This is a genomic window from Gillisella vitis (genome assembly GCF_001541345.2).
GTDB lineage: Bacteria > Pseudomonadota > Alphaproteobacteria > Rhizobiales > Rhizobiaceae > Allorhizobium > Allorhizobium vitis.
Genome location: NZ_LMVL02000002.1, coordinates 625,360 through 740,702 on the forward strand (window position 1 = coordinate 625,360; position 115,343 = coordinate 740,702).

Genomic DNA, 115,343 nt, shown 5'->3' on the forward strand with positions numbered 1-115,343 from the left:
GGCGCTCGACAAACGTCTCACCACCATCGCCGACAATATGGCGAATGTGAATACGGTCGGCTTTCGCGGCACCGAGGTGAAATTTGACGAAGTGGTTAGCCGCACCGGCAACGATCAGAATGCCAAGATCGCATTTGTTTCTCAGGGCAACGATTATCTGAATACCCAATCCGGCGAAATGCTGCAAACCGGCGGTAGCCTGGATTTTGCCGTTAAGGGCGACGCCTGGTTCAGCATCGATACGCCAGCCGGCCCGGCCTTGACCCGGGACGGTCGGTTTACCATGACATCCACCGGTCAGTTGGTCTCGGTGCGCGGCTATCCTGTTCTGGATGCCGGTGGCGGACCTATTCAGCTCGATCCCAATGGCGGTGAGCCGCATGTTGGTGCCGACGGCACGATCAACCAGAATGGTCGCCAGATCAGCCAGATCGGCCTGTTCACGGCGGATATTTCCAAGGGCTATCTGCGCACTGAAAATAGTGGCGTTATCACCACCGATCGACCGCAGGCCGTCGTCGACGATGCGACAATCGGCGTCATGCAGGGTTATGTCGAGCAATCCAACGTCAATGGCATCAGCCAGATGACCCAGCTTATCCAGGTCAGCCGCGCTTTCGAAAGCATTTCGGCATCGATGAGCCAGACTGAAAACAGCATGAGCGAAACGATCAAGACGCTGGGCGGTAGCAAATGACCGGTGACTGGATCGTCTTCCCATGACCGTTGAATTCACCCCCCGGATCGACAGGAATACCCAGCTGGATGCCATGGCAGCCATTGCCAAGCGATATGCCACATCGGACTATTCCGTTGCCCATGGCGGGCATGTCCGCACCATTGCCGCTGGCCATTACACGGTTACGGGTCTGTCGCGCCATTTGCATCTGGGCGATTTTGTTGCCCATCGCAGTCCAACCGGCATTCATCTGGGCGAAGTGGTGCGGGTCGAGCCGGACCTTGCCTATGTTTGCCCCATCGAGCCAGGCGAGCCGATTGCCATTGGTGACACGGTGATCCGCAAGGGTGCCTTCCGGGTCGCCGCCCAGGATAGCTGGTGTGGCCGCACGCTGAATGCGCTGGGTGATCCGATCGACGGGCTGGGGCCAGTCATGCCGGGTCTGGTGCGCCGCTCAATTGCCAATACCGCACCCTCTTCCATGGGGCGCAAGCGGGTAGAGACCGGTTTTCGCACCGGCGTGAAGGCGGTCGATATTTTCTCACCGCTTTGCCTTGGCCAGCGCCTTGGGATTTTCGCTGGCTCAGGCGTGGGCAAATCGACCTTGCTCTCCATGCTCGCCAAGGCAGATGCCTTCGACAAAGTGGTGATTGCGCTGGTCGGCGAACGTGGCCGCGAAGTGCGCGAATTCATCGAAGATACGCTGGGCGATAATATGGCCAAGACCGTGGCGATCGTCGCGACCAGCGACGAGAGCCCGATGCTGCGCAAGATGGCGCCTTTGACCGCGATTACCGTTGCCGAGCATTTTCGCGATCAGGGCGACAATGTCCTGTTCATCGCCGACAGCATTACCCGTTTCGCCCACGCCATTCGCGAAGTGGCGACAGCAGCTGGCGAACCGCCGATTGCCCGTGGATTTCCGGCCTCTGTCTTTACCGAGTTGCCCAAGTTGTTGGAACGCGCCGGTCCCGGCGAAGAGGGAACAGGCACGATCACGGCGATCATTTCGATCCTCGTCGATGGTGACAATCACAACGACCCGATTGCCGACTGTACGCGCGGCATTCTTGACGGTCATATCGTCCTGGACCGCAGCCTGGCCGAAGAAGGACGCTATCCGCCGATCAATCCGCTGGCGTCGATTTCGCGTTTGGCGCGCAAGGCCTGGACACCGGACCAGGAAAAGCTCGTGTCGCGCCTGAAGACCTTGATCCACCGTTTCGAGGAGACGCGCGACCTGCGGTTGATCGGCGGTTATCGCGCTGGCAGCGACCCCGATCTCGATATGGCGATCAAGCAGGTTCCGATCCTTTACGAAGTGCTGAAGCAAACCCCCTCCGACAGGGCTGTCGTCGATGCCTATGCCGACCTCGCCCATGCCCTGAAGGCGGCCAATAATTCTGGAAACAGCAATGCAAGATCAAGAGCATGATCCATTAGACAGCGATGCCGACGAGGTGGTTCGCCCTCGCGCGCCACGCCGGTCGGGCGCGTCATCGGTGGATAGGATGTTGGCGGCGGCTGGTGTCGTGCTGGCGTGCAGCGCGGCGATGTTTCCGTGGTATGTGTTTTTCAATCCCGATAAATTCGGTATTCATGTCGAGCCGATGGACCGGACCCGTGACCTGCCGCAGGTCGATGCACGAAATGTATTCAGCGTGTCTCCCATGGCGCTGGTGTCGCGTGAAGACCGCGAACAGAAAATTCCTGATAATCTCGACCCGCTGACCACGGCGACGGCGTCCGATATCGGGCGGAAAGATCCTGATGGTGAGCCGGTGAAGATCGAACAGCCCTTTCCCGGTGGCGGTTTCCGGCTGCTGCATGTCTCCAACGGTCGCGCCATGATCGAGGATGCCTCCGGCATGTTCATGGTCAAGATCGGCTCCGTCCTGCCCGACAATAGCCGGGTGGCGACACTGGAACAACGCAATGGAAAATGGGTGATTATCACCAGCACCGGCGCGATCTACGAAAATCAGTAGCCCGGCCTTGCGCGTGCGGGCGGGGGGCGGGCATAAGGCTTGGCCGACCATCGCTTTCATCCCACGTTCAGTGTGTTTTTCAAAGCCGCCTAAGGGCGGCTTTTTGCATTGGCGGCCAGGGCTGAAATTGTACTCGCCCGGCGATCAATCCTCGATAAATATACAATTGTTTCAAAATCTTAAATTGGATCTTAGGAAAAGTTAACGATTGTAGGAAAGGCCGGTTTTGCGGTCAGTCCCACGCAAGATTACCGGCCTAATCTCCAGGGTGTAAATTGGAGAAAACTCTATGGAACCGATAAAGCTTTTTGATGTGGCATCACGGCAGGCCGAGTGGCTTTCCCTGCGCCAGGAAGTGATCGCCGGCAACATAGCCAATGCCAATACACCGAAATTCATGGCGAAGGACATCACGCCCTTCAATGCCATTCTGGACGTGCGTCAGTTTGGTATGGCGCGGACCAACTCGAAGCATATGGCCTCGAGCGATCTGAACACCGATCTGGATGTCGATATCCGCGAGGCGCCTCTGAATGGCGAAATCGGCGTTCAGGTCTCGGGAAATTCGGTCGCGCTGGCCGATGAGATGACCAAGATGGGCGAGATCCAGCGGCAGCACTCGCTCAACACTAACCTCGTCAGTAGTTTTAATCGCATGATGCTGATGACTGTAAAGGGGTAAACCATGGATTCCGTCACCGCGACAGATCCTCTCACCTCGGCCCTGAAAATTGCCGGCAGCGGACTGGATGTACAGTCCACCCGGCTCAGGATCGTTTCGGAAAATATTGCCAACGCCCAGAGCACGGGCGACACGCCCGGCGCCAATCCCTACCGGCGCAAGACGATCACTTTCGGGTCCGAAATGGACCGCGCCACAGGCACGGAACTCGTCAAGGTCAAGAAGCTTGGCTTCGACAAGTCGAATTTCACGGAAGAATACGATCCCAGCAATCCGGCTGCCGATGCCAAGGGCTACGTGAAAATGCCGAATGTGAACGTGCTGATCGAAATGGCCGACATGCGCGAAGCCAACCGCACCTATGAAGCCAATCTTCAGTCCGTCAAGCAGACACGTGACCTGATTACCTCGACCCTTGACCTGCTGAAGAGCTCACAATGATTGATTCTATTAGCAAAATTGGCTCTCTCGTTCCATCGGGCATGACTGAGGGCACCGACGCTACAAGCACGGCCTCGCTCGGCGGCACCCATTCGCTCTTCAGTACGCAGACAGGCGTCACGGCGCAGAATGCGACACCGGGTACCTCGACCGGCATGAGCTTCAGCGATGTCGTCGGCGGCGTGATGAACGATGCGATGCAGAATCTGAAGACCGCTGAAAGCAACTCCCTCGACGGTATGCTCGGCAAGGTCAGCACCCGGGAAGTGGTCGATTCCGTCATGTCTGCGCAGAAATCCCTGCAAACGGCGATTGCGCTGCGCGACAAGCTGGTTTCGGCCTTCCTCGACATCACAAAAATGCAGATTTAACCTCAGGGATAGCAGCACATGAGAGCTCTCGCAATTGCCTCCACCGGCATGAATGCCCAGCAGACCAACCTCGAGGTCATTTCCAACAATATTGCCAATATCAATACGACCGGTTTCAAGAAGTCGCGCGCCGAGTTTTCGGACCTTCTTTATCAAACCGAAAAGGCTGTGGGCGTCGCAAACCGCGCCAACCAATCGACGGTGCCGGAAGGTGCCAATATCGGTCTCGGTGTGCAGACGGCAGCTGTGCGGACGATGAACGAGCAGGGCGAGCTGTCGGAAACCTCGAACGAACTGGACGTGGCCATCGTTGGACGCGGTTACCTCCAGGTGCAGAGCCCGGATGGCGCCACCACGTTCTACACGCGTGCCGGCGCCCTTAACAAGGATTCCGACGGCAATCTGGTGACGACCGAAGGCTATAAGATCATTCCAAATATCACCATCCCGACGGATGCGACCGAAGTGAAGATCAGCGAATCCGGTGAGGTCTCGGTTTTGCAGGGCGATTCCTCCACCTATACAACGCTGGGTCAGCTGGAAACATCGGCTTTCGTCAATCCGGCTGGTTTGAAGGCTATCGGCGACAATCTGTTCCAGGAAACGGCGTCCTCCGGTAATCCGATCAACGGTGTGCCCGGCGACGCGGGCTATGGCTATTTGAAGCAGGGCTATCTGGAGTCATCCAATGTCGACTCGGTTACCGAAATCACCAGCCTGATTTCTGCCCAGCGCGCCTACGAGATGAATTCCAAGGTCATCACCACCGCCGACGAAATGGCGCAGATCGTCAGCAAAAACCTAAAGTAAACATCAAAGGGGCAAACATGATGTTTCGCCATATGAAGAGAATGTTCAGGCTGACAGGGGTGGCCGTCATGGTCTTGGTGGCTTTCGCCGCCGTCCCGTCAGCGGCGCGGGATCGTTATGCGATCGTTCCGACGGACACCATCTATCCAGGCGAAGCGATTTCGTCCAGCAAACTGGATCGGGTTCAGGTGACCAATCCCAATCTTGCCGGCGGCTTTGCCTCCGAGATGACGGATGTGGTTGGCATGCTCTCGACCAAGACGCTGCTGCCCGGGCGTACAATCCCATTGGCGACGCTGAAACGCCCCTATGCGGTGATTCGTGGGTCGCAACTGCGGCTGATCTTCAATATCGGCAACCTCACCATTTCTGCGTCGGGCAGCCCGATGGATGATGCCAATATCGGCGACGTCATCCGCGTCCGCAATCTTGATTCCGGCCAGATCGTCAGCGGAACGGTCATGGGCGATGGCACTGTGCAGGTGATGGCAAAATGAGTATCCGGGTTCTGCTTTTCTCGATTTTCACCAGTTTGCTTCTGGTGGTTGCCGGTCCTGCGCTGGCGCAGGGCTCACGCATCAAGGATGTCGCCTCCCTCCAGGCCGGTCGTGATAACCAATTGATCGGTTACGGTCTCGTCGTCGGTCTGCAAAGCACCGGCGACAGTCTTCGTTCCTCGCCTTTCACCGACCAGTCCATGCGCGCCATGCTCCAGAACCTGGGGATTTCCACCCAGGGCGGTCAGTCTTCGGCCAAGAATGTCGCCGCCGTCATGGTCACGGCCACCCTTCCGCCCTTCGGCAGTCCTGGCAGTCGTATCGACGCCACAGTCAGTTCGCTGGGAGATGCTACCTCACTGCGCGGCGGTACGCTGATCATGACCTCGCTTTCGGGCGCCGATGGCCAGATCTACGCCGTTGCCCAAGGGTCTGTGGTTGTTTCCGGCTTTACCGCCCAGGGTCAGGCCGCCACGGTGACCGAAGGCGTCACCACGTCCGGCCGTGTCCCGAACGGCGCGATCATCGAGCGCGAACTTCCGTCCAAATTCAAGGATTCGGTCAATCTTGTGCTGCAATTGCGCAATCCGGATTTTTCGACGTCGCTCGGCATGGCCCGGCGTATCAACAATTATGCCACTGCCACCTACGGCGCTCCGATTGCCGAGGCACGCGACAGCCAGGAAGTGGTGATCCAGAAACCGCGCACGGCGGATCTGGCGCAATTGATGGCCGATATCGAAAACCTTGTCGTGGAGACCGACACACCGGCCAAGGTGGTGATCAATGAGCGCACAGGAACCATCGTCATTGGCGCTGACGTGCGTGTCTCCAAGGTTGCTGTCAGCTACGGCACGCTGACGGTGCAGGTCAACGAGACCCCTCAGGTCATTCAACCTCAACCCTTTTCCAGCGGCACGACGGCGACGCAGCCGCAGACGGATATCTCCGCGCAGAAAACCGGTGACAAGGTTGCCATCGTCGATGGACCCGACCTACGCACACTGGTGGCTGGCCTGAATAATATCGGCGTGAAGCCGGACGGTATCATCGCCATCCTGCAAGGCATTAAGTCGGCAGGGGCCCTTCAAGCGGAGCTTGTCCTGCAATGAGATCAACAGCCTCCCTCGCAAACTATGCCGCTTCAAGATATTCTGGTCTTGGCGCTTTGGTTCTGGCTTGCTCTGTTCTTGCTGTTTCGGCCCTGCCAGGCAGCGCACAGCAGGCGGCCCCGGCGCGTACCGCGAATACCGGCTCCACCGGCACGACCAGCGCCGATGACATCCAGCGTTTTTGCACCAACATTGCCGATCCGGCCCGCGACCAGCGCTATCTGCTGCAAAAGCAGGATCTGGAAAAACTGCAATCGGATGTCAATGACCGCATTGCCGTGCTTGAAGCGCGAAAGAGCGAATATCAGGACTGGTTGGCGCGCCGAAACGACTTTCTGCAAAAGGCGGAAGCCGGCTTGACCGATGTCTACAAGAATATGAAGCCCGATGCCGCTGCCCCGCAGCTGGAGAAGGTCAATCCTCTGTTGGCCGCAGCGATCATCATGAAGCTTCCGGCCAAGCAATCCAGTTTGATTCTCAGCGAGATGGACCCCGAAAAAGCCGCGCTCGTCGCCGGCATCATGTCCAATGCCGCTGATCCCAATACCTCGAAGGAACCCACATGATAAAGCGTAGCGCTGTGGTTCTCATGGCCGTTATCCTCACCGGCTGTGGGAACAAGACATTGGAAGAAGTCGGCAATGCGCCGGCCATGAGCCCGGTGGGCAGCGGCTTGCGTTACAATCAGGCCCCGCAGCTTGCCAGCTATCCGAAACAGACCAAGGCTGTCAGCAACGGCTACTCCCTCTGGAACGACAGCCAGGCGGCGCTTTTCAAGGATTCGCGCGCCATCAATGTCGGCGACCTGTTGACGGTCAATATCTCGATTGCCGACAAGGCGAAATTCAAGAACGACACATCGCGCAGCCGCAAGAACTCGACCTCGTTGACATGGTCGACGGTGATCAACCTGTTCGGCATCACACCGCCAGATTCGTCCGGCGACATGAGCACCGATTCGAATTCGAGTTCCGATGGCAAGGGATCGGTGGATCGGTCTGAAACGCTGACCTTGATGGTGGCGGCTGTGGTGACCAGCATTCTTGAAAACGGCAATCTGCTGATCAGCGGTTCCCAGGAAGTGCGCGTCAACCACGAAGTTCGCATCCTGAATGTCGCGGGTATCGTGCGTCCGCAGGATGTGGATGCCAAGAACACCATTTCCTATGAGAAGATTGCCGAGGCGCGCATTTCCTACGGCGGCAAGGGACGTCTGACCGAAGTTCAGCAACCGCCGGTCGGCCAGCAGGTCGTCGACATGTTCTCGCCGTTCTGACGACGTGACAAAGGTGCTGTCTTTTACCAACGGCCTGTTTTTTTGGCCGTTGGTATGATGCGTTCCGGCTGATTGCGATTGGCCGGCGAAATATGCAGATTTGTTTTTTGCATGACCCTTCAGATCCAAGGCGATCGAAGGGCGATGCTGCAGGATGGAGACCACCATGGCAGATACACCGGCGCTGGAAGGCCCTTCGAAAAAGGCTTCCCCCATTCTGCTCATTGCTGCACTTGCGGGACTGACCGTTGTCGGCGCGGGTGCCGGCTGGCTGGTCGGCACCATGGTTGCGCCCAAGGTGAAGGTGGCGAAGGAAGAACAAAAGGCTGCTGAAGAGGCCGGGGGCAAAAAAAAAGAAGGCGAAAAAGAAGAGACTGGCCTGCCGAAATTGCCGGCGGAAGCCAATGGCATCGTCCAGCTCGACCCCGTCACCACCAACCTTGCCTATCCCTCCGAAAGCTGGGTCCGGCTGGAAGTGGCTCTGGTCTTCAACGGTCCGGTCGATGCGAAACTGGCCGAAGACATTCATCAGGATCTGATGGCCTATATGCGCACGGTGTCCCTGCAACAGATCGAAGGCCCACGCGGTTTCGATTATTTGAAGGACGATCTGCGCGAGCGAGTTGACGTGCGGTCTGAAGGGCGGGTATCGAAGCTTTTGTTTAGGACGTTTGTCATCGAATGATTCGAACCCTTATCTTGATCGCCGCGATGATAGCGGCCCCGGAACTGGCTCAGGCGCAGCAGCTTCCGTCAAACTTCCTGACGGCGCCGGTCGACGGATCCGTCGCGGCCTGGATTATCCGCACCTTCGGTCTGCTGACCGTTCTTTCGGTTGCTCCCGGCATCCTGATCATGGTGACGAGCTTTCCGCGCTTCGTGATCGCTTTTTCCATTCTGCGTTCCGGCATGGGCCTGTCCAGCACGCCATCCAACATGATCCTGACCAGTCTCGCCCTGTTCATGACCTTTTATGTGATGACGCCGGTCATGGACCAGGCCTGGCGCGACGGTGTGCGCCCACTTCTGGACAACCAGATTACCGAAGCCGAGGCCGTGCCAAGGATTGCTGAGCCTTTCCGGGGCTTCATGTCCAACAATACCCGCGAAAAAGACCTCCGGCTGTTCATCGACCTGGCCAATGAGCGCGGGCAGACGGCGGTCGTTGAGGGCAAGGTCGATTATCGGGTATTGATCCCGGCTTTCATGTTGTCAGAGATCCGGCGCGGCTTTGAAATCGGCTTTCTTATCATCCTTCCTTTTCTGGTCATCGACATGATCGTCTCGACCATCACCATGGCCATGGGCATGATGATGTTGCCACCGACGTCGATTTCCCTGCCGTTCAAGATCCTGTTCTTCGTGCTTATCGATGGCTGGAACCTTCTGGTCGGCAGCCTGGTGCGCTCTTTTTCCTGAAGCCACAGCACCCCTAAAAATAGAGGGTTTATAAACCATAGAACAGCGTGTTTGCGCATTGCGCCCCACCGTGGGCGTTTTTTGCGTTGTTAATGTTTCTTTTACCAATCCTGTTGAGCTAACCTTAAAGCCGTGCGTGGTTATGTGCTGATTAGAGGCGAGTTAAACAAACTCTAGTTAATTGACATGATGTCGATCGCTTCTGCCGGTATATAGTCCGGCATGTCCCTCTTTTGTATTGTGTAACCACAGGGACAGATCTGATGACAAGCATCATGACCAACAATTCGGCCATTTCGGCACTTTCCACGCTGCGCTCGATCAGCACGCAGATGGAAGACACACAGAGCGCAATTTCTTCCGGCTACAAGGTCAAGGACGCATCCGACAACGCGGCCTATTGGTCAATCGCCACGACGATGCGTTCGGACAACAAGGCTATGTCTGCGGTGCAGGACGCACTCGGCGTTGGTGCCGCCAAGACGGATACGGCCTATACCGGCATGGAAGCCGCTATCGATGTCGTCTCCGACATCAAGGCCAAGCTGGTTGCCGCCCGCGAACCAGGCGTGGACAAGGACAAGATCAACAAGGAACTGACCGAGCTGAAGAACCAGCTGGGTTCTGTTGCCAAGTCCGCGTCGTTCAATGGCGAGAACTGGCTGTATGACAACAGCGATACCACTGGCACGACCCAGGAAATGGTCGGCTCTTTCGTTCGTGGTTCCGATGGCAACGTGTCGATCAAGACGATCTCCTTCGATACGACCAACTCGATGCTGATCAATGACGAGGCTGCTGCTGGTGGTCTGCTGACCAAGGACACCCTTGCGACTTACGCCTATGGTACAACGACGACAACCGCTTCCTATTACCTGATTTCCTCGATTGCAGGGGATGCGACCAGCAACGAAGTGACGCTGACCTCAACGACCAGCGACGACGAGATTGACGGCATGGTTGCCTCGGTCGATAAGATGTTGTCCAGCATGACGGATGCTGCTGCCACCATCGGTGCGACAAAGAGCCGGATCGAGTCACAGTCCAGCTTTGCAAAAGACCTCAGCGACACGATTGATGTCGGTATCGGCAAGCTGGTGGATGCGGACATGAACGAGGAATCGACCAAGCTGAAGGCGTTGCAGACGCAGCAGCAGCTGGGTATCCAGGCGCTGTCGATCGCCAACTCCAGCACAGAAAACGTCTTGTCGCTCTTCCGCTAAGAGACGATATAGTCATTTCAATCCAAGAGGCCGGACTGCAAGTCCGGCCTTTTTTTAATTTTTCGTTAATTTAACGATGTATTAACCAAGTAGTTTCGGAGTAAATTTATTTAAGTTAATAAATAAATCCGTTATTAGGGTATTTTTAACTATATATGTTTTAAAACAGGCTATCGAAATCGGCGGGTTAACCTGTTAATTGAATGTTAATCGCATGAGGCGAGCCGAATTTCACCGGGGATAGCCCGGAATGTCCCTTCCTATGTGTCATCTAAGGGGCAAGGCCTATGACGAGTATTATGACGAACAACGCTGCGATTTCAGCACTTTCCACGCTGCGGTCGATCAGCTCCGATATGGACACCACCCAGAGTCGGATTTCCTCCGGTTATAAGGTCGAGAGCGCATCTGACAACGCGGCCTATTGGTCGATTGCCACAACGATGCGCTCGGATAACAAGGCGCTTGGTGCTGTTGAGGACGCCATCGGCCTTGGTGCGGCCAAGACGGATACGGCCTATACCGGCATGGAATCGGCGATCGATGTGGTTACCGATATCAAGGCCAAGCTGGTTGCTGCCCGCGAACCAGGCGTGGACAAGGAAAAGATCAACAAGGAATTGGTCGAGTTGAAGAACCAACTGGGTTCTGTTGCCAAGTCCGCGTCGTTCAATGGCGAGAACTGGCTGTATGACAACAGCGAAACCACTGGCACGACCCAGGAAATGGTCGGCTCTTTCGTTCGTGGTTCCGATGGCAACGTGTCGATCAAGACGATCTCCTTTGATACGACCAACTCGATCCTGATCAATGACGAGGCGGCTGCTGGTGGTCTGCTGACCAAGGACACCGTTGCGACTTACGCCTATGGTACAACGACGACAACCGCTTCCTATTACCTGATTTCCTCGATTGCAGGGGATGCGACCAGCAACGAAGTGACGCTGACCTCAACGACCAGCGACGACGAGATTGACGGCATGGTTGCCTCGGTCGATAAGATGTTGTCCAGCATGACGGATGCTGCTGCCACCATCGGTGCGACGACTTCGCGTCTGAAGTTGCAGGATAGCTTCATCAAGGACCTGAGCGACACGATCGACACGGGTGTGGGTCGTCTGGTGGATGCGGACATGAACGAGGAATCGACCAAGCTGAAGGCGTTGCAGACGCAGCAGCAATTGGGCATCCAGTCCCTGTCGATTGCCAACTCCAGCTCCGAGAATGTTATGTCGCTGTTCCGTTAAGGATCCAATTCCACAGCATGGACACTTTTATAGCCGGGTGATGAGCCCGGCTATTTTGTTTTCCTGATCCGCAATGTGCCGCTGTACGATTTTGGATTGCACCTGTTTCCGATCAAACAGCCATATGAAGCCCTCGGCCATGGCCGTACTTGTGAATAGAATTCCGGTCGCTGGCTATCGTTAAACGAATCATCATTTCATAAAATTTTTTGAATAATTTTTTCTCGTGATTTAGCAAGAATTAACCTAACTCGTTTTAAATAGAAACATCAAAACGACGGATTAATCTTTTGTTTAAAAAGGATTAATGGCATGAAGCGGAGCCGTCGTTCGCCGGGAAGGAGCCCGGGATGTCCCTTCCGTTTCCAGTTCCATAAGGGGCAACGCCTATGACAAGTATTATGACGAACAACGCTGCGATTTCAGCACTTTCCACGCTGCGGTCGATCAGCTCCGATATGGAGACCACCCAGAGCCGGATTTCATCCGGTTATAAGGTCGAGAGCGCGTCGGACAACGCGGCCTATTGGTCGATTGCCACGACAATGCGTTCGGATAACAAGGCGCTTGGTGCTGTTGAGGACGCCATCGGCCTTGGTGCCGCCAAGACGGATACGGCCTATACCGGCATGGAAGCCGCTATCGATGTCGTCTCCGACATCAAGGCCAAGCTGGTTGCTGCCCGCGAACCGGGCGTGGACAAGGACAAGATCAACAAGGAACTGACCGAGCTGAAGAACCAGCTGGGTTCTGTTGCCAAGTCCGCGTCGTTCAATGGCGAGAACTGGCTGTATGACAATAGCGAAACCACTGGCACGACCCAGGAAATGGTCGGCTCTTTCGTTCGTGGTTCCGATGGCAACGTGTCGATCAAGACGATCTCCTTCGATACGACCAACTCGATGCTGATCAATGACGAGGCTGCTGCTGGTGGTCTGCTGACCAAGGACACCCTTGCGACTTACGCCTATGGTACAACGACGACAACCGCTTCCTATTACCTGATTTCCTCGGTTGCAGGGGATGCGACCAGCAACGAAGTGACGCTGACCTCAACGACCAGCGACGACGAGATTGACGGCATGGTTGCCTCGGTCGATAAGATGTTGTCCAGCATGACGGATGCTGCTGCCACCATCGGTGCGACGACTTCGCGTCTGAAGTTGCAGGATAGCTTCATCAAGGACCTGAGCGACACGATCGACACGGGTGTGGGTCGTCTGGTGGATGCGGACATGAACGAGGAATCGACCAAGCTGAAGGCGTTGCAGACGCAGCAGCAATTGGGCATCCAGTCCCTGTCGATTGCCAATTCCAGCTCCGAAAACGTGCTGTCGCTGTTCCGTTAAGCCTAGGGACGTCGAGAATCACCAAATACATAGCCGGGCGAAAGCCCGGCTATTTTTTTATCCTGTTAGCAAAAAGCGCCTTGGCGGACGTCTTATCGATTATGCTGGTTCAGGGAATGACGAAGTTTCATTCATCGTGGCAATAATCCAAACGGTATTTCAAGTGATTGATAAATAAGGAAAATTAAATTTCTCTATGATGGGAATGGCAGGTGCATGCCTGCACGCTTCCTCGCTGTATGGTTAATATTTTTTCAAATTTATGTTTCGTTAACCATGGTGGTGTTTTCTGTGTTCACGAAAGCACTGGGCCGGACCAGCAGATAGAGATCCGGCGGGCATGAAGCCGACCAATGTTGCCGGTCTTAATCCGGCCTGTCCCTTTCCAAAGCAATCACCTCAAGGGGCACCTTTATGACGAGCTTGATGACAAATACTGCCGCAATTTCAGCACTTTCGACCCTGCGGTCGATCTCCGACGACATGAACTCGACACAGAACAGAGTTTCGTCCGGCTACAAGGTTGAAAATGCATCTGACAACGCGGCCTATTGGTCGATTGCCACAACGATGCGCTCGGATAACAAGGCGCTTGGTGCTGTTGAGGACGCCATCGGCCTTGGTGCGGCCAAGACGGATACGGCCTATACCGGCATGGAATCGGCGATCGATGTGGTTACCGATATCAAGGCCAAGCTGGTTGCTGCCCGCGAACCAGGCGTGGACAAGGAAAAGATCAACAAGGAATTGGTCGAGTTGAAGAACCAACTGGGTTCTGTTGCCAAGTCCGCGTCGTTCAATGGCGAGAACTGGCTGTATGACAACAGCGAAACCACTGGCACGACCCAGGAAATGGTCGGCTCTTTCGTTCGTGGTTCCGATGGCAACGTGTCGATCAAGACGATCTCCTTTGATACGACCAACTCGATGCTGATCAATGACGAGGCGGCTGCTGGTGGTCTGCTGACCAAGGACACCGTTGCGACTTACGCCTATGGTACAACGACGACAACCGCTTCCTATTACCTGATTTCCTCGGTTGCAGGGGATGCGACCAGCAACGAAGTGACGCTGACCTCGTCCACCACGGACGACGAGATTGACGGCATGGTTGCCACGGTCGATAAGATGCTCTCGAACATGACGGATGCTGCTGCCACCATCGGTGCGACGACTTCACGCCTGAAGTTGCAGGATAGCTTCATCAAGGACCTGAGCGACACGATCGACACGGGTGTGGGCCGTCTGGTGGATGCGGACATGAACGAGGAATCGACCAAGCTGAAGGCGTTGCAGACGCAGCAGCAGTTGGGCATCCAGTCCCTGTCGATTGCCAACTCCAACTCCGAAAACGTGTTGTCGCTGTTCAAATAATACGGGGCTTGAAGGCGCTTACGCTTTTATTCTCAAAAAGTACAAAACTCCAAGCCGCAACAATGGCTTGGTGGTTTCACAAAGCCAGAGGCGACTACCGTTGGGATGCCCGAAATGGTGCTTGCCCGGTGTGTTGGCCCCACGATGTTTATCAAAGCCGCAGCACCCGCTGCGGCTTTTTTCATGCGCGCTTTTCTTTGGTCTTGAAAAAATTAGGAATTCGTTTACGTCTATTAAAAGTTTGCTAACCTGGTTAACCATTTGTTAACTAATTCAAGGTTAATAATCTATGAACAACGTTGGGTTGGCTACCAGGGCAAGAGCGTAGCCGACGTGCATGAAGCAGACCAGCGTTGCCGGTGTCTTCCATAAATCCGGCATGTCCCTTCACCTTCATGGGGCACTCTATGACCAGCATTATGACCAATACCTCCGCTATGGCGGCTTTGCAGACCCTCCGTGGCATCGACCAGAACATGGAGACGACGCAGAACAGAATCTCGTCCGGCTATAAAGTCGACAGCGCCAAAGACAATGCCGCCTATTGGTCGATTGCGACCACGATGCGCTCCGATAACAAGGCGCTTTCCACGGTTCAGGATGCTCTGGGGCTAGCTGCGTCCAAAGCAGATACCGCTTATACTGGTCTGGATTCCAGTATTGACGTGCTCAGCTCCATCAAGTCCAAACTGGTTGCGGCGCGCGAACCGGGCGTGGACAAGGACAAGATCAACCAGGAAATCAACGAGCTGAAGAACCAGCTCGCCTCCATTGCCGAATCCGCTTCATTCTCCGGCGAAAACTGGTTGTATAACGAATCGACCAATCCTCCCACCACCAAGGAAATGGTCGCCTCCTTCAACCGCGCCAGCGACGGTACGGTGTCGGTTACCACATTGAAGTTCAACACGTCCGAATCGACCCTGATCGATACCCAGGATGCTGAAAACGGCATCCTGACACGGACCACGGTTGCGACCTGGGCCTACGGTACGACCACCACGACAGGCACTTATTACCTGCTGGACGCGGAGTCGGTGACGCCTGCCACCGGCACCGAAATCACCCTGACCACCGACATGTCCAACGACGATCTCGATGGCATGATTTCAGCTGTCGATAAAATGCTTCAGGATCTGACCGATTCTGCTTCGACCTTGGGTGCGATCAGCAGCCGTATCGATTCCCAGGATACGTTCGTGAAAAACCTCAGCGATACGATCGACAAGGGCGTCGGGCGTCTGGTCGACGCGGATATGAACGAGGAATCCACCAAGATCAAGGCACTGCAAACGCAGCAGCAACTTGGCATCCAGGCGCTGTCGATTGCCAATACCAATGCCGAAAACATCCTGACGCTCTTCAAGTAGTTTTTCGACAACGGGCCGGAGTTACAATTTTCGCTTTCTGCCGTGCCGCCGGTCATCGGCATCTGGTGGAATCGTTGGACCGCGCAACTGCCCTGGCGCGGTCCAACATATTTTCAGGGGATGCAGCCGATACAACTGCAAAATCCGCCGGGGCATTTTCGTCCTAATCTGTCCAATTTCAGTAAATTATGCAGGGTGAGTGCCAATCGGCACGCCTGACCGCCTTGAGAAAATCCTCGCGCAAGTTTGGCCGCCTAGCTTCGACATCATGAAACAGGTGTTTGCGTTTGCCGTCATGCGGGAGATCGGGCCGTCTGTGACATCCTGCATGTCCTGAAAGGGGCCCTGGAAATGATCCTGGGTATCAGGTTGATGATTTAAGCTTTGGGCCTTACCCGGCCGAAGGTATTGTGCGTCGATAACGCCATAGGCGCGGTCTCGACGATAAGGGCCGTAAGGCCCGGGAGAAAATGACATGACGATGCCGCTCGCTCATTATTTGAAGGATTTCTCTGCGCCGCCGCCAGCGCCGATGGCTGCGGAGGCCATGAGTTTCAACGATGATGCGCTGATGTTCCCGGATATGCCGGTGCTTGAGCTTCCTCAGCCCGATCCGGTGGATGTGGAAAAAGAGCGGCAGAATGCCTATGCGGATGGCCATGACGCGGCGGTCAAGGAAGCGGATGAACGTCACGCCGAAGCGCTCAGCATTCTCGAAAAGGCCCATGCCGAAGCACTTCAGGAACTGACGGAAAAGCATCAGGCGGAGCTGGCGCGCGTGATCGCCGAAGGGCTTCAGCAGATTGCGACCGACCTGTCGCGCATTGTCGGCAGCCAGACGGTCGAGACATTGGCGCCCCTGCTATCGGATATGCTTGTCGACAAGGCCCTGGATGACATTTCAGGCCTGTTGAAGGCTGCTGTCCTGGAGGGAGCCGCAGGTCAGATCACCGTGACCGGGCCTGCCGCGCTGTTCAAGCAACTTGCCGACCGGATGGAAGGCCAAGACCTGTTGCTGAAACATGTCGAGGCCGATGATCTCGACCTGACGGTCGATGTCGGTGGCGCGGCATTGGTCACCCGCATTTCCGCCTGGACGGCCAGTCTGAAGAAAGTTCTGGCATGAGCGACGCTGAAAATCACCACCACGGCAAGAACGAGATCATCGTTATCAAGCGGCATGGCGGCGGCGATCACGACGGCGCCCATGGCGGCGCCTGGAAAATTGCCTATGCCGACTTCATGACCGCGATGATGGCCTTCTTCCTGGTCATGTGGCTGGTCAACGCCGCCAATGAGAAGACGACCGCTTCGGTTGCCAGCTATTTCAATCCGATCAAGCTGGCCGATGAAAAGCCAACCGAGAAGGGCGTGAAAAAGCCGGTCGATCAGGCTGAGGGCGAGGAGAGCAAGGAGCGCTCGAAAATCAAGGCCGAAGAGGAGACGCTCGGCAAGGCGGCGGCAACCGGCGAGGACATGACCTCGACCTCGGGCGATAAGCCCGTCTATTCGGAAGCGGATCTGTTCGAAAATCCCTATTCCGTTCTGGCCGAAATTGCCCAGGAAGTTGGTCAGCAAGCCAATGTCAGCGCCAAGGGTGAAGGCGGAGCAAGCGAATCCGGCCCGTCCACCGGCGCGTCGGGCGGCGAGGCTTACCGCGACCCGTTCGATCCGGATTTCTGGAGCCAGCAGATGCAGACGGCTCAGGGCAAGCCTGGCAAAGCCAAGCCTGACGAACAGCAAACCGTGGCCGAGGCGGAGGCAAAGCTCGATCCGTTCGCGCAAAAGCCGGTCGATCAGCAGGCTGCTACCGCAGCGTCGGCAACCGCACCGGATGGAGCGCAGGGCAATCCCCCGTCGAAGTCTCAGCCTGAGGCAAAGCCGCAGGTCGAAATCGACGGTCAGCAGGTAGCCATTGCCGTTCCCAAGGCGCGACCTGATCCCAAGCAAGTTGCCCGTGAAGAGCAGAATGCATCGGCTGGTAGCGACCAGACACAGCAGGCGGATCAACTTAAGCAGCAGATCGCCTCCGAAATCGGTGGTGTAGCGGGTAAATTGGCCGAGGGGTTGATTGTGCAGCCGGCTGAAGGTGGACTGCTGATAACACTGACCGACCAGTCCCAGGCCCCGATGTTCGATGTCGGCTCTGCCGTGCCGCGCAAGGAAATGGTGTTGGCGATGGAAAAGATCGGCAAGTTGTTGGCCGATCGCCAGGGTGCCGTGGTTATCAGGGGCCACACCGACGCACGCCAATATAAAGGCCCTGATAACGACAATTGGGGCCTCTCGATGTCACGCGCCCATTCGGCCTATTACATGCTGGTGCGCGGCGGGCTCGCACAAAACCGTATTACCCAGGTGTCCGGCTTTGCCGATCGCCGGCTGTTGAAGCCGGAGGACCCGTTGGCCGCAGCAAACCGGCGGATCGAGATCCTTGTTCAGGGAGACCAGAAGTAAGGTGATGACCGCGCGCAGATCCCTGGGTGCCAGATCTGGATTTTCCAGCTTCGCTTTCTATGGCGTGCTGCTGACCCTGGCTGTCGGCGGCCCTGTTGCCTGTGCGGGTCAGGCATATGCGGCAGGACCAAATACTCCTGCAAGCAATGGACCGAGCACCACCCCTGTTGCTGGCACAACCGGGCCTGCCAAAAGTCTTCCCGCAGGCGGCGACAGTGATAACCTGCCGCCTTATCTGATGTTGCGCTCTCTGCAATTTGTGCAGGATTCGGTTGTCCGCGGTGACCATTCGGCTGCGGATATGCAGCGTTTTCTTCTGACCCGGATCGACAAGCGGCTGCGGACGGCTGTGTCTTCAGATTTCGAAGACCCCCGCAATGTCGATGCGGCGCTGATCTACACGATGAGCGGCGGAAATCCGGCGACGTTGGACTATCTCGTTGCCCGCGACGTTGATGGACATTTCGACAACCGCGTCAGCGATATGTTGAGAAAATACTTGAGTGGTAAAGGCGTGCTGGTGGCAAGCTCGCTTGGCGAGATGGTACCGCTCTATCAGAACGGTCGGGTCGGGCCTTATATCGCGTTGGTGGCCGGGAATGTCACCCTGGTGAAAGATCCGGCTGCGGCTCTTAAATTCTTCGATATCGCCCGCCTTGTGGCGCCCGGCACCATTGTCGAGGAAGCGGCCCTGCGGCGGTCCTTCCAGATTGCCATGGATACCGGCCAGAATGGTCGCGCCATGGCCTATGCCAATCGCTATGCCCGGCGCTTTCTCTATTCGCCCTATGCCAGCCAATTTGCCGATCTCCTGGTGCAATTGGTTGTCGATCATTTCTCGGAGCTGGATAAGAACGATATTCTGGCGACATTGGCGACCATGGATCCGGATCGTCAGCGCGAAGTCTATCTGCGCATTGCGCGCCGCGCGACGATCAACGGCAATCAGGCTTTGGCCAGTCTTGCCTCCAGTCAGGCGCAAAGCCTGGCGGGCCTGCCAGATAAGAATGATCCTCAGGCGCTGCTTTATGGCGGCGCGGCGTTGATTTCGACCACCGACGTCAAAAACGCGCTGAGCACGATCTCACAATTGCCAAAAGATCAGCTGTCGGCCTCCGACAACGCCTTGCTGGAAGCAGCCCGGGCCGTCGCGCAGGAGATCATCACCTTGCCAACCGCGCCGCAAAGCCCATCGGCCTCGCCAAGCACGCCGCCGCCATCCGGGGACGATACTGCCCCGGATGCACCGGCCAATGTGTCCGATCAGCAGGACCCGGGTGCGCCGGCCAATGCCAAGGCGAATGTAGTGCCCGATGCTGGGATTGGCACGGCGCCGGTCAGTCCGGCCTCGGCAGATGCAAAGCAAAAGCCTGATCCGGAATTCCAGACATTCATGAGCGGCGGCCGATCTAAGCTTGAAGAAATAGACAAAATGTTGAAGGGGGAGGGCGTAACGAAATGATCGATGCCACTATCACAGCAGGTTCTGCCGCTTCGCCAGCCTATAGCAGCAGCCGTTCCGATCAAGGCAAGGGCGCGGGCAAGGGTTTTCTGGACGCTTTGGCCGATACGGCTGACCGTAGCCAAGCGCAGGAGCAAAACGCAGACGATGACGATGCTCCGGTGAATCAGGACCAGACAAAGACCCATTCGACTGCAATTTCGTCGTCATCGACCAAATCAACCACGTCCACAGTGACATCTGCTACAGCAGATCAGAAGAATTCGGCCCAGGCGGAGCAAGGTGATGTCGCTGATGATGAAGCCATTGTCGCCAGCGATGACGGCAAAGCACCGTCGCAAACCGTCGGCAATGCACCGATAGCTGCTGGCGATACCAGGGCTGCTGCACTGATTGCCAAGGCTTTGGCGAGCCAGACCAAGACTCAAACCCAAGCCCAAACCCAAACCCAAACCCAAACTGAGGTCCAGACACAAGGGCAAACAGAGACCGCATCTTCCTCCGGGGAGAAGACCGATGAGAGCCGGATGCTTGCAAAGCTTGTTGCGGCCCTGACCCAGCAGGGTGATGCCGCGACTGAGGCTGCTACTGCTGGCGCAAATGCGGACGAGGCACTCGCTGCCGAGACTGAAGGCGCTGGAGATGAGACCGGCAAGATCGCCGTCAAAGGCCGACAGGAAAATGGTACGCCTTTGCTCGCGGCCCTGGCAGCTCTCAAGTCGACCACGACCGATGAGGAAGCCGCTACGGCGGCGGCTCAGTCAGACATGCCCGGGGTTACGAAAACCCAGACCAAGGACGGCTCCAAGACGGCAAAGCCTGCCGCCGACGATACCAAAGAAACGGCTGTAGAGCCAAAGGTAGCGACGGGCGCGCAGGATGCCTTGACATTATTAGGCGATTTGAGCGCCGGACAATTGCAGCAAGTTGCCCGCCAGGCAGGCAGCCAGACAACAGCAGAGGCCACGACCGGTAATGGCGATACGGCATTGACCGCTGTCGCTGGCCAGGTTGCGTCGCAGGACGGCAAGATGGGTAAGATCGGCCAAGGGACTTCAGAGGTTGATTTAGCCAAGCAGGCCAAGGCCGCCCAGTCGGGGCCGCAGGATGCCGTCTCACCGGCGACCAAGGAAACGGTCAAGGATAGCAGTGCTGCGGATGCCCTCCATCTGGTCACCAGCAGCGATGCCTCGGCGTCGCATGCCGATGACACCGCGAGCCAGCCGGCAACGACCGGTATCGATCCATTGCAGAATGTCAGCGTGCTTGACAGCCGACGCATTATTGCCCCGGTCAATACCAGCAATGGCGCCAATATTGCCGCATCCATGGCTGGTGACAGTTCCTGGGCGCAGGCCATGCACACTCATGCTTCCGATAAGCTCGGCACCAGCGAACAGATCAGCACCGATCGCACGATGAACACGCTCAAACTGAAGATGACGCCGGAAAATCTGGGAAGCGTCACGGCAACTCTGAAGCTGACGAATGGCGAATTGACGGTCAGCCTGGTTGTTGAAAACAGCGCTGCATATCGAAAGCTGAACGAAGACCAGAACGGTCTTGTCGCGGCGCTGAAAAGCCATGGCTTCTCGGTTGATAACGTCCAGATCAGCATAGCCAGCACTGAAAAGCCCAATAATGACAACCAGACCAATTCCCAGAGCCAGAGCAGCAATCAGCAGAGCATGCAGCAGGGCGGCGGCAGTTCCAGCCAGGGCGGTAATCGTTCACAAGCGCAGCCGATTTTTGATGTGTATGGACAGACATCCGGAGGTCCAGTCGATGATGCGGCACGTTCTGGGACGGTGGGCACCGGCGGTAATGCTTCTGGTGGCAGCGGTCAGCTTTACCTGTAACGAGGGCCATGCTTCTGCTTCAGCAGGATTATGCGAGCGCGAAATTAGCAATGCTGCGGCCAAATATGGGATACCCGAAGGGATCCTCTATTCGGTCGGCCTGACGGAAACCGGGCGCAAAGGGTCACTTCAGCCTTACGCTCTCAATGTCGAGGGCAAGGCGCTGTTTCCCGATTCCATGACGGATGCCATGCAAACCTTCGCGCTCGCCAAGCAGCAGGGCGCGAAATTGATCGATATTGGTTGCATGCAGATCAACCATTATTTCCATCACGAGAATTTCCACTCGCTCGAAGAGATGTTCGACCCGAAACGGAACGTCGAATATGCCGCAAAATTCCTGGTCGCGTTGCATGGAAGACACGAAACCTGGACAATGGCAGTTGCGCGTTATCATGCCGGCCCAAACAACGATCCAGCCCAAAAACGCTATGTTTGCAGGGTGATTGCCAATCTCGTTGCAACCGGATACGGCAACTGGACCGTGAATGCGCGGCAATTTTGTCAGCAATAACAACCTGACACGCCGGAAATGATGGCTTCTCTGTCAGAGATCACAATGCCATTCTGTCAGCAAAAACAATCTTTAGTTGATTGCCTGCCCTGATCTTGCCCACATTAGTATCGAATAATTTTTTCATGTGCTCGCGGCTTTGCAAGCGTTTTGTTAACCTTTTTCACAGGAAAATAGTGTGTGGTTAACGGCGACGACACAAGATGTAGGTCAAATCACCCCTAAAATCTTAATCAACTATTAATAACTATCATTAACTTTCTACAGTTGTCGTTTTACCCCCCGATTCGTACCCATTGTTGTGTTGAAACACCACACTGATTCGGAGGCGGACGAATGATCGTAGTGGTTGATGAGCGCGAGCTCGTTAAGAATGGATACACGTCTTTATTTGGACGTGAAGGAATACCTTCGACCGGGTTTGACCCGATCGAATTTGGTGAATGGGTTGCCTCGGCGGCCGATAGCGATGTTGCAGCCGTGGAAGCGTTTCTGCTTGGTCAGGGAGATCGCACAGGCGATCTGCCACGGGCCATCCGGGATCGTACGACGGCTCCGGTGATTGCGGTCAGTGACCAGCCATCGTTGGAAGCAACACTTGCCCTGTTTGACAGTGGCGTGGATGACGTGGTGCGCAAGCCGGTCCACCCGCGGGAAATCCTGGCGAGAGCTGCGGCCATTCGGCGGCGCCTGAAGGCTGTGGCCAACTATACCGAAATCGGCGCAATCCGCGTCTATTCGGATGGCCGCGATCCTGAGATCGGTGGAGAGATTTTCCCCTTGCCGCGCCGCGAGCGCCGCATTCTGGAATATCTAGTCGCCAATCGCGGCCGGCGCGTGTCCAAGTCTCAGATCTTCAATGCGATCTACGGCATCTTCGACGAGGAAGTCGAAGAGAACGTGGTCGAAAGCCATATCAGCAAGCTGCGCAAGAAACTGCGCAAGAAGCTTGGTGTCGATCCTGTCGATTCCAAGCGGTTCCTTGGATATTGTATTGATTGGAAATAACAATCTGGCGGCCATGCCGCCAGATTCTCAGGGCCTTGCAGCCAAATGTGCTCTTAAGCGTTTTTTCAAACAGCTTCACGCAAGGCCCACTTCATAATCTTCTCACACGACGATCGAATGGGGACGTGGTATGAGCCTTTCAGGCAGCATGAATACAGCCGTATCCGGTTTGCAGGCCCAGGCCAGCAAGCTGAGCACGGTCGGCGACAACGTCGCAAACTCGGATACGACAGGCTACAAGCGGGTATCAACCGCATTTTCCAGCCTGGTTGTCGGTTCCTCGGGCAGTGGAACCTATAACTCCGGCGGCGTGCAAACGACGACGGTCAACAGCATTTCCGAGGAAGGCTCTTATCAGTCGAGCACGTCGGAAACCGATCTGGCGATCAAGGGCGATGGCTATTTCGTCGTTCAGGACGAAGCCGGCAGCGTTTTCCTGACGCGAGCTGGCGATTTCAAGGCCGATGACAATGGGTATATGGTCAATTCGGCCGGCTACACCTTGCTGGGCTACTCCTATGAAAATGGCGAACCGGCCTCGGTTATCAATGGTTTTGAAGGTCTCGAACCCGTCAAGATCCAGGACAGCAGCATTTCGGCCAATGCCACGACCAATGCAGTGATCGACGGTAATCTGAAGTCCGGTTCTGATATCGTGACCAGCGATCTGCCTTCCAGCAACAGCGCCAGCGCCACATGGACCTTCAAGAGTTCCATGGTTGCTTATGACAGCCTTGGCAATGCCAACCAGTATGACATCTACTATACCAAGACCGCCGACAACGAATGGCAGGCGGATATCTTCCGCACTAGCGAGGCAACTGACGAGACCAATTTCCCTTATACCAATGGTGTTCTCGGCAGCACGACCCTGACCTTCGATTCCGATGGCGCAGTCTCCAGCGGCGGGACATTTACCTTTACCGACAGCACGACCAGTTCGCCTCAGACGATCGATGTGGATATGTCGGACATGACCCAGTTGAACAGCGCCAATTCCTCGACTGGCGACGTCGATGGCAATGGCGCCAGCGCGGCATCCTCCGTCACGGTCAACAGCAGCGGCAATATCGTTGCGACCTATCAGGATGGCTCGACCGCCAATCTCTACAAGGTGGCGCTGGCCACGGTTGCCAGCCCCGACAATATGAAATCGGTCAACGGCACAGCCTATCAGGTCACGGCGGATGCAGGCACGGTCGTGGTTGGTTTTGCCAATACCGGCAGTTTCGGCAGCATCAATTCCAAGACGCTTGAAAGTTCCAATGTCGATCTCGCGACGGAACTGACCAACATGATCCAGTCCCAACGCAGCTATAGCGCCAATTCCAAGGTGTTCCAGACGGCGGCGGATATGCTGGATACGCTGATCAGTCTGAAGCGGTAATCCTATTTTTTAAAAGGCAGTGTCATGTCTCTTTCGTCAACGATGAATACGGCAACAACTTCTCTCGGCAATACCGGCGTCCAGTCGCAGGTTCTGTCGAAGAATATTGCCAACTCCCAGACGGAAGGTTACGTCAAGCGTGACGCTGCCACTATTTCGACCAGCACCGGAGGGGCGCAGGTCGTTACGACCCGCAACGAAGATGCTGTCTTGCAAAAGCAGATGCTGTCAGGGCAGTCCCAGGCGGAAGGGCAGGATACGCTCAATACCGGTCTGGACCAGTTGAAGGCCCTTCTCGGCGGCAATGATTACGAGTCGTCGCCGTCGACCTATATCAACAAGCTGCGGGATGCGATGCAATCCTATGCGGCGCAGCCCAGCGAGTTGTCCCTGGCGGAAACGGCGGTCAGCGCAGCCCAGGATGTGGCGACCTCGATTAACAATACTGCCGAGGGCATCAGTAACGTCCGGGCCCAGGCCGACGACGCCATCAAGGACGACGTCAACAAGCTCAACGATCTTCTGTCGCAGTTTGAGACCGTCAATCAGTCCGTCGTCAAGGCGACAGCGACAGGCAACGATCCCAACGACGCCCTCGACCAGCGCGACAAACTTGTCTCGGATATTTCGAAGATTGTCGGTGTATCGTCGGTCAAGCGCGATAACAACGACATGGCGCTCTACACCAATGATGGCACCGTGCTGTTCGATAAGCAGCCGAGGACGGTGACATTCGACTCGACCGGTGCTTATGGTGCTTCAACCGAGGGCAACTCGGTCTATATCGATGGCGTTCCCGTCAAGGCTGGTACGGGGGGGAACACCACGGCGGAAGGATCGATCGCCGCCAATCTGCAGATCCGCGATTCGATTGCGCCGCAGATGCAGCAGCAGTTGGACGAGACCTCACGGTCGCTGATCAAGATGTTTTCGGAAACGGAACCATCGACTAAAGACAATGACATGCCGGGCCTCTTCACATGGGAAGATGGAACGACGCCGGAAGATGGAACGCTTGTTTCCGGTATCTCGGAATCATTCAAGGTCAACAGTGCTTACGTGACCGCGGAAGATGGCGATCCAACCCTTTTGCGGGACGGTGGCGCCAATGGCTCGAATTACACCTGGAATACAACGGAAGGTGTCAGCTATTCGGAATTGCTCGACGACCTTGTCACAGGTTTCGAAGATGAAAGGGACTTCGATTCATCGGCAGGTCTCGGTGACACCTCCAATGTCCTCGACTATGCCTCGAACTCCGTCGGCTGGCTCGAAAGCTATCGTTCGACGGCTGATTCGGCCAATGAAACCAAATCCGCCTTGTCGCAGCGGGCCACGGAAGCCTATCAGAACAAAACAGGCGTCAATCTCGATGAAGAATTGTCGAAGATGCTCGATATCGAGCAATCCTATAAGGCTTCGACCAAGCTGATGAACGCTGTCGATGAGATGCTGAAATCCCTCTTGGAGATCGCATAAGCCATGAAGACATCGAGCATATCCAGTCTTACCATCCAGAACGCCATGCGTCTCACGATCAGTGATGCGCAAAAGCAGATGTCGGATGCTCAGACAGAAGTGACGACCGGCAAATACGCAGATGTCGGAACAGAACTGGGCGCCAAGACATCTTCGGCCGTGGATCTCAACCGAGATTCCCTGCGCTTGCAGTCACTGATGGACACCAATTCCATCGTCTCGACCCGTCTCGATGCCTCTCAGACGGCGTTGGATACGATTGCATCGGCAGCAACGACAATGCAGTCGACGCTGGTTGGTCTTGGTACCAGCACTGACAGTACGACGCTGGACTCCGCGCAAAAGACCATGAAAAGCGCAATGGACAGCTTCATTGACGCCGCAAATACCTCTGTGAACGGTGAATATCTGTTTTCTGGTATTAATACCGACGTGAAGCCGATTACTGATTACTATTATATCGATGACGACGGCAATGAAACGGACGCCAAGCAGAATTTCGACAATCTGTTTTCCGGATATTTCGGCATGTCGCCTGACGATGATGGCGTCAGTGGTATCAGCGCTGACCAGATGGACGATTTCATGGAGAACGTCCTTGAGCCATCCTTTGACGGGGCGGACTGGACGGACAATTGGTCGGCGGCCACCGATGAGACAATGACGAGCCGGATCAGCAAAAACGAAGTTATTCAAAGCTCATCCAGCGCCAACTCCGATGGCTTCCGCTATACAGGCCTTGTTTCGGTGATCGGCAGCGAAATGCTGAACGGCAATTACTCGACCGAAACCCGCAATGCGATGATCTCCAAGGCCATCGAATATTCCGGTCTTGCCGTTTCCGGTATCAATGACGAGCGTACACAATTGGGCCTGTCCCAGGAACGTGTCACCAACGCAAACGATTCCTTAACGTCCCAGAAGGACATTATTGAAAACCAGTTAAGCAATTTGACCGGTGTGGATGCCTATGAAGCATCGACCCGTTTGAACAACCTGCAATCTTTGGTCGAGACGTCATACACCTTGACCGCACGCTTGCAGAAGCTCAGCCTTGTGGATTACCTTTGATGATCAAGGGTGGGGTGGAGTAGAGGAAATCTAGATGTACCAGTTTTCCTACAATGAGATTATGGAGGATGGGGTTGCCGACGCTAAGGAGCGTGAGCGCCAGGTTCTCGACAGATCGATAGACTTGCTGAGCCAGGCCAGGACTGCCGGAAAATACGGCCGTGAAGGCATTGAGGCTCTTTACTATACGCGCCGCGTCTGGATCCGCTTTATTGAGGATCTCAAGCAGCCGGACAACCAGCTTGGCACGGAACTTCGAGCCAATCTCATTTCAATTGCCCTTTGGATATTGAAGGAATGTGACCGCATCAGAAAGCGGGAATCCGACAATTACCAAGGCATAATCGATGTAACCACCATCATCAGGGATGGACTTAAATGAAGAGCACCTTGCGAATCTCGCTGAAATCCGGGGAACGAATCTTTATCAATGGTGCCGTTTTGCGCGTCGATCGGAAGGTTGCCCTTGAATTCTTGAACGATGTGACATTTCTGCTGGAAAACCACGTGCTCCAGCCGGAAGACGCCAATACCCCGCTACGCCAGCTCTATTTCATCGCCCAGATGATTCTCATCAATCCGGAAGGCAAGGAACAGACGCTGACCATGTTCCGCAAGTCGATCGTGATGTTGCTGTCCTGCTTCCAGGATGACGAGATCCTGGCTGAATTGAAGCGGATCGACGCTCAGGTCGTCTCAGGGCGCGCCTTCGATGCATTGAAGGCCATTCGCGGTCTTTATCCTGTCGAGGATAGAATCCTGAACAACCAGGAAATGGCACCGGCAACCATCGAGCAGATCCGCAAGGAGATCGCACCATGGCGGTAGATGCAACGACCTCTGCGACGTCTACGAGTTCCTCGTCCTCTTCGAGTTCGGCGACTTATACCAATCCGTTCGCCAACGCATCGGCCAACTCGGATGCGGCAGACGCATCCATGGATTATAACAGCTTCCTTCAGCTTCTGATCGCCCAGTTGCAGAACCAGGACCCGACGGATCCGATGTCTGCCACGGAACAGGTGTCTCAGCTTGCAACTTATTCGCAGGTCGAGCAGTCCATCAAGACCAATACCCTGCTGCGCAGCATGTTGCAGGCGGAAGCCTTGACACGGGCCGGCGATATCGTCGGCAAGACGGTGACAAGCTCGGACGGCGAAACGACGGGTGTTGTCTCCAACGTCAAGGTCGCCGACGACGCCGTGACACTCACCACCAGCAGCGGTGGCACAGTAGAGCTGCAGACCGGCGTCAACTTCTCGAGCGGCTCCTGACCGGTCATTTCCATTCCGCCGTAACCGGTCGGGATGGAAAATGCAAAAGGCTTTAACGACTGTGAAATTCCTCAAATCGATTGGGATTTGAGGAATTTTGCTTTATCAATTGAGTCGTGTCGGGCGGCATGATGTCGCTGGAGGAATGCCGATGAATGAAGCAGATGCCCTCGATATCATGCGCGCCGCTGTATGGACCGTGCTGATTGCCTCGGGGCCAGCCGTTCTGGCCGCGATGATCGTCGGCGTCGTGGTCGCCTTGATCCAGGCATTGACCCAGATCCAGGAAATGACCCTGACATTCGTCCCGAAAATCGTTGCGATCATGGTGACGATCGGTATTTCCGCTCCCTTTGTCGGCTCTCAAATTTCGATTTTTGCCAATCTGGTGTTTTCCCGGGTCCAATCGGGGTTTTAAACCAATACGCAGCCGTTCGTCGTGACGCATTCGCCTTGAGATAAGGGCATCCTCGCGCAAGCTTTGTCCGCTAGTCCTGTCGCCATCATGGCGGATTCTCGTTCCGCCAGCCTTCTCATGAAGAGATGGAACAGGACATGGCGCAAGCACCGACGACCTCACTTCCGACAGTTGCCAATAATCGCAGCCGAGAAATCGGCTTTGCCATGGGCATTGTCGCTATTCTCTGCATTCTCTTTCTGCCGATCCCACCCTTCCTGATCGATATGGGGCTGGCGTTTTCCATTGCCCTTTCCGTTCTGATCCTGATGGTGTCGCTCTGGATACAACGGCCGCTGGATTTCTCATCTTTCCCGACCATTCTGCTGATTTCGACCATGGTGCGCCTGTCGCTGAATATCGCGACGACCCGTGTTATCCTGTCGCATGGTCATCAGGGCCATGATGCGGCCGGCAGTGTCATCGCCGGGTTTGCCAACCTGGTCATGTCCGGCGATTTCGTGATCGGTCTGATCGTCTTTGCCATTCTGGTCACGGTCAACTTTATCGTCATCACCAAGGGTGCTACCCGTATCGCGGAAGTCGGCGCCCGCTTCACCCTGGATGCCATTCCCGGCAAGCAGATGGCGATCGATGCCGATCTCTCGGCGGGAATTATCGAGGAAAGCGAAGCTCAACGCCGGCGCAAGGAACTGGAGCAGGAAAGCTCCTTCTTCGGCGCCATGGACGGTGCCTCGAAATTCGTGCGCGGCGATGCGGTCGCTGGTCTGATCATCACCGCCATCAATATCGTCGGTGGCATTATCATCGGTTACTTCCGCCATGGCATGCCCATCAGCGAAGCAGCCGACGTGTTCGTCAAGCTCTCGGTGGGCGATGGTCTGGTCTCGCAGATCCCCGCTCTGATCGTCTCGCTCGCCGCCGGCCTGCTCGTCACCCGTGGCGGCAATGCCGGGTCCACGGACGAAGCGGTCATCAACCAGCTGAGCGGCTATCCGCGTGCATTGTCGGTCGCCTCCGGTCTGATGTTCCTTCTGGCGATCATTCCGGGCCTGCCCTTGCTGCCCTTCGTGACCCTCGGCGGTATCATGGCGTTCGGCAGCTGGTACATTCCCCGCCAGGTGGAAGCCGTGAACCTTGCGAAGCGCCAGGTCGAGGAAAAGAAGGTTATTCAGAACAAGGAAGCCGAAAAGGATTCGGTCAAGAGCGTGCTGAAAACCTCCGAGATCGAGCTGGCGCTCGGCAAGCTGGTTTCGACCCGCCTGCTTGGCTCGCATCAGGAACTGGCTTTCCGCGTCGGCAAGATGCGCAAGAAATTCGCCAGCCAATACGGTTTCGTCGTGCCCGAAATCAAGGTGACGGATGATATCGCCATCCCGGACAAGTCCTACCATATTCGGGTCCATGGCACGACCATCGCCTCGAACCTGTTGCGGGTTGGCGAAGTGCTTGTTGTCACCGGCAATGGCCGCAAGCCGCGCATTCCCGGTGACGAAATTCGCGAACCCGCGTTTGGCATGCCAGCCGTCTCGATCATGGAAGCCTTTACCGAAGACTTGAAGCGCGAAGGTTTTCATCCGATCGACAATGTCTCTGTCGTGCTGACCCATTTGAGCGAGGTTATCCGCAACAATCTGCCGCAGCTCTTGTCCTATAAGGACGTGAAAATCCTGATCGATCGGCTCGATCCTGAATATAAGAAGCTGGCAGACGAGATCTGCTCCTCGCATATGTCCTATTCCGGCTTGCAAGCCGTGTTGAAACTGTTGTTGGCCGAACGGGTGTCGATCCGTAACCTGCATCTGATCCTCGAGGCCGTGGCCGAACTGGCGCCGCATGTGCGCAAAACCGAGCAGATCGTTGAACATGTGCGTGTGCGCATGGCGCAGCAACTGTGCGGCGACCTGACCGACAATGGCGTGCTGCGGGTCCTGCGATTGGGCAGCAAATGGGATCTGGTCTTCCATCAGGCCCTGAAGCGCGACAACAAGGGCGAGGTTGTCGAATTCGATATCGACCCGCGTTCGCTGGAAGAGTTCAGCGAGCAGGCCAGCCGGGTTATTCGTGAATTCATGGACCGCGGCCTGCCTTTCGTGCTTGTCACGTCGCCGGAAACACGGTCTTATGTGCGCATGATTATTGAACGCTTGTTTGCAACCCTGCCGGTGCTGTCACATGTCGAATTGGCCAAAGGCATCGAAATCAAGATCCTGGGATCGATTTCATGATCACTGATCCGCAAGGATCGGTACTGGCGGTGTTCCTGGTTTTTTGCCGTATCGGTTCCTGTTTCATGACCATGCCGGGTTTTGCGTCTTCGCGCATTCCCACCCAGATCCGCCTGTTGGTCGCGGTCGCGGTTTCCATGGCCTGCACGCCGCTCGTTTGGGATTCCGTGTATCCCAAGGTGAGCAGCGGCGGTTCGATTTTCGTCGCGCTGATCTTTACGGAAACGCTGATCGGCGCGGTCTTCGGGTTGATTACCCGATTTTTCACGCTGGGCCTGCAATTTGCCGGCGCGATTCTGACGATGATGATCGGTTTCAACAGCACGGCCACGGCGGATGTTCTGGAAGACGGTGCCGAAAACCAGATGACCAACATGATCAGCTTTTGCGGGCTGATGATGTTGTTCATGATGGATTTTCATCATGTTATCTTCCGGGCGCTGATCGACAGCTATACGGTCATGCCGATGGGCGGCGTGCCCGATACCCAGAAAATGCTGATAACGCTGACGGATACCGCCTCGCGGACCTATATGCTGATGCTGCGGCTTTCCAGTCCCTTCATCATCTATGGCCTGATGTTCAATCTCGGGGTCGGCCTGGTCAACAAGCTGGCACCGCAGATCCCGGTCTACTACATCTCCACCCCCTATCTTATAACAGGGGGAATGCTGCTGGTTTATTGGTCGATCGGGGTGATGATGCGCCAGTTTGCCGACGCTTTCATCCCGATCTTCCTGGGGCATTGATATGAGGGGCAACTGACATGATAGGGCCAGAGGTGACTGAAATGCTCTCGATGAGGCCGTGTTATGGGACCCGATAAGAAATCCAAGAAATTGAAGCGGCTGGTGGCCGTGCAGCGGCATTTGGAAAAGATCGCTGAGTACGATCTCGTCGAGACCGCGCGCCAGCGCCAGGAAATTGCGGCTGGCCTCGAACGGGTAATCGAGGCACTGGGGTCGATGGACCCGGTGCATAGACTGTTTGCCCAATCCTATGCGGATCGCTTCGACCGGCTTTCGGGCGATGACCGGCGCATGGCCGATGTGCAGCGGGTGCAGGAAAACAAGGTTTTACGCCAGCGCACCAAGGCTGAACGGCTGCAAGACAAGATGCTCGAGGCGCGCGGACACGAGGACCGCGAAGCCGAGGATGAAATGCTTCAGGATCTGATCGACCTGACATTTGCCACACCAGCCTCCAGCAAGCTTCACGAGAGATAGTGGTTCCAGTTGATTTTCAGGGAACGAACACCGTGGCTATTTCTCCTCCAAGCGATCTTGTTATGGATGTTGTGCGGGCGGCCGAACCGTCTGCCATGGCAGAGGCCCAGCAAAGGCTGCAATCGGCACGCGCCAGTGTCCAGGCCGCCAGCCTGAACGAAAAAAGCGCCGGCTTCGAAGTGGCGATGAACACTTTGAACGATGGCGCTTCCACCAAGGCGGGGCTGGCCAATCGCGCCACCAATACGATCAAGGCGAGCGATATTCCCAAGCCTTACCGGCAATATGAAGGTATCGTGTTGCAGAATTTCATTTCCAACATGCTGCCCAAAGATAGTGAAGCTGTTTTTGGCAAGGGCAATGCCGGTGAAATCTGGAAAAGCATGATGGCCGAGCAGATCGGCAATACCATTTCCGAGCGTGGCGGCGTTGGCATTGCCAAGCAGATGTATGCCGATGAAATGGCAAAACTGCGCAACAAGGGCGCCCAGAACGCCACGACAGACCCCGCTCAGCAGAACATGGCGCAGATGCGGCTTGACGAGATCGAGCGCAAGTCACTTGGCCTTGCGGGTTCCGAAGAGGCAACCGACACGGTCAAGGCGCCCTTTTCTGGCGCTGCCACCACAGTTTGATCTTGTCGCGGTAGGGTACGCAGTTTGTAGCAGGGCATGATTATCCCCCATGCCCTGGGATGCCTGCCTTGCGACGGGGCTCAACATAAAAATATGCGCAGATTAAAAAGTGACATCAGCCCCGGCGCCACAGCGTAGGCGCTTGGCTGTCGGAATTCAAGGAACAGATTTTTCATGGAACATGTGTCCAACGACTACCGGATCAAGACCGTTCTCGGTCGCCTCGAAATGATTGTCGACAACGAGAATCATCGAATCGGCAAGGATCCGCAGTTTGATTTCAAGGTTTCGAACGCCCACAAAAGCCGCTGCCTCTACGAACTGACAATGTTGTTTCGCGATACCGATCCAAAGGAAATTGCTATCAATTATGTCGAGCAGATGCATGGACTGAAGAAAAAGCTGGCCTTGAACGCAAGACGGGTCGAGGCACATCTGGATGCCGTGCGTGCTGTGGCCGATATTCTGCGCAGTGCCGTTCAGGATGCCGATGGTGATGGCACCTATTCCCAGGAACAGTTTCTCTACAGAGAAAATTAATGGTCAAGATTGTCATTGCCGGCGTATGGGCCTGCATCGTCGCTCTCGTCGCCGTCTACTTTTCCATCCAGGTTGCTACCGCGCCGCCTCCGGTCGAAGTGGCCAAGGCGCCACCGACTGAAGTGGTGCGCGGCGAAGCTATCACTGTGCCGTTTCTCGAGAACGGCAAGGTGAAAGGCTATTTCATCGGCCGGTTCTCCTTCATGGTCGACAAGGAAAAAGCTGGGGCCATGCAAATGCCGATGACGGAACTGATGACAGACCAATTGTTTACCCTGCTGGTCGGCAACTCAATGGTTGACCTGTCGAAATCGACCAAACTCGACATCGATGGTTTCAAGCAGGCCATCAAGACCGGCATCAACAAACGCCTCGGCAGCGATGTCATCAATGACGTGCTGATCGAGCAGCTGGACTTCCTCGGCAAGGACGATATTCGCGAAGGTGGTGGCGGCAAGCCGAAACTGCTGCCAGCGGTCAAGATCGTTGAAGGAGAGAAGGCCCCGGAAGGTGCGGCGCCTGCACATTGATATGAACGGCTATTGAAGAGGCCGTTGGTACTCCGGTTTCGAATATTTCAAGCCATTGATACATTTGAAATATGCGAAATCCTTTGAAGGACGAGGATGCGGTTCACATCTTCGCGCTTCCTTATGAGAGGCATGGCTGGAGCGATCGCGGTAAACGAAGTATAAACGAAAAGCCTGTATTTCTAGCGGGCTACTTAAGTCGGATTTTATGCCTGCCTGTTATTCTGGGTGTGGTTTCAATCTGGCTCGTCATGTTTATGAACACCGTTACCACGCGCAAAGCCCCTGTCGCAGATGCTGATGAACAGATCAGCACGGCGCGCCTTATTCATAGGGTTCGCCAGGATCTGGCCGGAGACTGGGGTCGCCTCCATCATGATGATGAGTTCCACCCGATGAACCTGATTTCAACCGCACAGCAGATTGCCCCGAAAAAGATCCTGTTCGGCATGCCGATCTTCGATCTCTCCTGGGTTTCCGGCCTTAGCCTGATCGCGCAATATGCGGCAACGCCTGGCGCGCATGCGCAGGTTTCTTTCCTGAATGCCAACAATATCAACATCATGCTGAGGGATGCCGCCTATCGCGATGTCCTTAAAGGACATATCGTTCTGCCTGATGGGATAGGCATGGACCTGGCGGCGAGCATCATCGATGGCGAACCCTTTGCCGCCAATCTGAACGGCACGGATTTCGTGCCTGCCCTGTTTACCTATATGGAAGAGCCGCGCCGCATCGGCCTGATTGGCGCAAAGCCCGGTGTGCTGGCCGGTGCGGTTGCCCGTTTCCGCAAGCATGCGCCATGGCACGAGTTCGTGCCGGTGGCCGACGGCTTTTTCGACAATGAGGAACTGCCGATCATTCTCGAGCGGCTTGAAGATGCCAAGATCGACGTGCTGCTGGTCGGCATGGGCACCCCCTTGCAGGAAAAATGGATTGCCCAGCATATCAAGCCACAGCATGCGCGCGTGGTGTTCGGCGTCGGCGCGTTGTTCGATTTTGTTTCCGGTACCATGCCACGCGCACCTGCCTGGATGCGCAAGATCCGCTGTGAATGGCTCTACCGGCTGACACGGGAGCCGAGCCGATTGTGGCGGCGCTATTTGATCGGCATTCCGGTCTTTCTCTTGCATGTGCTGCGCTTCAAGCTGTCGGCCCGCCGCGACAAGGCGGCCGCGCAACAATAATTGCCACTCAACCCACCTTCACGGATCACGATGATTTTTTAATGCCAGACCGTGTTTTTGCGTTTGAAAGCGCCGATGGCAGTGGTAGCTACCGTTGTCCCATGAGCCAGATTTCAGATGGCTCTTAAGCCTTTCAGCGAGAGGAAACCCAACGTGGCAATGGTGATTGACGGAAAGCAGGTCGCGGCATCGGTAATTGAGGCCGTCAGGATCAGTTCCGAGGCATTCGAAAGAGACAGCGGCCAGAAGGTCGGTCTTGCCGTGATCATCGTCGGCGATGATCCGGCCAGTCACGCCTATGTCGGTTCCAAGGGCCGGATGGCCAAGCAATGCGGCTTTAATTCGGTTCAGCATACCTTGCCGGAGGAGACCAGCCAGCAGCAATTGCTGGATCTGGTGGCGAGCCTCAATGCCGACCCCGCCATTCATGGCATCCTCGTCCAATTGCCGCTGCCCAGGCATTTCGACAGCGAGGCGGTCATCCAGTCCATCCTGCCGGAAAAAGACGTGGATGGCCTGCATGTGGTCAATGCCGGTAAGCTGGCGACTGGCGATCTCGAAACCGGGCTGATTTCCTGTACGCCTGCGGGTGCAATGCTGCTGGTGCGCCAGATCCACGGGGCTGATCTCTCCGGTCTGAACGCGCTGGTGATCGGTCGTTCCAACCTGTTCGGCAAGCCGATGGGCCAATTGCTGCTCAACGCCAATGCTACCGTTACCATGGCCCATTCCCGTAGCCGCGATTTGGCTTCTCTGGCCCGCCAGGCCGATATTCTGGTGGCGGCGGTCGGTCGGGCTGAAATGGTCAAGGCCGATTGGGTGAAAGACGGCGCGACCGTGATCGACGTCGGCATCAACCGCGTCGCCGCCCCTGAAAAAGGCGAGGGCAAGACCAAACTGGTCGGCGATGTGGCCTTTACGGATTGCGCGCAAAAGGCGGGTGCGATCACCCCCGTTCCCGGTGGCGTCGGCCCGATGACCATCGCCATGTTGATGGCCAATACGGTGATCGCGGCCTATCGTAGCGCAGGCAAGCAGCCGCCGAAATTCTGACTATCCAGCAGGCGCCGGGCCGGTCGAGGCCCGGATGACCAGTTCAGCCTGCCAGATTTCCTGGAGGGGAGAACCCTCCGGGGGCTGGGCGATGTCGGCGATCAGCCGTTGCGCCACGCGCCGGCCGGCGTCTCTCAGCGATGAGCGTGTCGTGGTGAGCGGCACCCGGAAATGTTCCGGCTTTAGCAGCGGCAGATCGTCGTCATGGGCGACCAGCGAAATATCCTGACCCACCGTCAGCCCTGCGTCGTTGATGGCCCGTACCGCCCCCAGCGCCAGCACCGTACTGGCGCAGAGGACAGCGGTCGGACGCTCTGGCTGATGGAGCAGGGCGCTCATCTTTCGGTAGCCCCATTCGTCGGTCATCAGCGTATGGCTGATTGCCTCAGGTGGAAGCGCAAGGCCTGCGGCTGTCAGCGCCTTTTGGGTGCCTTGCAGCCGACGATAGGCGAAATCGAGGTCTGCCGGACCGTTTAAAACCGCAAAGCGGCGATGGCCAAGCCCGATCATCAGGTCTGTCGCCTGTCGGAAAGCCCCTTCATTGTCGATATCCAGATAGGGATAGTCCTCGGCAATGCCTTGGGAACGGCCATGCACGATGAAGGGCACCGACAGCGATTTCGCCATGGCGATGCGGGGGTCGCTGGCCCGGAGATAGGCAAGATAGAACGCATCCACCGCGCCGCTGCCGACGAGGCCGCGAATGGCCTGCTCTTCCGCCTGAGGATGGGCGGGAATGATGACGAAGTGAAATTCATGCTGAAGACAGGTCTCGGCAAGCCCGCTCTGGAATTCCGCGAAGTGGATGTCGGAGCTGCGATCCGGGGAAATCGGCATGACCAGTCCGAGCGAACCGGCCTTGCCGGTTGCCAGACGCAGAGCTGCGCGATTTGGCCGATAGCCGGTCTCGGCAGCGGCCTTGGCAACGCGCTGTCGCGTCTCTTCGTTAACCTCCGGATAGCCGTTCAGCGCCCGGCTGATCGTGGTTTGCGACAGGCCGAGCATCTGCGACAATTGCTTCAAATTCACGAGGCTTGCTTCTCCCTTCGCTCGGGTCTCCCGCGCCCAAAGCGCTTGCAAATTATCAGCAGAGACGGGTGCTGCAAATCGAAAATCTATTTTTAAAGCCGATCCCTTTCCCAAACCGGTCGCTGCTCCATTTTTAACGAGACAGAATGGTTTCGACTTTTTGAAAAGGCTTGACTCTGCCACGAGCAATAGAGATGTTTGCCCACCAAAGCGCTTTGGAAGCTGGATGATGGCGATGGCAGGATCGTCCCAGCTTGGGAAACAGGCCATGGAAACAGACATTGGGATGTTGAATAAAGGGAGGACTTTCGTGAAAAAACATCTGCTTATGGGGATTGCGGCTTTATGCCTGGTTGCAGGCGGAGCAAACAGCGCCGAGCTGAAGTTCAAGCCGGGCGAAGATGCGCGGTTTAATTGGAAGAGCTATGAGGAGTTTTCCAAGTCTCACCAATTGAAGGGCCAGACCATTACGATTTTCGGCCCCTGGCGTGGCGAAGATCAGGCGCTGTTTGAAAGCGTACTCGACTATTTCCGCCAGGCCACCGGCGCCGATGTGAAATACTCCTCCTCGGAAAATTACGAGCAGCAGATCGTTATCGATACCCAGGCGGGCAGCCCGCCCAATGTCGCCATTCTCGCCCAGCCCGGTCTGGTTGCCGATCTCGCCTCCAAGGGTGCTTTGACGCCATTGGGTGAGGAGAATGGACAGTGGCTGAAAGACAATTTCTCCGCCGGTCAGTCCTGGGTCGATCTTTCCACCTTCAAGGGCAAGGACGGCAAGCCGCAGATCTATGGCTTCCCCTACAAGATCGATATCAAGTCGCTGATCTGGTATGTGCCTGAGAATTTCGAGGATGCGGGCTATGATGTGCCCAAGTCGATGGAAGAACTGAAGGCGCTGACCGAAAAGATCGCGGCCGATGGCGGCACGCCGTGGTGCATCGGGCTTGGCTCCGGTGGTGCGACCGGCTGGCCCGCGACCGACTGGGTCGAGGACATGATGCTGCGGCTCTATCCGGCTGATGTCTACGATAAGTGGGTGAAGAACGAGATCAAGTTTGACGATCCGCAAGTGGTCAAGGCCATCGAGGATTATGGCTGGTTCTCGCGCAATCCGAAATTCGTTGATGGCGGCGCAGCGGGCGTGGCATCCACCGATTTCCGCGATAGCCCCAAGGGCCTGTTTACCTCCCCGCCGAAATGCTACCTGCATCATCAGGCATCTTTCATTCCGTCCTTCTTCCCGCAGGGTACGGTGGTTGGCCAGGATGTCGATTTCTTCCCGACCCCGAATTATGCCAGCAAGCCTGAACTCGGCAATCCCGTGGAAGGAGCGGGCACCCTGGCGATGATCACCAAGGATTCGCCCGGTGCGCGTGCCTTTATCGACTTCATCAAGACCCCGATCGCCCATGAAGTCTGGATGGCGCAATCCGGCTTCCTGACCGCCTTCAAGGCGGCCAACCAGGACACTTATGCCAACGACCCCTTGAAGAAACAGGGCAAGATCCTGCTCGACGCCACGACGTTCCGGTTTGACGGTTCCGACCTGATGCCGGGCAAGATCGGTGCGGGTGCCTTCTGGACAGCTATGGTCGATTATGCTGGCGGCAAATCCGCCGACGAAGTCGCCAAAGGAGTCCAGAAATCCTGGGACGGCCTGAAATAACACCGCACTAGCTCCAAGTATCGCAGCCTCAATCAGCTGCGATACTTGGGCATCCATATCGATAAGACGGGTTGGGAGGCCGGGTCCGTGGAACAGCTTTTATACGCACTGATTACAATCGTTATCGGCGTGGGTGCGGCGCTGGCCTATTTCTTCGGGTCGAACTTCATTCTCGACCGGCTGTTTCCCTCCAATATCCCGGATCTCTCCCGCGCCTCGCACAATCTGCGGATTACAGGCCAGATCAGGCCCTGGCTGTTTTTAGGTCCGGCGCTGCTGTCTCTTGGTATTTACCTAGTCTATCCGCTGTTTTCCTCGATTGCCTATTCGTTCTACGACCGTACCGGCACTCAGTTCGTCGGTCTGGACAATTACCGCTGGATGATTTTCGACGGGGAGTTTCATCTGTCGATTTTCAACAATATCCTCTGGCTGATCGTGGTCCCGACCGGTGCCACTCTGTTTGGGTTGATCATCGCGGCGCTGACCGACCGGATCTGGTGGGGCAATATCGCCAAGTCGCTGATATTCATGCCGATGGCGATTTCTTTTGTCGGCGCCTCGGTGATCTGGAAATTCGTCTATGATTATCGCGATGCCAATGCCGAACAAATCGGCCTTCTCAACGCCATTGTCGTCTGGTTCGGCGGTACGCCGCAGGTGTGGATTTCCCTGCCGTTCTGGAACAATTTCTTCCTGATGGTCATCCTGATATGGATTCAGACCGGCTTTGCCATGGTGCTTTTGTCGGCGGCACTGCGGGGTATTCCCGAGGAAACCATCGAGGCTGCGGTGATCGATGGCGCCAATCCCTGGCAGATTTTCATGAAGATCAAGGTGCCGCAGATTTGGAGCACGATTGCCGTGGTCTGGACGACGATTACCATCCTGGTTTTGAAGGTTTTCGATATCGTGCTGGCCATGACCAATGGCCAATGGCAGACCCAGGTTTTAGCCAATCTAATGTTCAACTGGATGTTCCGAGGCGGTGAGGATTACGGCCGAGGCGCTGCCATTGCTGTGGTGATCATGCTGATGGTGGTGCCGATCATGATTTGGAATATCCGCAATACACGCCGCGAAATGGGAGGTCATTGAGATGCGCACACGGGCTCTCTCGCCACTGAATATCGCGGTCAATCTGACGGTGCTGCTGCTGGTCGTGATATGGACGATCCCAACGGTGGGTCTGTTGGTGACGTCTGTGCGCGACAAGAACCAGATTGTCGCTTCCGGCTGGTGGACAGCCTTGACCAGTTCACGCCAGAAGGGGATCTACCGGGCGCCGGGACCGGAAGCGCAAAAGCAGGAGGGCGCGCTCTACGTGATATCAGGCAATGTGCTTGATGAGCCTCAAGGCAAGGTCAGCGCCTTCGGCACATCCAGCCTCAAGGCGGAAGAGTTTGAAGCGGGTACTACCGCGAGCCTGAAGGATGGTCAGACGTTGACGGTCGCCGAAGATGGCACATTCAAGTTGACGTCGACGACCTCCTTTGACGGGTCGCGCGGCCAGCGTATTTTCTTCACCGCCAAACTGCCGCCACGCTTCAGCCTCGACAATTACCGCACGGTGCTGAATGCCGAGGGCATCGGCAAATCCTTCATCAATTCACTGACGGTTTCCATTCCCGCCACCATTATTCCCATTCTTGTGGCTGCCTTTGCCGCCTATGCGCTGGCCTGGATGCCCTTTCCCGGACGCTCTCTCTTGCTTGCGGGTATTGTCGGCCTGCTGGTCGTGCCGCTGCAAATGTCGCTGATCCCGCTATTGCAGCTTTATAATAATGTAGGAGAGTTTTTCGGGGTGCCGTCCAAGACTTATCTTGGCATCTGGCTGGCGCATATGGGGTTCGGCCTGCCGCTCGCCATCTATCTGTTGCGCAATTACATCGCTGGCCTGCCTCGTGAAATCATGGAATCGGCGCGGGTCGACGGCGCCAGCGATTTCGAGATCTTCACCAAGATCGTGCTGCCGCTGTCTTATCCGGCGCTGGCGTCTTTCGCGATCTTCCAGTTTCTATGGACCTGGAATGACCTGCTGGTCGCCATGGTATTTCTGGGGACTGGCAATGAGGAACTGGTGCTGACCGGCCGCCTCGTCAACCTGCTCGGCTCGCGTGGCGCCAATTGGGAAATTCTGACGGCATCCGCCTTCATTACCATTATCGTGCCGCTTTTGGTGTTTTTCGTGCTGCAACGCTATCTGGTGCGCGGTCTGCTGGCCGGTTCCGTCAAGGGTGGCTGATCGCGTTTTCGACGGCTTGTTTTTCCTCCCTCCCTAAATCTCCAACAGGCCAAAATTTCCAAGAGGACAGATATTCATGACTGCTGCTTCCGATAGTGTCGCAATGCCGGACAAGGACTGGTGGCGCGGCGCGGTCATCTACCAGATTTATCCCCGTTCTTTCCAGGATTCCAACGGCGATGGCATTGGCGACCTGAAGGGCATCACCGCCCGCCTGCCGCATGTGGCAGGCCTCGGTGCCGATGCGATCTGGATATCGCCCTTCTTCACCTCGCCGATGAAGGACTTTGGTTATGACGTGTCCAATTACGTCGATGTCGATCCGATGTTCGGCACGCTCAACGATTTCGACGCGCTGATTGCCGAAGCTCATCGCCTCGGCATCAAGGTGATGATCGACCTGGTGATCTCCCACACGTCAGACCAGCATGCGTGGTTTGTCGAAAGCCGGTCCAGCCGCATCAATGCCCGGTCCGATTGGTATGTCTGGTCCGATCCGAAGCCGGATGGCACGCCGCCAAACAATTGGCTGTCGATTTTCGGCGGGTCCGCCTGGCAATGGGACCCGAGCCGGATGCAGTATTACCTGCACAACTTCCTGACCTCGCAGCCCGATCTCAACATGCATAATCCGCATGTGCAGGAGGCGGTGCTGGATGCGGTGCGGTTCTGGCTGAAGCGTGGCGTGGACGGGTTCCGTCTGGACACCATCAATTTCTACTTTCATGACCTGGCCTTGCGTGACAATCCGGCGCTCGACCCCGAACGGCGCAATGCGGCGACGGCACCGGCGGTCAATCCATATAATTTCCAGGAGCATATCTACGACAAGAACCAGGCGGAAAACCTGGAATTCCTCAAGCGCTTTCGCTCCGTGCTGGATGAGTTTCCAGCGATTGCCGCCGTTGGCGAAGTCGGGGACAGCCAATACGGGCTGCAAATCGCCGGGCAGTACACGTCCGGCGGCGACAAGATGCAGATGTGCTATGCCTTCGAATTCCTCGCGCCCGACCCTGTGACACCAGCGCTGGTCGCCAATACCCAGAAGGCCTTCCAAGATGCCGCGCCTGAGGGCTGGGCTTGCTGGGCCTTTTCCAACCATGATGTTGTGCGCCATGTCAGCCGCTGGGGTGCCAATGTCGCCGACCGTGCCGCCTTCGCCAAGCAGATGGCCGCACTGCTGATGACCCAGCGTGGCTCGGTCTGCATCTATCAGGGCGAGGAACTGGGGCTAACCGAGGCCGATATCTCCTTTGAGGACCTGCAGGACCCTTACGGCATCCAGTTCTGGCCGGAATTCAAGGGACGCGACGGTTGCCGCACACCAATGGTCTGGGATGCACTGGCCAAACAATCCGGTTTCAGCGCCGCCGACAAGACATGGCTGCCGATCCCGGTCGAGCACAACCTGAATGCCGTCCATGTCCAGGAAGGGCATGATGACAGCGTGCTGGAACACTATCGGCGTTTCCTGCATTTCCGCCGGACGCAGCCAGCGCTGATCAAGGGCGAGATCGCCTTCCATACGGTGACGGAGACAGGCCTCGTCTATTCCCGCAGCCTGGATGGAGAGACGGTCTTGTGCGGCTTTAACATGTCTGCCGAACCGGCCGAACTGTCTCTACCGGATGGAAATTGGCAGGCTCTGGATGGCCACGGTTTTGCCGGGAGTGTCGCAGGTGGCAAGATCAGCCTTCCAGCCTGGGGCGCCTGGTTCGGTCGCGGTTAAACGTTGAGACTAACAAATGGACATCTGTCCGGCTCATGGCGAGCCGGACAGATCCAAAAACGAGGAGGGGGAGGACAATGGCAAGCTTGGTCCTGAAAGACATTCGCAAGGCCTATGGACAGGTCAAGGTGCTGCACGGCATCGACCTAGAGATCGCCAAGGGTGAGTTCGTCGTCTTTGTCGGCCCGTCTGGCTGCGGCAAATCCACGCTTTTGCGGATGATTGCCGGGCTGGAGGATATTACCAGCGGCGAGATGCGGATCGACGACCAGATCGTCAATGACGTGCCACCCTCCAAGCGTGGTATCGCCATGGTCTTCCAGTCCTATGCGCTGTACCCGCATATGAGTGTCTACGACAACATGGCTTTCGGCATGCGCATCGCCGGTGAAAGCAAACAGGAAATCGAGCGGCGGGTGCGCGCCGCCGCCGCCATCCTGCAATTGGAGCCCTATCTCGACCGCCTGCCCAAGGCTTTGTCGGGCGGGCAGCGCCAGCGTGTGGCCATTGGCCGGGCGATCTGCCGAGATCCGAAAGTCTTTCTGTTCGACGAACCGCTCTCCAATCTCGATGCAGCCCTTCGCGTCGCAACCCGGATTGAAATCGCCCGTCTGCATGAGCAGATGTCCGATACCACGATGATCTACGTCACCCATGACCAGGTCGAGGCGATGACGCTGGCCGATCGGATTGTCGTGTTGTCGGCGGGCCGGATCGAACAGGTCGGTGCGCCGCTGGAGCTTTACGAGCGGCCCGCCAATCTGTTCGTTGCGCAGTTCATCGGTTCGCCCGCCATGAACATCCTGCCGGCCGCCATCGTCGAGGCAGGGTCTGAAACGCGCATCGCGCTCAAGGATCGCTCAACCCTGTCGGTGCCGATTGCCGTCCCCCCCGAGGACGCAGGCAAACCGGCCAGTTTCGGGGTAAGGCCGGAGGATTTGACCATTGCCGCCGAAGGTCCGGCGCTGTTTGAAGGTACCGTTTCCCTGGTCGAGGCCCTTGGCGAGGTGACAATGCTCTATGTCGACGGCCCGGTCGAGGGTCAGCCGGTGGTGATAAAACTGCCGGGCATTGCCAAGGTTGCCAGGGGCGAGCGGCTGCGCTTTGCCGCAGAGGGTGAAAAGCTACATCTTTTTGATGCGCAGGGGCAAAGCTACAAGCGTTGAACGTGTATGATTTCCCATGCATTAACTATGGTAAAAAAGGCAGGCTCGCCAAGGGGGCGGGCAAGGCGGTTTATCCATTTTCTGTTAAGTTCGTTCCCCTAGCCTGTGACCAGTAAGGGTGTGAGTGGGGTACACATTATGAATACAGCAGCTGGTCATTCAAATTACCTGCGCAGGGAAGAGTCCTTCATGTATGACCGGGAAGGCCGGTTTCGCATGGAAGACACCATGAATTCCGGGCGCCTGGAATATACCGAGAAAGGCATGAGCCATATGGCGTCGCGCCGTTGTGACATCATCCGTATTTCTCAAAGCGGCGCCGTCATTTCCCTGCTGACGCAATTCAATCTTCCCAAGCAATTCTATCTGGACATTCCCGATGCCCGCATCAACAAGGTGGGCGGGTTGTTGATGAAGACCTTCCCAAACAATACCGCCGAGATTCGTTTTCTGCGGTTGTTGACGCAGAAAGAGCTGGATCGAATTTTCGTGTTCAGCACCCATCCAGCCCATCGTGACCGCGTTCTGGATGTCCGCACCTGGTAATGACAACAGGTGAGGCAATTTTGGCCAGCTCGTTCTTTGTACGGTAGCGTACCAAAAATTAAATATCAGAGGCGTTGGCGGGGAGCATCAAGCTCCCCGTTTTGCTGTTTGTGCGCAAGCGGTTTCGGGCCGCTGGATGATGCATCTATCCATTTCCTTAGATTTCAAGTGATTGATATCATTGAAGATCAGGAGCACATCCATGTTGATGCGCTGGGCGTCCTGACGTTCCTATCCTAGGCCTCATCCGGAAGTTTCGGGCAATTTCGTCCGAAAGGCACGCTCCTGCGGGAAGCGCTAAAAATGCCGCAAATCCGTGGCGTTTCCTCTATTCGCGTGAATATGAGACATTGCGATGATAAAAACCGGGTTTTGTAAACCCTTTGGTTACCAAGTTTCTTCATCCTTTAAAGACAGTCGGCTCGTGTTGCCGATGGACTGGGTCTTCTGGACCGGATCTTCAGGGCGATGGTCTCAGGCGGACATGCATTTGAGACAGTTGCACTCTCTTGAAGGCGGGGATGCTTGGACATCCTCCAGCCTTGGTAAAAGTTGCGGCGTTGAGCCGCCAGCCGCTGACCGGCTGTTTGGGTACGAGTTGTGAGTATGGCGTTCGCGGTCGATTTCTTTCCCAGCACTGGCAGAACCGTTACTGGTCGGTCCGGGCGCGCAAAGTCCGTCCTGGTTCCCAGGCTGATGTCCGGCGCGGCGCTTGTCGGCGGTAGCCTTGCCGCTGGTCTTTGGGTCGCCGTGACATTTAGCACGCTGCATGGTGTCGGTTTTTCACAAGCCCCTGTCTCCTCTCCCTTTTCGAGGGATATGGCGGCGGAATTCCGCAATAGCCTGGTCCTGCCAAAGCCGCCTGTCGCGGTGGCACGGCGGGACGAAGTTCGGTCGGCCCAGGCGGTAAAGGAGAAGATGGCGCAGGTTCGCCACGAAATCGCAGCGCTTTCCACGCCGGTTTCCAAGCCACTCGACCTCGCCGGACGCGCAATTCTGGAGCAGGCGCTAGCCGTCTCCATCGCCGAGCGGGCATTGGCGCAGCGCTGGAGCAATGATACGGGCAGCCAGGTTGCCCAGGCCGTGGCGGCAAAGCCGCAGCCAGTTCAACCGACCGCTATGCCGCCACAGCAGGTTGCTGAGGCGATCCTGAAGACAGCGCCGCCCCTTGGCCAGATAAACCAGCCCTTGTCCGCGCAATTGCAGCCGGTCGCAACCGCATTGGTCGCCGACCGCGGCCGCGATCCCGTCGCTCCTTCACAAGCTGGCCCGACCACCATTGCCTCGGCTGAACCACCTGCCGCCAAGCCGATGCAGGTGGCCATGCTACCGGATGTGGTGCCAGCGCCGATCAACCGGCCCAAGAGTGACCCTTTCCGTGAAGTTCTGGTTGCACCCAAGCCTGAAACAGACGCCGACACTTCCGCCCGGCCGCAACCGAAGACCATTCCGCTGAAATCTGCGCCTGAAAAAACCGCGCCAAAGACAGTGATGGCCTATGCCCGCTCGCAGGAGGTGATGGACGATGATGAAAGCCCGTCGATCTTCCGCAAGCGCGCCTCATTGCCCGGTCGCGGCAGCGGTGTCGCCGTCTATGACATTTCCAGCGCCACGGTCTATATGCCGAATGGTGAAAAGCTGGTGGCCCATTCCGGTCGTGGCGAGAATCGAGACAATCCGCGCTCCGTCCACATCAAGAACCGTGGTGCGACCCCGCCGAATATCTATCGGCTGACGCTGCGCGAAAGCCTGTTCCATGGTGTTGAGGCCTTGCGCATGACACCGGTCGGCGGCAACAATATGTATGGCCGCGATGGCTTCCTGACCCATACGTTCCTGCTGCGGGTGCGCGGCGATTCCAGTGGCTGCGTGGTGTTCCAGGAATATCCGCGCTTCCTGGCCGCCTACAAGCGCGGCGACATCAAGACGCTGATCGTTGTGCCGACCGTGGCTGAATTGCCGAAATACATGGCAAAGCTGTAACACGAAGAAATCTCGATATGACCACGCCGCGCTGGCACCAGCGCGGCGTTTTCGTGTTCAAACCAGATGCTGAAAAGCCAGGATGGCGCAGGTGACCGTGATGGCACCGCCGATGCGGGTGGCGATCTGCGAAAATGGCATCAGGCTCATCCGGTTGGCGGCGGTCAGAATGGCGATATCGCCGGTGCCGCCCTGGCCGCTGTGACAGCCGACCACAACGGCGACATCGATGGGAAACATCTTGACGAGGCGGGCGGACAGAAATCCTGTGCCGATCAATGTGAGTACGGTGCTGACCACCGTGACCACCGTTTGCAGGGTAAAGGCGCTGATGAACGACTGCCACGGCGTATAGGAAATGCCCATGGCAAACAGCAGGGGCCAGGTCACGATGCGCGAGAAAAACGCGTAGACTTCTCGTCCGCCATCTTCAAGGCTTGGCGAGACCAATTGACCCAGTTTGGCAATCACCACCAGAAACAGCATGGTGATCGGGGCTGGAAAATCCAGAAGCCGCTGGGCCAGAACACCCACCAGATAGAAGGTGACGATGGTGACGCCTGCCGTGGCAATCATCGCGCGGTCCACCGGCTGTTCACCCGGCTTTTTGCCGTTGATGTCGATATTCAACAGGCCCGCCTGCAATCGGCCTTCGCCGGTGAGGTGAGGATAGCGTTTGCCGAGCACATTCAGCAGGCCGCAGATCACCACGGCTGTGAAGCTGCCCAGCATGACGACGGGAATAATCTGCGCGAAAATCTCGTTCTGCGGCTGAGACAGAACGCCGGAATAGCCCATGGACAGCGGGATTGCGCCTTCGCCCAGGCCGCCGGCCATGATGGGCAGGACGACGAAAAACAGGCTATGCTCGACGGTCATCCCCATGATCACGCCGACCAGGGTACCAACCAGCATGGCAGTTATCGAGCTGATCGCCAAAGGCACGAAAATCTTGAAAAAACCGGCAATCAGCACGCTGCGATCCATGCTGAGGATGCTGCCGACAATGATGGCGGCAATATACATATAGAGGAAATTGGAGCTCTTGACGAAACTGTCGATCGCTTCGGCGACCGGCGGCGGGATGAGGCCGTAAAACACCATGGCGGACGGCACCACGAAACACAGGATCGCCGCTCCCCCCATCATGCCCAGCCATGGCAGCCAGCGACCGAGCTGCATGAAGAAGAAGCCGCCAAAGGACAGAATGGCAATCGACATGGTCAGGTCGGAGGGCACCTTGCCGGTGGCGGCGAAGGCGGCAATCAATACGAAGAGAAGAACATAAATAGGAACGGGAACGACGCCGATCTTCATATCGACGATCCGCCACCATTGTTCACGCCAGCCATTTATTGCGCCAGCCGGTGTTGCGTTGGGGGGGCCGTCATCGTGCTGAGTGGGAGTGTTACCTTGCAGTCGTTCGAATGTTTTATCGGCCTGGGGAGCAGCTGAATGTTGATCGCTATCGAAAATTGATGGCACTATAAACTCCTGTCTAACGTCTGGGCTTCGTTTTATAGGAGCCTCCGCAAAGGTAAATTAAAAAAGTCCTGATGGCATGGGGCATATTTCCCCAGTGAATACGCCCTGCCGCGGCTTCAAAACCGCTCGCGATAAGCCTGGGGGGTCGTGGAGAGGATACGCAAAAAGCTTCTGCGCATGGTTTCATCCGCGCCGAACCCACAGCGCAGCCGTGTTTGAGCAACACTGACACCCTGTTCCAGCAGACGTCTTGCTGCTTCCACCCTTATTTCTTCCACGGCCCGCGCTGGCGTTCGTCCGGTGAATTTGAGGTAATGGCGACAAAAGCTGCGCGTGCTCATATGAACATGGCTGGCGAGCGTTTCCACCGATAGATCACGACGCAGATTATCCAGAATCCAGCTGTGCAAAGCGTCAAACCTGTCGCTCTCTTGCTGTAAAGCCAGCATAGTGCTGAACTGCGACTGTCCGCCGGGGCGTTTGAGAAAGACCACCAATTCGCGTGCAACAGCGAGAGCAAGGCTTCGGCCAAGATCGGCTTCCACCAGCGCCAGCGCCAGATCAATTCCCGCAGTGACGCCTGCGGATGTCCAGATATGTCCATCCTGAAGAAAGATCGGGTCCGGGTCGAGTTTGACCTGCGGAAAGCGTTCGGAAAACTCCGCACAGCGGTTCCAATGGGTGACGGCTTTACGCCCGTCCAGCAAGCCAACCTCAGCCAGCAAAAATGCGCCACTACAGACCGAGCAAACACGGCGGGCATGGGCGGCCCTGGTGCGAATCCAGGCCAGAATGTCCTCATCACAGCAGGCGGCATTAACGCCCCGACCACCGGCAATCATCAGCGTGTCGATTGCTTGATCTGCCTTCGGAAGTTCCTGGCTGGCAAGGGCAAGGCCCGAATTGGTGATCACTTGCCCCGTCTTTGCAACCAGGCGGAGCTGATAGGCAGGGGGCTTTCCCAACAGGCGCAATTCGTCATTGGCGGTGGCGAAAACCTGAAACGGGCCAGTGATGTCGAGCAATTGGGCATTCTCGAAGCCGAGGATATCGATGATACGCATAGATTGGCAGAATTCGAGGGATTGTTGGCAATTCTGCCAAGTGTCTTTCAGCTAGGGTGTCTTTGTCAATCCTCGAGCGACACTCTCGCGGCGTTGACCCTTCACGAGCGCGTTTGTGTCAAAGCCGAAAATGCGCTGCGTTCACCCTGCCCATGCCCGTGTGGGCGGCTTTCCACAAGGAGTGAAAAGTGACCTTTCATGTCGGAATTCTCGTCTTTCCGAATGTTCAGCAACTGGATCTGACGGGTCCATTTGAGGTATTTGCCTCTGCGCCGGATGTTGTCGTGCATCTGATCTGGAAAGACCTGGCGCAGATCATGTCTGCGACGGGTTTATCATTGTCACCAACAGTGACTTTTACCGATTGCCCACCATTGGATGTCATTTGCGTGCCGGGCGGGAAAGGCATTGATGCCTTGATGGAAGATGAGGATGTGCTGACATTCCTCCGGGAAAAGGCGCTAGATGCAGCTTTTGTCACCTCTGTTTGCACGGGATCGCTCGTGCTGGCGGCGGCGGGGTTGCTGAAGGATAAGAAAGCCACCAGCCATTGGGCGTCAAAACACCTGCTGGCTCCATTGGGAGCAATTCCGACGCAGGGCCGGATCGTTACCGATGGCAATGTTATAACGGCAGGCGGGGTCACGGCTGGGATTGATTTTGGCCTGACCGTTCTTGCGGCCCTGATTGGTGAGGATGTGGCCCAAACGGTTCAGCTGGCTCTGGAATATGCACCCGATCCCCCCTTTCAGGCGGGAACACCGGAAACAGCACCGGCTGCCATCGTCGCCAGGGTGCGCGAAAACTTAGCAGCAACGCTGAAGCAACGGCAGGACATTGTTCAACGGATGACTGCTTCATAATTCCTTAAATGACACGGCAGGGCGTCTGCCCTGCCGTGTCGCGTGGTTTGTAAGCTGATCCCGATCAGGCGGCGCGGCGCATGCCGTGGTCGGCCTTGTGGACCTTGAACTGCGAGATCAGATTGAGCAGGTTGACGGTTTCCTCGGCCAGTTTCGAGGTGCTGGCGGCGGCCTCCTCGACCATGGCGGCATTTTGCTGGGTCATCTGGTCCATCTGGTTGACGGCAGTATTGACCTCGCTGAGACCGGTCGATTGCTCGTTTGCAGCCGTGGCAATTGAAGTGACCTGACTGGAAATGCCGATGACCTTTTGCTGGATTTCCCTCAGCGCTTCCCCGGTGCCGGTGACCAGCCTCACGCCCGTCTCCACTTCATTCGACGATTTGGTAATCAGCGCCTTGATGTCCTTGGCGGCGGTGGCCGACCGCTGCGCCAGTTCGCGGACTTCCTGGGCGACAACGGCAAAGCCTTTGCCGGCCTCGCCAGCGCGGGCGGCCTCGACCCCGGCATTGAGCGCCAGAAGGTTGGTCTGGAACGCAATCTCATCAATCACATTGATGATCTGGGTGATTTCGTTTGAGGCTTGCTCGATGCGGCTCATGGCGGCTGTTGCGTCCTGGACGACATCGGCGGATTGCTCGGCAAACCGACGGGCTTCAGAGACCATCTTGCTGGATTCCTGTGCTCGTTCGGTCGAGGTTTTGACCGCAACGGTGATTTCTTCCAAGGCCGACGAGGTCTCTTCAAGCGAGGCCGCCTGGGTTTCCGTCCGGCGAGACAGATCGTTGGAGGCCTGGCGGATTTCGTCGGCACCGCCATTGATGACATCTGCGGATTGGCGCACCTGTTCCATCAGCAGCCGTAGCTTGGTCATGGTTTCGTTGACATTGGTCTGCAATTCGGCAAACACGCCTTGATATCTACCGCTCATGGATTCCGTCAGGTCGCCATTGGAGAGAGCGGAAACCACCCGCCTGGTTTCCGCGATACCCTTGTCTACGGAGTCCACCAGCGTGTTGACGTTGTTGGCAAAGGCGTCCAGATCTGGATTGTCGTAGTGCTTGGTAATGCGGCTGGTGAAATCACCGGCGACCGCTGCCGAGACGACTGTGGCAATATCGGATTGCAGATCGGCATTTTTCTGCTGCAAAGCGGCTTCTTGTGCAGTCAGCTGGCGAATTTTGATGGCATTCTGCTTGAAGACATTGACGGCCTTGGCCATCAGCCCGACCTCGTTATCATAGGTGAGGCCCGGAATCTCGGTCTCCAACTGGTTGTCGGCCAGCTTGCTCATGGCGGAGGTGATCGCCAGGATCGGACGGCTGATGCTGCGGGCGATCAACACCGCCAATACGGTGGCGAGGAGAAGGCCAAGTGCGGCGACTATAATGGCTGTTGTGATCGAAGCGCGCATTGTCTCCTCGATGCGAGGGCCGAGCGCATCCTGTTCTTTCTTCAGGACCAGTTTCAGTTCTTCGGTGTCCTTGGCCAATTTCGGGCCGACGGTATTCATGACATTGGTGATGACGGAATTGCGCTTGGTGATAACAGCCTGTGTCTTGGTCAGGTCGCTGATATAGGTGTTGAGATCATCCAGGGTGGCTTTGAACCGCTGCGCGCGTTCGGGAATGACAATGGCTGCGGTAACCTCGGTGGAGCGGGCCAGCGCATCCTGTGCTGCTGCCATCGCCGCTTGGTAATCCGCGGTCTCGTTGTTCAACAGGTATCTGGTGGCAGCCAGCCGCATGACGAAGGTCGAGGCCAGGAACTGAGTGGCTTTGTAAGCCGCAATATTATTACCACTGCTGTCGAAATCACCGAGCAATTGTGAGGTGGATTTTTCAATTCCAGGGCCTAGCCGGTCGAGGCTTGTATCGACCAGTTTGTCGCGTTCCGATTGGGCGGCGACGACGGCCTTGAAGCCATTTTCATAATCTGCAACGGCAGCCGTGAACCCGGCTGAAGCGGATTTCTCCGCATCGGAGCGGGCCATAGACAAGAGATTGGCGGTGCTTTCCTTGACGGTGGCCAGACGCTTATCAAAAGCAGCAAGATTATCGGCGGAATGGTCGGCTTGATATCTCAGAAAGGCCAGGCGAGCTTCCAGCATGTTTGCCTGCACGCGGCCTGCTTCATTGGTCAGCCGGGCAATGGCGCGATAATCAGTAAAGTTGGACTGATTACTGGTGTTGGAATAGACTGACATGCCGGCAATGGTGATGAGAATGGCGATAATGACGCCGAAACCACCATATATCTTGTAACTGAGTTTTACATTGTCGAGCATTGGATTGATTTCCTCTTTGGTGTCGTCTCTCGCCAGATAGATGATTAAAATCTAATGTAGATAGACATAAATTAAAAAATGTAAAATGCGTGGACTTTATAGATCGGTGCGTCAAAAAAACGCATTGTGATAACGGCGACTTTCAGAAAACCCGTTCCAGTTGGAGCAGAAATTTTGCTGACCGAAATGAATCTGAAAACCGCTGATGTAATACGGTTTCAACGCATTACTTATTTCAATAAATAACAAAATTATTTAATAAATATTTATTAGAATAAAAAGATAAATACATATATTTTTTCATATGCACAAGATGAAGCAATTTTTGGTTGTATATTTTGTGCAAAAAACAAATTTTGTAAAATTTCAATTTATCAAAAAATACAAATGGCTGAGGAATGATTTTGTATGAAAGAGAAATCCGGGAGATTGTGACGGGTTGTTCTGATAGAGGCAGTAAATCCCAAAAGAGTACAGTGGTAAAAAGATCGATGCCCCGGGTTTTTACGCATATCAAGACGGATTGAAAGCGACCTTGGAGATACAAATCGCGCTGTCAGCATCGTCGAGACTTGGTATTAAAGCGCCGAAAATCCTCCAAAGCGCGGATGCGTGAAACAGATGGATTAAACCATTCGCAACGACACGAAATACGGTGATGCTCTCATATCTTGGATGAGCTTGAATGATGCAGTGAATGGAATGGTCAATGCCACGGCGCGTTTGATAAAGCCCAGGGTGGTGCAAACCTCCCATGGGCTTGAAATATTCGAGACACTTCTACCGCATAATGCCTTAAACAACTTTAGGTTTAAAGCGACCATTATCCAGCCGATATAAAGTGCTACAGCGCCGTGCCGATTCCAGTTCTTCGGCACGAGGCTATAACCGAGAATATAAAACTATGTTTCCGCCTCAAATCGACGGATTCCTGATTCGATTTGTCATTCGACAGACCTGTCCCGCGCATTCTGAACCAGGCAAATTCTAGAACAGCACGCTGGCGCCTTGGTCTGCTGGGCCTGCAATCCGGCGCAGAGGGGCAAACAGTTCACGTCCCATGCCGAAGTCATTATCCGCCAAGTCGATGACTTCAGGGCTGCGGCTGGCAAATTCCGCTGCATCGACAAGCACTTCCAGCGTTCCCGCCACGGCATCGAGGCGGATCATGTCGCCATCGCGGATCTTGGCAATCGGTCCGCCGTCGACGGCTTCCGGCGTGACGTGGATAGCGGCAGGCACCTTGCCAGAGGCGCCGGACATCCGTCCGTCCGTCACCAGCGCCACCTTGAGGCCACGGTCCTGAAGCACGCCAAGCGACGGAGTCAGCTTGTGCAGTTCCGGCATGCCATTGGCCTTCGGCCCCTGGAAGCGCACCACGGCAATGAAGTCGCGGTTCATCTTGCCGGCCTTGAAGGCATCCTGCATGTCCTGCTGACTGTGGAACACCATGGCAGGCGCCTCAACGATATGGCGCTCCGGCTTGACGGCGGAGATCTTGATCACCGCCTTGCCCATATTGCCAGTCAGCATTTTCAAGCCGCCATTCGCCTGAAACGGCGCTTCGATCCGCGACAGCACTTTTGGATCGGCACTGTCTTCGGGCGAGGGCTGGCGGTCTACGGTGCCGTCGGCGTTCAGATGCGGCTCGATGGTGTAGGCGGCAAGCCCCTGGCCATAGACGGTGCGAACGTCGTCGTGGACGAAACCGGCGCGCAGCAATTGCTTGATCAGGAAGCCCATGCCGCCGGCGGCGTGAAAATGGTTCACGTCCGCAGAGCCGTTTGGATAGACGCGGGCCAAGAGCGGCACAATGTCGGACAGGTCGGAAATATCCTGCCAGCTGAGCAAAATGCCTGCCGCACGGGCCATGGCGATCAGGTGCATGGTATGGTTGGTGGAGCCGCCGGTGGCATGCAGGCCGACCACGCCATTGACGATGGAGCGCTCGTCGATCATCTCGCCTGACGGTGTGTATTGATTGCCAAGCGCGGTAATCGCCAGCGCCCGCTTGGTTGCTTCGCGGGTCAGCGCATCGCGCAGCGGCGTGCCGGGATTGATGAAGGAGGCGCCGGGCATGTGAAAGCCCATGATTTCCATCAGCATCTGGTTGGAATTGGCGGTGCCGTAGAATGTGCAGGTGCCGGGGCCGTGATAGGATTTGGATTCCGCTTCCAGCAGTTCGGCCCGGCCCACCTTGCCCTCGGCATAGAGCTGGCGAATGCGGGTCTTTTCGTCATTCGGCAAGCCCGTAGTCATCGGTCCAGCCGGAATGAACACGGAGGGGAGATGACCGAAGGTCAGTGCGGCAATCATCAGGCCGGGGACGATCTTGTCGCAGACGCCGAGAAACACCGCCGCATCGAACATGTTGTGGCTGAGACCGATGCCAGCCGCCATGGCGATAACATCGCGGGAAAACAGCGACAGCTCCATGCCGGGCTGGCCCTGGGTAACGCCATCACACATCGCCGGCACGCCGCCTGCCACCTGGGCGACGCCACCCACTTCGCTGGCCGCCTGGCGGATCAGGGCCGGATAGGTCTCGAACGGCTGATGTGCCGAGAGCATATCGTTATAGGCGGTGATGATGCCGAGATTGGGGACGGTGTCGCCAGCCAGCGCCGCCTTGTCCCCGGGGGAACAGACCGCAAAACCATGGGCAAGATTGCCACAGGCCAGCGAACCCCGGTTCACACCCTTGCCAGCGGCCCGGCGAACGCGATCCAGATAGGCCTCGCGGGTCGGCTTGGAGCGCTCGACAATGCGCTTGGTGATGGCTTCGATACGGTGATCGGCACTCATGGAAAGCATCCTTCCTGAAAAGGGCAGGGGAGGCGACCTTGGCACTTGTTAAAGCGCTGCGGTCGCCCGCGCTATTGGGCCTCGTTCTTCAAGGCCCGCATCGCTTTTGATACCAGCCTGGCTCTCAGGGCGTTCTGATCGAGATCAGGGCGCCCAATAAATATCGACAGGCGTCTCAGCCCGGGTCAGTACGGCGCGAACAGGCATTTCGGTCTCGTCTGTGCCTGAAAGCGCCTTGTCCAGCACCGCCTGCTTTTCCGCACCCTCAATGTGAACGATCAACAGACCGGCATCGGCAAGGCTGGAGAAAGACAGGGTCAGGCGCGGTTCGCCAGCACCCGGCGCCTCCATAGTGATCACCCGGGGCGGCAGCGTCAGGTCAAGCGCGTCTTCAAGATTGTCGCCACCCGGGAAGAACGAGGCGGTGTGGCCATCGGTTCCCATGCCGAGGATAACCACGTCGAGCGGCGTGCCAAGGTCGGACACCGCGTCGCTCGCCACTGCGGCAGCAGCCTCGATGGTCTCTTCCGGCGAATAGAGCGGCACGAATTCGGCCTCGGCGGCCTGGTTTTTCAACAGGTGCGTGGCAACCAGCAAATGGTTGGAGCGGGGATTGTCCTCAGGCACGAAGCGCTCATCGACCAGTGTTACCGAGACCTTGTCCCAGTCCAGCGCCTTTTGCGACAGGGCCTCGAAGAAGGCCTTGGGCGTGGAGCCGCCTGACACGGCCAACGAAGCAGCACCGGAGGCGGCAATCGCCTCCGTCAGGGCTGCGGCCACCCGGTCGGCCAACGCTGTCGCCAGCGCCGCGCCATTGTCAAAGCTATGCAGTGTATGCGCCATGATGCCGTTGCCCTCAGTCATTCTCGTGCCAGGTACGACCGTCACGCTCGATCAGCGCGATGGCCTGGCTTGGTCCCCAGGTGCCGGAAGTATAACCCTGTGCCTTCTGGCCAACCTCTTCCCAGCTCTTCAGGATCGGATCGACCCAGTTCCAGGCCGCTTCCACTTCGTCGCGGCGCATGAACAGCGTCTGGTTGGAGCGGATCACGTCCATCAGCAGCCGTTCATAGGCGTCGGGATTGCGCACGCCGAAGGATTCGGCAAAGCTCATGTCCAGCGGCACATGGCGCAGGCGCATGCCACCCGGGCCTGGGTCCTTGATCATCAGCCATTGCTTGACGCCTTCGTCCGGTTGCAGGCGAATGACCAGCTGGTTGGCCTCGATACGACCGACATCGCCGAAAATCGAATGGGGAATCGGCTTGAACTGGATGACGATTTCCGAAACGCGGCCTGCCAGACGCTTGCCGGTTCGCAGGTAGAACGGTACGCCCGCCCAGCGCCAATTGTTGATCTCGGCCTTGATGGCGACGAAGGTTTCCGTGTCGGAACTGTCGCCCAGCTCCTCCGTGTAACCCTTGACCGCACCGCCTGCCGAAGCACCGGCCTTGTACTGGCCGCGAACGGTCATTTTCTCGACATTGGAGGCGTCGATTGGCTTCAGCGCCCGCAGCACTTTCAGCTTTTCGTCGCGCAGCGCCTCTGAGTTCATCGAGGACGGGGCTTCCATGGCAACGAGGCACAGCAATTGCAGGATATGATTCTGCACCATATCGCGCAACGCGCCTGCCTTGTCGTAATAGGTGACACGGCCTTCCAGCCCGACGGATTCGGCAACGGTGATCTGCACATGGTCGATATGGGCGGAATTCCACAGCGGCTCATAGAGCGCATTGGCAAAGCGCAGCGCCATAAGGTTCTGCACGGTTTCCTTGCCGAGATAATGGTCGATGCGGAAGATCTGCTCTTCCTTGAAAACCTTGCCGATCGTATCATTCAGCGCCTGCGCCGAGGCGAGATCGCGGCCAATCGGCTTTTCCACCACGATGCGGGTGGATTTGGTGATCAGCTTGTGGTCGCGGATCTTGTCGGCAATATCGCCGAAAATCGATGGGGAAACCGCCAGATAGAAGGCGCGCACGATGTCCTTGCCGCTATCCAGCAGTTTTTTCAGCGTATCCCAACCCTTGTCGTCCTTGGCATCGACCGACACGTAATGCAGCCGGTCGAGAAAGCGCTTGACCTGGCTCTCTTCCAATTCATCGGGCTTCAGAAATTCCTTCAGGGCCTTATGGGCGAATTCGCGGTATTCCGCATCCGTCATCGGTGAGCGGGACGCCCCGATGATCCGGGTCGGCTCGGTGAGCTGGCCGGCCAACTGGCGGTGATAAAGGGCCGGCAGAAGCTTGCGCTCGGCAAGATCCCCGGTGCCGCCAAAGACGACATAGTCAAAGGGTTCGACAGGAATAATCTGGCTGCTCATACGGGCATCTCTCATTCATGGCCATCGGCTAGGCTGATGGCTCAGGTTATAATTCAATCGATTTAAAAAAGCCACACCCTGTGTGGTTAATTTCCTGATGGCGGCTCTGGCGCTTCGGATTGCCGAGGATCGTGAAGGATCCTTTTTGGATCGCTGTGTTGGTCGTGATCATGCGCTTTGCCTTCGCTTTGGCCGAAAAACAGCTTCGAGACCGATCCCAGAGCCCGTGCCAGGATACTGGTGCGGGTCACCGGCCTTTCATCAGGGGGCGGTGCAGGCTTCGGCTCTGGGTCGTCAGGTGCCCCTTCCGTTTCGGCCAGCAAATCGAACGCCATTTCTGCTTGTGATTGTGGCACGAGAATAGCCAATCCACCCAATCCCCTGGACAAGTGAACACCCCGATAGTTGCTTGGATTGCCGCGCTCGCCGACGATAATGCCATAGGCCTCCAGGTAAGAGCGCGTCACTAGAAATTCGTCTTCGCTATAGACTGTCGCAACGCAGACAGGGCGATCGGGAGCCTCTCTCATACTTTTCTTCCTCGGCCTCAAAAACGGTCGCGCAGGGCATACCAGCTGAGCGCCAGGAACAGAAGCGGCGAGCGCAGCCGGGACCCGCCTGGAAAAGCCGGAACCTTTAACTCCTTCAACAGGTCCAACTCGCTGGTTTTTCCCAGAACCGATTTGGCAAACAGCGTACCGCAATAGTTTGACAACATCACGCCATGGCCGGAATAACCAGCGACGGAAATCACCCCGGGCATGACCTCGCGGGCAAAGGGCTGGCGGTTCATGGTGATGCCGACCGAGCCGCCCCAGGCATGGGTCATCTCGATGCCATCAAGGGCCGGATAGATCTCGGTGATCTGGCGGCGGATATGGTCGGAAATATCGCGCGGGCTGTCGGCTGTATAGGCTTCGCGTCCGCCAAACAGCAATTGCCCGTCGCGGGTCTTGCGGAAATAGCGCACCACGAACCGGCTATCGGCGACCGCTTCCGAGCCGGGCAGGATGTCCGGAAAATCCTTGAGCGGCACGGTAGCGCCAATGAAGGAGCGGATCGGCATGACATGGGACGCCGTCACCGGTTCCAGATTGCCGATATAGGCATTGGTAGCGATCAGCACATGGCGGGCGGTAATCGTACCCTTCGGCGTTTCGATCATCGTTTTGCCGCCGCTTTGGGCAATCGATGTGGCCTTGGTCATTTCATGCAGGCGGGCACCGGCGTTTTTCGCCACTTTCGCCAGCCCCACCAGCAGTTTCAGCGGGTGGATATGGCCGGTGCCGATGTCGCGGATACCGCAGTAATAGGCGCTGGAGCCCAACCGGGCTGCCGTTTCCTCGCGGTCCATGAAGCTCATATGCGGGTAATCGAACCGGGTCGCGGCGATCTCGACGCTTTTGCGATACTCCTTGTCCTTGCCGCGCTTGTGCTCGACATTCAGCTGGCCGGGCATGAATTCCATGTCGATCTGGTGCTCGCGGGCAAAATCCAGAATATAGCGCTTGGCGTGTTCAGCCATATCGAACAGCGCCTTGGCGCGCTCGAAGCCAAACTCGGCTTCAAGCTCCTCCGGCCAGGCCCGCTGGCCGGTGCCGAACTGGCCGCCATTGCGCCCCGAGCCGCCATCACCGAACCGCCCGCCTTCGATCAACACCACGCTGACCCCGGCGCGTGCCAGCGTATAAGCCGCCTGCAAGCCGGTATAGCCGCCGCCGACAATGGCGACATCTGTCGTGGTCGAACCATCCAGCGGTTCGTATTCAGGGCGTTCGCCCACGGTGGCTTGATACCAGGAAAGGCCGGGTGCAATCGGGCTTTGCCACATGCGAAGCTCCTTTTTGAATGCTGCAAGGCAACCCGCCTGGGACAGCGGGTGCCATGACAGCAGTATGGATCAGACGTTCAGCAGCAGGAATTCTCGCTCCCAAGGGCTGATCACCTGCATGAAGGTCTCGAATTCGCCGCGCTTGACGCCCGCATAGATATCGATGAAGGCGCGGCCGAACACGGTTTCGAAATCCGGCTCGCTTTCCAAGAGGGCGACGGCTTCCAGCAGGCCGCGTGGCAGCTCGATGGAGCCCTCATTGGCGGTATCTGCCGTCGGCGCTGTCGGCTCGATCGCCTTGCAGATGCCGAGATAGCCGCAGCCGAGCGAGGCGGCCAGCGCCAGATAGGGGTTGGAATCCGAACTTGGCAGCCGGTTTTCCACCCGCCGCGCCGCCGCATCGGAAATCGGCACCCGGAAGGCCGTGGTGCGATTGTCATAGCCCCAGGCATTGTTGACCGGGCAGGCCATATCGGGCGTCAGGCGGCGATAGGAATTCACATAGGGCGCCATCATCACAAGCGAATTCGGCACATATTTCTGCATGCCGCCGATGAAGTGGAAGAATTCTGACGACGGCGAACCATCGGCCTTGGAAAAGATATTGCGGCCGGTTTCGATATCGACCACCGACTGATGGATATGCATGGCAGACCCCGGCTGGCCCTGCATCGGCTTGGCCATGAAAGTCGCAAATATCCCGTGTTTCAGGGCGGCTTCGCGAATGGTGCGCTTGAACAGGAAGACCTGGTCGGCCAACTCAATCGGATCGCCGTGCCGCAGGTTGATTTCCAGCTGGGCTGGGCCTTCCTCATGAATCAGCGTGTCAATTTCCAGGCCCTGCTTGGCCGAGAAGTGATAGATATCGTCGATCAACTCGTCGAATTCATTAATCCCGGCGATGGAATAGCCCTGGCCGCCGATGATCGAGCGGCCCGACCGGCCTTTCGGCGGATGCAGCGGGTAATCCGGGTCCTCGTTCTTGGCGACAAGGTAAAATTCGATTTCCGGGGCGACGACCGCCTTCCAGCCCTTTTTCTCATAGAGGCTGAGGACGTTTTTCAGCACATTGCGCGGCGTATAGCTGACATCCTCGCCTTCGGTGCCGACGATGTCGCAGATCACCTGCGCGGTCGGATCGGTCTCCCAAGGCACGACCGAGAGTGTCGAGAGATCCGGCAGCAGCTTGATGTCACTGTCGCGGCTGTCATAGCGAAAATTGCCGGTTTCATCGGGATATTCGCCTGAGATCGTGTGGCGATAGAGCGCTGATGGCAGGGCGAGCGAGGTATTGCTGGTGAATTTTGAGCTCGGCATCATCTTGCCGCGCGGCACACCGGCCAGATCCGGCGTGATACATTCGATATCCTCAATGCCGCGGGAGCGCAGCCAGGAGGCTGCTTCTTTCCAGGTCTTGACCCCGCGCGTCGGGCTGATATCTGGGGGGATGCCTGCTTTTTTGGACGCTGCGCCCTTGGGTCTGAGCATTGTCTTTTTTGCAGGCATGTCTCACCGGATCTGTGTTGATAATGATGCCATCATATCCGCCTCGCTGGAATTGGCGAGGGTGAATATGCAATTGACATCGCTTTGCCGATCGAAAACACAACAGACATGGCGATGATGACGAGGACATGACATTGGAAAAACGGGTGGATGTGGTGGTGATTGGGGCAGGGGCCGCCGGCATGATGGCGGCGATCCGGGCTGGCCAGCGGGGCCGGTCTGTGGCCGTGCTCGATCATGCCAAGGCACCGGGCGAAAAGATCCGCATTTCCGGCGGTGGGCGCTGCAATTTCACCAATATCCATGCCGGACCAAAGAATTACATCAGCGCCAATCCGCATTTTGCCAAATCGGCGCTGGCCCGCTTCACGCCTGCCGATTTCATCGCCATGGTCGAGCGCCACCGGATCGGCTGGCATGAAAAAACCCTTGGGCAATTGTTCTGCGATGACAGCGCCAAGGATATTATCCGCATGCTGCTGGAAGAGATGCGCGCCGCCGGTGCCAGACTGCATGTGCAGACCGACATCCGCGCCGTGGAAAAGGTGCTGGACGGTTTCCGCGTCGAGACCTCTGAAGGCACCATCACCTGCCAATCGCTGATCATCGCCACCGGTGGCAAATCCATCCCGAAAATGGGCGCGACCGGTTTTGCCTATCGCCTTGCCGAGCAGTTTGGGCTTGGCCTGGTCGAAACACGCCCGGCGCTTGTGCCACTGACACTGGAACCGGGGCTGCTGGAGGAGTTGGCGCCACTGTCCGGCATGGCCGTCGATGCGCTGGTGCGCCATGGCAAGACCGAATTTCGTGAGGCGCTGCTGTTTACCCATCGCGGTCTAAGCGGCCCGGCCATTCTGCAAATTTCCTCTTATTGGCGCGAAGGTGAGGCCATTACCCTTTTGCTGCAACCGGAGCTGGACTTTTTGGACCTGCTGAAAACCGCCCGCCGCGACAATGGCCGTCAGGCGGTGCAGACGGTTTTAGGCCAATATCTGCCGAAGCGCTTGGCGCAATACTGGACTGAACGCCATGGACTGGAAAAGCCGTTGGCCGATCTGTCCGACAAGGTTCTGGGACGTGTCGCGGACGGCCTTCGGCACTGGCAGATCAAACCGGCGGGATCGGAAGGCTATCGCACCGCCGAGGTGACTTTGGGCGGCGTCGATACCCAGGCGCTGGACTCCAAAACCATGCAAGCCAAGGCGGTGCCGGGTCTTTATTTCATCGGCGAAGCCGTGGATGTCACGGGATGGCTGGGTGGCTATAATTTCCAGTGGGCCTGGGCGTCGGGCCATGCAGCGGGCCTTTCGGCATAGTCTTTCCCTTCTAGGCGAGACGATACGATTTGTTTACCGCAATTGTGTCCTGCATGGGCAAGTCTTGATTCATGCCGCATTCCCGCCACCATCTTTCAATAGTTGTTAATATACCTCAGTCATCGTGATCTTCCGCCTCGTTGTTTTGCTGTTTTTCGGGACGGGTTAGGGTTACGATCAAGGTCGGGGTGATTCCCCGCTTAACTTTTGGAAAGTGCTGCCAATGAACAGACCCATCCGGAAGGCCCGTGCCATTGCTATCGCCAAGGCGCGCGACGATCAGAACAAGCTTATCCTGCGCAGCGCTGGCCTCGGCCTGATGGCCTGCTTCATGGTCTATGGCCTGATGCTGATCGGCGTTATCGGCTGATCAGAACTTGGCGCCTGCGGCAAAGCGGCGACTGTCGCTTCCGCGTGCGTGTCCACATCCTCCGGCGCACAACTGCGGCACTTTCGCATGCCGAAAACTCTGGAAACGATCCGGCTTAGGCGCGGCCAGGATGGCTCACTGTAAAACCTGTAAAACGCATCCTCTTGCTGGGCGGGCGTCAAGGCATGACGGTTCATCGCCTCTCGTCGTATGGTCTCCTGAAAGGCAAGCAATCCTATAAAGTCCATGGCCGTCATCTCCAGTGTTCTGGAGAAGGCTAGCGTTTCATGGATGATGGATATATCGCCGAGTTTGCGCTATATCGTTCACTCATGAAAAACCTGCCCTGGGATACCTACCAGTTGTTCATCGAGGTGGCGCGCAATGGCGGACTGACTGGGGCTGTGCAATCCACCGGCCTTAGTGCGGCCACCCTTGGCCGGCGGATGGTGGAGCTGGAGCAAAAGCTAGGCAGGGTCCTGTTTCACCGCGCCCAGACGGGGTATACGTTAACAGCGGACGGTCGCGCCCTGCTTGATCATCTGAAATCTTTCGAGGCGGCGGAGCGCGGCATAGACCTCTGGCGCCAACAGGCGTCGCAGCCAGCACTGGTGCGGGTGACGGCGGGAACATGGATTTCCTGGCTAATCGCTCAAAACCTGCCGAAGCTTTGCCGGAGCACTGATCGCTTTCGCCTCGATTTGCACATTACCGAAGAGCGCGCAGCCCTTGCGCATCGCGAAACCGATATTGGTATCCGGGCTTTTGAGCCGCAGGAGAGCAATCTCGCCAGGGTCCCGCTTGGCGAAGTTGCCTACGCGGCCTATCGCCACCGCCTTGCCGACGAATTGCAAGTGCAGCCCTGGATCGCGGTCCCGCAGGATGCGGCAATCTCGGCCTATTTGAAGTGGCCGCATCAGCATAAGGCCGAACAGATCCTGATCACCGTCAACCGCCCGCGCTCCCTCAAGGATATGGCGGTTTCGGGCATGGGCCTTGCGGTCCTGCCGTGTTTTGTCGGTGATAGCCATCCCCAGCTTCAGCGGGTTGGTGATGAGATTACCGAATTGCGCCATCGGCAATGGTTGGTCACCAATAATGACGACCGCCACAGACGTGAGATCCGCGATTGCGCCGAGCGTTTGACTGCCCTGATGAGAGACTTTGCGGATGCCTTCGCCGGGCGGCGATAGAGGTGAAACCAGATGCTTCGAATAAACGCTTGGGTATTTCTGCTTAATAAAAGCAACTCAAGGTTTATTTTCGTGTGCCGAAAATAGAAACTTATGCAGAGTGCGTTGCTTTTTAGAACGAAGTGGTCGTGGATCACTATAAGTCGATATAGAATATTCAGAATTTCTTCAGACCACCATGCAAGAAAAGAAAGGCGGCATTTTTATTCGTTTATTCGAATTAATTAATTTCGCCCTTTGTTTTCGGGGGTTTGGCTATGGTATTTGATCGTCTACTTTCTCGGTGCAAGATTCAGACTAAGGTTCTGGTCTTCATCGTTCCGTTCGTTCTCAGTATTTCTGCCGTTGGTCTGACCGGCTACTACGCATCGCGTATCCTGCAAGGGCAGATGGAAGTCACCAATAATGTGGTCAACACATTGAGTGGCTTTAAGAATGTCTATGCGGCGATGACCGCTTTCCTGCAAAAGACCACGGATGCGTCGAAAACGGCGCTGGATCAGGAGCTGGATAAGCAGTTGACCAGTTTGAAGACCATGCGCACGTCGATTGACGGTCTGGGCGGGGCGGCGCAGGTCGATGCGGCGATTGCCGGAACAGAATCGATTGCCGGTCAGGTCAAGCGCCTGTGGGAACTGAACCAGGGCGCGGCGGATCTGCGTGCGGCCCTGGAGGCTGACACCCAGCAATTGTCCAGCCAGCAGAGCGATCTGCTTTCCTATTCCACCAGTGTCCGCGAGGCGCTGGCCAAGGATGAAAATCAGGCCAAGACCATGTTGCGTGATTCCGACCGGCTGACGCGCGGCGCCAATCTGATTGCCGATCTGGTCACAGACTTCAACAGTGCCACAGACCCTGAGGCGAAGATGAGCCTGGTCAAGGCGCAGATGCCGGGACTGAAAAAGGCCGCCACCGATATCGCCGCCGCCCTGCCTGTGGAACAGACCGTGCTCGGCACATCGCTGACTGACAATATTCAGCAATTGGCCTCCCAGGTCGAAATCGGCGTGACCAATGACACAACGGTTGGCGCAGCCGAACAGGCGATCAACCTGATGCGGCCGGTGTCCATCCGCTTGCAGGGCGCGTCTACCTTGAAATCCCGACAGGCAACGGCGGTGTTTGGAACGCTCGACCAGCCGATTGCCGAAGCGACCGCTTTGCTCACTGCCACACGCCAGCTGGTGGATATCGGTAATGGGGTTGAACTGCGCAGTTCACGCTTCATGGCGGCAGCATCGGCGGATGGCCTGCAAAAATTGCAGGCCTCGCTTGGCACCCTGAAGCGTCGTGCCGCGGCCATGGCCAAGGACCCCAATGTTAGCGCCGACATCAAGGCGAAGCTGGCGCAAATCGCGCCGTTGACAGAGGTTATGGCCGAAAAGGCCACTCAGCTGGTGGCCATGGATGGCCAGAGAACAGCCGCTTTCCTTGCCGCTGCCCGCGATATCGACACCATCTGGTCGCAACTCAGCGATTTTGCTGCCTCCCAGCGCCAGGTGGCCGATCAGCAGAGCGACGCTGCCGATACCATGTCAGCTCTGGCTCTGCTGGCGGGCGTCGTTATCGCCATTGTCGCTGGCATTGGTTTGATCGCCACCTTCAAGGGGCCGATCAACCAGATCACCGCTGCCATGCGGCGCCTGGCATCCGGCGATCTCGAGATCGAGATTGCTGGCGGCGCGCGTCCCGATGAAATTGGCGATATGGCCCGCGCCCTTGGCGTGTTCAAGGACAATGCCGAGGCGAAGATCCGCGCCGAGACCGAGGGTGCGCGGGTTAGGGCTGAAAGCGAGGCTGAGCGTGCCCGCAACGACGCGGAAAAGCAGCAGGCCGACCAGGACGTGCAATTTGCGGTGACAGAACTGGCGGCCGGGCTGGAGCGTCTCGCCAATGGCGATGTCTCCGCCACGCTGGATCATCCCTTTGCCGGGCGCATGGAACAGTTGCGCAGCGACTTCAATCGCTCGCTGACCCGGCTGAAGGAAACCATCGGCCTGATCCAGGGCAATGTCACCGCCATTCAGGGCAATGTGCAGCAAATGGCCCATTCCACCGACGACCTGTCGCGCCGCACGGAAACCCAGGCTGCCTCGCTGGAAGAAACCGCCGCCGCCGTCAACGAAGTCACCTCCAATGTCCGCCAGGCCGCCAACAAAGCGCGTGAGGTCAATGACATCGTTGGCGAAACCCGAGGGAATGCCGAGAAATCGGCCGTGGTGGTCGGTAATGCCGTCTCTGCCATGGGCCGGATCGAGGATGCCTCAAAGAAGATCGAGCAGATCATCAGCGTCATCGAGGAAATCGCCTTCCAGACCAACCTGTTGGCGCTGAATGCCGGTGTCGAGGCGGCCCGTGCTGGCGAGGCGGGCAAGGGCTTTGCCGTCGTTGCCCAGGAAGTGCGCGAGCTGGCACAACGCTCTGGCCGCGCCGCAAAAGATATCAAGACACTGATCAATACCTCCACCGAAGAGGTCAATGCCGGGGCGAGGCTGGTGCAGGAAACCGGTGCGGCGCTGACCGTCATCAGCCAGCAGATCGCCACGATCAGTACCCATGTTGAAGGCATAGCCGCCGCCAGCCGCGACCAATCGGCTGCCCTTGGCGAAGTCAACAGCGCTGTTGGCCAGATGGACAGCCTGACCCAGCAAAACGCCGCCATGGTCGAAGAAACCTCCGCCGCCAGCCGCCAGCTGGCCGACGAGGCCGATCAATTGGTGGGGCTGTTGCAGCAGTTCAAGCTGGAAAGCGGTGTTCAGGCCGGGCGGTGGGACCGGGCGGCTTGATAGATATGGTATGAGGTGATGGGCGCCCGGTCGAGAGACCGGGCGTTTTTTATGAGCGTTTGATATGAAATTATAAGCGGCATATCTGAGAGCAAGAGCCGCCATGATGTAAGTTCGCCGTTTATGGCTCCGCCCCCTCATCCTGCTGCCGGGTGGGAGGCAACCGCCCGGCAAAACCAATATCTCACATTTTATTATCCAAGAAGTTGGAAGGAGCCGCAGCGCCTGTTGTTTTCTCGCCCCAGTGGAGAGAGGGAGCATCCGGTACTTGCGTTTGCTGTTGCGAGGATACCTATCTGACCAGGCGGACACCTACCCCACAAGGAGGAGATCGGCCCGCAGTCCGCCTCTCACTCCTTATCTGCCACACAGAGATCGAAAACCACAACCTAGCCGAAGGTGTGATAGGTCACCCCATTCAATCTACTACGCACCTGAGAGGAGATGCCCGGCATGGTAGAAAGAGGTGGGGGGAGCTAGATCTGACGTTTTGTGACTTAACGGTTGTTGTGGTTTATTTTTAACACTATGAGGAGTATATGCTTCGCTTAAATCAGGCGATCAAATTGGATCTATGGTTGGCCCTAGAGAGAAATTAGAACAGCCAGAAAATGTATCTTTATGTGGGTCATTTATATGGATTACCCGTTGGGAGGGGGCGATACTCTGATGATTCAATTTTTTATTATACCGAGGAACGGTAAGGTCCCGTCAGAAGGACGAAATGCCGCATTTCTTTGTATCGACAATTGGAACGATTATTCTTTCGTTACAATGTTTCATGTAATTATTTTCGATAATAAATCAATTAAACATGAACTTGGTAGCATAAAAATTGGCTTCCGTGGTCAGAAAAAAGAAACGCCAACCTATTCAACACTTAATTCACAATTTAATAAACTGGATACGGATTACTTTTCAGTTGGCGTGGATGTCGATTATTATTTAGCTCTGTATCGTAGTGTTTCAAGCGAATTTAGAGCGACGTACCTCGAGGGATTGCGCGATGTGGCGTATGATCAGAAAATCCTAAATTTCGCACTCGAGGAACCCGTATTCCAAACGTCGCATCTCCGTAGCTTGAACATTAACACCGTGATTGACCAGTTCCGGCGCGTACTTGAAGGTGGAATTCCTCTTACCGACTATAGCTTTCGCTTCACACAAGACGCGAGTGAACGGCGTGCCGGATATCAGCTAGCTTTTGTCGTTAAAGCAAATTCCACGCCAACAACTAATATTCATGCAATAATCGGTCGTAACGGCGTCGGCAAGACGACACTGCTGAACAGTATGACGATGGCCGTCACAAATACGGATTATCCTGATAGTCGTTTCGAGAGTTATGAATGGTACGAATATAAATCCATAGATAGGGACTACTTCAGTAGCGTAGTTTCGGTATCGTTCAGTGCATTTGATCCATTCAATCCACCAGAAGAGCAGTCGGACCCTTCGAAAGGGACTTGCTATTTTTATGTTGGATTGAAGAGCTATGCGGATGAAGGTGGTGCTCTGCTGAAGTCTCAAAATGACCTAGCGGATGAACTTGTCGAAAGTTTAAGTCTCTGTCTCAGCGAGCAGTCCCGGAGCGCTAGGTGGCTGGAAGCTATTCAAAATTTGGAGTCCGACGACAATTTCGCTGAAATGAAGCTTGGTCAGCTCTTGGAGTTGCGGGAGAAAGCGCTGGACAAGCGCGCCCGAGAGCTTCTGAGGCGGATGAGTTCGGGACATGCGATTGTTTTGCTGACGATCACCAAGTTAGTTGCAAGAGTTGATGAAAAGACCCTTGTGTTGTTCGATGAACCGGAAAGTCATTTGCATCCGCCGTTGCTATCGGCTTTGATCCGTAGTTTGAGCAGGTTGCTTTCAAATAGAAACGCAATTGCAATAATTGCCACCCATTCTCCGGTAGTCCTTCAAGAAATTCCAAAGTCATGTGTTTGGAAGATTGCACGCTCCGGCCTCGCGTCAGAGCTGCAAAGGCCTGAAACCGAAACCTTTGGTGAGAATGTGGGGCTCCTTACGAGAGAGGTTTTCGGCTTGGAGGTCTCGAAATCCGGATTCAGCGCTCTGCTTTCGACCGAAGCCGCTCGAGCACAAACTTATGAGGAGGTTCTAACGGTATTCCAGGGCCAATTAGGCTTAGAAGGACGGGCAATCTTGCGGTCAATAATGCATCGTGACGGAAAAAACTAAGCCGATGAAAAAGCTAACTCCACCGAACGTCGATTTTGCTACTGCTCTTGCCTCCGCAATCTCCGGAATAGGAAGCGAGGCCGTCCGTATTTCACACATAAATGCATTTGCAGACCCCGTGGCTATCGAAGAAAATTATGCGAGCTGTGCTAAGGCCGCCACCCTATACGCCGAGCCCAAGATAGCTGCAGTAGGTGATCCAGTCGTTTATAATGGGCTTAGCAAATCGCAATTGACGAAGCTTTACACTCAGTATTTCGTCCCTGAGAATAAGCCGGCTAGGCGTTTGTATGAAGCCATAAAGGTATCTGCCAATGGAAAATGTCCTTTGTGCGGAGGTGTTGGCCACGTTCATACATTAGACCATTATCTTCCGAAGGCGAATTTTCCGCTATACTCAGTTATGCCTGTAAACTTGGTTCCTTGTTGCAGGGACTGCAATTCGGAAAAGCTCAATGCATTCGCAGTGGTGCAAGAGAAACAGACCCTTCATCCTTATTTTGACCACGATAAATTTTTCCTCGAAAGGTGGGTAGGTGCTAGAGTTATACAGACAATGCCACCCGTGGTTGAGTATTTCGTCATGCCACCAGACCATTGGCATGAAAATGAGAAGGCCCGTGTACATGCTCATTTCAGTGAGTACGGCCTGGCAGATAAGTTCTCGATCGAAGCCGCCGCTGATCTGCCGGAAACAATTCAGACCCGGCGAACGACGATGTTCCTTAATACTCCGGCGGAGTTCTCACGTTACCTCGCTGAAAAAGGTCGAAATACAGCCTTGCCTATCAATAATTGGCGGAGAGTTATGTTTAATGCTCTTGCGGCGGATGACTGGTTTTGTAATCAACTCTTTGATGAGGCTTGATCTGCAAAAAACCCGGTCCATTTTAGTTTGGCGTTTTTACGCGATAATTTTAGTGTCTGGTCTAAAGGCATACGAGACACCAAAACAATTTGACGTCCTATATACTTTCTGTACGAACAAGCCGCCTTTTGCTTAAATAAGCTCTCCTCACGTAAAATAGCCGGGTTTCGTTCTCTATAATATAGGGACAAGCGGCTGTACAATAGGACTACGAACGGTCAAGCATCCGCGGTTCATCTGCTTTAACGGCGAGTTAGATCAGTGTTTCCGCAGAAGAGGCATGCCCGCCTCATTAAACAGCCGCAAGCCAGCGACGTCTTTATCTGTGCCAGCAACTTAACCGCTCTTTGCTTGCGCGCATTCCCGATCACAAAACCGCATCGCACTTCTGCTGAAAATGCTGTAACCGGAATGCGTTATGAACAAAGCTCTCATTGTCATCTTCGCCACTGTCGCTCTCGATGCGGTCGGGTTTGGCCTTATCTTTCCCATTCTGCCGGCTTTGTTGCGGGAGGTGACGCATATTCAGAATGTGGCGCCCTATATTGGTATGTTGGTGGCTCTTCATGCGGTCATTCAGTTTATCTGTATGCGGCGTCTCCGTCCCATTGATTTCCCTGTTGCAAAGGTCGGGTCTAGCGCTTGGAGATGGTCCTATGAGCACGTCGGGGAGTCCCGGACGAGCTCATTGTGAGGCGCTGATCCGTTGCGCATAGGCCCAGGGCATGAGGGCGTCGATGTCTTTGGCGAGGTGGCCATTTGCGAGACTGATGAAGAGATCGCGCAGGTAGGCGTATGGTTCAACACCGTTCATCTTGCATGTGCCAATCAGGCTGGCGAAACGGGCCCAATTACGGCCGCCTTCATCATGGCCGGCAAAGAGAGCATTGCGGCGGTTCATGGCCGGGCTACGGATCGCGTTTTCGACGAGGTTGGAGTCGATGTCGACGCGGCCGTCGTCCAGGAACAGCCGGAAGCCGTCCTGACGTTTGAGCATATAAGCCATGGCCTTGCCGAGGTCGGACTTGCGCGAGACGCGCGCGGCCTGAGCTGTCAGCCATGTGAAGAACTCGTCCACCAGAGGGCGGGACAGGTTCTGGCGGACAGCCCGGCGATGTTCAGGATCACAACCTCGGATGCTGTCTTCGATCTTGTAGAGAGCGGCGATACGCAACAGCGCCTCGTCAACGATGGGCGAGCCCTTCTTTGGCTTGGCCTTGATCAGCTTTCTGCGGCCGTGTGCCCAGCAGAAGGCCAGACTCAACGGATCGCCGCCCGTGCGTTTTGGCGTGGCGAGGTGGGAGTAGCCGCCATAGGCATCGACCTGGATCGTGCCGTTGAAGCCATCGAGGATTTCTGCGGCATATTCGCCGTTACGTCCGGGCCGATAATGGAACACCACGCCCGGCGGCGCAGATCCGTTCCAGCCGCGGTCGTCGCGCAGAATAGCCCAGAGATAACCGGTTTTCGTCTTGCCGCGCCCCGGATCCAACACCGGGGCCGTAGTCTCGTCGACATACAGTCGCGTGCTTTCCGACATCAGGCGTTTGGCCATATGGTCTACCACCGGCGCGATCGCAGCGCCCGTCCGCCCCATCCAATCCGCCAGGACCGTGCGGTCGATCGGCACTCCGTGTCGGGCCATGACAGCCGCCTGCCGGTTCAGCGGCATATGTTCGGAATGTTTGGACACGGCAATCTGCGCCAATAGGGCTTCGGTCGGCCAGCTACCTTCCAGCAAATGCGCCGGCGCCTTCGCCTGCACCACGCCCGTGCGGCCCTTCGGGCAAGCGTATTTCGGGCGAATTGTCACGATCACCTGATAGCGCGCAGGAATTTGATCGAGCCGTTCCGTCCGGTCTTCGCCGATCCGGACCATGTTGCCGCAACCACAGGGACAGGCAATGCTATCGGGCTCGATCACTTGTTCGACGCGCGGTAGGCTCTGGGGCAGCGCGCGTGCCTTGCGCGCTTTGCGAGGGGCGGCCTTTTCGGGATCGGGTCCGCTGGCCGCGATCTTTTCCTCGACGAAGGCGATCTGCGCCTGCGTTTCGGCAATCGCGGTCTCCAGATCTTCCAGTGCCAGTTCCATCTGCGCCGGATCGAGCTTTTCCGATTTTGGCCCGAACTTCGTGCGGCGATAGTCCTGAACCTGGCTCTCCAGCTTCTCGATCAATTCCTTCAGCGCGGTGATGAAGGCGTCCTTTTCGGCCACCACCGCCTGCTCATGCTGACGGGCCGCGCGCTCAACCGACAGCTCGAACTGCACCGCCGCAAAGGCGTTCAATACCTCGACAGGAAGGTCCGGGAACTGGCTGAGATCGATCGGCTGCGACATATGTCTTCATAGCAAACCGAAGCAGAAAAGCCCAATAAAACAATGCTAAAATCAAGCCGGTGAGTCATCCTGCCGCACTCGGCGCCGTTACCCGCTGCGCCATAACTCGTCGCCAGTCGAGACCTTCGAACAAGGCTTCGTATTGAGCCCGAGAAAGACGCATCGTTCCATCCTGCACCTTCGGCCAGGCAAAATTGCCCTGCTCCAGAACCTTGTAGATCAGCACCATTCCGGTGCCATCCCATACCAGGATTTTTAGGCGATCCCCGCGCTTCGACCGGAAGATCACGGTGACCCCGGAATGCGGATCAAGCTTCAACTCGGTCTGCACCATCAATGCCAGCGCCTGATGACCACAGCGAAAGTCCACCGGCCGCGTCGCGATCAGGATCGGTAATCGTTGGCCCGCGACGATCATACAGTCCCTCGCATCGCCCGCACCAAGGCTGCAACCCGACCAACCGGCACGTCGCCGGGAACCCTCACAACGAGGTCTGCATCTATTTCTATAGTCACGATCCCCGAAGGGGCCGCGACCGGCTCCGGAACTGGCGATACATCGGCAGCCTCCTGCGGCTCCGTCGTAATCGCCAGGGGCACAAAGGCTGGCTCGAGTGAGCCGCTATTGTCGCAAGGCACGGCCGGCATGGATGGCATCAGTTCGGCAGGCAACGCCAGAAGACCCTGACGCGCCTGCCGTCGCCAGTCCGAAAGCTGATGCGCAGCAAGATCATAAGTCAGCGCAACATCAACAACCCGCGCACCGGGCTGAAGGCTTTCCGCTACAATCCGCGCCTTCAGATCATTGGGCCATCGCCGGTTTCCACGACGAGGCTCGACAACTTCGCATCGCCCGACAAATCCCTCACCATCCGCCATGCCAAATCTCCAGCTCTTGCCGAAAACCTTCTGGCACAAACCTCAATGTTCACAAACACGCGGAATCAATGGGATGGAGGCGGCGCATACGTTTATCTTTGCGCCGATCCTGGGATCGCTCAGTGATCGGCTCGGTCGTCGGCCCATCCTGTTGATTTCGCTAGCGGGGGCGGCGGTCAATTATCTGTTTCTCGCCTTTGCCGACAGTCTCTGGTTGCTGCTGCTGGGGCGTGCCATTACTGGGTTGACCAGCGCCAATATGTCGGTGGCGACGGCCTATGTGACGGATATTTCGCAGGAAAATCAGCGGGCGCGGCGCTTTGGTCTGTTTAATGCGATGTTTGGCCTGGGCTTCATCTTCGGCCCGATTATCGGCGGGGCGCTGGGGGATTATTGGCTGCGGCTGCCCTTCATTGCTGCCGCCGTGCTGAATGGCGGCAATCTGCTACTGGCGTTTTTCGTCCTGCCGGAGTCCCGCACGCCGACGCGTGAGAAACTCGATCTGGCGGCCATCAACCCGCTGCGGCCTTTGAAATGGGCGTTGTCGCTGAAAAACCTGTTGCCCATGGTGATCCTGTTTTTCATCTTCAGCCTGACAGGTGAGGCCTATGCGACCTGCTGGGCGCTGTGGGGCGGCGATGCGTTTCAGTGGAGCGGGCTGTGGATCGGCCTGTCGCTTGGCGCCTTCGGCATCTGTCAGGCGCTTGCTCAGACCTTTCTTCCCGGCCCGGCGGTCAAGCTGTTTGGCGAGCGGATCGCCATTCTGATCGGTGTTTCCAGTGCCTGCATTTCGCTCGCCGTCATTGCCTTTGCAACGGAAAGCTGGATGGTGTTTGCGATCATGCCGGTTTTTTCCCTCAGCGGCATCGGCGTTCCGGCCCTGCAATCGCTGGCGACTGCCCAGGTCGATGCGGATAAGCAAGGTCAATTTCAGGGAGTGCTCGCCTCCGCCCTCAGCCTCGCCGCCATTATCGGTCCCCTGGCGTTTTCAAGTGTTTACTTCCTCATCCGGGATTATTGGCCCGGCGGCATCTGGATGTCGGTCATTGCCGTTTATGCGATCAGCGTGCCTTTGGTTATGGGCCTGCGTCTCAAGACTAAAACCAGCGGAAAAACGGTTTAGCCCGGCCTTCCAGCCGGGCTAAACACGCTCGTTATGTGTATCTCAGGCAGCCTTGATGCCCTGAGCCGCAATCCCTTGCGTGACCACGACCGGGATCAGCAGGTCGCCCCAGTTTCCATCTCCGCCATGGTGGCGGGCGGAGCGGACCAGCTCGACGGAAACACCGGCCTCAACAGCTTTCATGACGGAATGGTTCAGCCGGTGCAGATCATTGGCCAGCATCCGGATCAGCGCCTGCTGGTCGGCATTCATGGCGGTTGCCTGTTCTTCGGCACGTTCTTTAACGCGGGTCTGGGGTGTCATGGCATTGCTCCTCTTATGTCTGGGGTTTTTGAAAGGGATTCCCCGCCCGACACCGGGCGGGAATTGCGATAAAGGCAGAGGTCAGTTTTCGACTGGCCAAGGCGGTGGATATCAGCAGGGCAACGGCCCAGAACTCATTCAGCAGCAGGGCGGAACTGGTCATGTTCGGTCGACTCCTTCATGGCCGTGGTTGAGGACGTGCCGCCCGAAATCGCCATCGAAACCGCGTCGAAATAACCGGTGCCAACTTCGCGCTGATGCTTGGTGGCGGTGTAGCCATTGGCTTCGGCGGCAAATTCCGCCTGTTGCAGCTCAGAATAGGCGGACATCTGTCGGTCCTTGTAGCCGCGCGCCAGTTCGAACATGCCGTAGTTCAACTGATGGAAGCCCGCCAGCGTGATGAACTGGAACTTGTAGCCCATGGCGCCGAGTTCCTTTTGGTACTTGGCAATGGTTGCGTCATCGAGGTTCTTCTTCCAGTTGAACGATGGCGAGCAATTATAGGCCAGCTTCTTGCCCGGATGCACTTTATGCACGGCCTCCGCGAATTTGCGGGCCTGTTCCAGATCCGGCTTGGAGGTCTCCATCCAGATCAGATCGCAATAGGGCGCATAGGAAATGGCGCGGGCAATGCAGGGCTCGATGCCATTGCGCACTTGGTAGAAACCTTCGGCGGTGCGGCCTGCATCATAGTCTACAAATGGCTGGTCGCGCTCATCGATATCAGAGGTCAACAGCTTGGCGGCCTCCGCATCGGTGCGGGCAATGATCAGCGTTGGCGTCCCCATCACGTCGGCGGCAAGCCGGGCGGCGGTCAGGTTGCGGATATGCGCAGCGGTCGGGATCAGCACCTTGCCGCCCAAATGGCCGCACTTCTTTTCAGATGCCAGCTGGTCCTCATAATGAACCCCCGCCGCGCCCGCTTCGATAAAGGCCTTCATGATCTCGAAAGCGTTGAGCGGCCCGCCAAAGCCTGCCTCGGCATCGGCAACAATCGGCGCAAACCAGGTCTCGACTGACAGGCCCTTGCCTTCCTGGGTTTCGATCTGGTCGGCCCGTTGCAGGGTCTTGTTGATCCGCTTGGCCAGTTCCGGGGCCGCATTGGCGGGGTAGAGCGACTGGTCGGGATACATGGAGGACGCGGTATTGGCGTCCGCCGCAACTTGCCAGCCGGAAAGGTAGATCGCCTTCAACCCGGCGCGGACCATCTGCATGGCCTGATTGCCCGACAGCGCCCCCAGCGCATTGACGAAATCCTCCTGGCCGATCAGCTGCCACAACCGGTTCGCCCCCATTTCCGCCAGCGAATAGCGGATCTCCACGGAGCCGCGCAGCCGCTTGACATCCTCTGCCGAATAGGTGCGCTCGACGCCATCGAAACGGCCCTGCGATGCGGAGGGAACGAGTTTGTAAAAATCAGTCATGGCAGTCTCCTCTTGTCGTTTTCATGCAGGAATAGCGCGCTCCTCTTGCTGCTTTCCTGCTGGTCTGGTGTGACTTGTTTTACAATGCGCTGCAAAATTTCCCAAGAAAAAACGATAAAACAACGGCTTGAAAGAGGTTAGGATGTCTTGTTGTTTACAAATGAGCGATGTAATATTGTAAAAATTGTAAATTACCGGCGTGATGCGTCGAGGCGTAAATTTTGTAAATTCCTGTCGGAGGGGCTGACATGGCCGACCACAAGATCTTTGCCGGGCCGCGGGTGCGACGGGTGCGCAATGGCCTGGGCCTGACCCAGACGGCGATGGCCGAGGCGCTGGGTATTTCGCCCTCCTACCTCAATCTGATCGAGCGCAACCAGCGACCGCTGACCGTGCAATTGCTGCTGAAACTGGCCTCGGTCTACAAGGTCGATCTGGAGGAATTGCAGGGCGATGCGGGCGGCGGCTCGGTGCCGCTGCGCGAAGTGTTTGCCGATCCGCTGCTGGCTGGAGAAATTCCCGGCGATCAGGAATTGATCGAATTTGCCGAGGCGGCCCCCAATGCCGCCAGCGGCGTGGTCAAGCTTTACCGGGCCTACCGGGAGCAGGCCAAGCGCCTGTCGGATCTTGCCGAATTGCTGGCCCGCGAGGGACATGAAACGGCGCTGGCCGGGGCGCGGCTGCCGATGGATGAAGTGCGTGACGTGCTGGAGCGCCGCAGCCTGCATTTTCCCCTGATTGAGGCGGCGGCGGAAGCCTTTCACGCGGCGCTCGACCCGGGCGATGGGCTGGAGGCGGCGCTGAAAACCTGGCTGCGCACCCAGCACGGTATCGTCGTGCGGGCACTGCCCGTGCATGTCATGCCGCATCTTGGGCGGCGTTACGACCGCCATTCCATGCGGCTGTTCTTGTCGGAACGGCTGTCGCCGTTCGACCAGGTCCGGGAAATGGCCATGGAAGCCTGCCTGCTTGTCATGGGCGAGGAAATCCGCGCCGAGCTGGAAACCTTGGCTCTGACCTCGAACGAAGCACGCCGCATCGCCCGGTTTGAACTGGCGCGCTACGCCGCCCACGCGCTGATCATGCCCTACGGCGCTTTTCTGGCAGCGGCGCAGCGGGCGCGTTATGACGTGGACGTGCTGCGCGCCCGGTTCCGGGTGTCATTCGAGCAGGCAGCCTCGCGGCTGGTCACGCTGCAACGGGCGGGCGCTGCGGGCATTGGGTTCTTCCTGATGGAGATCGATCATGCCGGCAATATCATCCGCCGGGCTGGCGGGCAGGGTTTCCCCCGCGCCACATTCGGCGGCCAATGTCCGAAGCTGAACATTCATGCGGCTTTTTCAGAGCCGGGACAGGTTCTGGTCGAGCCGGTTATTGCCCCGGATGGCGTGGGTTTTCTCACCGTGTCGCGCACGTTGGAAGGGCCACAGGCGGGCTTTCAGCAGCGGGTCCGCCGCACAGCCCTGCTGATTGGCTGCGATCTCTCTCACGCACAGGACACCGTCTACGGCGAGGCACGGATGGCGTTGGTGGAGATCGGCCAGGCCTGCCGGATCTGCGAGCGGCAGGCCTGTCTTTCCAGGGCCGAACCGCCGATGACGCGGCCACTCGGATTGGACGAAATGACGGCGGGATTAAGCGCCTTCGATTTCCAGTGACGGCTCCCAGTGAGGGAGCTGACAAGCTTTGGAGTCTGTCCGGTGCAGGTGGAACCAGACAGGCCCTCACTGTTCTTGTTGTCGTTTGTTTGCGGGAAAACTGGAGTCCACTTTTCCCAAAAAACTCTAGGCTTTAATCCCAATCTCTAGGCTTTAATCACGGCCAGATAGGACTGCACGCCGCTGTCCGTGGTCATGATGCCCATCAGATTATTGTCGATCACCGTATTGCCGGTTGATGGTCCATCGCTGGTCGGATAGGCGGCCGGAACCCATTTGGCGTCGGTAAAGGTTCCGTCGCTATTGCGGCCGATGGTGACGAAGGCGGTGCCCGGGTCCGCCATCGCGGCAAGGCAATAACCACTTTCTATGGCGCTGATGCCTTCGAAATGAGTCACAATCCCTGGCTTGCCCTGATAGCTGTAATTCGTGACATTGCTGATCTTTTTCGTCGTAGCATCGTAATCGAGCACGAAGCCGACATTGATGCCGGTCTCGCCCTTGTAGCCGCCGACAATCGTATAGGCATTGCTGCCGTCGCCGCCATTTTGCCAGATGCCATAAGCGGTGGTGAGTGGCCCGAGGCTGAGCTTGGAGAAGCTTTGCGTGCGGATATCGTAAATGAAGGCGGCTGCCGAGCCATGCGGCTCGGTGAGATCGAAATTGCCGACCACCAGGTCGCCCATGGTGGAATGGGCAATGGTATAAAACACTATCCCACCGGCAACATCCTTGGGGATGTCGAGCGCTGTCCATTTGCCTGAACCGTCGAAGGTACCTTCATACATCATGCCGTGATCGGCAGTCGGATCGGAGGCCTCAGCATATTTATAGCTGCCGACGGCGCGCACATTTCCCTTGCCGATGCCCGGATTGAACAAAGGTGTATTCGGACCGTAGAAGGTCGATGTCGTCACCGTCTGGCCTTTGAAAACGGGGGGCAGATAGGCATAGCCCGAGGTGTCGGTGGGAACCAGCGGCCCGCGATAGAGAAGCGCCTGCGGTTGCGCACCTTGGGTTGGCTGGTAATTGCCGGTCAGGACGACCGGGTGGTCGGTGCCGGTATCCTGGCGTACACCGGTCACGAATTGGTTTGTGGAAAGAATAGTCTGGTATGTCACACTGACGTCGCTCATTTTACCTACTTTTGATTGATATTTAATATAATATAACCATAAGATGTATTAAAAAGATTGACGGTTGGTTATTGAGGGGGAGCTCACCGCACCGAATGTCATAAGGAAGATGGTCCTGCCACTTCAACCAGCCGGTGCCCCGCCGGTACATTGTGCGCTGCTTTGCTGTGGTGCGGAAAATTACGCTTGTCGAGCGCATATTTCCTTTCTAGTCTGGTAAAAAATAATGGGAACGACGGGCCTTATCCCCCAATGGCCTGGATACAGGAGACGTGATGACATCCACCGGGATTCGCTTTGCCGCCGCCGCTTTCGCGGCCATGTCCATCACCGTATCGGCTGGCGCGCTGCCTGCCGGTGCCGCTGACCGGGAAGTGCATGTCTACAATTGGTCGGATTATATCGATCCGCAGATTCTGGAGGACTTCACCAAGGAAACCGGCATCAAGGTCGTCTATGACGTCTTCGACAACAACGACCTGTTGGAGACCAAGCTTTTGGCTGGTGGCTCCGGTTATGATGTGGTGGTGCCGACCGGTCCGTTCCTGGCGCGGCAGATCCAGGCGGGCGTGTTCCAGAAGCTCGACAAGTCGAAACTGCCGAACCTTGCCAATATGTGGCCGATGGTTATGGAGCGTCTCGCCAATTACGACCCCGGCAACCAATATGCCGTCAACTATATGTGGGGTACGACCGGCATTGGCTACAATGTCAAGAAGATCAAGGCGATCTTCGGCGATGACGTCAAGGTCGATAGCTGGGACTTCATCTTCAAGCCGGAAAACGCCAAGAAGCTCAAGCAATGCGGTTTGAACATCCTTGATGCCTCGGATGAAACCTTCGCGATTGCCATGAACTATATCGGCAAGCCGGCTGACAGCAAGAAAACAGCCGACCTGGAAGCAGGCGCCAAGGTCTACCAGGCGATCCGGCCCAACGCCAAGACCTTCAACTCCTCCTCCTACCTGAATGATCTCGCCAATGGCGATATCTGCGCCACCATCGGCTGGTCCGGCGATGTGATCCAGGCCAAGAAGCGGGCGGAAGAGGCCAAGAACGGCGTGGAAATCGCCTATGTGATCCCCAAGGAAGGAACCTATATGTGGTTCGACAACCTGGCGATCCCGGCCGATGCCAAGAATGTCGAGGAAGCCCATGCCTTCATCAATTACCTGATGAAGCCCGAGGTGATCGCCAAGGCGTCTGATTTCGTCTCCTATGCCAATGGCAATCTGGCCTCGCAAAAAATGGTCAGCGCCGATGTGCTCAACAATCCCTCCGTCTATCCCGACGAGGCGACCATGAAGCGGCTGTTCACCATCTCGCCTTACGATCCCAAATCGCAGCGCGTCCTGAACCGGCTCTGGACCCAGGTCAAGACCGGCAAGTAAACGAGATGAAGCGGGGCAGGAATGCCCCGTTTTCTATTTGAGACGCGCAGAAAAGACCGTTCAGGCCTTGGCAAACAAGGCAGGCGGGGAAGGGGATCGATGGCGAAGACTCTGGGGCCGGTGAAACGCAAATTCGCACCATGGACGGAGCGGGGGCAAATGCCCTTCATCCGGTTTGAAAATGTTACCAAGCGGTTTGGGCCGTTTACGGCGGTCGATAACCTTACCCTGAACATCTACGAGCGGGAGTTTTTCTCGCTGCTTGGGCCTTCCGGCTGCGGCAAGACCACGCTGATGCGGATGCTGGCCGGTTTCGAGGAACCGACCGAGGGGCGCATCCTGTTGCAGGGCCGCGATCTCGCCGGCGTGCCGCCCTATCGTCGCCCGACCAATATGATGTTCCAGTCCTACGCGCTGTTTCCGCATATGTCGGTGGAAAAGAACATCGCCTTCGGCCTGGAGCAGGACAATCTGCCCAAGGGTGAAATCAAGGCGCGGGTCGAGGAAATGCTGAAACTGGTCAAGCTGGAGGAGTTCGCCAGGCGCAAGCCAGGCCAGCTTTCCGGCGGCCAGCGCCAGCGCGTCGCCTTGGCGCGCTCACTGGCCAAACGTCCGAAAGTGCTGTTGCTGGACGAGCCGCTCGGCGCGCTGGACCGCAAGCTGCGCGAGGAAACCCAGTTCGAGCTGATGGATATCCAGACCGAGCTTGGTCTGACCTTCCTGATCGTCACCCATGACCAGGAAGAGGCGATGACGGTATCTGACCGGATTGCTGTCATGGACAAGGGCGAAATCGTCCAGGTGGCGACGCCCGCCGAAATCTATGAGGCGCCGAATTGCCGTTACGTGGCGGATTTCATCGGTGACATCAATATCGTCGAGGGACGGTTGCTGCGAAGCGATAGTGCTGGCGGCCCTGTGGCCATTGCCTGTGACGGCTTCACCAGCCTGGTCGATCAGCCCTGCGATCTCGCTGACGGTGCCGAGGTTGCCTTTGCCATCCGCCCGGAAAAGGTTCGTATCTCCATCGACCCGCCCGCCGATACCAGCGTCAATGCGCTTTCCGGCGAGGTCTGGGATATCGGCTATCTCGGCGATTTTTCGGTATTCATCATCCGGCGCGAGGATGGTTTCACCTTCCGGGCGGCGCAGGCCAATGTCGCGCGTCTGGTAGACCGGCCGATTACCTTCGGTGATCAGGTCTGGTTTTCCTGGACGCCGGATGCCGGCCTGTTGTTGACGAGGTAGCGCCATGGCCGAGCCCGCAACCCTTCCACAAGCCGTTCCTCCGGTCCTTCGCCAGGCAAGCCGGGCCCGCTGGTTGATTGTCGTCCTGCCCTACCTCTGGCTGGCTTTGTTCTTCCTGGCACCGTTCTTCATCATCGTGAAGATCTCGCTGTCGGATACGGCCATCGCCATGCCGCCCTATACCCCGGTTTTCCAAGGCTTTTCACAGCTGGGCGATTTCCTGTCGCAGCTGGATTTCGAGAATTTCCAGATCCTTGGTGAAGATCCGCTCTATATCGAATCCTATCTGTCGTCGCTGAGGATCGCGGCGATCTCCACCCTGCTGCTGCTGTTGATCGGTTACCCGATGGCGCTGGCCATGGCACGCGCCAAGGCGGAACTGCGCCCAACCCTTGTGATGATGGTCATCCTGCCGTTCTGGACCTCGTTCCTGATCCGTGTCTATGCGTGGATTGGCATTCTGAAGCCGGAAGGGCTTTTGACGCTGCTGCTGCAAAGCCTGCATATCTACGGTCCCGACCAGCAGGTGCATATCTACCAGACCGATATCGCCGTATTCATCGGCATCGTCTATTCCTACCTGCCCTTCATGGTCCTGCCGCTCTATTCGGCTCTGGAGAAGATGGATGGCAGCCTGCTGGAAGCGGCAAGCGATCTCGGTTGCCCGCCGATGACGGCCTTTTGGCGGATTACCTTTCCGCTGTCCATGCCAGGGGTGATTGCCGGATCGATGATCTGCTTCATTCCGATCACAGGGGAGTTCGTCATTCCCGACCTGCTGGGTGGCGCCGACACGCTGATGATCGGCAAAACCATGTGGACGGAGTTTTTCGGCAATCGGGACTGGCCCGTCGCCTCCGCCGTCGCCATCGTCCTGCTGCTTTTGCTGGTGGTGCCGATCATGATTTTCCAGAATCAACAAAGCAAAGTGTGAGGGACCGTGATGAAATCTGGCCGTTTCGATCCCGTTTTTCTCACTTTCGGTTTCGCCTTTCTCTATGTGCCGATCCTGATCCTGGTGATCTTCTCGTTCAACGCATCGAAGCTGGTGACGGTCTGGGGCGGGTTCTCCTTGCGCTGGTACCAGGAGATCTGGCAGAATGACAGCCTGATGGATGCCGCCTGGGTGACGCTCCGGGTTGGCGTCATCTCGGCCAGCCTCGGCACCGTACTTGGCACCATGGCGGCGCTGGCGCTGGTGCGCTTCGGGCGGTTTCGTGGCCGCATGCTGTTTTCCGGCATGGTCTATGCGCCGCTGGTCATGCCTGATGTCATCACTGGCCTGTCGCTGCTTTTGCTGTTTGTTGCGCTGAATGTCGATCGCGGCTTGATGACCATTACGCTGGCCCATACCAGCTTTACCATGTGCTATGTGGCCATCGTCGTGCAATCGCGGCTGGTGACGTTCGACCGCAGCCTGGAGGAGGCGGCGCTCGATCTCGGTTGCCCGCCGGTCAAGACCTTCTTCCGCATCACCCTGCCGCTAATCCTGCCAGCCGTCGTTTCCGGCTGGATGCTGGCCTTTACCCTGTCGCTGGACGATCTGGTGATTGCCAGCTTTACCACCGGGCCGGGCGCGACGACCCTGCCGATCAAGATCTATTCGCAGGTGCGGTTGGGTGTGACGCCGGAAATCAACGCGGTCTGCACCATATTGATCGCCGTCGTAACGCTTGGCGTTATCATTGCCTCCATCGGCACGAAGCGCCGGGAATTGCAGCGCCAGCGCGATGAGCACATTGCCGCCGCCGGGCGGTGAAAGCCAAGGGTCAAGGCCGGGCGGGTGACAGGATCAAATCCGGCCAGGAGCCGCCGATGAAAAGCCGCAGCGGCGCAAAATTGCCAGCGTCATCACTGGTACTGCTGGCATAGGCGGTGCCGGGACGGACTTCCGTCGAGAGAGCCAGTCCCTTGAAATCATAGGGAACCACGCCGGAAAAAGACGTTGATTGAACGGTGCCCAGTAACGCGCCCTTGCCGATGTTGATGCTGCCACCGCCAAGTGTGGCAGACACGGTCAGACTGTCAAATGGCAGTTCACCCGTGCCAGCATCCTGCAAGCGGAAAAACCGCTGCTCTGCGGCCTTGCTGCGGATGCCATCCGGGTTGACGCCGGTGATCCGTCCCGGCCCGGCGTTGAGTTCCAGCGTGCCGGTAATATCCCCTGCACGGGTCTCCCACAGCGCCCGGTTGGTCGCGGCCGAGACCGTCAAGGAGCCAGGCCCCAGCGGCAGAGGGCCATTGAGCGCCAGTTTGCCCTCGATATCGGAAAGATCAGCATTGGTCAGCGACAGGTCCAGATGGCCGCCTTGGTCGAAGCCGCCATTGCGGCCTTCGAGATGGGCAATCAATGTTCCATCGGCCAGCGTGCTATCGGCAATGTCGAATACCACGGTGCCATCGGTCGCCAAAATGCTGGCACCCATGTCGGTCAGTGTGAAGGGCGAATAGGTCGCCTTGCGGGCCGACAGGGTGAGATCGAATTCCAGCCAGTCCAGCAGACCGCTTTTTCCCTCATTTGTTCCGGCGTCGGGGGCCGAGAGAGAAAATGCCCCGAGAAAAGTTGGAATATCCATCTGCTCGAAGGCCAGCGTGCCGCTCAGCTTCGGCTTGCCGCTTTTCGCCTGGGCCATTTCCATCAGGCCGGTGGCGCGGGTGTCGTTGGCGGTAAAGGATAGACTGTCCAGCCTGATCTTGTCCGTCTCCGCCGTCACCGTGGCGTTGACGGAGACCGTGTGCAGCGCTTCCGTGCCGGGCAAAGTCGCGCCGGTCCAGGCGAGAAGTCCCGGAACATTGGAAATCGTCAGGCTGAGTTGGCCTGAGGCGAAGCGCGCAGGCGCAAGTCCGGTCTTGCCGCTGAAACTACCCTTCAGGGTCGGTGCGGTCAGGGAAAATTCCGCCTGACCAACGCCGCCGCCAAGCAGGATTAATGGTTGGGGGGAGGCAAAATCCAGCTGGGTAGCCACGCCGCCGATGATCATATTGGCGTTGCCGATCGCGGGGGCTGACATGACCGGCCAGAACAGATGAGAAAAGATGCTGTCGATCACCACACGGCGCCGCAGCGACTGATCCTCGATATCAATCCGACCATTTTCAATGGTGACCGATCCGATCCGGGCATCATAGGCCCTGTCGAGACTCTGTCGGTCCTTGGCGCTGCCCTGGACATGAGAAATGGCATCGGAGAGCAGGCCTTTTCCCGCCCAATCGAGATGGCCTTGCGGATCACGTCGCATGTAGATGCGGGGTCGGCTGAGATGGAAATCGTCAAAGACCGGGTTGCCCATCGCCGCATTCACCAGCCCGAACGAAGCCGACAGGACGTCGATATGGGCAAGGACGCGCTTGACATTGGCAGCCGCTCCAGCGGCTTGAGCGGGATCACGCTCGGTAATCGTCACATTGGGTAGGGTGATGCGGGGTTCCGGCCAGAATTGCAGGCTGGGTGTTCCCGATATCTCGACATCATGGCCGCTCCAGCGGCTGATGGCCTTTTCGATACTGCCGCGCACCAGGCTGCTGGACACGATATAAGGGGCAGCCAGCCGGGAGGCGACAAAAACGCATAGTGCAACCGCGATGACGGCAATCACCACGCGGGCCAACCGGGGACCGCGCCAACGCCCGGATACCGACCTTTTCCGATTTGAACCGAGCGTCACATCTGGCCTTTCACATTCGGTGCAAAGAGTATGTCCACTGCCGATGTTCCGATACAGCAAAGGCTTTTGTCTGGCAATTTTCGTCGGCAATCATGCCCTTTGGAGAGCGGTGCTCCACGATCATGTCATCAAGGAGATCAATGGGTAACAAAGCTGGGGACTGCGAGCCGCACCGCATCACAGAAAATATCCAGGCTGGGTTGCCTTGCCGGTCATCCCGCCAGAACCCTTGGAGAAGGGAAGGTGATTTCCACGAGCGTACCTTCGTTCGGTGTCGATTGAATAGCAAAGCTGGCGCGGTTGGCATCCACCATGGCCTTGGTCAGCGGCAGTCCAAGACCGGTGCCGTCGCCGCGCAGCCGGGCGCCGCCCGGAGACACTTGCCGGAATGGTTTCATGGCCTGTTCCAGTTCTGCCCGCGTCATGCCGATGCCGGTATCGCGGATGCGCAGCGTCACGCTGCCATTCGGCTCGTAATTGGTGGAAACGATGATCTGCCCACCTGAAGGCGTGAACCGGATGGCATTCGACAGGATATTGAGCACGATCTGCTTGATCGACCGCATGTCAGCCACAACATTCGGCACCGATTGCGACAGCGCCGTGCGGATGATCACCCGCTGGCCGTTTGCCTGCGGCTGAACGATAGCCACGGCTTCCGACACCGTCTCGTTCAAGCCGACCGCGATGAAATCGAGATCCATTTCGCCCGCCTCGATCTTGGAAATATCCAGGAGATCGTTGACGATATCCAGCACATGCCGGCCGGAACGGCCGATATCGGCGGCATATTCAGCGTAGCGTCCATGGCCGATCGGCCCGAAGCGCTCATCCGCCATGATATCGGCAAAGCCGATAATGGCATTCAGCGGCGTGCGGACTTCATGGCTGACCCGTGCCAGGAAGTCAGTCTTATGGGCATTGGCGGTTTCTGCGGCACGTTTGGCGCTGCGCAATTCCTCTTCGGTGCGCTTCCACTGGGTAATGTCGCGGATGACAGCGCAAAAACCGTTGGAAGAGGAGAGGCGACCAATGGTCATAAACAGCGGAATGAAGCCGCCGGAGGATTCCCGGCCGATCACTTCGCGTCCGTCGTTGAGCACGCTGGCAACGCCGTGGCCAGTGAGCCCGCCCAGATAATCGAGGATCGCTCTCTGGCTTTCATGGGCAAACAGCGTCACGAACGGCTTACCGCGAATATCGTCTTCGTCATAGTTGAACAGCGCGCTGGCCGCGCCGTTGACCGAGCGGATTTCGCCATCGGTGCTGATGGTCACCACGCCGTCGGTTGCCGTTTCCAGGATGGAGCGCAGTTCCTCCACCTCAATGCGCAGGCCGGTATACTCCACTGCATCGAGCCGGGTCGGATGGTCCAATCCAGGCTGTGAACCGTCACCGGCATCGGAAATCGGAAGAGGCGTATGGTCTGCAACGGGCATCTCGGCAGGCTTTGCCGGAGCCTGCGGCACCAGCGCCAGCAGCAAGGCGCTGGCCTCTTCCCAGCGGATCGATTGCAACCGTGCCGAGACTGGCACCAGCGTATCATCGGCCCTGACCACGACGAGCCTGCCATCACGACGCGCGTCCGTTCCAGGCTGATCGTCTTGCGGATTGTCGCCTTGCACCACATCGTCACGCTGCAAAAGCGCGTCCAGCCCGCCTGACTGAGCCAATGCGCCGAGATCGGCATAGCCGGTCAGCGCCAGAAATTCCGGATTGGCATGGATCAGGGTATCACCGCGATGCGCGAGCAATGCCACGGGCAGCATGTCCAGCACGTCAGGCGAAAACACCACATCGCGCGGCGGACGTGGCAGGAGAGCGCCAGGTCCGGATGTGACCGGCAGGATCATCTCGTCCGCAGCGTTTTTTCCATCCTCCGCGTCATCGTTTGTATGGGCGGAAACTTCGTCACCAGCGGAGGCGGCGGGGAATTCGACGACGGTTTCAGCCGAAAAGTCCTCTTCCTGGTCAGAAACGACGTCAGCCAGATCGTCGCCGTCTTCGGCGCTTGTTGACTCGTCAATTACCTCGTCATCGACCTCTTCACTGGCCTGCGATGCCGATAGATCGGTGTCTGGATCTGGTTTTGTGTTGTCATTCTCAGGCAGGCTGTCGCGCTCGGCACGTGGCGAAGGCACTGTTGTATCCGCCGCTTCGGGTGTCGCACCAGCGGCATCGGCATCAGTCCTCTGCTTTTCGGCATCTGCTGAGTCAACAGGGGATGGGTTTTGGTCTTCTAGGGCGGGTTTGTCGTCACGCCCAGTGTCGTTATGTCTCTTCTTGGACGATAGATCGCGGCTGCCGTCAGCGGATTTTGCACCGAGTGCGTCCAGTCTGCGGGCAATTTCCTGAAAGGTCGCATGTTCAGCCGGGCTCAAGCCTTCGCGGCCGAAATGGCGAGGCTTGAGTTGAACGATATTTTCCGCCTGGGGAAGGGGGGCTGGAGCGCTGATGACCAAGGCCGGCACTTCCTCCCGTTCTTCCAACTGTTCTGGCACAGGGATGGTATCAGCGCTTTCGACCTCTGCCGGAGCGGCGGGGGCATCGCCAGGCATGTCTTGCTGTGGATCGGCTGGCGCCGCTTGCTCGGTCGTGCTGCTCTGCTCAAGCGGGGCACTTAAGGTCAGTCCGACCTTGTCGATATCTTCGATGCAATCGGCCAGCCGCACGACGCCAAAGCCCCTGAAGCCATCAAAATCGCGATTGCGGGTATAGGTCGGCAAGGCGGCCAGATCGACCGGCACTTTCAAGCTGGTGCCTTCAATCGGCCAGTAGATCGTCTTGCCGGACCAGGTATCGCGCTTTTTCAGCAATTCGACGATCTTGCCATCGGGATCGAGATTGAACAGGGCAGCAAGATCGGCAAAGGTCTGGCCTTCGATTGCCGCCGACCGCGGGCCGACCGCCTTGGCAAATTCCGGCGAGACTTCACTGAAACAGCCGAGTGCATCGACCTTCCACACGAACCGCGCCGCCCGCATGGTGGGAGTGAAGGAGAAATCCTGCTGGGTGGTTTCCTCTTGCCGCGCAGCCTGTCCGCTGGCGGTATCTGGCAATTCGGGCGTTTCTTCCGCAGAATGCGGCGCGGGCTCCGTCTCGCCCTCATCGTCCTGCTCAAAAGCGTCCGCAGAGGATGCGGTTGTCTCGGCTTCGCTCTCGTCAGGCTGGTCAGCGGGGTCAGTGATGACCGCGGGCTCTGCGGTTTCCTCCAGCCGGGCATCGTCCTCGGCTTCGACCTCATCCTGTCCGACATCGGAATCCGGCAGATCCGTGCTGGTGTGATGATCCTCGGTCAACGTCGCGTCGGACGTGGCAGGCTGTTCCGCTTCAACGGGGCTTTCCTCAGGAACTGATCGTTCTTCAGGCGCGGGCTCGTCTTCAGGCAGGGGCTCGCCACCAGCATGATCGTCCGGTTGCGGGCTCAACGCATCCGCCTGAGACAGATCTTCCGGCTCAGGTTCCAACTCGTGGATACTGCCCAGGGCTTCGACCACATCTTCGAAAGTCTCCGTAGATCTGGTTTCTTCGGACTTGGTTTCCTCAGGTTTGGCCTCTTCAACCTCGACAGCGATTGTATCTGCGGCTGGAAAAGTCTCGGATGGGGAAGATTCAGCAGCGGCCACGGCGGGCTCTATCGAAACCTGCAGTTCGTGGACCTGTGGAGCCGTTACGGAAATCGGGGTGGGCTGCTCCTCAGTAAACCCGTCCGACGCATCCAGCGTTCCCAGCAGGGTTTCCACTGCAAACAGCAGGAACATCGCGGGGTCGTCGGCAATTCTGCCAAGCGCTGCGGGCAGGTTGCCGCGTGCTGTCGGGATAGGCCGCTTCATCAGGCCGCCGGGCTGGACTTGCGCCATCTGCACGATGGTTTCGATGGTGCGTGGGGTAATGCCGAGCCGGTCGAAATTGCCGGATGCCCGGATCACCGCGCCCTTGCTGTCCAGAAGAGCCATATGGGTATCGGGATCTTCGAAGCCGCGCAGCAATGCTTCGCTGCGGGCCGAGGCGGCCCGGTAGCTGACCGGCATGGAAAACAGGATGACCACTTCGCCGGGGCGGATCTCCAGCCGTTCCAGCTGGGCTTCGACCGGCACGAGGCGAAAGCCCGAACCAGCCCGTACCACCAACCGGCGCGCTTCGCCCGTCGTTTTCAATTGCCGTGCCATGGCGGCGATCTGCCGGAAGGTGACATCCTGGCGTGGTGGGCCCTGGTCGAGGAAATCGTAAACCGAGGCCGTTCCGAAGAAACCAGCCCCGGCGCCATTGGCCCAAAGCACCCGTTCCAGATCCGGCGAAAACAGCGCAAGCGCATCCCCACGCGCAAACTTGGCCCTGACCGCGCTGTGCACGGCGATATCAATGAAAGGGTATTGGATAGCGGGCATGGTCTACCTGTCGAGCTTTTCGCCGGCACTGTTCTGAATTAACAGATTTTTAATAACTTCGCACCCCCTCCGGGTCCAGCGAAGAGCGCCTCTATCGCCAAACAGGGTTAATCTCGACAATTATTTTATTGTGCACTGCAACATAATATTGCAACGCACAATAAGTCCTGCTATAGAGCCTCTATCGAAAAACACCGGGCTGCAAGCTTAAGGCGACCAGAGACAGCCCCTTCCAAGGAGTTCATCATGGCTACCAATTCGAAATCCACCCCTTTCTCCGCTGCTGCTTTCGACCCTGCAAAGATTTCCGACAGCCTGCGCGACTTCACCGAGAAGGGTGCTGCCCAGTCCAAGGAAGCCTATGCCAAGATGAAGACGGCTGCTGAAGACGCCACCAAGACGGTTGAAGCCACCTTGCAGAGCGCCCAGAGCGGCGGCATGGAACTTGGCCTCAAGGCTATCGATGCCCTGCGCACCAATGCCGAACTGTCCCTGTCGCACATGGAAGCCCTGATGGGCGTCAAGTCTGTTGCCGAGCTGGTCGAATTGCAGACCGCCTTCATCCGCAAGCAGGCTGAAGTCACCGTCGAGCAGGCCAAGGCCATGCAGGAAACCGTCAAGAAGGTTGCCGAAACCGTGGCAAAGCCCGGCAAGGAAGCCGCTGAAAAGGCAATGTCCAGCTTCAAGGTCTCCTGATCTTTTCGGTCACATATTGATGAAGATGAGAGGGTCGGTTCGTCCGGCCCTTTTTATTGCCGTCGCCGCCAGTGATCTGTAAATAAATGGGGAAGCGCAAAAAGGGGCTTGAAAAATTCTCCCACGCCCCGTATGTGACCCCTCGAAAGCGCTAGCGCTTGATGTGCGGTTGTAGCTCAGTTGGTTAGAGCGCAGGTTTGTGGCACCTGAGGTCGGAGGTTCGAGACCCCCCAACCGTACCATTTCTTCCACAATGTTTTCAGATCATCTGCTCACGGACCGTTAAGTCGGTTTCGGCTGTGACATTACATCTGTCCCGTCACCAGATAATACATCCCCGCAATCACAATCAATCCGCCCAGCGCCCGCACCACCAGGCCGTTATACAGCCGCCCCAGTCCGTAGCCGATGGCGATGCCGAGGATGTGGATCATGCCGGTAGCGACGACGAAGCCGACGGTGTAGGCGGCGGGGTCGGTGGCGTTGGGGGCCATTTTGCCATGGGGATAGCCATGGAACAGCGCAAACAGCGCGATGATCGCCAGGGAGGCGAATTCGGGAGCTCTCCAGTTAGCGGCGATGGCAGCACCCAGTGCCAGTAGCGAGAGTGCAATGCCGCCAGAAATGACCGGATCGGGAATGTCGGCCAACATACCAATCACGCCGCCGATGCACATGATCAGCGGGAAGGTGGCGGGCAGGGTCCAGACGGAGCGGCCACCCATCTGCGCGCCCCAGAGACCGACAGCCAGCATGGCCAGGAAGTGATCGGCGCCCAGCAGTGGATGCTCGAACCCGCTCCCGAAGCCGCCCATCGGGCCACCCAGAACATGGGCAAAGGCTGGCGCGGCATTGCCTGCAAAGCCCAGCAAGGCGATAGATAGGCGCAAGGGCAATCCGTTGATCGCCCTGAAACGTCTCAGAAAATGCGCTTGGAAATGGCCGGGGATTTTCCTGGGATGAAATGGGGTCATTATCGCTTTGCCCTTGCCGTTTTCTCAAAGACTTTTTTGGAGGCCTGTTTTTTGGAAGCCCGTTTTTGGAAGATTGCCCTATAGCTGTAAAATATGGGGTATAAGTGACGGCCAGAGCGCTGACAACGTTCTGCTGTTATCGTCGACGCTTTCTTTCTGGTTTGATCAGGTGCAAACAGATTTCATGCATTTCGTGACCACAATTTGGTCGCAGAAACAGTCTGCATAAGGTGGCAGCCAAGCCAGAGCAGGACAGAGACGCAGGGCAGGCATTCAATTCGGGAGATCGGATATGCGGGAAAACTTTAAACGTCAGATCGTCGGGGCCGGGCGGCTTGCCTCTGTCGCACTGATTGTGGCCTTGATGCCGGGCATGGCCGAGGCACATATCGTCCAGGGCGGTGCCGGTGGGTTCCTGCAAGGCTTCGAGCATCCATTGTCGGGTGCCGATCATCTTCTGGCGATGTTTTCCGTCGGTCTATGGGGCGCGCAACTGGGCGGCCGCAATGTCTGGGCGCTGCCAATCACCTTTCCGCTGATCATGGTGCTGGGTGGCATTCTCGGCATTGCCGGTGTGCCACTGCCGGCGATTGAAACCGGCATCGCGCTCTCCATCGTCGTGCTGGGCGCAGCGATTGCGCTGGTCTGGCGTCCGCCGGAATGGCTGGCGCTGACGGTCATCGGCCTGTTTGCCATTTGCCACGGCTATGCCCACGGCGCCGAATTACCCATTGCTGCCGATCCCGCTGATTTTGCCATCGGCTTCGTGATTGCGACCGGGCTGATCCATCTGGCTGGTATTGCCGTCGGGCTTGGTGTGTCGCGGGCCTTGGGCGAGCGCATGGTTCGTATTCCCGGCGGCCTGATCGCCATCGGCGGACTTTATTTCCTTGTGACCTGATGGCAAAGCCGGGCATGCCCCTTGCTGGTCATCTGACTGTGGGTCTAGCCCTTGCAGCCCTGCTTGGGGCAATCGGGATCTGCGCCTCGGCATTGTGGACCTGGCTTGACCAGGAGACGCTGGATCATTGGCTGCTATCGACCACGTTTACTATTGAACGCTTGCTGCCCTTGCTCGGCACCGGCTTCATTCTGGGGCAATTGCCGAGACGACGATTGCCGCTGGCTCTACTGGTGCTGGCGGCAGGCTTTGTCGCCGGTTTTGTCTGGCGCGATATGTGGATGCGGCTTCTGGCGCCTTTGCCCGCAGCGCCCAGCCATTTCTTTCTGGTTGGCCCCTTGGCCTGCCTGTTGGCGGGGGTAATGCTGGTTTTGCCATTGCCGCTGCGGTTCTGGTCCGGTCTGGCGCTTTTGCCTGTGCTTGGGATCGCTCTCTCACTGGCGATCTCTTTTTCCGATCCAAGCCTGCATGACCGGCTCTATCTGCCCTTGGCGCTGTCTGCCGCGCTCTGGCTGCTGCTGGTGTCCGGTCTTGTCGCTGGTATCGTCACCGCCGCCTGGACCCGGATTGCCTCGCGGGTTTATGGCAGTTGGTTGCTTGCCATCGGCATGCTGTATGGCGGGGCCTACATGGCCTCGAAACAGACCACGCTGATACCGCCGCCCTTCGTGGAGCCTCCGGCTGCCAGCGATGATTTTTCAGGTTTTGAGCCCCTGTTCAAATCCCTGGACCGCTATGGTCCCCAGAGACCGGTATTGGGGCCGGAATCGGGTGAGGGGAGGGTACCATGAGCCGTTTACCACTGGCCTTTCGCCGGAAGACCGCGCTTGCAGCTACGCTGGCGCTCTGTCTGGGGCCTGCTTCTCCCGTGATGGCGCATCCCGACATCGCCATCACGCTCAGGGTTCTGTTCGATATGCATCATGGGGTGTTGACGGGGGTCGGCGAAAGCTGGTCCTTCGATGCGGCCTATAGCCGGGTTCTGCTGGATCGCTATGACCGCGACCGCAACAGCCAGTTTACCGTCGAGGAGGCCTCGGCCCTGCGCGACAAGCTGATTGCCGATCTTGGCCGCAAGCGGTTTTTCACGGAATTGTCGGTGGATGGCAGGCAGGCGGCGCGGTTGCAGCCGGTGGGCTTTACCGCTGAGATCCATGGGAATGTCGTGACTGTCACCTTTGCTTTCAGCCTGGCCGGACCGGTGGACCTGCGCGGCAAAAGCCTCGATCTGGAGGTCAAGGACAAGGATTATGTCGCCGCTTTCCGCCTGGCCGAGGCCGATGGGCTACAGATTCGCGGCGATGGTGGTCAATGCCGGACCAGCCGCGCGCCGAACCCTGCCCATGCTTATTTTGCCGGTCTGGTTGTGCCGGAGCGGATAACCCTGACCTGCGGTCCTCCCTTATAAATGACCAGTTTACGCAAGCACTGTGGTTACAAATTCCGGGCTGCCGGAAAGGGTGTTGCTGACGGTGCAGATTTCATGCTCGGCCTTGTCGGCAATCGCCTTGCGGGTCTGGGCGTCGATCTCGCCCGTAATGGTCAAGGTGATGTCAAAACGCTCGACCCGCGACAGACCTTCCTTGGCCTTTTCACCCGTCACTTTGGCGGTAATGGCGGTGATCTTGTCCATCACCCCCATCTCGCTGGCGGCCAGGCGGGCGCTGATGGTCAGGCATCCGGCCAGTGAGGCGTAGAGCAGGTCCAGCGGGTTGAAGCCCGGCTGCGAAGGGCCGGTGACGATGGCCAGTTCGCCCCCCGTTTCCGAGGTGATCTGCGGGAAGCCGGTGCGACCAATCACGGCAGTGGCGCCCATCTTACGGGTTTTCATTTTGATTTCTGCCATGTCTTTGCCCTGCCTATAGAAAAATACTGCGGTCCTGATCGACCCGCTCGCGTAGGTAATCCACCACGGTTCGAATACGGGCCAGATCGCGCAGGCTCTCATGATAGGTGGTCCAATAGGCGCGGTGCAAGGTGATGTCGGGCAGAATGCGGACCAGGTCACGATGCTGTCGCGCGATATAGCTGTGTAGGATGCCAATGCCAGCGCCTGCCAGCACCGCTTCCGTCTGGCCGATGGCGGAGGAAATCTCAAAGCTGGCATTCCAGTTGCGCATGATTTCGCCGGTAAAATTCAGCGATGGCGTGAAGATCAGATCTTCCACATAGCCAATGCGGTGATGGTCCTTGAGGGCCTCCACCGTTTGTGGCAGGCCATGGCGTTCAATATACCGGCGCGAGGCGTAAAGCGCCAAGCTGTAATCGGTCAGATGGGCCGAGACGAGGCGGCCCTGATCAGGCCGCTCCAGCGTCACCGCAATATCAGCCTCGCGTTGTGACAGCGAAAACGAGCGCGGCACGGGCACCAGCTGGATTTTCAATTCCGGGTGCCGCTCAATCAAATCCCCCAGCTTTGACGCCAGAAAAAACACGCCAAACCCATCCGGCGCGCCAATGCGCACCGTGCCTGCCACTTTGGCATCGGTGCGCCCCAGACGGGCCTGAACTTCCAGCATCTCGGTTTCCATCCGCTCGGCGGAGGTGAGGAACGTCTCACCTTCAGCCGTCAGCTCGCAGCCATTGGTGCGGCGAATGAACAGCCGTGTCTTCAGGGCATCTTCCAGCGCCGTCAAGCGCCGCGACAGGGTGGCGTGGTTCAGTCCTAACCGCTTTGAAGCGGCCAGAATTTGCCCTGTGCGGGCAATGGCCAGAAAAATCCGAACGTCATCCCAGTTCATAGTAGCATCCATTTATGCACAACGGATGCGTAAATCATCGCGTTGCGTTGTGCAAATTAAAGCGCGATAGTGGCCTATCAAAAACACTCAGGAGGAAACCCATGTATCAGATCGGGCATTTCATCGGCGGCAAGGCCGTGGCTGGCACCTCTGGCCGCAAGCAGCCGATTTTCAACCCTGCCACGGGTGAAGTGCAGGGCGAAATCTCGCTGGCCAGCGCAGACGAGCTGAATGCAGCGGTGGAAAACGCCAAGGCTGCCCAGCCGAAATGGGCTGCCACCAATCCGCAGCGTCGCGCTCGCGTGTTCATGAAGTTCGTGGAATTGCTCAACACCCATATGGATGAGCTGGCCGAAATGCTGTCGCGCGAGCATGGCAAGACCATTGAAGATGCCAAGGGCGATATCGTCCGGGGTCTGGAAGTCTGCGAATTTGTCATCGGCATTCCGCATCTGTCGAAGAGCGAGTTTACCGAAGGCGCTGGCCCGAATATTGATATGTATTCCATCCGCCAGGCTGTCGGCGTTGGCGCTGGCATTACGCCGTTCAATTTCCCGGCGATGATCCCGATGTGGATGTTTGCCCCGGCGATTGCCTGCGGCAATGCCTTTATCCTCAAGCCTTCCGAGCGCGATCCGTCCGTGCCGATGCGCTTGGCCGAACTGATGATTGAAGCGGGCCTGCCTGCTGGCATTCTCAACGTCGTCAATGGTGACAAATCAGCTGTTGATGGCCTGCTGACCCATCCCGATATCGGCGCAATCTCCTTCGTCGGCTCCACGCCAATTGCCCGTTACGTCTACGGGACGGCAGCGGCCAACGGCAAGCGCGCCCAGTGCTTTGGCGGCGCCAAGAACCACATGATCATCATGCCCGATGCCGATCTGGATCAGGCCGCAAACGCCCTGATGGGCGCAGGCTATGGCTCGGCTGGCGAGCGTTGCATGGCCATTTCGGTTGCCGTTCCTGTTGGTGATGAAACCGCCGACCGGTTGATCGCCAAGCTGACCCCGATGATCGAGAGCCTGCGCATCGGCCCTTATACCGATGACAAGGCGGATATGGGGCCTGTCATCACCAAGGAAGCCCGCGACCGCATTCTGGGCCTGATCGATAGTGGCGTCGAAGCCGGTGCCAAGCTGGTGGTCGATGGTCGCGACTTCAAGCTTCAGGGCTATGAAAACGGCAATTTCGTCGGCGGCTGCCTGTTCGACAACGTTACCCCTGATATGGACATCTACAAGACCGAAATCTTCGGACCGGTTCTCTCGGTGGTACGCGCCAAGAACTATGAGGAAGCCCTCGATCTGCCGATGAAACATGAATATGGCAATGGCGTTGCCATTTACACCCGCGACGGCGATGCGGCGCGTGATTTCGCCAGCCGCATCAATATCGGCATGGTCGGTATCAACGTTCCCATTCCGGTGCCGCTGGCCTATCATTCCTTCGGCGGCTGGAAGGCGTCTTCCTTCGGCGACCTCAACCAGCATGGCACGGACTCGATCAAATTCTGGACCCGCACCAAGACCGTCACCAGCCGCTGGCCTTCAGGCATTAAAGACGGTGCCGAGTTCGTCATGCCAACGATGAAGTGATGCCGTAAGACGTCGCACCAAAAATTATCACCAAGGCGGGTCTTCAGCGACCCGCCTTTTTTCGTGATAAAAAGCCAAAATCGACACTCCAAGCATGAAAATCTTTTCTGGAGAAACACGCTCAGAAAATGTTAATTTGGAATTGTTCAAAAGTACAAAAGCCATTATATATGCCGATATGGACGGACAAAATTGGCGCTTTGCCAAGGACCGCCAAGCGGCTAAAGTTCGCTGGACCAGCTTAAGGAGTGGCGCATGCGCTTGACGAAGCAGACCAATTACGCGGTACGCATTCTGATGTATTGCGCGGCGAACAAGGACCACTTGAGCCGTATCCCGGAAATTGCCAAGGCCTATGGAGTTTCCGAACTGTTCCTGTTCAAGATTCTTCAGCCGCTCAACAAGGCGGGTCTGGTGGAAACCGTGCGTGGCCGCAATGGCGGCGTGCGTCTGGGCCGTGCGCCTGAAAAGATCAGCCTCTTCGACGTGGTCAAGGTCACCGAAGACAGTTTTGCCATGGCCGAATGCTTCGAGGACGACGGCGAGGTCGATTGCCCGTTGATTGACAGCTGCGGTCTGAATTCGGCGCTGCGCAAGGCGCTCAACGCTTTCTTCGCGGTGCTGGCGGAATATTCCATCGACGACCTGGTCAAGGCCCGCCCGCAGATCAACTTTCTGCTGGGTATCGAGGATTTGCCCCGTCTGGCAGCTGCACCGGCTGCCTGAGCCTGTTTGTTTTAAAAGTGATGATGGTGAGCGCCCTGACCTCCGGTCCGGGCGTTTTTCGTTTGTGGAGAGGCATGGGCGAAGCGGTTGACCAGGGACGGCAACACGCTACTTGAAGGTAAGTAATGTAGCCACCCGGAGAGATCAGCATGACCGCCCATCAGACAGCCGACACCGTTCCTACCAGACCTTGGGCGATCATCGTCATGGGGGTCAGCGGCTGCGGCAAAAGTTCGATTGGCGAGGGCCTGGCGAAAAAGCTTGACGTCCCCTTCCTGGAAGGAGACAGCCTGCATCCCGCTGCCAATGTCGAGAAAATGGCCAAGGGCACGCCGCTGACCGATGAAGACCGGTGGCCCTGGTTGCAAGTCATCGGCGATAAAATGGCCACCGCCTTGCTGGAGGGCCAGACCATCATCGTCTCCTGCTCGTCGTTGAAGAAAAGCTATCGCGACCTGCTGCGCGAGGCGACGGGAAACCGCACCGCCTTCATTTATCTGGAAGGCTCGAAAGAGCTACTGACCCGCCGCATGGGTGAACGCACCGGACATTTCATGCCGGTCAGCCTGCTGGAAAGCCAGCTTGCAACACTGGAAAGCCCGAGTGGTGAGCCTTGTGTGGTGACGGTCGATATAGATCGCAGCATCGACGACATTATCGAGGCGGCAGCTGCCGGGCTGTTGGAGCTGGAATAACAACGATTTGCAGTGATCAGGCCGGATCGATCTGGCAGCTGTGATCCTGCACATCTTCACCGCCGGAAAAACCGATGGTCGCGGCAGGCGCGACATCGGTGAGAATAATGAAGCCTGCGCCGCTGGCGAAGCTGGCGCCAACCACAACCAGATTATGGCTTGCCATCTCCGTTGACGGGTCTTTCAGGGTCTTCGCCAGCGCCAGAAACGGATTGTAACCCGCCAGCGTATCGCCCTCGACTTTCATGGCGATGAATTGGTGTCCGGCCACTGTGGCCGGCAGGGGCGCCCAGTCGGTGCCGATTTCATTGGCGATCTTGGTCAAAACCGAAAGGGCATCCGGGCTGAGGCAATCGATATGGATATGCAGCTGATTCTGTGAGCGGGCATCCTGCGCGTTGACAGCCAGGCTGAGCGCATCGCGTGCTAGGGGATGCGGCAGCTTGGCATTGACGGCGGCCCGTTCATTCCAGGCATCGGCAAAGAAATTCGGCGTCTTGGCATCCAGCAGGGCAGGGCTTTCGATGCCGGTGATCTTGTCGGTTGGGATCAGCAGATGCTGCGCCACGCCGCGCTGATCCTTCAACAGCGCGTAATGTTCGCCGCTATTGACGCGGACGCAAGGCGCAGTGGCGACCACACATTTGTCATGGACGATCTTCCACAGCGCATCGGGATCGGCATGGGCGAGCGATGCCGTGGCGATAAGACTGATTAGGCCAAGCACCAGGCAGCCCATCCGACGCCGGGTTTTTACACGCCAGAACGATGAACCCGAAAAGAATGGGGTTGAGGGCAAAAACAGTCTGGTGAATCCTGGCGTCATGTAAACCTCTGGAAAATGAAGGGCCTTCTCCGACGATAAATTGAAAATGACTCCTCGTATTCCCTTTGAAAATATCTCATGCCTCTAACGCATCTTCGAGACTTGATATTAGGTCTTGCGCACCGCGTCGTGCCCCAAAATGGTTTCAATGTGGCCGGGCAGACGCGACCTCGTTGGGCGCAAGCGTAGAAACCGGTCCTCGGAAATCCGATCTGAGAACAAGCCACAGCATTGTGCCGGCTCCAGCTTTCTACACCATACTATCGTCACCGCCGATTTCACTCGCATGACAGTCCGCCACGATGCAGCTCACCATCGCGTGATCGGTGGAGGAGATCAGGGATTATCTCCAGAATGGCGAGATACCAGGGACCAAAGAGAAATGTTATTTGCGAGCGCTATCACTTAAATAAAACTTTAAAGAGAATTAGAAAAACATAAATTAGGCAGTTTTGCGCAAGTTTCGCCACTTATTTTTGCCCTGGGTATGCAGCCGGGGTAACTGTCATGGACCTGTCTCAGGACAAAGAGGGTGGAAAATCTTGGGGGTCGCCCGTGCGCTACCACGCTTCAAGCCGTCTGTAACTGGCTGTTTTCCCGATGCTGGCCACGGTTCTCCTCAAAACCAGATGGATTGCGATGACGTTGCCGTCCTCGTCCGTCTTGGCGCGCCTGCATCCATCGCCATAACTCTTTCAAGGTGTTTCATGGAACAAGATCCATCAATTCAATCGAGACAGGCAGCCAAAAGCACGGGGCGGGGCACCCGGCCTGTGTCTGGCATCCGTCGACTTGCCGCAGGCCTTTTCTGCTGCCTTGCCGTCGCTGTTAGCGCGGCTGACCATGCCGTTGCGGCGGAAGCTGGGGCCTTGAACTGGGGGCCGGGAGCGCCCGGTCTGACCTTCGGTGCCCTGCCGCCGGTTCCGGGCCTGTTTTTCACCAATACGACGGCCTATTTTTCCAGCAGTGAATTCCATGGCGCCAATGGCAAACGCAATTCGGTTCTCGATCTCGACCAGAAAGGGGTGGTCTCGGTCTCAAGGATCATGGGCGTCTGGCCTGTCGACCTCAATGGCTGGCGGTTTGCCACCCAGGTGGTCATTCCCGTTGTCTATAGCGATACCGATTTCGACAATATCCCGGTTCAAGGCCATGCTGGCGGCCTCGGGAATATGTCTGTCGTGCAGTTGACCAACTATAATTTTGCCCGGTTTCACAATGTTGGCGCGTCGGTATCCTTTACAGGACGCACCTCGAATTACGATAGTTCGCGGTCGATCAATACTCAGAATGGCTATTCCACAGTGAGTGCGGGCGCGCACTACAACTACTTCGATCCTACCGGTCTCGATTTTGGCGTCATGGCGGGTTATCACTACAATAACCGAAATCCGACCACCGATTACCGGTCAGGCGACCTGTTCGCCCTGGATTTCAAGCTGACCTATGCCTTGAATGACAAGATCAGAATCGGTGCCTATGGCGGCTATCTGGCCCAGATCGAAGATGACAAGGCTGGGTCCGTCAGTCTGGCCGACAGCCGGTTCAAAGCGATTAATCTCGGCCCCTCAATCACTTATGCAATGGGTCCTGTCGATGCGACGCTGAGCTATCAGTTCTCCGTCCATGCCGAGAACGCCACCAAATCCGATGCCGTGCGGTTGTCGTTCAACGTGCCGCTGTATGTTCCTAAACCTGGTCCCTGAAGCAAAGGCTCCCTCTGGCAGGGCCTTGCTGCCTTGCCAGTTGCCGCCAGCTTGGATCTCGTTTAGGCCCGGAACCGCTCCGGGCGAAAGGCCGAGATATCCAGGAACGGCGTTTCGCCGTTCATCGCCTCCGCCAGCAAACGCCCCGTGACCGGCCCCAGCGTCAGGCCGTGGTGAGCGTGGCCAAAAGCCAGCCACAGCCCTTTGTGGCGTGGCGCTTGACCGATCACCGGCATCATGTCCGGGGTGCAGGGCCGCGCGCCCATCCAGGGCTCAGCGTCCAGGCGTTCGGCCAGTGGAAACACCGTGCGGGCGACTTTTTCGGCCCGCGCCAATTGCACCGGGGTTTTCGGCGCATCGCGCAGGGCAAATTCCGCCCCGGTCGTCAGCCGGATGCCCTGGGTCATCGGCGCCAGGAAATAGCCGCGCTCCTTGTCCATCATCCAATTGTTCAGCACTGCATTGCCGGTGCTGGCATAATGCATGTGGTAGCCGCGCTTGACGCCAAGCAGGAAGCGGTAGCCGAGTTTGGCCGTCACCTCATCCGACCAGGGGCCAAGCGCCACCACGACCTGTTTTCCGTCGATCACGCCGTCGTCAGTGGTGACCTGCCAGTTACCACCCACCTGCTTCAGGCTCAGGGCATCGCCATGCACGAAGCGTCCGCCGAGACTTTCGAAATAGCTGAGATAGGCCTTGGTCAGTCCATGCGGATCAAGCACCGACCAGGGGTCGTTCCATTTCAGTCCGCCGATGAAATCCTGGCTCAGATGCGGCTCTTCACGGGCGAGATCCGCTGCGGACAGGGTTTGAAACTGAATGCCATATTCACGCCCCAGCCGCTCGGCTTCCGCCACTTCCTTGTCGCGCACCGCCTGGGTGCGAAACGCCTCGACCCAACCGTCCTTGCGGATCAGGGCTTCGGCCCCCGATGCCTCGATCAGCTCTTTATGTTCGGTGATTGAATGCTCGATCAGCGGCGCATAGGCTCTGGCGATCACCTCATGGCGCGGCTTGTTGGAATGCCACCAATAGGAGGAGAGAAAGGCCGTCAGCTTCGGCAGGGCCTTGAGATGATAATGTGCATCGATCCGGTTGTTGAGACCGTAGCGTAGGATCAAGCCAAGATCCTGCGGAAAACCATAGGGTACAACCCCTTCGCGCTGGATCAGCCCGGCATTGCCATAGGAGGTTTCCTCGCCCGCGCCCCGCCTGTCCACTAGCACCACCGATTTGCCGCGCCGCGCTAGCTGAACAGCGGTGGACACGCCGATGATACCGGCGCCAAGAACAATTGCATCGACAGACATGAAAAGACCCACGGTCAAGGAATTACTGCCATGACCATGCAAAAGCGCTGGGAAATGCGCAAATGAAAACTTTCTGAAATGGCAGGATTTTTATCCCGCCATTGCTGTGTTCGGAGCTTTCTCTACTGCCGGTTTTAAATGTAGGATCTCAGATATTCGGACAGGCAGAGAATGGCCATCGCCTGCCCATAGGGCATCGAGGTCAGCTTGATATTGCGATAGAAATCGAGATCCGACCCCATGGCCGTGCCGAAGGACACCTGATTCAATTCGCCCTTGGCGTCGATATTGGCAATGACGCCGCGCACCGCCCGTTCCGCCACAGGTCGATAGTCCGCGCTGATATACCGCTTGCGCACCGCCTTCATCAACCCATAGGCAAAACCGGCGGTGGCCGAGGCTTCCAGATAGCTGCCCTCATCATCGACCAGCGTGTGCCATAGGCCGGAAGGGTCCTGATATTTGGCAAGGGCTGCGGCCTGACGGTCCAGCGTCGAGAGGAGATGACGCCGCAGCGCGTCGCCTTCCGGCAGTTGCAAGAGATCGATAAATTCCGGAATGGCGATCGTGACCCAGGAATTGCCGCGCGCCCAGAGCGCCTGCGCAAAATTATGATTGCCATCGAAGGTCCAGCCATGGAACCACAGCCCGGAGGCGCGGTCGGCGAGATATTGGCTGTGGATCAGAAACTGATACTTCGCTTCCTCCACATAGTCCGGGCGGTTGAGCAGCAGGCCGATCTTGGCGAGCGGCATCACGCTCATCATCAGCGTATCGTCCCACATCTGCTGGTCGTTGACGCTGTTGTAGACGATATGCTGCAAACCGCCTTCGCGCGTGCGCGGCATCTCATGCATCACCCATTCGGCCCAGGTTTCCAGATAGGGCACGAAGGCCGGGTTGGGCGCGTGTTCATAAAGGCAGGCCAGCGTCAGGAACGGGCAGACCGTATTGATATTCTTGGTCGGGGTTCCCTCGGCAAGCCGTGCCGAAAACCAGTCGGTGATAACGGCCATCGCCTTGGCGTCGCCGGTCTGCTGCCAATATTTGAACAGGCCGTAAAGCCCGATGCCATGGGTCCATTCCCACCCGGCCCAGCCCTTGGTGTCGATCACCCGCCCATCATCCAGCCGCAGCAGGAATTCCCCTGTCTTGTCCTCGATGTTGATCAGATTGTCAGTCAATCGGCCGATCAGCCCGATAACCTCGTTGCGCGTCACAAAACGCTCCGGCTGCGCCAGCAAGGGATGCATGGTCATGGTCACTCCTCCTGTGACGCCCTCCACAGCGTCGGCGTGAAGGGAGCATAGACGGGAGGGGATTGCAAGGGTTGGGGAGATTGGTGGCTTGAGAGTACTGACCCTAAACAGACCGCGCTATTATCATTGCTATACTGACGTTCGTACACCATTTAATTTGCAGTAACGGAAAATCGAAAGGCTCATGTCCATGGACATCAAAAGAAACGGCACCCAGCCGTCTACCAAAGGTCCATCGGACTGGTTTTCCGGCACGGTCCGCATCGATCCGTTGTTTTCGTCCAACAATGCCCGCCGCGCCGCCGCAGCCAGCGTGACATTCGAGCCCGGCGCACGCACCGCCTGGCACACGCATCCCCTCGGCCAGACGTTGATCGTCACAGTCGGCTTTGGCCTCGTGCAGCGCGAGGGTGGCCCGATCGAAACCATCAATCCGGGTGATGTCGTCTGGTTCGAGCCCGGCGAAAAGCACTGGCACGGTGCCTCCGCGACCACAGCCATGACCCATATCGCCATTCAGGAGCAGCTGGATGGAAAGGTGGTCGACTGGCTGGAGCAGGTGACGGACGAGCAATATCGATCCGTGTGATCGGGTTTACGCTCCGCCACGACAATGCGCCGCATTCGAGACGCCCGGGCGCATACCTGTGCTAGACCGCACGCCTGTGACGGCGAAGTCATCAGTCCTAGTCGGTTGCATTTTGTGGAAACGTGATCTCCGTCGTGAAGCCCTTGGTTGGCAGCACATCGAACCGGAAGCCATGCAATTTGGTAATTGCCGCCACCAAGGTCAATCCCAACCCCAACCCTCTTGTGTGGCGGCTTCGGTCTGAGCGGTAAAAGCGCTGAATAAGGAGATTTCTCTCGCTCTCTGGCACACCAGGGCCGGTGTCACTCACACGCAGCGCCTTTCGCTCGTCTTCCACGGTAAGGCAAACATCGATCCTGCCGCCTTCGGGCGTGAATTTTATAGCATTATCAACGAGATTGGCGACGGCCTCGAAAATCAGATCCCGATCTCCATGAACGACAATGTCGGCATCTGCCCTCACTGTCAGTGTCAGCTGCTTCTCTTCGGCAATGGGCTCGTAGAGGTCCCCGACTTCCAGCACGAGCTCCGCGAGTTCCACTTTGTCAAATGCCTGAAGTCGGCGCGCTTGTTCAATCTCTCGAACACGCAAAATGGCTGTGACGATAGAGATCGCGTGGTCAATTCCTGAAATCGCCCGATCCGTAGCGAGATGCATGTCCTCAACGGAGGTCGCATTGCGCCGAGCCCTTTCCAGGCCGAGGCGCACTCTGGCCAGAGGTGTTCTCAAATCGTGGGCTATATCGTCACCGACGGCGGCGAGGTCTTCGATCAAGGTCTGCATCTCGTCGAGCATGCCGTTGACGATTTGCGCAAGGTTGTCGAGTGGGTCCTGCACATTGCGGTAGGGCAGGCGTTGTTTCAAATCGCCTGCAACAATCTGTGCGATCCGGATTTGCATTTCGTTGACGCGCCTGTGGGCGTTCAAGCCAAAGAACACCGCCGCCGCCAGCCCAAACGTCAGCACCGGAACCAGGCCAAACAGCAGACCTCTTTCCACCATGGAGGCGGCCTGCTCATTATCGGCCGTACTCCAGCCAACGAACAGAATATTGCCATCTGGCAGGCGTCGCGCAACCGCACGCGCCCGCTGTTGTCGCGGTGGTGTTTGGTCCGTGCGCACAATGGAAACCTGTCTGGGCGGCATATCCAGCGCCAGTCCCCTTGGAAATTCCTGGACATTTCCCGATACGCGGTGACCATCGGCTGCGAAGATACCCGTTGGCTTCACCCGTCGCGGGTCTTGCCGCACGCGTTCCTCATAGGCATCCATCCGCCCCAGAAGAGCACCTTGCGTGATGACGCTTGCTTCTTGCAACACCAGCTCATCCAGCTGGTTGATCAACTCGCGGCCAGTGGTTTGGAAATAAGCAAAGCAAAAGCTCAGCACCATGGTGACCGTTATCGCCGCCACCAGCACCACCACATAGCGGAAACGGGATTGCCGAACCCATTCAATCGGGCGCGCGAAGTACAAAACCTTCTCCACGAACATTGGAGATCATGGGATGATCTCCCGGATGATCAATTTTTCGCCTGAGCCGCCCCATATGCACATCGATGAGGTTTGAATCGGGAACGAATTTATATTTCCAGACTTCCTCAAACAGCATTCCTCGCGTCAGAAGCTGTTCGCAATGGCGCATCATATATTCGAGCAGCTTGAATTCACGGGGGAGAAGCTCAATCTCTCTTTCGCCGCGGCAAGCGCTGCGCTCCAGAAGGTCAAGCTCAAGCGGTCCAACCCGCAGCACTTTTGCCGACATGTCAGCGGGGCGGCGAAGAAGGGCTTCCACGCGCGCTACAAGTTCGAGGATCGCAAAGGGCTTGGTGAGATAGTCGTCGCCACCGGCCCGCAAGCCGCGCACACGGTCGTTGACGGCACTGAGGGCGCTGATGACAAGCACAGGCGTGCGAACCTGTTCGCGCCGCAATGTATCAATCACAGCAAGGCCATCCATACCAGGCAGCATACGGTCAACGATCAGGATATCAGCCCCGCCATTCCTTGCGCGTTCAAGGCCCCTGGCACCATCGGATTCCCAGTCAACGGTGTATCCGTAATCTTTCAGCTCAGCGCAGATATCTTGTGCCGTATCTTCATCATCCTCGATAAGGATAACTTTCGCCATGGCCTATTCCTTGATGCGTCGGTACCTCCATAGATGTTGCAGGTCATCCATTATTGCCAGAGCACACGCGCGTTTCAAATACCGGTTTGCTGTTTCACTCCTACGGTTTTTCAAAAAATAGCGCAATTGTGCGGTGTGTGATTCAACGCGCGGATGCACATAACCAGACTTGCCGTCCGGGGCGGGATGGCCGTTCTTAAATTTCTATTTAATGGCTTTTGTCATTTCACTGCGTCAAACCCCAGCACCTGCGCGACAGAAAGTCGCGTGCTGACTTGTGACTATATGGTGCGATCGTCAAAGCCCACGGCAATCACAGTCGCCCTTAAACTCAATTAGGTGCAAGATGTCCGTTCATCGTAAAGACAATCCATCCATTGCCGCAGGCGTCCAAGGCCCGGTTTTGAGCCGCCGTCAGCTTTTGGGATCGGCGGCCACCGGGGCGGTCGTCCTCGGTGCGACCTCTGTGCCCAGCTGGGCGCAAGCGCCGGAAAAAACCGTGGATGTCCTGTTGATCGGTGGCGGCATTATGAGTGCGACGCTGGGTGTTTTGCTCAGCCAGCTTGAGCCGAACTGGACGATTGAAATGCTCGAGCGGCTCGACACCGTGGCCATGGAAAGCTCCAACGGCTGGAACAATGCCGGCACTGGGCATTCGGCCCTGGCCGAGCTGAATTATTCGCCGATGGATGCGAAAGGCAATGTGCATATCGAAAAGGCGATTGAGATCAATTCGGCCTTCCAGATCACCCGCCAGTTCCTTGCCCATCAGGTCGATGTTGGCGTGTTGAAAAATCCGCGCTCGTTCCTCAACTCGACACCGCATATGAGTTTCGTCTGGGGCGATGAGAATACGGCGTTTCTTGCCAAGCGGTTTGACGCGTTGAAAGCAAGCCCGCTGTTTTCCGGCATGCAGTTTTCGACCGATCATGACAAGATTGCCGAATGGGTGCCGCTGATGATGGACGGGCGTGATCGCGCCCAGAAGCTTGCCGCCACCTGGAGCCCCCTTGGCACCGACGCCGATTGGGGCGAGGTGACCCGCCAGTACGTCACGCATCTGAAGAGCCATCCAAACTTTGCGCTACGCACCTCCAGCGAAGTGGAGGCTATTGAAAAGACCAGCGACGGATCCTGGAACGTCAGCTATTCAAACCGTAAGGATGGATCGTCAACCTCCGTCAAGGCGAAGTTCGTGTTCATCGGTGCGGGCGGTGGTGCGTTGCACCTTCTGCAGATGGCCGGCATTCCTGAAGGCGATGATTACGCAGGCTTCCCCGTCGGCGGTTCGTTCCTCGTCTGCGACAAGCCGGAGATCGCAAACAAGCATTTTGCCAAGGCCTATGGGCAGGCTTCCACCGGTGCGCCGCCAATGTCGGTTCCGCATCTCGACACCCGCGTGTTTGAAGGCAAGCGCCACCTGTTGTTTGGCCCCTTCGCAACCTTCTCGACAAAATTCCTGAAGGAAGGATCGCTGTTCGATCTGCCTGCGACAATCACGCTCGAAAACATCTGGCCAATGCTTAAAGTTGGCTATGATGAGTTTGATCTGGTCGAATATCTGGCCGGGCAGCTCTTGCTGTCAGACGCAGATCGGCTAGAGGCTCTGCGTGCCTATTTTCCCAATGCCAAGGCCGAGGATTGGCGCCTTTGGCAGGCAGGCCAGCGCGTTCAGATCATCAAAAGAGACGCCAAAAAGGGCGGCATTCTCAAGCTCGGAACAGAAATTGTTGCGGCCAAGGATGGCAGCATTGCCGCCCTGCTCGGCGCTTCGCCGGGCGCGTCGACGGCGGCACCGATTATGCTGGATCTGCTCCAGAAAGTGTTTGCCGAGAAATTGGCGACACCGGAATGGCAGGAGAAGGTGCGCACCATGGTGCCAAGCTATGGCGTCAACCTCAATGAGAACCCCGACATGCTGGCCAAGGAATGGGCAGCGACGGCAGAGCGCCTTCAACTGACGCTCGCACCACCAGCAATCGACATGTCCGCAATAACAAAGCCAGGCGTCAGCGCACCGGCGGCGGACATCAAACGTGTGCCGGACATGGCGCTGTAAATTCTGGCCTTACGCGAGAATGAATGCGCGCCGTGGCGTGCATTCGGCGGATTCTGGCAAAAATACATGTCACTGAATGCAGTATTGTGTGTTTTATGAAGCGCACAATACTGTAGCATCAGCGCAATGCCGATGAGTTGCGTGCGAGATCACAGGCGAGAATTTCAACTGTAATTTTCTGCACATGGTCTGCGTTTACATTGAGCTGAATTTCACCCGGTATAAAAAGAGAAAGATCGATCATGAGTGATCATCACGTCGTGGTTGTTGGTGGCGGCTTTGGCGGGCTTCAGCTTGTCCATGATCTCAAAGGCAGCGGAGCACGGATAACGCTGATCGATCGGCGAAACCATCACCTTTTCCAACCTCTTCTCTATCAGGTTGCAACAACCATTCTGTCTACGTCGGAAATCGCCTGGCCCATTCGCCATCTCTATAGCGACCGGCAGGAGGTTTCGACATTGCTGGGTGAAGTCGGCGGCGTCGATGTCGCTGCAAAGCAGGTCATGTTGCGCAGTGGGGCATCCATATCCTACGACACGCTGGTTCTGGCCACCGGAGCGACCCATGCCTATTTCGGACGCGATGAATGGGAGCCTGTGGCACCGGGGCTGAAGACGCTTGAGGATGCCACGACAATTCGCCGCCGCCTCCTTCTTGCCTTCGAGCAGGCAGAAACCACCTCTGACCCGGCGATGCGTGAGGCGCTTCTGACATTTACCATTGTCGGAGCCGGTCCGACAGGCGTCGAGCTTGCCGGTATTATCGCCGAGCTGGCGCACAAGACTCTCCCCAAGGAATTTCGCGTCATCGATACCCGCAGGACAAAGGTGATCCTGGTCGAGGCTGGTCAGCGCGTGCTGCCAAGCTTTGCGCCTGAACTGTCTGCCTATGCACAAGGCGTGTTGGAAAAACTCGGCGTTGAGGTTCGTCTTGGACAGCCTGTCACACAGTGCTCAAGCGATGGCGTTCAGATTGGTGAACAGTTCACTCCAAGCCGGACGATCGTCTGGGCGGCTGGTGTGCAGGCTTCAGCCGCCGCGCGTTGGCTTAGTGTTCCCGCCGACAGGGCGGGTCGCGTCGTCGTTGAAAAAGATCTGACTTCCCCGGGAATGCCCGATGTTTTTGTGATCGGAGACACGGCGTCGGTCATCCAAGGCAATAACACGCCCGTACCGGGTATTGCGCCTGCCGCCAAACAACAGGGCGCCTATGTCGCCAAAGTGATCAAGGCAAGACTGAAAGGCAAACCCGCTCCCGCACCATTCCATTACCGGCATCAAGGTAGTCTTGCCACCATCGGCCAGAGCGCGGCCATCGTTGACTTTGGTAAGGTAAAGCTAACGGGCAGTCTCGCATGGTGGATATGGGGCCTCGCGCATATCTATTTTCTCATCGGCACGCGCTCAAGACTTGCTGTCGCATGGAGCTGGCTGTGGATTTACCTGAGCGGCCAGCACAGCGCCCGCTTGATTACTCAAAAAGAGACCATGAGGGATGAGGAGCAAGTGCCGATCCACAAAAAAATTGAATGATATGAATCGGTTGTGTTTCCATACGGTTGATTTGATTCGACAAAGGTATGGAAGCTATGTGGACGAAGGCAAACCGTGAAAATACCATCGCGATGGTTTGCACTATCCCAGCGATTTGACCTACGCCGAATAGGCGCTAGTGGAGCCTTTAATTCCGCCTGCCAAGCGCGGAGGCCGCAAGCGTGCTGGCATCATCGATAATGGTAATGATATTATCGCAACCAAGAGCCGCATGTCTGTTTACTTCGACAAGTGACTGAAGGTCGAATTTGATGTGCCCAAGGCCACAGCATGGCACTACATTAAGGCAGCACAGCATTTCGGCACTGTGCCGAAGGTGGTCGAAATCCTGCCGCCCGGCAGGGTCCGCCGCAAACGCCGTGCCATCAGACCTCCGCGAGACCATCGTCTGTAGATTTGGAGCCTTTTAGCGCTATTCGCCAAAGCCAAGCTGCATGACTGGCGAAGCGCCAACTTCGCCAGTCATTCACGGCCCGCCGAGTTTCTCCGGCGGGCTTCTTGCTTGAGGTGGCGCCGACGTAATATTGTCGCGAAAGTTGAAATTAGTGAGGTGGTGTAACGATGTGGCGAGCGACAAGAATAGGTGCAGGCATTCTTTCGATGCTTGCCGTGGCGTGGGTAGTTTCGTCCATCAAAGGCGGCAATGTGCCGTGGGACGGAATCGCCTTATTTATATCGTCCTTCATCGCATGGGCGTTTGCTGAGTATAAAGCTGACGCACATGCACCCTTAGCGGCAAAGCTTCATCCGCATGATATCAAGCTTGGCCTAAAGCTGCGGCAGCTATTCAATGAGCCCACCAAGATATTTTTGCGTGAGCATTCATTCGGTCAAGCCTATCCGCACGCACGGTTGCACTCAGTTAGAGACGTAAGTTATTGGGAGGGGGCTGAATACGAGTTCGAGAATCAAGAACTGGACAACGTTAGTTCGGAAATTGTCCGGCTTTCGGATGAGCTTTACAAGAAGCTCGCCGAATACGCCGGGCCGATAAGAGCGCCAGAGGGGTATTTCGCTGTTCCGCTCGACCATGAGCGGGCGCAGGATCGGTTCGGACCGGAGACTTCCGCACGCATCACCGAACTGAACGCGCTTTCTGGACAGATTGTGCAACAGCTTGACCAATTCGAGAAGGTATTTAGGAGGTTGTCGCCCGAAAGTTACGTCGCTATGCCTCGAACAGTTACTGTCAGCGCTGAAGGTCCTCGAATGCTTTAGGGATGTCTAAATTTCATCGCATTGCGTCTTTTGACCTTTCGATACCATCAACCGGCAGGCAATTTCCTTCTCGCCCCATCGCGTGGCGAATGTCTCGGACACTTCGAGCCAGCTTCCGTTGTTACGGTTTCCATGGTTTGCCCCCATGCACGAACATTGACATTCATGTCCTTCAGCATTCATGCAGGCAGGCGCGCACTTCTCTTGCTCACGGTAGGGTTGGATCACATAGAGCTTTCCATAGCGCTTCAAGGCTCGATTAACGAAATCGTTGAACCAGTTCTTCGGAAGCTCCCAATAGCTTTTGCTATCGATCCATTTCACCGTCGATTTGCCGACCGTGTTGAGCCATTGCCGGTTGTTGTCGGCGTATGGGAGGCGCACCCGGAGCTTTCGGCCCCTTTCGTCTCGCCGAATGACGACAGGGATCTTCTTCTGACGCCACACTTCCCGTAAGCGCTCTTCATCCATGCCAAATCCCCCTGCGACAGGCCTAGCTTGACGCATGAACATGGAATCCGCAATCGATGGCAAAGTTACGGAAATATGCACCGGAAAACTGTTATATTTAGTTTTCTAATGTTTCAGATGGAGCGATTTTTTGAGAATACGAAGATATTGGCTGGGGAACCTGGATTCTCACGTAATTTCAATGGCTTAGAAGAAGTCCCTTGAAATTCCCTTTGTTTTCCCGCCGCGAGCGACCGTGGATGCCACCTTTGTGCCCTGGCTTTGGGCCTCAGTCAACATGAGAGCCCCAGCGGTAATTATTTCCGCTGCTGATCTCGTTGGAGCACCTCAGGAAAAGTTCTCCAGAACCGCCATAAACGTGTGCCGATCGCCTTGTCCCTCCGTCAACCGCACCCGGCCTTCGATGTCTGCGAGATGGTGATCCATCAAGTCCTGCGCCTTGCCAAGGTCCTTCGCTTTTAGTGCCGCGACGATCATGCGGTGGTGGTCGGCACCACAGTCGTCAGTGCGGTCTTCTTCGTAAAGCGACATGACGAGCGAGAGGCGCGCGACGACCTTGGAGAGCATCTCCGTCAGCACCGGGTTGGCGGCGAGGTCGGCAAGGACGATATGGAATTTCCCCGAGAGAACTGTCTTCGACTTCTCGTCGCCGTGATGATGGATGTGTTCCTCCTCGTCCGTCAGCTTCTGCAGCGCATCGAGTTGGTCTGTCGTTGCGCGCAGGATGACGAGTTCGAGTAGCATCCGCTCCAGCTTGCGTCGCGCCTCGAACAGGTTCTTCGCCTGCTCAATGCTTGGCTCTGCGACGAAGGTGCCGCGGTTCCTCTTGCGCTCTAGGAGATGGTCGCTTTCGAGCACGCCGAGAGCGCCGCGAACGACGGTCCGGCTGACGCCGAAATGCTCGGCGATCGCCTCTTCGAGAATCTTGGTGCCCGGTTTCAGCGCGCCTTCGCCGATCGCCGCCGCCAACGTGTTGCGGATGCGCTCGGAGACGTCGTCATTGTCGACGGTATCTGTCGTGCCATTCGTCGTGGCGGGGACGGCTTTAAGGTTTTGGCGACGCGTCTTCTTCATGTTTCCTCTCCGGACCCATCCATGAGTTCGGGCCTGCGCAAACAGCAACAATCGACTCGATATCGGTATGCTTTAATTATTTCCATAAGAATGTTCATGCGCAACTCGATAGTGCCATATAATTGGCGCGTGGTGCTGGCGACCAAGGCCGCCAACACCATCCCGGCCCTCAGGCTGCCTTCCGGTTTGCCGCCGCCGCGTTCAGGGCAATCCCCTTGTCCTTGCAGATCGTCTCCACATGAAACGCCGACTGCCTGATAAAGGCGATCGCCTCGTTGAAGCCGTAAGGTTGATGCTCGTAGGTCGGATAGCCGTACTGGCTGGATTCGTAGGCCTCCCAGTTGGGGACCTCGCCGGATGCGACGCGCGTCTCGTAGGTATCGACCAGCGCCATATAGGCGTCGAGCTCTTCAACTGTCAGGTCGGGATGGCCGGCGCGCCAGATCGGATCGTCGATCTGGATGCACTGGCGCGGATTGGCCTTCCGCGGCTTGTCGGCGACGGAGGCTGCGACTTCCAGCGAGAGGTTGAGCGCGGGGTTGGCTTCGTTGAGGATCGGCAGGATCGTTCCGAAATCGACGATGCCGCCGCCGACGGGGCGGGTTTGGAAATCGAGGCCGCCGGGCGCGCGACCGACATAGGCGTCCTTGATATGCGTCTGTCGGACGAAGGGGGCGAGGCGCTTGGCCGCAAAGACCGGATGCTCGGCGCGCTGCAGGCCATTGGCGGTGTCGAAGACGGCGCCGGCGCAATCGGCGCCGACCTTCTCGATCAGGCGCAAGATTTCGAAGGAGGTGATCTCGTCATGGGTCTCGATATTCAGGTGTGCGCCATGCGCACGGGCAACGGGCGCAAGCTTCTGCAGCACCTTCTCGATGCCGGTCAACTGGTCCTCCCAGGTGATGTCGGTGCGGAAGCGGTCGTTAGCAAGGCGGCCGCGATATTCGGACTTGAAGTTGCCGGGGGCGACCCAGAGCTCGAAGCAGCCGATGGCGGCGCTCGCCTCGATCATACGCGTGAAGCCAGCAATGATGTCGCCGTCGCCGACAGCGCGAAGGGCTGGCTCCTCGGCGCTGCAATAGGGATTGATCTTGCCGACGCCGCTTTCCAGGTAGAGGCCGAGTTCGTCAGCCTTCGCCCGGATGTCGCGCAGTTCGCCTATGTCCAGCGTCGGGCTCATGTCCAGCGCCGTTGAAAAGAAGATGCCGGAAAGTCCGAGTTCCTTGACGTGGTCGAGGCTGCCGAGTGGGCCGCGCTTCTTCGATTCAGGCAGTTTGATGTTGTCGATGCCAAGCTTCATGATGTACTCCTTGTCGTTTCCTGACAGGCCTCACTGCTCTGGCGAGGCCCTTGGTTATTGGCTGGCGCTCAGGCGCGTTTCGCGGTGCGGGACTTGTCGGCGCCGTTGCGAAATTTCGGCTGGAGGCTCTTTTCGAGATAGTGCTGGCCGATCGACGCCACCGTGGTGATCGCGAGGTACCAGATGGAGGCGACGAACAGCAGTTCGATCACCAGGAAGTTGCGGGCATAGATGACCTGCGCCTGTGTCAGCAGATCCTGCATGCCGATGACGGAGACAATCGCGCTCGCCTTCAGCATGCCGATCGCCTGGTTGCCGGTCGGGGGTACGATGAGGCGCGCCGCCTGCGGCAGAATGACGGTGCGGAATGTCTGCCGGGGCTTCAATCCGAGTGCCGTCGCCGCCTCGCGCTGACCGCGGTCGATGGCAAGCAGGCCGCTGCGAATGATTTCCGACATGTTGGCGGCCTCGTGCAAGCCGAGCGCCAGGAAGCCAGCGAGCGCCGGTGTGACGAGATCGTTGATCGAGATGCTGTAGTGCCCGACCCCGACCTGCGGAATGAAGAGCGCGATATTGAACCAGAGGAAGATCTGGACGATCAGCGGCACGCCGCGAAACCACCAGACGAAGCCTGCGGCAATCGCCTTCAGAACGATGTTCGTTGAAGTTGCCATCACGGCGAGAAGGCAGCCGAGGCCGATGCCAAAGACCATGGCGCCGGCCGTCAATTCCAGCGTCAGCAGGACGCCGCGCAGGATCGAGGGATTCACGAGATAGCGCGGAATCTCCGTCCATTGCACACTTTGGCTCTGTGCCACGGTGGCGGCGAGAAGCACCAGCGCGAGGATCGCGCTGGCACCGGTTGCGAACTGTCCCCACTTGATCGACCGCATGGCCGGTGGCGGCAGGCTCATTGTCGTTGTCGGCGTGGTGAACAGTGTCATGGGGTTCACTCCGCGGGCATGCTGGCGGCGTCGTTGACCTTGACGGTCTTGACTGCGAGTGGGCCGAGGCTCCACTTCTTCATGATCGTCTCGTAGGCGCCGCTATCGACCATCTGCTGCAGGGCGGCGACGACGGTGTCGCGGAGTTCCGGATTATCCTTCGATATCAGCATGCCGAGATAGCCTACGGCGAGACGGATATCGGGAAGCGCCTGCAAGCCCTTGCCGTTGCCGGTCTGGTGCTCGGTCGTATAGACGCTGGTCGCGTAGCCGTTGACGGTGGCATCGGCGCGACCAGTGCGCACGGCCTGCAGCACATCAGGCATCTTCGGGATCGCCATGATGTCGATCGGTGTCTTGCACTTTGCCGACGCTGCTTCGACCATCTTGCCCTGGAAGGTACCGACGGGAACGGCGACCTTCTTGCCGCAGAGGTCTTCCATGCTCTTGATGCCGAGCGGGTTGTCCTTGATCGTCATGATCGTGGTAGCGTCATACATATAGTCGATAACATCGACCTGCTTTTCCAGTTCGACGTCGTCGTTGATGCCGGAGATCGTCATGTCGAACCGCTTGGACAGGATGGCGGGAACGATGGCGGCCCCGGCGCCGACATCCGTCATCTGGACATTGAGGCCGAGGATCACGCCGAGCGCCGCGGCGATATCGGCGTCGATACCGACAAGCTTGCCGTCGTCACCGTGGAAGCTGATCGGCGGTGTCAGATCCGTCGCGACCTTCAGCGTGCCGGATGCCTTGATGGACGCGGGAAGGCCATCCGCCAGCTTTTGGGTCAGCACCACGCCTGGAAGCTTGCTGATGTCAGCCGCTTCCATCTTCTCGGCCTCGCTCTCCGCTGCATGGGTGGAAAGTGACATGAGGGTGATGAATGCCGTAGCGATGCCGGTCATCAAAACTGTCTGCACGTTTTTCATTGAATCCCCTTTTTGGTTTTTGCTGTGCGAATTTTCAGGAGATACCAAGCAATCACCGTGCCAGTTCTGCGTTAATGGCATCAAGTAATTGAATATGAATGAATAAATATTCCTCATTGTTTTCCGAATAAAGTTTCGCACATTATTTCGCACAAGTTTTCGAAATGACAATGATTAAAAAATCGCCTATGCGTCGATTTTCTGGGCGAGAGCCGCCTCAAGTCTCGCCGTTTCCCTCATGTCTATTCGTCTCACGATGCTGTTGGCCGGAAAAGTTGCCTGTTTCTTCCCAGGTGCTGCAGATATCCGGCCGATAAATGTGCAGAACTCTGCACTGCATTGAACATTAATGGCAAAACTTTAGACAAATAAATTTCCAAAACAAATGTAGGAAATTTATGATAAGAAAGTTTCGAAAGTTTATAAATCATAAAAATCGATTTGTAATCAGTGACTTGAATTCTCCTCGATCAGCAAATTCCGAATCTGGCACGGCCCTTGCAGTTCGCTTTTCATGGACATGCTCCGGCGCCGGAGCGCTCGTTGCCACCACGCAAGATCAGGGAAGCCACATGCTGGACATCGCAAAGACTACCGATCGCAAGCGGCTCAGTGTTCGGGGCGTTACCCATAGCTATGGCGGACAGA

At 57.1% G+C, this 115,343-nt stretch carries 105 protein-coding genes and 1 tRNA gene (2 of these 106 only partly in view); 73 read left to right on the forward strand and 33 right to left on the reverse strand.

Features of this window, described 5'->3' with window-relative positions; genetic code table 11:
- From flgF to folD, 39 genes are all read left to right on the forward strand, one after another.
- On the forward strand, positions 1-697 hold the 3' portion of the coding sequence (flgF, locus tag ASB66_RS07810) for a flagellar basal-body rod protein FlgF (RefSeq protein WP_060716398.1). It extends 38 nt beyond the left edge of the window; 697 of the gene's 735 nt are visible here — the last part of the coding sequence; its start codon lies beyond the left edge, outside the window; the stop codon is at positions 695-697.
- 73 nt (positions 698-770) lie between these two features.
- Positions 771-2,114 carry a flagellar protein export ATPase FliI gene (gene fliI, locus ASB66_RS07815; RefSeq protein WP_233741248.1) on the forward strand — a complete coding sequence of 448 codons (1,344 nt, stop codon included), beginning with the start codon at positions 771-773 and terminating at the stop codon, positions 2,112-2,114.
- The gene (locus ASB66_RS07820) at positions 2,095-2,667 is read left to right on the forward strand and encodes a flagellar protein (protein WP_081088894.1); all 573 of its coding nucleotides are present in this window, start codon (positions 2,095-2,097) and stop codon (positions 2,665-2,667) included. Before fliI ends, ASB66_RS07820 begins: the two co-directional genes overlap by 20 nt.
- 289 nt (positions 2,668-2,956) lie before the next feature.
- Positions 2,957-3,349 (forward strand): flagellar basal body rod protein FlgB, encoded by a 393-nt coding sequence (flgB, locus tag ASB66_RS07825; RefSeq protein WP_015914944.1) that lies wholly within the window; start codon positions 2,957-2,959, stop codon positions 3,347-3,349.
- 3 nt (positions 3,350-3,352) lie between these two features.
- Complete coding sequence (flgC, locus tag ASB66_RS07830) at positions 3,353-3,790, forward strand: flagellar basal body rod protein FlgC (RefSeq protein ID WP_060716399.1); 438 nt, start codon at positions 3,353-3,355, stop codon at positions 3,788-3,790.
- Entirely contained in the window at positions 3,787-4,161 is a 375-nt protein-coding gene (fliE, locus tag ASB66_RS07835; RefSeq protein WP_060716400.1) for a flagellar hook-basal body complex protein FliE, read from the forward strand. Before flgC ends, fliE begins: the two co-directional genes overlap by 4 nt.
- 18 nt (positions 4,162-4,179) lie before the next feature.
- A complete protein-coding gene (gene flgG, locus ASB66_RS07840; protein WP_015914947.1) occupies positions 4,180-4,971 on the forward strand; it encodes a flagellar basal-body rod protein FlgG in 792 nt (263 codons plus the stop codon).
- A gap of 17 nt (positions 4,972-4,988) precedes the next feature.
- Positions 4,989-5,468 carry a flagellar basal body P-ring formation chaperone FlgA gene (gene flgA, locus ASB66_RS07845; RefSeq protein ID WP_060716401.1) on the forward strand — a complete coding sequence of 160 codons (480 nt, stop codon included), beginning with the start codon at positions 4,989-4,991 and terminating at the stop codon, positions 5,466-5,468.
- Entirely contained in the window at positions 5,465-6,580 is a 1,116-nt protein-coding gene (locus ASB66_RS07850; RefSeq protein WP_060716402.1) for a flagellar basal body P-ring protein FlgI, read from the forward strand. The genes flgA and ASB66_RS07850 overlap by 4 nt, the downstream gene beginning before the upstream one ends.
- Positions 6,577-7,146 carry a MotE family protein gene (locus ASB66_RS07855; protein WP_060716403.1) on the forward strand — a complete coding sequence of 190 codons (570 nt, stop codon included), beginning with the start codon at positions 6,577-6,579 and terminating at the stop codon, positions 7,144-7,146. Before ASB66_RS07850 ends, ASB66_RS07855 begins: the two co-directional genes overlap by 4 nt.
- Positions 7,143-7,856 carry a flagellar basal body L-ring protein FlgH gene (flgH, locus tag ASB66_RS07860; RefSeq protein ID WP_015914951.1) on the forward strand — a complete coding sequence of 238 codons (714 nt, stop codon included), beginning with the start codon at positions 7,143-7,145 and terminating at the stop codon, positions 7,854-7,856. Before ASB66_RS07855 ends, flgH begins: the two co-directional genes overlap by 4 nt.
- 166 nt (positions 7,857-8,022) lie before the next feature.
- Entirely contained in the window at positions 8,023-8,541 is a 519-nt protein-coding gene (locus ASB66_RS07865) for a flagellar basal body-associated FliL family protein (protein WP_060716455.1), read from the forward strand.
- Positions 8,538-9,275, forward strand: coding sequence for a flagellar type III secretion system pore protein FliP (gene fliP, locus ASB66_RS07870; protein ID WP_060716404.1), 738 nt, complete (start codon positions 8,538-8,540; stop codon positions 9,273-9,275). The genes ASB66_RS07865 and fliP overlap by 4 nt, the downstream gene beginning before the upstream one ends.
- Before the next feature lie 263 nt (positions 9,276-9,538).
- Positions 9,539-10,498, forward strand: coding sequence for a flagellin N-terminal helical domain-containing protein (locus ASB66_RS07875; RefSeq protein WP_060716405.1), 960 nt, complete (start codon positions 9,539-9,541; stop codon positions 10,496-10,498).
- Between the two features lie 287 nt (positions 10,499-10,785).
- On the forward strand, positions 10,786-11,745 hold the full coding sequence (locus ASB66_RS07880; protein WP_060716406.1) for a flagellin N-terminal helical domain-containing protein: 960 nt from the start codon (positions 10,786-10,788) through the stop codon (positions 11,743-11,745).
- Between the two features lie 389 nt (positions 11,746-12,134).
- Entirely contained in the window at positions 12,135-13,094 is a 960-nt protein-coding gene (locus tag ASB66_RS07885) for a flagellin N-terminal helical domain-containing protein (RefSeq protein WP_060716407.1), read from the forward strand.
- A 414-nt stretch (positions 13,095-13,508) separates the two neighbouring features.
- The gene (locus ASB66_RS07890) at positions 13,509-14,468 is read left to right on the forward strand and encodes a flagellin N-terminal helical domain-containing protein (protein ID WP_060716408.1); all 960 of its coding nucleotides are present in this window, start codon (positions 13,509-13,511) and stop codon (positions 14,466-14,468) included.
- A gap of 407 nt (positions 14,469-14,875) precedes the next feature.
- On the forward strand, positions 14,876-15,838 hold the full coding sequence (locus tag ASB66_RS07895) for a flagellin N-terminal helical domain-containing protein (RefSeq protein WP_060716409.1): 963 nt from the start codon (positions 14,876-14,878) through the stop codon (positions 15,836-15,838).
- A gap of 475 nt (positions 15,839-16,313) precedes the next feature.
- Complete coding sequence (locus ASB66_RS07900; RefSeq protein WP_060716410.1) at positions 16,314-16,964, forward strand: hypothetical protein; 651 nt, start codon at positions 16,314-16,316, stop codon at positions 16,962-16,964.
- A complete protein-coding gene (locus ASB66_RS07905) occupies positions 16,961-18,295 on the forward strand; it encodes a MotB family protein (protein WP_060716411.1) in 1,335 nt (444 codons plus the stop codon). The genes ASB66_RS07900 and ASB66_RS07905 overlap by 4 nt, the downstream gene beginning before the upstream one ends.
- Before the next feature lie 4 nt (positions 18,296-18,299).
- Positions 18,300-19,757, forward strand: coding sequence for a chemotaxis protein MotC (gene motC / locus ASB66_RS07910; protein WP_060716412.1), 1,458 nt, complete (start codon positions 18,300-18,302; stop codon positions 19,755-19,757).
- Complete coding sequence (gene fliK / locus ASB66_RS07920; RefSeq protein WP_060716413.1) at positions 19,754-21,616, forward strand: flagellar hook-length control protein FliK; 1,863 nt, start codon at positions 19,754-19,756, stop codon at positions 21,614-21,616. The genes motC and fliK overlap by 4 nt, the downstream gene beginning before the upstream one ends.
- Complete coding sequence (locus ASB66_RS07925) at positions 21,582-22,130, forward strand: transglycosylase SLT domain-containing protein (RefSeq protein ID WP_060716414.1); 549 nt, start codon at positions 21,582-21,584, stop codon at positions 22,128-22,130. Before fliK ends, ASB66_RS07925 begins: the two co-directional genes overlap by 35 nt.
- Before the next feature lie 336 nt (positions 22,131-22,466).
- The gene (rem, locus tag ASB66_RS07930; protein ID WP_015914964.1) at positions 22,467-23,138 is read left to right on the forward strand and encodes a transcriptional activator Rem; all 672 of its coding nucleotides are present in this window, start codon (positions 22,467-22,469) and stop codon (positions 23,136-23,138) included.
- 130 nt (positions 23,139-23,268) lie between these two features.
- Positions 23,269-24,525 (forward strand): flagellar hook protein FlgE, encoded by a 1,257-nt coding sequence (locus tag ASB66_RS07935; protein ID WP_060716415.1) that lies wholly within the window; start codon positions 23,269-23,271, stop codon positions 24,523-24,525.
- Positions 24,526-24,549: 24 nt separating this feature from the next.
- A complete protein-coding gene (gene flgK, locus ASB66_RS07940; RefSeq protein ID WP_060716416.1) occupies positions 24,550-26,004 on the forward strand; it encodes a flagellar hook-associated protein FlgK in 1,455 nt (484 codons plus the stop codon).
- 3 nt (positions 26,005-26,007) lie between these two features.
- The gene (locus tag ASB66_RS07945) at positions 26,008-27,075 is read left to right on the forward strand and encodes a flagellar hook-associated family protein (protein WP_060716417.1); all 1,068 of its coding nucleotides are present in this window, start codon (positions 26,008-26,010) and stop codon (positions 27,073-27,075) included.
- A 34-nt stretch (positions 27,076-27,109) separates the two neighbouring features.
- Positions 27,110-27,457, forward strand: a complete 348-nt coding sequence (flaF, locus tag ASB66_RS07950) for a flagellar biosynthesis regulator FlaF (protein ID WP_060716418.1) — start codon at positions 27,110-27,112, stop codon at positions 27,455-27,457.
- Positions 27,454-27,903 (forward strand): flagellar biosynthesis repressor FlbT, encoded by a 450-nt coding sequence (gene flbT / locus ASB66_RS07955; RefSeq protein WP_060716419.1) that lies wholly within the window; start codon positions 27,454-27,456, stop codon positions 27,901-27,903. Before flaF ends, flbT begins: the two co-directional genes overlap by 4 nt.
- Positions 27,894-28,349 (forward strand): flagellar hook assembly protein FlgD, encoded by a 456-nt coding sequence (gene flgD / locus ASB66_RS07960; RefSeq protein WP_015914970.1) that lies wholly within the window; start codon positions 27,894-27,896, stop codon positions 28,347-28,349. Before flbT ends, flgD begins: the two co-directional genes overlap by 10 nt.
- A gap of 151 nt (positions 28,350-28,500) precedes the next feature.
- The gene (gene fliQ / locus ASB66_RS07965) at positions 28,501-28,767 is read left to right on the forward strand and encodes a flagellar biosynthesis protein FliQ (RefSeq protein ID WP_015914971.1); all 267 of its coding nucleotides are present in this window, start codon (positions 28,501-28,503) and stop codon (positions 28,765-28,767) included.
- Positions 28,768-28,904: 137 nt separating this feature from the next.
- Positions 28,905-30,995, forward strand: a complete 2,091-nt coding sequence (gene flhA, locus ASB66_RS07970) for a flagellar biosynthesis protein FlhA (protein WP_060716456.1) — start codon at positions 28,905-28,907, stop codon at positions 30,993-30,995.
- On the forward strand, positions 30,992-31,744 hold the full coding sequence (fliR, locus tag ASB66_RS07975) for a flagellar biosynthetic protein FliR (protein WP_060716420.1): 753 nt from the start codon (positions 30,992-30,994) through the stop codon (positions 31,742-31,744). The genes flhA and fliR overlap by 4 nt, the downstream gene beginning before the upstream one ends.
- A gap of 63 nt (positions 31,745-31,807) precedes the next feature.
- Complete coding sequence (locus ASB66_RS07980) at positions 31,808-32,221, forward strand: hypothetical protein (RefSeq protein WP_060716421.1); 414 nt, start codon at positions 31,808-31,810, stop codon at positions 32,219-32,221.
- Between the two features lie 32 nt (positions 32,222-32,253).
- Entirely contained in the window at positions 32,254-32,856 is a 603-nt protein-coding gene (locus tag ASB66_RS07985; protein ID WP_060716457.1) for a rod-binding protein, read from the forward strand.
- A gap of 174 nt (positions 32,857-33,030) precedes the next feature.
- Positions 33,031-33,396 (forward strand): hypothetical protein, encoded by a 366-nt coding sequence (locus ASB66_RS07990; protein ID WP_060716422.1) that lies wholly within the window; start codon positions 33,031-33,033, stop codon positions 33,394-33,396.
- Positions 33,396-33,926 carry a flagellar basal body-associated FliL family protein gene (locus ASB66_RS07995; RefSeq protein ID WP_060716423.1) on the forward strand — a complete coding sequence of 177 codons (531 nt, stop codon included), beginning with the start codon at positions 33,396-33,398 and terminating at the stop codon, positions 33,924-33,926. Before ASB66_RS07990 ends, ASB66_RS07995 begins: the two co-directional genes overlap by 1 nt.
- A 257-nt stretch (positions 33,927-34,183) precedes the next feature.
- The gene (locus tag ASB66_RS08000; RefSeq protein ID WP_234612773.1) at positions 34,184-35,113 is read left to right on the forward strand and encodes a WecB/TagA/CpsF family glycosyltransferase; all 930 of its coding nucleotides are present in this window, start codon (positions 34,184-34,186) and stop codon (positions 35,111-35,113) included.
- A 153-nt stretch (positions 35,114-35,266) separates the two neighbouring features.
- A complete protein-coding gene (gene folD / locus ASB66_RS08005; protein ID WP_114386366.1) occupies positions 35,267-36,166 on the forward strand; it encodes a bifunctional methylenetetrahydrofolate dehydrogenase/methenyltetrahydrofolate cyclohydrolase FolD in 900 nt (299 codons plus the stop codon).
- On the opposite strand, the gene ASB66_RS08010 is transcribed toward folD, so the two are convergent.
- Positions 36,167-37,195: a LacI family DNA-binding transcriptional regulator gene (locus ASB66_RS08010; protein WP_060716425.1), complete on the reverse strand. Its 1,029-nt coding sequence runs from the start codon at positions 37,193-37,195 to the stop codon at positions 36,167-36,169.
- Between the two features lie 310 nt (positions 37,196-37,505).
- On the opposite strand from ASB66_RS08010, the gene ASB66_RS08015 reads away from it, so the two are divergent.
- The 7 genes from ASB66_RS08015 to ASB66_RS08045 all read left to right on the forward strand — a co-directional run bounded on the left by ASB66_RS08015 (position 37,506) and on the right by ASB66_RS08045 (position 46,533).
- Positions 37,506-38,864, forward strand: a complete 1,359-nt coding sequence (locus ASB66_RS08015) for an ABC transporter substrate-binding protein (protein WP_060716459.1) — start codon at positions 37,506-37,508, stop codon at positions 38,862-38,864.
- 87 nt (positions 38,865-38,951) lie between these two features.
- Entirely contained in the window at positions 38,952-39,962 is a 1,011-nt protein-coding gene (locus ASB66_RS08020) for a carbohydrate ABC transporter permease (RefSeq protein WP_060716460.1), read from the forward strand.
- A gap of 1 nt (position 39,963) precedes the next feature.
- Positions 39,964-41,109: a carbohydrate ABC transporter permease gene (locus ASB66_RS08025; protein ID WP_060716426.1), complete on the forward strand. Its 1,146-nt coding sequence runs from the start codon at positions 39,964-39,966 to the stop codon at positions 41,107-41,109.
- A 76-nt stretch (positions 41,110-41,185) separates the two neighbouring features.
- Positions 41,186-42,838 carry a beta-galactosidase BglA gene (bglA, locus tag ASB66_RS08030; RefSeq protein WP_060716427.1) on the forward strand — a complete coding sequence of 551 codons (1,653 nt, stop codon included), beginning with the start codon at positions 41,186-41,188 and terminating at the stop codon, positions 42,836-42,838.
- 77 nt (positions 42,839-42,915) lie between these two features.
- Positions 42,916-44,004 carry an ABC transporter ATP-binding protein gene (locus ASB66_RS08035; protein WP_060716428.1) on the forward strand — a complete coding sequence of 363 codons (1,089 nt, stop codon included), beginning with the start codon at positions 42,916-42,918 and terminating at the stop codon, positions 44,002-44,004.
- Between the two features lie 138 nt (positions 44,005-44,142).
- A complete protein-coding gene (locus tag ASB66_RS08040; RefSeq protein ID WP_081088895.1) occupies positions 44,143-44,550 on the forward strand; it encodes a hypothetical protein in 408 nt (135 codons plus the stop codon).
- Positions 44,551-45,156: 606 nt separating this feature from the next.
- The gene (locus ASB66_RS08045) at positions 45,157-46,533 is read left to right on the forward strand and encodes a DUF2778 domain-containing protein (protein ID WP_081088896.1); all 1,377 of its coding nucleotides are present in this window, start codon (positions 45,157-45,159) and stop codon (positions 46,531-46,533) included.
- Between the two features lie 57 nt (positions 46,534-46,590).
- On the opposite strand, the gene ASB66_RS08050 is transcribed toward ASB66_RS08045, so the two are convergent.
- Positions 46,591-47,850, reverse strand: a complete 1,260-nt coding sequence (locus ASB66_RS08050) for a 2-hydroxycarboxylate transporter family protein (protein ID WP_197433260.1) — start codon at positions 47,848-47,850, stop codon at positions 46,591-46,593.
- Positions 47,851-48,134: 284 nt separating this feature from the next.
- Complete coding sequence (locus ASB66_RS08055) at positions 48,135-49,082, reverse strand: GlxA family transcriptional regulator (RefSeq protein ID WP_060716430.1); 948 nt, start codon at positions 49,080-49,082, stop codon at positions 48,135-48,137.
- 188 nt (positions 49,083-49,270) lie between these two features.
- On the opposite strand from ASB66_RS08055, the gene ASB66_RS08060 reads away from it, so the two are divergent.
- Positions 49,271-49,945: a DJ-1/PfpI family protein gene (locus ASB66_RS08060; protein ID WP_060716431.1), complete on the forward strand. Its 675-nt coding sequence runs from the start codon at positions 49,271-49,273 to the stop codon at positions 49,943-49,945.
- A gap of 64 nt (positions 49,946-50,009) precedes the next feature.
- On the opposite strand, the gene ASB66_RS08065 is transcribed toward ASB66_RS08060, so the two are convergent.
- The 7 genes from ASB66_RS08065 to ASB66_RS08095 form a co-directional block, all read right to left on the reverse strand.
- Positions 50,010-52,232 carry a methyl-accepting chemotaxis protein gene (locus ASB66_RS08065; protein ID WP_114386368.1) on the reverse strand — a complete coding sequence of 741 codons (2,223 nt, stop codon included), beginning with the start codon at positions 52,230-52,232 and terminating at the stop codon, positions 50,010-50,012.
- Between the two features lie 987 nt (positions 52,233-53,219).
- Complete coding sequence (edd, locus tag ASB66_RS08070) at positions 53,220-55,037, reverse strand: phosphogluconate dehydratase (protein WP_060716462.1); 1,818 nt, start codon at positions 55,035-55,037, stop codon at positions 53,220-53,222.
- Between the two features lie 144 nt (positions 55,038-55,181).
- Positions 55,182-55,880: a 6-phosphogluconolactonase gene (gene pgl, locus ASB66_RS08075; protein ID WP_060716463.1), complete on the reverse strand. Its 699-nt coding sequence runs from the start codon at positions 55,878-55,880 to the stop codon at positions 55,182-55,184.
- Between the two features lie 13 nt (positions 55,881-55,893).
- A complete protein-coding gene (zwf, locus tag ASB66_RS08080; RefSeq protein WP_060716433.1) occupies positions 55,894-57,363 on the reverse strand; it encodes a glucose-6-phosphate dehydrogenase in 1,470 nt (489 codons plus the stop codon).
- An 86-nt stretch (positions 57,364-57,449) separates the two neighbouring features.
- Entirely contained in the window at positions 57,450-57,893 is a 444-nt protein-coding gene (locus tag ASB66_RS08085) for a hypothetical protein (protein WP_060716434.1), read from the reverse strand.
- Between the two features lie 17 nt (positions 57,894-57,910).
- A complete protein-coding gene (locus ASB66_RS08090; RefSeq protein ID WP_060716435.1) occupies positions 57,911-59,194 on the reverse strand; it encodes an NAD(P)/FAD-dependent oxidoreductase in 1,284 nt (427 codons plus the stop codon).
- Between the two features lie 69 nt (positions 59,195-59,263).
- Positions 59,264-60,682, reverse strand: coding sequence for a glutamine synthetase family protein (locus tag ASB66_RS08095; RefSeq protein ID WP_411909750.1), 1,419 nt, complete (start codon positions 60,680-60,682; stop codon positions 59,264-59,266).
- Between the two features lie 146 nt (positions 60,683-60,828).
- Between ASB66_RS08095 and ASB66_RS08100 the strand changes: the two genes are divergently transcribed.
- The 6 genes from ASB66_RS08100 (at position 60,829) to ASB66_RS08120 (ending at position 69,432) form a co-directional block, all read left to right on the forward strand.
- A complete protein-coding gene (locus tag ASB66_RS08100; RefSeq protein ID WP_060716437.1) occupies positions 60,829-62,016 on the forward strand; it encodes a BaiN/RdsA family NAD(P)/FAD-dependent oxidoreductase in 1,188 nt (395 codons plus the stop codon).
- A gap of 223 nt (positions 62,017-62,239) precedes the next feature.
- Positions 62,240-62,386 (forward strand): hypothetical protein, encoded by a 147-nt coding sequence (locus ASB66_RS26185; RefSeq protein ID WP_156540775.1) that lies wholly within the window; start codon positions 62,240-62,242, stop codon positions 62,384-62,386.
- Between the two features lie 332 nt (positions 62,387-62,718).
- Positions 62,719-63,579 (forward strand): LysR family transcriptional regulator, encoded by an 861-nt coding sequence (locus tag ASB66_RS08105; protein ID WP_114386472.1) that lies wholly within the window; start codon positions 62,719-62,721, stop codon positions 63,577-63,579.
- 257 nt (positions 63,580-63,836) lie between these two features.
- Positions 63,837-66,365 (forward strand): methyl-accepting chemotaxis protein, encoded by a 2,529-nt coding sequence (locus ASB66_RS08110; protein WP_114386370.1) that lies wholly within the window; start codon positions 63,837-63,839, stop codon positions 66,363-66,365.
- 669 nt (positions 66,366-67,034) lie between these two features.
- Positions 67,035-68,564, forward strand: coding sequence for an AAA family ATPase (locus ASB66_RS08115; RefSeq protein WP_156545152.1), 1,530 nt, complete (start codon positions 67,035-67,037; stop codon positions 68,562-68,564).
- 4 nt (positions 68,565-68,568) lie between these two features.
- A complete protein-coding gene (locus tag ASB66_RS08120; protein ID WP_060716439.1) occupies positions 68,569-69,432 on the forward strand; it encodes an HNH endonuclease in 864 nt (287 codons plus the stop codon).
- A 367-nt stretch (positions 69,433-69,799) separates the two neighbouring features.
- Here ASB66_RS08120 and ASB66_RS27125 read toward each other — a convergent pair whose 3' ends face one another.
- The 4 genes from ASB66_RS27125 to tnpA form a co-directional block, all read right to left on the reverse strand.
- On the reverse strand, positions 69,800-70,000 hold the full coding sequence (locus ASB66_RS27125; protein ID WP_156545153.1) for a hypothetical protein: 201 nt from the start codon (positions 69,998-70,000) through the stop codon (positions 69,800-69,802).
- A 117-nt stretch (positions 70,001-70,117) separates the two neighbouring features.
- Positions 70,118-71,770, reverse strand: coding sequence for an IS66 family transposase (gene tnpC, locus ASB66_RS08130; RefSeq protein WP_060716441.1), 1,653 nt, complete (start codon positions 71,768-71,770; stop codon positions 70,118-70,120).
- A 64-nt stretch (positions 71,771-71,834) separates the two neighbouring features.
- Positions 71,835-72,188 (reverse strand): IS66 family insertion sequence element accessory protein TnpB, encoded by a 354-nt coding sequence (gene tnpB, locus ASB66_RS08135; RefSeq protein WP_060716442.1) that lies wholly within the window; start codon positions 72,186-72,188, stop codon positions 71,835-71,837.
- Positions 72,185-72,649 carry an IS66-like element accessory protein TnpA gene (gene tnpA / locus ASB66_RS08140; RefSeq protein ID WP_081088899.1) on the reverse strand — a complete coding sequence of 155 codons (465 nt, stop codon included), beginning with the start codon at positions 72,647-72,649 and terminating at the stop codon, positions 72,185-72,187. Before tnpA ends, tnpB begins: the two co-directional genes overlap by 4 nt.
- Positions 72,650-72,722: 73 nt before the next feature.
- Between tnpA and ASB66_RS08150 the strand changes: the two genes are divergently transcribed.
- Positions 72,723-73,772: a TCR/Tet family MFS transporter gene (locus ASB66_RS08150; protein ID WP_234823921.1), complete on the forward strand. Its 1,050-nt coding sequence runs from the start codon at positions 72,723-72,725 to the stop codon at positions 73,770-73,772.
- A gap of 42 nt (positions 73,773-73,814) precedes the next feature.
- On the opposite strand, the gene ASB66_RS08155 is transcribed toward ASB66_RS08150, so the two are convergent.
- Together ASB66_RS08155 and aceA are read right to left on the reverse strand one after the other, a co-directional pair.
- Positions 73,815-74,075 (reverse strand): SMc00767 family acetate metabolism repressor, encoded by a 261-nt coding sequence (locus ASB66_RS08155; RefSeq protein WP_060719226.1) that lies wholly within the window; start codon positions 74,073-74,075, stop codon positions 73,815-73,817.
- A gap of 134 nt (positions 74,076-74,209) precedes the next feature.
- Positions 74,210-75,499 (reverse strand): isocitrate lyase, encoded by a 1,290-nt coding sequence (gene aceA / locus ASB66_RS08160; RefSeq protein ID WP_060719225.1) that lies wholly within the window; start codon positions 75,497-75,499, stop codon positions 74,210-74,212.
- A 248-nt stretch (positions 75,500-75,747) separates the two neighbouring features.
- On the opposite strand from aceA, the gene ASB66_RS08165 reads away from it, so the two are divergent.
- On the forward strand, positions 75,748-77,157 hold the full coding sequence (locus ASB66_RS08165; protein ID WP_060719224.1) for a helix-turn-helix domain-containing protein: 1,410 nt from the start codon (positions 75,748-75,750) through the stop codon (positions 77,155-77,157).
- 146 nt (positions 77,158-77,303) lie between these two features.
- Here ASB66_RS08165 and ASB66_RS08170 read toward each other — a convergent pair whose 3' ends face one another.
- On the reverse strand, positions 77,304-78,293 hold the full coding sequence (locus ASB66_RS08170) for a hypothetical protein (RefSeq protein ID WP_060719223.1): 990 nt from the start codon (positions 78,291-78,293) through the stop codon (positions 77,304-77,306).
- A gap of 275 nt (positions 78,294-78,568) precedes the next feature.
- Here ASB66_RS08170 and ASB66_RS08175 point away from each other — a divergent pair, with 275 nt between their 5' ends.
- The 4 genes from ASB66_RS08175 to ASB66_RS08190 all read left to right on the forward strand — a co-directional run bounded on the left by ASB66_RS08175 (position 78,569) and on the right by ASB66_RS08190 (position 82,691).
- A complete protein-coding gene (locus ASB66_RS08175) occupies positions 78,569-79,684 on the forward strand; it encodes a polyamine ABC transporter substrate-binding protein (protein WP_060719222.1) in 1,116 nt (371 codons plus the stop codon).
- 99 nt (positions 79,685-79,783) lie between these two features.
- Positions 79,784-80,932, forward strand: a complete 1,149-nt coding sequence (locus ASB66_RS08180; protein WP_060719221.1) for an ABC transporter ATP-binding protein — start codon at positions 79,784-79,786, stop codon at positions 80,930-80,932.
- Between the two features lie 4 nt (positions 80,933-80,936).
- The gene (locus ASB66_RS08185) at positions 80,937-81,866 is read left to right on the forward strand and encodes an ABC transporter permease subunit (RefSeq protein WP_060719220.1); all 930 of its coding nucleotides are present in this window, start codon (positions 80,937-80,939) and stop codon (positions 81,864-81,866) included.
- 9 nt (positions 81,867-81,875) lie between these two features.
- Positions 81,876-82,691: an ABC transporter permease gene (locus tag ASB66_RS08190; RefSeq protein WP_060719219.1), complete on the forward strand. Its 816-nt coding sequence runs from the start codon at positions 81,876-81,878 to the stop codon at positions 82,689-82,691.
- Positions 82,692-82,701: 10 nt separating this feature from the next.
- Here the strand turns inward: ASB66_RS08190 and ASB66_RS08195 are convergent, their stop codons facing one another.
- Positions 82,702-84,597, reverse strand: a complete 1,896-nt coding sequence (locus ASB66_RS08195) for an AsmA family protein (protein WP_147274024.1) — start codon at positions 84,595-84,597, stop codon at positions 82,702-82,704.
- A gap of 212 nt (positions 84,598-84,809) precedes the next feature.
- Positions 84,810-88,985, reverse strand: coding sequence for an ATP-binding protein (locus ASB66_RS08200; RefSeq protein WP_114386372.1), 4,176 nt, complete (start codon positions 88,983-88,985; stop codon positions 84,810-84,812).
- 246 nt (positions 88,986-89,231) lie between these two features.
- Between ASB66_RS08200 and ASB66_RS08205 the strand changes: the two genes are divergently transcribed.
- Positions 89,232-89,681 (forward strand): phasin, encoded by a 450-nt coding sequence (locus tag ASB66_RS08205; protein ID WP_060719216.1) that lies wholly within the window; start codon positions 89,232-89,234, stop codon positions 89,679-89,681.
- 165 nt (positions 89,682-89,846) lie between these two features.
- Positions 89,847-89,923, forward strand: a tRNA-His gene (locus tag ASB66_RS08210).
- A gap of 63 nt (positions 89,924-89,986) precedes the next feature.
- Here ASB66_RS08210 and ASB66_RS08215 read toward each other — a convergent pair.
- Complete coding sequence (locus ASB66_RS08215) at positions 89,987-90,655, reverse strand: HupE/UreJ family protein (RefSeq protein ID WP_081089127.1); 669 nt, start codon at positions 90,653-90,655, stop codon at positions 89,987-89,989.
- 292 nt (positions 90,656-90,947) lie between these two features.
- On the opposite strand from ASB66_RS08215, the gene ASB66_RS08220 reads away from it, so the two are divergent.
- Genes ASB66_RS08220 through ASB66_RS08230 form a run of 3 tightly spaced genes read left to right on the forward strand, consistent with a single transcriptional unit; the run spans position 90,948 to position 92,964 of the window.
- On the forward strand, positions 90,948-91,556 hold the full coding sequence (locus ASB66_RS08220; RefSeq protein WP_060719215.1) for a HupE/UreJ family protein: 609 nt from the start codon (positions 90,948-90,950) through the stop codon (positions 91,554-91,556).
- Entirely contained in the window at positions 91,556-92,347 is a 792-nt protein-coding gene (locus tag ASB66_RS08225) for a hypothetical protein (protein ID WP_060719214.1), read from the forward strand. Before ASB66_RS08220 ends, ASB66_RS08225 begins: the two co-directional genes overlap by 1 nt.
- A complete protein-coding gene (locus tag ASB66_RS08230; RefSeq protein WP_114386374.1) occupies positions 92,344-92,964 on the forward strand; it encodes a DUF1007 family protein in 621 nt (206 codons plus the stop codon). The genes ASB66_RS08225 and ASB66_RS08230 overlap by 4 nt, the downstream gene beginning before the upstream one ends.
- A 9-nt stretch (positions 92,965-92,973) precedes the next feature.
- Here the strand turns inward: ASB66_RS08230 and ASB66_RS08235 are convergent, their stop codons facing one another.
- Together ASB66_RS08235 and ASB66_RS08240 are read right to left on the reverse strand one after the other, a co-directional pair.
- Complete coding sequence (locus ASB66_RS08235) at positions 92,974-93,402, reverse strand: OsmC family protein (RefSeq protein ID WP_060719212.1); 429 nt, start codon at positions 93,400-93,402, stop codon at positions 92,974-92,976.
- A 13-nt stretch (positions 93,403-93,415) separates the two neighbouring features.
- Positions 93,416-94,297: a LysR family transcriptional regulator gene (locus ASB66_RS08240; RefSeq protein ID WP_060719211.1), complete on the reverse strand. Its 882-nt coding sequence runs from the start codon at positions 94,295-94,297 to the stop codon at positions 93,416-93,418.
- Positions 94,298-94,398: 101 nt separating this feature from the next.
- On the opposite strand from ASB66_RS08240, the gene ASB66_RS08245 reads away from it, so the two are divergent.
- The 3 genes from ASB66_RS08245 to ASB66_RS08255 all read left to right on the forward strand — a co-directional run bounded on the left by ASB66_RS08245 (position 94,399) and on the right by ASB66_RS08255 (position 97,316).
- On the forward strand, positions 94,399-95,895 hold the full coding sequence (locus ASB66_RS08245) for a CoA-acylating methylmalonate-semialdehyde dehydrogenase (RefSeq protein WP_015915016.1): 1,497 nt from the start codon (positions 94,399-94,401) through the stop codon (positions 95,893-95,895).
- Positions 95,896-96,150: 255 nt separating this feature from the next.
- The gene (rirA, locus tag ASB66_RS08250) at positions 96,151-96,621 is read left to right on the forward strand and encodes an iron-responsive transcriptional regulator RirA (RefSeq protein ID WP_015915017.1); all 471 of its coding nucleotides are present in this window, start codon (positions 96,151-96,153) and stop codon (positions 96,619-96,621) included.
- Positions 96,622-96,770: 149 nt separating this feature from the next.
- Complete coding sequence (locus ASB66_RS08255) at positions 96,771-97,316, forward strand: gluconokinase (protein ID WP_060719210.1); 546 nt, start codon at positions 96,771-96,773, stop codon at positions 97,314-97,316.
- Positions 97,317-97,332: 16 nt separating this feature from the next.
- Here the strand turns inward: ASB66_RS08255 and ASB66_RS08260 are convergent, their stop codons facing one another.
- Positions 97,333-98,043 carry a CDP-diacylglycerol diphosphatase gene (locus ASB66_RS08260; RefSeq protein ID WP_234612770.1) on the reverse strand — a complete coding sequence of 237 codons (711 nt, stop codon included), beginning with the start codon at positions 98,041-98,043 and terminating at the stop codon, positions 97,333-97,335.
- An 872-nt stretch (positions 98,044-98,915) separates the two neighbouring features.
- Here ASB66_RS08260 and ASB66_RS08265 point away from each other — a divergent pair.
- The gene (locus ASB66_RS08265) at positions 98,916-99,848 is read left to right on the forward strand and encodes a SphA family protein (RefSeq protein WP_158544207.1); all 933 of its coding nucleotides are present in this window, start codon (positions 98,916-98,918) and stop codon (positions 99,846-99,848) included.
- Positions 99,849-99,910: 62 nt separating this feature from the next.
- On the opposite strand, the gene ASB66_RS08270 is transcribed toward ASB66_RS08265, so the two are convergent.
- Both ASB66_RS08270 and bglB read right to left on the reverse strand, forming a co-directional pair.
- Positions 99,911-101,158: an NAD(P)/FAD-dependent oxidoreductase gene (locus ASB66_RS08270; RefSeq protein ID WP_060719283.1), complete on the reverse strand. Its 1,248-nt coding sequence runs from the start codon at positions 101,156-101,158 to the stop codon at positions 99,911-99,913.
- 134 nt (positions 101,159-101,292) lie between these two features.
- Positions 101,293-102,417, reverse strand: coding sequence for a beta-galactosidase BglB (gene bglB, locus ASB66_RS08275; RefSeq protein WP_060719207.1), 1,125 nt, complete (start codon positions 102,415-102,417; stop codon positions 101,293-101,295).
- 190 nt (positions 102,418-102,607) lie between these two features.
- On the opposite strand from bglB, the gene ASB66_RS08280 reads away from it, so the two are divergent.
- Entirely contained in the window at positions 102,608-103,006 is a 399-nt protein-coding gene (locus ASB66_RS08280; protein WP_060719282.1) for a (R)-mandelonitrile lyase, read from the forward strand.
- Between the two features lie 97 nt (positions 103,007-103,103).
- Here ASB66_RS08280 and ASB66_RS08285 read toward each other — a convergent pair whose 3' ends face one another.
- The gene (locus ASB66_RS08285) at positions 103,104-104,483 is read right to left on the reverse strand and encodes a sensor histidine kinase (RefSeq protein ID WP_234612768.1); all 1,380 of its coding nucleotides are present in this window, start codon (positions 104,481-104,483) and stop codon (positions 103,104-103,106) included.
- The gene (locus tag ASB66_RS08290; RefSeq protein ID WP_060719206.1) at positions 104,461-105,138 is read right to left on the reverse strand and encodes a response regulator transcription factor; all 678 of its coding nucleotides are present in this window, start codon (positions 105,136-105,138) and stop codon (positions 104,461-104,463) included. The genes ASB66_RS08285 and ASB66_RS08290 overlap by 23 nt, the downstream gene beginning before the upstream one ends.
- Positions 105,139-105,484: 346 nt before the next feature.
- Here ASB66_RS08290 and mqo point away from each other — a divergent pair, with 346 nt between their 5' ends.
- Positions 105,485-107,197 (forward strand): malate dehydrogenase (quinone), encoded by a 1,713-nt coding sequence (gene mqo / locus ASB66_RS08295; protein ID WP_114386376.1) that lies wholly within the window; start codon positions 105,485-105,487, stop codon positions 107,195-107,197.
- Positions 107,198-107,315: 118 nt separating this feature from the next.
- On the opposite strand, the gene ASB66_RS26990 is transcribed toward mqo, so the two are convergent.
- Positions 107,316-107,441 (reverse strand): hypothetical protein, encoded by a 126-nt coding sequence (locus ASB66_RS26990; protein ID WP_267970738.1) that lies wholly within the window; start codon positions 107,439-107,441, stop codon positions 107,316-107,318.
- Here ASB66_RS26990 and ASB66_RS08300 point away from each other — a divergent pair.
- Positions 107,440-108,732, forward strand: a complete 1,293-nt coding sequence (locus ASB66_RS08300) for an NAD(P)/FAD-dependent oxidoreductase (RefSeq protein ID WP_060719204.1) — start codon at positions 107,440-107,442, stop codon at positions 108,730-108,732. The genes ASB66_RS26990 and ASB66_RS08300 overlap by 2 nt on opposite strands.
- A 621-nt stretch (positions 108,733-109,353) precedes the next feature.
- On the forward strand, positions 109,354-109,971 hold the full coding sequence (locus tag ASB66_RS08310; protein WP_156629354.1) for a hypothetical protein: 618 nt from the start codon (positions 109,354-109,356) through the stop codon (positions 109,969-109,971).
- 6 nt (positions 109,972-109,977) lie between these two features.
- Here ASB66_RS08310 and ASB66_RS08315 read toward each other — a convergent pair whose 3' ends face one another.
- From ASB66_RS08315 to ASB66_RS08335, 5 genes are all read right to left on the reverse strand, one after another.
- On the reverse strand, positions 109,978-110,442 hold the full coding sequence (locus ASB66_RS08315; RefSeq protein WP_060719280.1) for a hypothetical protein: 465 nt from the start codon (positions 110,440-110,442) through the stop codon (positions 109,978-109,980).
- 327 nt (positions 110,443-110,769) lie between these two features.
- A complete protein-coding gene (locus ASB66_RS08320) occupies positions 110,770-111,516 on the reverse strand; it encodes a GntR family transcriptional regulator (protein WP_060719201.1) in 747 nt (248 codons plus the stop codon).
- A gap of 169 nt (positions 111,517-111,685) precedes the next feature.
- Positions 111,686-112,816 (reverse strand): sugar phosphate isomerase/epimerase family protein, encoded by a 1,131-nt coding sequence (locus ASB66_RS08325; protein WP_060719200.1) that lies wholly within the window; start codon positions 112,814-112,816, stop codon positions 111,686-111,688.
- Between the two features lie 68 nt (positions 112,817-112,884).
- Entirely contained in the window at positions 112,885-113,760 is an 876-nt protein-coding gene (locus tag ASB66_RS08330; protein WP_060719199.1) for an amino acid ABC transporter permease, read from the reverse strand.
- Between the two features lie 5 nt (positions 113,761-113,765).
- Positions 113,766-114,695: an ABC transporter substrate-binding protein gene (locus tag ASB66_RS08335; RefSeq protein ID WP_060719198.1), complete on the reverse strand. Its 930-nt coding sequence runs from the start codon at positions 114,693-114,695 to the stop codon at positions 113,766-113,768.
- A gap of 572 nt (positions 114,696-115,267) precedes the next feature.
- Between ASB66_RS08335 and ASB66_RS08340 the strand changes: the two genes are divergently transcribed.
- Positions 115,268-115,343 carry the 5' end (the start) of an ABC transporter ATP-binding protein gene (locus ASB66_RS08340; protein ID WP_060719197.1) on the forward strand. It continues 1,037 nt past the right edge of the window, so the window shows 76 of its 1,113 coding nt (coding positions 1-76); its start codon is at positions 115,268-115,270; its stop codon lies beyond the right edge, outside the window.

Bases quoted from the DNA above. Each gene is read 5' to 3' on its own strand.
- ASB66_RS08025 (WP_060716426.1), top strand. From the start codon at position 39,964: ATGCGCACACGGGCTCTCTCGCCACTGAATATCGCGGTCAATCTGACG.
- ASB66_RS08310 (WP_156629354.1), top strand. From the start codon at position 109,354: ATGCTTGCCGTGGCGTGGGTAGTTTCGTCCATCAAAGGCGGCAATGTG.
- flhA (WP_060716456.1), top strand. From the start codon at position 28,905: ATGGCGCAAGCACCGACGACCTCACTTCCGACAGTTGCCAATAATCGC.
- ASB66_RS07895 (WP_060716409.1), top strand. From the start codon at position 14,876: ATGACCAGCATTATGACCAATACCTCCGCTATGGCGGCTTTGCAGACC.
- ASB66_RS08180 (WP_060719221.1), top strand. From the start codon at position 79,784: ATGGCGAAGACTCTGGGGCCGGTGAAACGCAAATTCGCACCATGGACG.
- ASB66_RS08090 (WP_060716435.1), bottom strand. From the start codon at position 59,194: ATGTGGCAAAGCCCGATTGCACCCGGCCTTTCCTGGTATCAAGCCACC.
- pgl (WP_060716463.1), bottom strand. From the start codon at position 55,880: ATGGCGCATACACTGCATAGCTTTGACAATGGCGCGGCGCTGGCGACA.
- ASB66_RS08240 (WP_060719211.1), bottom strand. From the start codon at position 94,297: ATGAACTGGGATGACGTTCGGATTTTTCTGGCCATTGCCCGCACAGGG.
- flgA (WP_060716401.1), top strand. From the start codon at position 4,989: ATGATGTTTCGCCATATGAAGAGAATGTTCAGGCTGACAGGGGTGGCC.
- flgG (WP_015914947.1), top strand. From the start codon at position 4,180: ATGAGAGCTCTCGCAATTGCCTCCACCGGCATGAATGCCCAGCAGACC.
- ASB66_RS08105 (WP_114386472.1), top strand. From the start codon at position 62,719: ATGAAAAACCTGCCCTGGGATACCTACCAGTTGTTCATCGAGGTGGCG.
- rirA (WP_015915017.1), top strand. From the start codon at position 96,151: ATGCGCTTGACGAAGCAGACCAATTACGCGGTACGCATTCTGATGTAT.
- tnpA (WP_081088899.1), bottom strand. From the start codon at position 72,649: ATGGCGGATGGTGAGGGATTTGTCGGGCGATGCGAAGTTGTCGAGCCT.
- mqo (WP_114386376.1), top strand. From the start codon at position 105,485: ATGTCCGTTCATCGTAAAGACAATCCATCCATTGCCGCAGGCGTCCAA.
- ASB66_RS07850 (WP_060716402.1), top strand. From the start codon at position 5,465: ATGAGTATCCGGGTTCTGCTTTTCTCGATTTTCACCAGTTTGCTTCTG.
- ASB66_RS07880 (WP_060716406.1), top strand. From the start codon at position 10,786: ATGACGAGTATTATGACGAACAACGCTGCGATTTCAGCACTTTCCACG.
- ASB66_RS08045 (WP_081088896.1), top strand. From the start codon at position 45,157: ATGGCGTTCGCGGTCGATTTCTTTCCCAGCACTGGCAGAACCGTTACT.
- ASB66_RS08120 (WP_060716439.1), top strand. From the start codon at position 68,569: ATGAAAAAGCTAACTCCACCGAACGTCGATTTTGCTACTGCTCTTGCC.
- ASB66_RS07925 (WP_060716414.1), top strand. From the start codon at position 21,582: ATGCTTCTGGTGGCAGCGGTCAGCTTTACCTGTAACGAGGGCCATGCT.
- ASB66_RS08200 (WP_114386372.1), bottom strand. From the start codon at position 88,985: ATGCCCGCTATCCAATACCCTTTCATTGATATCGCCGTGCACAGCGCG.
- ASB66_RS08115 (WP_156545152.1), top strand. From the start codon at position 67,035: ATGATTCAATTTTTTATTATACCGAGGAACGGTAAGGTCCCGTCAGAA.
- ASB66_RS08150 (WP_234823921.1), top strand. From the start codon at position 72,723: ATGGAGGCGGCGCATACGTTTATCTTTGCGCCGATCCTGGGATCGCTC.
- tnpB (WP_060716442.1), bottom strand. From the start codon at position 72,188: ATGATCGTCGCGGGCCAACGATTACCGATCCTGATCGCGACGCGGCCG.
- bglA (WP_060716427.1), top strand. From the start codon at position 41,186: ATGACTGCTGCTTCCGATAGTGTCGCAATGCCGGACAAGGACTGGTGG.
- ASB66_RS08205 (WP_060719216.1), top strand. From the start codon at position 89,232: ATGGCTACCAATTCGAAATCCACCCCTTTCTCCGCTGCTGCTTTCGAC.
- fliI (WP_233741248.1), top strand. From the start codon at position 771: ATGGCAGCCATTGCCAAGCGATATGCCACATCGGACTATTCCGTTGCC.
- edd (WP_060716462.1), bottom strand. From the start codon at position 55,037: ATGAGTGCCGATCACCGTATCGAAGCCATCACCAAGCGCATTGTCGAG.
- fliK (WP_060716413.1), top strand. From the start codon at position 19,754: ATGATCGATGCCACTATCACAGCAGGTTCTGCCGCTTCGCCAGCCTAT.
- flaF (WP_060716418.1), top strand. From the start codon at position 27,110: ATGTACCAGTTTTCCTACAATGAGATTATGGAGGATGGGGTTGCCGAC.
- flgH (WP_015914951.1), top strand. From the start codon at position 7,143: ATGATAAAGCGTAGCGCTGTGGTTCTCATGGCCGTTATCCTCACCGGC.
- ASB66_RS07995 (WP_060716423.1), top strand. From the start codon at position 33,396: ATGGTCAAGATTGTCATTGCCGGCGTATGGGCCTGCATCGTCGCTCTC.
- flbT (WP_060716419.1), top strand. From the start codon at position 27,454: ATGAAGAGCACCTTGCGAATCTCGCTGAAATCCGGGGAACGAATCTTT.
- ASB66_RS08055 (WP_060716430.1), bottom strand. From the start codon at position 49,082: ATGCGTATCATCGATATCCTCGGCTTCGAGAATGCCCAATTGCTCGAC.
- ASB66_RS08335 (WP_060719198.1), bottom strand. From the start codon at position 114,695: ATGAAAAACGTGCAGACAGTTTTGATGACCGGCATCGCTACGGCATTC.
- fliE (WP_060716400.1), top strand. From the start codon at position 3,787: ATGATTGATTCTATTAGCAAAATTGGCTCTCTCGTTCCATCGGGCATG.
- bglB (WP_060719207.1), bottom strand. From the start codon at position 102,417: ATGACCATGCATCCCTTGCTGGCGCAGCCGGAGCGTTTTGTGACGCGC.
- ASB66_RS07980 (WP_060716421.1), top strand. From the start codon at position 31,808: ATGGGACCCGATAAGAAATCCAAGAAATTGAAGCGGCTGGTGGCCGTG.
- ASB66_RS07990 (WP_060716422.1), top strand. From the start codon at position 33,031: ATGGAACATGTGTCCAACGACTACCGGATCAAGACCGTTCTCGGTCGC.
- motC (WP_060716412.1), top strand. From the start codon at position 18,300: ATGACCGCGCGCAGATCCCTGGGTGCCAGATCTGGATTTTCCAGCTTC.
- ASB66_RS08190 (WP_060719219.1), top strand. From the start codon at position 81,876: ATGAAATCTGGCCGTTTCGATCCCGTTTTTCTCACTTTCGGTTTCGCC.
- ASB66_RS08085 (WP_060716434.1), bottom strand. From the start codon at position 57,893: ATGAGAGAGGCTCCCGATCGCCCTGTCTGCGTTGCGACAGTCTATAGC.
- zwf (WP_060716433.1), bottom strand. From the start codon at position 57,363: ATGAGCAGCCAGATTATTCCTGTCGAACCCTTTGACTATGTCGTCTTT.
- ASB66_RS08235 (WP_060719212.1), bottom strand. From the start codon at position 93,402: ATGGCAGAAATCAAAATGAAAACCCGTAAGATGGGCGCCACTGCCGTG.
- ASB66_RS08230 (WP_114386374.1), top strand. From the start codon at position 92,344: ATGAGCCGTTTACCACTGGCCTTTCGCCGGAAGACCGCGCTTGCAGCT.
- ASB66_RS08300 (WP_060719204.1), top strand. From the start codon at position 107,440: ATGAGTGATCATCACGTCGTGGTTGTTGGTGGCGGCTTTGGCGGGCTT.
- ASB66_RS08155 (WP_060719226.1), bottom strand. From the start codon at position 74,075: ATGACACCCCAGACCCGCGTTAAAGAACGTGCCGAAGAACAGGCAACC.
- flgD (WP_015914970.1), top strand. From the start codon at position 27,894: ATGGCGGTAGATGCAACGACCTCTGCGACGTCTACGAGTTCCTCGTCC.
- aceA (WP_060719225.1), bottom strand. From the start codon at position 75,499: ATGACTGATTTTTACAAACTCGTTCCCTCCGCATCGCAGGGCCGTTTC.
- ASB66_RS26990 (WP_267970738.1), bottom strand. From the start codon at position 107,441: ATGATCGATCTTTCTCTTTTTATACCGGGTGAAATTCAGCTCAATGTA.
- ASB66_RS07820 (WP_081088894.1), top strand. From the start codon at position 2,095: ATGCAAGATCAAGAGCATGATCCATTAGACAGCGATGCCGACGAGGTG.
- ASB66_RS08175 (WP_060719222.1), top strand. From the start codon at position 78,569: ATGACATCCACCGGGATTCGCTTTGCCGCCGCCGCTTTCGCGGCCATG.
- ASB66_RS08185 (WP_060719220.1), top strand. From the start codon at position 80,937: ATGGCCGAGCCCGCAACCCTTCCACAAGCCGTTCCTCCGGTCCTTCGC.
- ASB66_RS08270 (WP_060719283.1), bottom strand. From the start codon at position 101,158: ATGTCTGTCGATGCAATTGTTCTTGGCGCCGGTATCATCGGCGTGTCC.
- ASB66_RS08255 (WP_060719210.1), top strand. From the start codon at position 96,771: ATGACCGCCCATCAGACAGCCGACACCGTTCCTACCAGACCTTGGGCG.
- ASB66_RS08165 (WP_060719224.1), top strand. From the start codon at position 75,748: ATGGCCGACCACAAGATCTTTGCCGGGCCGCGGGTGCGACGGGTGCGC.
- ASB66_RS08315 (WP_060719280.1), bottom strand. From the start codon at position 110,442: ATGGATGAAGAGCGCTTACGGGAAGTGTGGCGTCAGAAGAAGATCCCT.
- fliR (WP_060716420.1), top strand. From the start codon at position 30,992: ATGATCACTGATCCGCAAGGATCGGTACTGGCGGTGTTCCTGGTTTTT.
- ASB66_RS08065 (WP_114386368.1), bottom strand. From the start codon at position 52,232: ATGCTCGACAATGTAAAACTCAGTTACAAGATATATGGTGGTTTCGGC.
- ASB66_RS07935 (WP_060716415.1), top strand. From the start codon at position 23,269: ATGAGCCTTTCAGGCAGCATGAATACAGCCGTATCCGGTTTGCAGGCC.
- ASB66_RS08110 (WP_114386370.1), top strand. From the start codon at position 63,837: ATGGTATTTGATCGTCTACTTTCTCGGTGCAAGATTCAGACTAAGGTT.
- ASB66_RS08280 (WP_060719282.1), top strand. From the start codon at position 102,608: ATGGACATCAAAAGAAACGGCACCCAGCCGTCTACCAAAGGTCCATCG.
- ASB66_RS07945 (WP_060716417.1), top strand. From the start codon at position 26,008: ATGAAGACATCGAGCATATCCAGTCTTACCATCCAGAACGCCATGCGT.
- ASB66_RS08040 (WP_081088895.1), top strand. From the start codon at position 44,143: ATGAATACAGCAGCTGGTCATTCAAATTACCTGCGCAGGGAAGAGTCC.
- ASB66_RS08170 (WP_060719223.1), bottom strand. From the start codon at position 78,293: ATGAGCGACGTCAGTGTGACATACCAGACTATTCTTTCCACAAACCAA.
- ASB66_RS08095 (WP_411909750.1), bottom strand. From the start codon at position 60,682: ATGCTCAGACCCAAGGGCGCAGCGTCCAAAAAAGCAGGCATCCCCCCA.
- ASB66_RS08330 (WP_060719199.1), bottom strand. From the start codon at position 113,760: ATGACACTGTTCACCACGCCGACAACGACAATGAGCCTGCCGCCACCG.
- ASB66_RS07855 (WP_060716403.1), top strand. From the start codon at position 6,577: ATGAGATCAACAGCCTCCCTCGCAAACTATGCCGCTTCAAGATATTCT.
- ASB66_RS07905 (WP_060716411.1), top strand. From the start codon at position 16,961: ATGAGCGACGCTGAAAATCACCACCACGGCAAGAACGAGATCATCGTT.
- ASB66_RS08215 (WP_081089127.1), bottom strand. From the start codon at position 90,655: ATGACCCCATTTCATCCCAGGAAAATCCCCGGCCATTTCCAAGCGCAT.
- rem (WP_015914964.1), top strand. From the start codon at position 22,467: ATGATCGTAGTGGTTGATGAGCGCGAGCTCGTTAAGAATGGATACACG.
- ASB66_RS08100 (WP_060716437.1), top strand. From the start codon at position 60,829: ATGACATTGGAAAAACGGGTGGATGTGGTGGTGATTGGGGCAGGGGCC.
- flgK (WP_060716416.1), top strand. From the start codon at position 24,550: ATGTCTCTTTCGTCAACGATGAATACGGCAACAACTTCTCTCGGCAAT.
- ASB66_RS07885 (WP_060716407.1), top strand. From the start codon at position 12,135: ATGACAAGTATTATGACGAACAACGCTGCGATTTCAGCACTTTCCACG.
- fliQ (WP_015914971.1), top strand. From the start codon at position 28,501: ATGAATGAAGCAGATGCCCTCGATATCATGCGCGCCGCTGTATGGACC.
- ASB66_RS08000 (WP_234612773.1), top strand. From the start codon at position 34,184: ATGAACACCGTTACCACGCGCAAAGCCCCTGTCGCAGATGCTGATGAA.
- ASB66_RS26185 (WP_156540775.1), top strand. From the start codon at position 62,240: ATGAACAGACCCATCCGGAAGGCCCGTGCCATTGCTATCGCCAAGGCG.
- flgC (WP_060716399.1), top strand. From the start codon at position 3,353: ATGGATTCCGTCACCGCGACAGATCCTCTCACCTCGGCCCTGAAAATT.
- ASB66_RS07900 (WP_060716410.1), top strand. From the start codon at position 16,314: ATGACGATGCCGCTCGCTCATTATTTGAAGGATTTCTCTGCGCCGCCG.
- ASB66_RS08245 (WP_015915016.1), top strand. From the start codon at position 94,399: ATGTATCAGATCGGGCATTTCATCGGCGGCAAGGCCGTGGCTGGCACC.
- ASB66_RS08325 (WP_060719200.1), bottom strand. From the start codon at position 112,816: ATGAAGCTTGGCATCGACAACATCAAACTGCCTGAATCGAAGAAGCGC.
- ASB66_RS07890 (WP_060716408.1), top strand. From the start codon at position 13,509: ATGACGAGCTTGATGACAAATACTGCCGCAATTTCAGCACTTTCGACC.
- ASB66_RS07875 (WP_060716405.1), top strand. From the start codon at position 9,539: ATGACAAGCATCATGACCAACAATTCGGCCATTTCGGCACTTTCCACG.
- ASB66_RS08320 (WP_060719201.1), bottom strand. From the start codon at position 111,516: ATGAAGAAGACGCGTCGCCAAAACCTTAAAGCCGTCCCCGCCACGACG.
- ASB66_RS08050 (WP_197433260.1), bottom strand. From the start codon at position 47,850: ATGAAGATCGGCGTCGTTCCCGTTCCTATTTATGTTCTTCTCTTCGTA.
- ASB66_RS08290 (WP_060719206.1), bottom strand. From the start codon at position 105,138: ATGGCGAAAGTTATCCTTATCGAGGATGATGAAGATACGGCACAAGAT.
- ASB66_RS27125 (WP_156545153.1), bottom strand. From the start codon at position 70,000: ATGAAGAGCCACCAACATACCAATATAGGGCGCCACATTCTGAATATG.
- tnpC (WP_060716441.1), bottom strand. From the start codon at position 71,770: ATGTCGCAGCCGATCGATCTCAGCCAGTTCCCGGACCTTCCTGTCGAG.
- ASB66_RS08035 (WP_060716428.1), top strand. From the start codon at position 42,916: ATGGCAAGCTTGGTCCTGAAAGACATTCGCAAGGCCTATGGACAGGTC.
- ASB66_RS08220 (WP_060719215.1), top strand. From the start codon at position 90,948: ATGCGGGAAAACTTTAAACGTCAGATCGTCGGGGCCGGGCGGCTTGCC.
- fliP (WP_060716404.1), top strand. From the start codon at position 8,538: ATGATTCGAACCCTTATCTTGATCGCCGCGATGATAGCGGCCCCGGAA.
- flgB (WP_015914944.1), top strand. From the start codon at position 2,957: ATGGAACCGATAAAGCTTTTTGATGTGGCATCACGGCAGGCCGAGTGG.
- ASB66_RS07865 (WP_060716455.1), top strand. From the start codon at position 8,023: ATGGCAGATACACCGGCGCTGGAAGGCCCTTCGAAAAAGGCTTCCCCC.
- ASB66_RS08225 (WP_060719214.1), top strand. From the start codon at position 91,556: ATGGCAAAGCCGGGCATGCCCCTTGCTGGTCATCTGACTGTGGGTCTA.